Source organism: Actinomadura kijaniata NBRC 14229, assembly GCF_001552175.1.
In the GTDB taxonomy this organism is placed as follows: Bacteria; Actinomycetota; Actinomycetes; order Streptosporangiales; family Streptosporangiaceae; genus Spirillospora; species Spirillospora kijaniata.
In genome coordinates, this window is record NZ_BCQR01000032.1 from 1 (window position 1) to 83,165 (window position 83,165).

The 83,165-nt window shown below is 72.6% G+C and carries 67 protein-coding genes and 2 pseudogenes; 25 read left to right on the plus strand and 44 right to left on the minus strand.

Going from position 1 to position 83,165, the window contains the following annotated elements; genetic code table 11:
• Positions 1–314 precede the first annotated feature (314 nt).
• Together AKI01S_RS11650 and AKI01S_RS11655 are read right to left on the minus strand one after the other, a co-directional pair.
• Complete coding sequence (locus tag AKI01S_RS11650) at positions 315–623, minus strand: hypothetical protein (protein ID WP_067814947.1); 309 nt, start codon at positions 621–623, stop codon at positions 315–317.
• Between the two features lie 134 nt (positions 624–757).
• Entirely contained in the window at positions 758–1,297 is a 540-nt protein-coding gene (locus AKI01S_RS11655; protein WP_067814956.1) for a hypothetical protein, read from the minus strand.
• A 631-nt stretch (positions 1,298–1,928) separates the two neighbouring features.
• Between AKI01S_RS11655 and AKI01S_RS11660 the strand changes: the two genes are divergently transcribed.
• A complete protein-coding gene (locus tag AKI01S_RS11660) occupies positions 1,929–3,677 on the plus strand; it encodes a relaxase domain-containing protein (RefSeq protein ID WP_067814958.1) in 1,749 nt (582 codons plus the stop codon).
• Positions 3,678–3,873: 196 nt separating this feature from the next.
• Here the strand turns inward: AKI01S_RS11660 and AKI01S_RS11665 are convergent, their stop codons facing one another.
• The 3 genes from AKI01S_RS11665 to AKI01S_RS11670 form a co-directional block, all read right to left on the minus strand.
• Positions 3,874–4,587: a class I SAM-dependent methyltransferase gene (locus AKI01S_RS11665; protein WP_218009640.1), complete on the minus strand. Its 714-nt coding sequence runs from the start codon at positions 4,585–4,587 to the stop codon at positions 3,874–3,876.
• Positions 4,588–4,671: 84 nt separating this feature from the next.
• Positions 4,672–4,926: a hypothetical protein gene (locus AKI01S_RS50390; RefSeq protein WP_157419782.1), complete on the minus strand. Its 255-nt coding sequence runs from the start codon at positions 4,924–4,926 to the stop codon at positions 4,672–4,674.
• 228 nt (positions 4,927–5,154) lie between these two features.
• A complete protein-coding gene (locus tag AKI01S_RS11670; RefSeq protein ID WP_067814962.1) occupies positions 5,155–5,754 on the minus strand; it encodes a TetR/AcrR family transcriptional regulator in 600 nt (199 codons plus the stop codon).
• A 97-nt stretch (positions 5,755–5,851) separates the two neighbouring features.
• On the opposite strand from AKI01S_RS11670, the gene AKI01S_RS11675 reads away from it, so the two are divergent.
• The 4 genes and pseudogenes from AKI01S_RS11675 (at position 5,852) to AKI01S_RS52770 (ending at position 8,668) form a co-directional block, all read left to right on the plus strand.
• Positions 5,852–7,342, plus strand: coding sequence for a carboxylesterase/lipase family protein (locus AKI01S_RS11675; protein WP_067814965.1), 1,491 nt, complete (start codon positions 5,852–5,854; stop codon positions 7,340–7,342).
• A 297-nt stretch (positions 7,343–7,639) separates the two neighbouring features.
• On the plus strand, positions 7,640–7,942 hold the full coding sequence (locus tag AKI01S_RS11680; RefSeq protein WP_067814968.1) for a hypothetical protein: 303 nt from the start codon (positions 7,640–7,642) through the stop codon (positions 7,940–7,942).
• A 102-nt stretch (positions 7,943–8,044) separates the two neighbouring features.
• A pseudogene (locus AKI01S_RS53365) lies at positions 8,045–8,176 on the plus strand (IS5/IS1182 family transposase); the annotation flags it as partial.
• Positions 8,177–8,203: 27 nt separating this feature from the next.
• Positions 8,204–8,668, plus strand: a complete 465-nt coding sequence (locus tag AKI01S_RS52770; protein ID WP_369688715.1) for an alcohol dehydrogenase catalytic domain-containing protein — start codon at positions 8,204–8,206, stop codon at positions 8,666–8,668.
• Positions 8,669–8,702: 34 nt separating this feature from the next.
• Here AKI01S_RS52770 and AKI01S_RS11690 read toward each other — a convergent pair whose 3' ends face one another.
• From AKI01S_RS11690 to AKI01S_RS11705, 4 genes are all read right to left on the minus strand, one after another.
• Complete coding sequence (locus tag AKI01S_RS11690; protein ID WP_218009642.1) at positions 8,703–9,461, minus strand: sterol desaturase family protein; 759 nt, start codon at positions 9,459–9,461, stop codon at positions 8,703–8,705.
• A 63-nt stretch (positions 9,462–9,524) separates the two neighbouring features.
• Positions 9,525–10,757 (minus strand): acetyl-CoA hydrolase/transferase family protein, encoded by a 1,233-nt coding sequence (locus AKI01S_RS11695; RefSeq protein WP_067814975.1) that lies wholly within the window; start codon positions 10,755–10,757, stop codon positions 9,525–9,527.
• Between the two features lie 64 nt (positions 10,758–10,821).
• Positions 10,822–11,208: a pyridoxamine 5'-phosphate oxidase family protein gene (locus AKI01S_RS11700; RefSeq protein WP_169813947.1), complete on the minus strand. Its 387-nt coding sequence runs from the start codon at positions 11,206–11,208 to the stop codon at positions 10,822–10,824.
• A 344-nt stretch (positions 11,209–11,552) separates the two neighbouring features.
• Positions 11,553–12,206, minus strand: a complete 654-nt coding sequence (locus AKI01S_RS11705; protein WP_067814980.1) for a class I SAM-dependent methyltransferase — start codon at positions 12,204–12,206, stop codon at positions 11,553–11,555.
• 293 nt (positions 12,207–12,499) lie between these two features.
• Between AKI01S_RS11705 and AKI01S_RS50405 the strand changes: the two genes are divergently transcribed.
• On the plus strand, positions 12,500–12,664 hold the full coding sequence (locus tag AKI01S_RS50405) for a hypothetical protein (RefSeq protein WP_157419783.1): 165 nt from the start codon (positions 12,500–12,502) through the stop codon (positions 12,662–12,664).
• A 6-nt stretch (positions 12,665–12,670) separates the two neighbouring features.
• On the opposite strand, the gene AKI01S_RS11710 is transcribed toward AKI01S_RS50405, so the two are convergent.
• On the minus strand, positions 12,671–12,862 hold the full coding sequence (locus tag AKI01S_RS11710) for a hypothetical protein (RefSeq protein ID WP_067814981.1): 192 nt from the start codon (positions 12,860–12,862) through the stop codon (positions 12,671–12,673).
• 182 nt (positions 12,863–13,044) lie between these two features.
• Positions 13,045–14,196 carry an epoxide hydrolase family protein gene (locus AKI01S_RS11715; RefSeq protein ID WP_157419784.1) on the minus strand — a complete coding sequence of 384 codons (1,152 nt, stop codon included), beginning with the start codon at positions 14,194–14,196 and terminating at the stop codon, positions 13,045–13,047.
• 63 nt (positions 14,197–14,259) lie between these two features.
• Between AKI01S_RS11715 and AKI01S_RS11720 the strand changes: the two genes are divergently transcribed.
• The gene (locus AKI01S_RS11720; protein WP_067815123.1) at positions 14,260–15,237 is read left to right on the plus strand and encodes a helix-turn-helix transcriptional regulator; all 978 of its coding nucleotides are present in this window, start codon (positions 14,260–14,262) and stop codon (positions 15,235–15,237) included.
• Positions 15,238–16,129: 892 nt separating this feature from the next.
• On the opposite strand, the gene narI is transcribed toward AKI01S_RS11720, so the two are convergent.
• The 5 genes from narI to AKI01S_RS11745 all read right to left on the minus strand — a co-directional run bounded on the left by narI (position 16,130) and on the right by AKI01S_RS11745 (position 24,345).
• Positions 16,130–16,924, minus strand: a complete 795-nt coding sequence (gene narI / locus AKI01S_RS11725) for a respiratory nitrate reductase subunit gamma (RefSeq protein ID WP_083999389.1) — start codon at positions 16,922–16,924, stop codon at positions 16,130–16,132.
• A complete protein-coding gene (narJ, locus tag AKI01S_RS11730; protein ID WP_067814982.1) occupies positions 16,921–17,601 on the minus strand; it encodes a nitrate reductase molybdenum cofactor assembly chaperone in 681 nt (226 codons plus the stop codon). Before narJ ends, narI begins: the two co-directional genes overlap by 4 nt.
• Positions 17,598–19,316 carry a nitrate reductase subunit beta gene (gene narH / locus AKI01S_RS11735; protein ID WP_067814983.1) on the minus strand — a complete coding sequence of 573 codons (1,719 nt, stop codon included), beginning with the start codon at positions 19,314–19,316 and terminating at the stop codon, positions 17,598–17,600. Before narH ends, narJ begins: the two co-directional genes overlap by 4 nt.
• A complete protein-coding gene (locus AKI01S_RS11740) occupies positions 19,316–23,026 on the minus strand; it encodes a nitrate reductase subunit alpha (RefSeq protein WP_083999391.1) in 3,711 nt (1,236 codons plus the stop codon). Before AKI01S_RS11740 ends, narH begins: the two co-directional genes overlap by 1 nt.
• Before the next feature lie 65 nt (positions 23,027–23,091).
• Positions 23,092–24,345, minus strand: coding sequence for an MFS transporter (locus AKI01S_RS11745; protein WP_439951666.1), 1,254 nt, complete (start codon positions 24,343–24,345; stop codon positions 23,092–23,094).
• A 637-nt stretch (positions 24,346–24,982) separates the two neighbouring features.
• Here AKI01S_RS11745 and AKI01S_RS11750 point away from each other — a divergent pair.
• Positions 24,983–25,987, plus strand: coding sequence for a sigma-70 family RNA polymerase sigma factor (locus AKI01S_RS11750; protein WP_067814989.1), 1,005 nt, complete (start codon positions 24,983–24,985; stop codon positions 25,985–25,987).
• Between the two features lie 54 nt (positions 25,988–26,041).
• Positions 26,042–26,620, plus strand: a complete 579-nt coding sequence (locus AKI01S_RS11755; RefSeq protein WP_067814992.1) for a dihydrofolate reductase family protein — start codon at positions 26,042–26,044, stop codon at positions 26,618–26,620.
• Between the two features lie 466 nt (positions 26,621–27,086).
• On the opposite strand, the gene AKI01S_RS11760 is transcribed toward AKI01S_RS11755, so the two are convergent.
• Entirely contained in the window at positions 27,087–27,698 is a 612-nt protein-coding gene (locus AKI01S_RS11760; protein ID WP_067815132.1) for an ATP-dependent Clp protease proteolytic subunit, read from the minus strand.
• On the opposite strand from AKI01S_RS11760, the gene AKI01S_RS11765 reads away from it, so the two are divergent.
• On the plus strand, positions 27,697–28,719 hold the full coding sequence (locus tag AKI01S_RS11765; protein WP_245681580.1) for a LysR family transcriptional regulator: 1,023 nt from the start codon (positions 27,697–27,699) through the stop codon (positions 28,717–28,719). The genes AKI01S_RS11760 and AKI01S_RS11765 overlap by 2 nt on opposite strands.
• 76 nt (positions 28,720–28,795) lie before the next feature.
• Here the strand turns inward: AKI01S_RS11765 and AKI01S_RS53370 are convergent.
• The 5 genes and pseudogenes from AKI01S_RS53370 to AKI01S_RS11785 form a co-directional block, all read right to left on the minus strand.
• Positions 28,796–29,004, minus strand: a pseudogene (locus tag AKI01S_RS53370) (TetR-like C-terminal domain-containing protein); the annotation flags it as partial.
• Between the two features lie 6 nt (positions 29,005–29,010).
• Complete coding sequence (locus AKI01S_RS11770) at positions 29,011–29,964, minus strand: sigma-70 family RNA polymerase sigma factor (protein ID WP_174567371.1); 954 nt, start codon at positions 29,962–29,964, stop codon at positions 29,011–29,013.
• 18 nt (positions 29,965–29,982) lie between these two features.
• The gene (locus AKI01S_RS11775; protein ID WP_067814995.1) at positions 29,983–31,182 is read right to left on the minus strand and encodes an NAD(P)/FAD-dependent oxidoreductase; all 1,200 of its coding nucleotides are present in this window, start codon (positions 31,180–31,182) and stop codon (positions 29,983–29,985) included.
• Between the two features lie 210 nt (positions 31,183–31,392).
• Entirely contained in the window at positions 31,393–31,932 is a 540-nt protein-coding gene (locus AKI01S_RS11780) for a DUF1062 domain-containing protein (protein ID WP_245681581.1), read from the minus strand.
• 273 nt (positions 31,933–32,205) lie between these two features.
• Entirely contained in the window at positions 32,206–32,943 is a 738-nt protein-coding gene (locus AKI01S_RS11785) for a VOC family protein (RefSeq protein WP_067815000.1), read from the minus strand.
• A 143-nt stretch (positions 32,944–33,086) separates the two neighbouring features.
• On the opposite strand from AKI01S_RS11785, the gene AKI01S_RS11790 reads away from it, so the two are divergent.
• Positions 33,087–34,049, plus strand: a complete 963-nt coding sequence (locus AKI01S_RS11790; protein ID WP_218009643.1) for an SDR family NAD(P)-dependent oxidoreductase — start codon at positions 33,087–33,089, stop codon at positions 34,047–34,049.
• Positions 34,050–34,162: 113 nt separating this feature from the next.
• Here the strand turns inward: AKI01S_RS11790 and AKI01S_RS11795 are convergent, their stop codons facing one another.
• Complete coding sequence (locus tag AKI01S_RS11795; protein WP_067815010.1) at positions 34,163–35,308, minus strand: serine hydrolase domain-containing protein; 1,146 nt, start codon at positions 35,306–35,308, stop codon at positions 34,163–34,165.
• A gap of 123 nt (positions 35,309–35,431) precedes the next feature.
• Here AKI01S_RS11795 and AKI01S_RS11800 point away from each other — a divergent pair, with 123 nt between their 5' ends.
• Positions 35,432–38,578, plus strand: a complete 3,147-nt coding sequence (locus AKI01S_RS11800) for an AfsR/SARP family transcriptional regulator (protein WP_067815013.1) — start codon at positions 35,432–35,434, stop codon at positions 38,576–38,578.
• Between the two features lie 19 nt (positions 38,579–38,597).
• Entirely contained in the window at positions 38,598–39,428 is an 831-nt protein-coding gene (locus AKI01S_RS11805) for a helix-turn-helix transcriptional regulator (protein WP_067815016.1), read from the plus strand.
• 86 nt (positions 39,429–39,514) lie between these two features.
• Here the strand turns inward: AKI01S_RS11805 and AKI01S_RS11810 are convergent, their stop codons facing one another.
• On the minus strand, positions 39,515–39,850 hold the full coding sequence (locus tag AKI01S_RS11810; protein ID WP_067815019.1) for a cupin domain-containing protein: 336 nt from the start codon (positions 39,848–39,850) through the stop codon (positions 39,515–39,517).
• 71 nt (positions 39,851–39,921) lie between these two features.
• Between AKI01S_RS11810 and AKI01S_RS11815 the strand changes: the two genes are divergently transcribed.
• Positions 39,922–40,875, plus strand: a complete 954-nt coding sequence (locus tag AKI01S_RS11815) for a GlxA family transcriptional regulator (protein ID WP_067815022.1) — start codon at positions 39,922–39,924, stop codon at positions 40,873–40,875.
• A gap of 10 nt (positions 40,876–40,885) precedes the next feature.
• On the opposite strand, the gene AKI01S_RS11820 is transcribed toward AKI01S_RS11815, so the two are convergent.
• Positions 40,886–42,142 (minus strand): carotenoid oxygenase family protein, encoded by a 1,257-nt coding sequence (locus tag AKI01S_RS11820; protein WP_067815024.1) that lies wholly within the window; start codon positions 42,140–42,142, stop codon positions 40,886–40,888.
• A gap of 78 nt (positions 42,143–42,220) precedes the next feature.
• Here AKI01S_RS11820 and AKI01S_RS11825 point away from each other — a divergent pair, with 78 nt between their 5' ends.
• A complete protein-coding gene (locus tag AKI01S_RS11825; protein ID WP_067815027.1) occupies positions 42,221–42,919 on the plus strand; it encodes a TetR/AcrR family transcriptional regulator in 699 nt (232 codons plus the stop codon).
• Positions 42,920–42,927: 8 nt separating this feature from the next.
• On the opposite strand, the gene AKI01S_RS11830 is transcribed toward AKI01S_RS11825, so the two are convergent.
• A complete protein-coding gene (locus AKI01S_RS11830; protein WP_067815029.1) occupies positions 42,928–44,592 on the minus strand; it encodes an acyl-CoA carboxylase subunit beta in 1,665 nt (554 codons plus the stop codon).
• Positions 44,589–45,644, minus strand: a complete 1,056-nt coding sequence (locus AKI01S_RS11835; protein ID WP_067815032.1) for an NAD-dependent epimerase/dehydratase family protein — start codon at positions 45,642–45,644, stop codon at positions 44,589–44,591. Before AKI01S_RS11835 ends, AKI01S_RS11830 begins: the two co-directional genes overlap by 4 nt.
• A gap of 343 nt (positions 45,645–45,987) precedes the next feature.
• Here AKI01S_RS11835 and AKI01S_RS11840 point away from each other — a divergent pair, with 343 nt between their 5' ends.
• Positions 45,988–47,151, plus strand: coding sequence for an epoxide hydrolase family protein (locus tag AKI01S_RS11840; RefSeq protein ID WP_067815035.1), 1,164 nt, complete (start codon positions 45,988–45,990; stop codon positions 47,149–47,151).
• 65 nt (positions 47,152–47,216) lie between these two features.
• Here AKI01S_RS11840 and AKI01S_RS11845 read toward each other — a convergent pair whose 3' ends face one another.
• From AKI01S_RS11845 to AKI01S_RS11855, 3 genes are read right to left on the minus strand one after another with little or no spacing between them, the layout of a single operon-like run.
• Positions 47,217–48,452, minus strand: coding sequence for a cytochrome P450 (locus AKI01S_RS11845; RefSeq protein ID WP_067815051.1), 1,236 nt, complete (start codon positions 48,450–48,452; stop codon positions 47,217–47,219).
• A 16-nt stretch (positions 48,453–48,468) separates the two neighbouring features.
• Entirely contained in the window at positions 48,469–49,626 is a 1,158-nt protein-coding gene (locus AKI01S_RS11850; protein WP_067815054.1) for an MFS transporter, read from the minus strand.
• Positions 49,627–49,642: 16 nt separating this feature from the next.
• Positions 49,643–51,043, minus strand: a complete 1,401-nt coding sequence (locus tag AKI01S_RS11855; RefSeq protein ID WP_067815057.1) for an FAD-dependent oxidoreductase — start codon at positions 51,041–51,043, stop codon at positions 49,643–49,645.
• 280 nt (positions 51,044–51,323) lie between these two features.
• On the opposite strand from AKI01S_RS11855, the gene AKI01S_RS11860 reads away from it, so the two are divergent.
• Together AKI01S_RS11860 and AKI01S_RS11865 are read left to right on the plus strand one after the other, a co-directional pair.
• Positions 51,324–52,700 carry an aminotransferase family protein gene (locus AKI01S_RS11860; protein WP_067815059.1) on the plus strand — a complete coding sequence of 459 codons (1,377 nt, stop codon included), beginning with the start codon at positions 51,324–51,326 and terminating at the stop codon, positions 52,698–52,700.
• 41 nt (positions 52,701–52,741) lie between these two features.
• Entirely contained in the window at positions 52,742–54,289 is a 1,548-nt protein-coding gene (locus AKI01S_RS11865; protein ID WP_067815061.1) for a GMC family oxidoreductase, read from the plus strand.
• Positions 54,290–54,360: 71 nt separating this feature from the next.
• Here the strand turns inward: AKI01S_RS11865 and AKI01S_RS11870 are convergent, their stop codons facing one another.
• A complete protein-coding gene (locus AKI01S_RS11870; protein ID WP_083999396.1) occupies positions 54,361–54,909 on the minus strand; it encodes a dihydrofolate reductase family protein in 549 nt (182 codons plus the stop codon).
• Positions 54,910–55,182: 273 nt separating this feature from the next.
• On the opposite strand from AKI01S_RS11870, the gene AKI01S_RS11875 reads away from it, so the two are divergent.
• The gene (locus AKI01S_RS11875) at positions 55,183–56,163 is read left to right on the plus strand and encodes an ATP-binding cassette domain-containing protein (RefSeq protein ID WP_067815065.1); all 981 of its coding nucleotides are present in this window, start codon (positions 55,183–55,185) and stop codon (positions 56,161–56,163) included.
• A complete protein-coding gene (locus AKI01S_RS11880; RefSeq protein WP_067815068.1) occupies positions 56,160–56,981 on the plus strand; it encodes an ABC transporter permease in 822 nt (273 codons plus the stop codon). The genes AKI01S_RS11875 and AKI01S_RS11880 overlap by 4 nt, the downstream gene beginning before the upstream one ends.
• A 118-nt stretch (positions 56,982–57,099) precedes the next feature.
• On the opposite strand, the gene AKI01S_RS11885 is transcribed toward AKI01S_RS11880, so the two are convergent.
• Both AKI01S_RS11885 and AKI01S_RS11890 read right to left on the minus strand, forming a co-directional pair.
• Entirely contained in the window at positions 57,100–58,143 is a 1,044-nt protein-coding gene (locus tag AKI01S_RS11885) for a methyltransferase (RefSeq protein ID WP_218009645.1), read from the minus strand.
• 3 nt (positions 58,144–58,146) lie between these two features.
• The gene (locus tag AKI01S_RS11890; protein WP_067815071.1) at positions 58,147–59,373 is read right to left on the minus strand and encodes a cytochrome P450; all 1,227 of its coding nucleotides are present in this window, start codon (positions 59,371–59,373) and stop codon (positions 58,147–58,149) included.
• Positions 59,374–59,627: 254 nt separating this feature from the next.
• Between AKI01S_RS11890 and AKI01S_RS11895 the strand changes: the two genes are divergently transcribed.
• Together AKI01S_RS11895 and AKI01S_RS11900 are read left to right on the plus strand one after the other, a co-directional pair.
• Entirely contained in the window at positions 59,628–60,857 is a 1,230-nt protein-coding gene (locus AKI01S_RS11895; RefSeq protein ID WP_067815073.1) for a cytochrome P450 family protein, read from the plus strand.
• Positions 60,858–60,987: 130 nt separating this feature from the next.
• Positions 60,988–62,391, plus strand: coding sequence for an FAD-dependent oxidoreductase (locus AKI01S_RS11900; RefSeq protein ID WP_218009646.1), 1,404 nt, complete (start codon positions 60,988–60,990; stop codon positions 62,389–62,391).
• Between the two features lie 161 nt (positions 62,392–62,552).
• Here the strand turns inward: AKI01S_RS11900 and AKI01S_RS11905 are convergent, their stop codons facing one another.
• The 4 genes from AKI01S_RS11905 to AKI01S_RS11915 all read right to left on the minus strand — a co-directional run bounded on the left by AKI01S_RS11905 (position 62,553) and on the right by AKI01S_RS11915 (position 70,707).
• Positions 62,553–62,966: an enediyne antibiotic chromoprotein gene (locus AKI01S_RS11905; RefSeq protein WP_067815080.1), complete on the minus strand. Its 414-nt coding sequence runs from the start codon at positions 62,964–62,966 to the stop codon at positions 62,553–62,555.
• A 45-nt stretch (positions 62,967–63,011) separates the two neighbouring features.
• Positions 63,012–65,084, minus strand: a complete 2,073-nt coding sequence (locus tag AKI01S_RS11910; RefSeq protein WP_169813948.1) for an acyltransferase family protein — start codon at positions 65,082–65,084, stop codon at positions 63,012–63,014.
• A 76-nt stretch (positions 65,085–65,160) separates the two neighbouring features.
• Positions 65,161–65,340 carry a hypothetical protein gene (locus AKI01S_RS50410; protein ID WP_157419786.1) on the minus strand — a complete coding sequence of 60 codons (180 nt, stop codon included), beginning with the start codon at positions 65,338–65,340 and terminating at the stop codon, positions 65,161–65,163.
• A gap of 45 nt (positions 65,341–65,385) precedes the next feature.
• Positions 65,386–70,707 (minus strand): type I polyketide synthase, encoded by a 5,322-nt coding sequence (locus AKI01S_RS11915; protein WP_067815086.1) that lies wholly within the window; start codon positions 70,705–70,707, stop codon positions 65,386–65,388.
• Positions 70,708–71,048: 341 nt separating this feature from the next.
• Here AKI01S_RS11915 and AKI01S_RS11920 point away from each other — a divergent pair, with 341 nt between their 5' ends.
• Positions 71,049–72,719, plus strand: a complete 1,671-nt coding sequence (locus AKI01S_RS11920) for a (2,3-dihydroxybenzoyl)adenylate synthase (protein WP_245681583.1) — start codon at positions 71,049–71,051, stop codon at positions 72,717–72,719.
• A 216-nt stretch (positions 72,720–72,935) separates the two neighbouring features.
• The gene (locus tag AKI01S_RS11925; protein WP_218009647.1) at positions 72,936–74,405 is read left to right on the plus strand and encodes an FAD-binding oxidoreductase; all 1,470 of its coding nucleotides are present in this window, start codon (positions 72,936–72,938) and stop codon (positions 74,403–74,405) included.
• Positions 74,406–74,495: 90 nt separating this feature from the next.
• Here AKI01S_RS11925 and AKI01S_RS11930 read toward each other — a convergent pair whose 3' ends face one another.
• The 4 genes from AKI01S_RS11930 to AKI01S_RS11945 form a co-directional block, all read right to left on the minus strand.
• Positions 74,496–75,707: a cytochrome P450 family protein gene (locus tag AKI01S_RS11930; protein WP_067815095.1), complete on the minus strand. Its 1,212-nt coding sequence runs from the start codon at positions 75,705–75,707 to the stop codon at positions 74,496–74,498.
• Positions 75,708–75,826: 119 nt separating this feature from the next.
• Positions 75,827–76,288 carry an SgcJ/EcaC family oxidoreductase gene (locus tag AKI01S_RS11935; RefSeq protein WP_067815098.1) on the minus strand — a complete coding sequence of 154 codons (462 nt, stop codon included), beginning with the start codon at positions 76,286–76,288 and terminating at the stop codon, positions 75,827–75,829.
• Positions 76,289–76,325: 37 nt separating this feature from the next.
• On the minus strand, positions 76,326–77,507 hold the full coding sequence (locus tag AKI01S_RS11940) for an acyl-CoA dehydrogenase family protein (protein ID WP_067815143.1): 1,182 nt from the start codon (positions 77,505–77,507) through the stop codon (positions 76,326–76,328).
• A gap of 53 nt (positions 77,508–77,560) precedes the next feature.
• Positions 77,561–78,364 (minus strand): TIGR03084 family metal-binding protein, encoded by an 804-nt coding sequence (locus AKI01S_RS11945; protein ID WP_067815101.1) that lies wholly within the window; start codon positions 78,362–78,364, stop codon positions 77,561–77,563.
• A 442-nt stretch (positions 78,365–78,806) separates the two neighbouring features.
• On the opposite strand from AKI01S_RS11945, the gene AKI01S_RS11950 reads away from it, so the two are divergent.
• Complete coding sequence (locus AKI01S_RS11950) at positions 78,807–79,451, plus strand: ScbR family autoregulator-binding transcription factor (protein WP_067815104.1); 645 nt, start codon at positions 78,807–78,809, stop codon at positions 79,449–79,451.
• Between the two features lie 112 nt (positions 79,452–79,563).
• Here AKI01S_RS11950 and AKI01S_RS11955 read toward each other — a convergent pair whose 3' ends face one another.
• From AKI01S_RS11955 to AKI01S_RS11965, 3 genes are read right to left on the minus strand one after another with little or no spacing between them, the layout of a single operon-like run.
• Positions 79,564–80,625, minus strand: a complete 1,062-nt coding sequence (locus AKI01S_RS11955; protein ID WP_067815107.1) for a carboxymuconolactone decarboxylase family protein — start codon at positions 80,623–80,625, stop codon at positions 79,564–79,566.
• Positions 80,626–80,632: 7 nt separating this feature from the next.
• A complete protein-coding gene (locus AKI01S_RS11960) occupies positions 80,633–82,300 on the minus strand; it encodes an FAD-dependent oxidoreductase (protein ID WP_067815110.1) in 1,668 nt (555 codons plus the stop codon).
• On the minus strand, positions 82,297–82,827 hold the full coding sequence (locus AKI01S_RS11965; protein WP_245681585.1) for a DUF5987 family protein: 531 nt from the start codon (positions 82,825–82,827) through the stop codon (positions 82,297–82,299). The genes AKI01S_RS11960 and AKI01S_RS11965 overlap by 4 nt, the downstream gene beginning before the upstream one ends.
• Between the last annotated feature and the right edge of the window lie 338 nt (positions 82,828–83,165).

Here is an 83,165-nt window from a genome sequence, read left to right on the forward strand (position 1 = left end):
CCCCGGCCCGCCCCACAGGCCGACCGGACCACCGTCGGGAACAGACGGACGGCGCCTAGCCGCGACGCAGAGAGTGTTGGTGGGGATCAAGTCAGGAAGTCCGGGCGGGGCTCACGGGAGACAGAGCCGAGATTCTGTCGGGTGTGACCGTCCGGGCGGTCTTCGAGCCGCGCCGGGACCGGCGCGGTCGCCAGCGTCCCTCGGCCGGCGGTGGCCCGGCCGGGCATGCGGCGCGGGTGCCGGTCCTGCCGTGGCCCGTCCTGACCCCCCTTCGGGCAGGCCAGGACGGGCCGGTCCGCTAGGTCGGGTGGGGATCAGTCGACGACGTGGAAGGGGGGCGTCCATGGATCCGCCCGGGTGGTGTTGTCGGTGAAGACGCGGAAGGACCTGGCGGCGTCGCCGCAGCCCTGGTGGGTGCCGATGAAAATGGCGGTGTTCCAGGGGGCGCCTCCGCGTGGGGTGGCGACGGGAATGGTCTTGGCGGCGTTGATGTCGGGGTCCAGGTCGATGGAGCAGGTGCCGGTGCTGATCTTGCGGACGGCGGTGACGCCGGTCGAGCGCACCACGATGCCGTCGGCCTCGACGATCGCTGCGGCGCGCCGGGGGCGGGGCTTGAGGAACATCTCTGCGAGATCGTGCGTAAGCCCTGTCGGGCGTCAGGTCACCGGCGTAGGTGACCTCGCAGACGTGCTGGCCCTGCGCTTCCGGCGTGTCCCCAGCTGCCAGGTGGCTGGGGACACGGTCGGGAACGCAGGACCTAGACCATGGGACAGGTAGAGACGTCGCCCTTGCTGCGGATGCAGGCGTCCAGGGTGTGGGTGCCCATGACGGTGTCCAGCAAGCTTTCCGGGCCGGTCACTGGCCCCTGCAGCTGATCGTCGTCTTCCCTATCGACACGGCCAATGGCTGCCTTGACCTCGGCGCGTTTTTTGACGTCCCAGCGTGAATCGCCGAGCCGATTGGCGACACCCGTCACGGTGGTGGAGGTCTTGGGGCAGGAGATGTCGACGCTGCCGTAGGCGTAACTTTCGCCTTGTTTGACGGTGTAGGCCAGGCTGTTGGGTCTGCTGCTGGTGCAGCTGTAGGTCAGTTGCACGCGTGGGTTGCTCACGGGGGTGTCGTTGGGCACCCACACCTTGTCGATGGTGACGGTGGCCTTCGGGTCGGCGTGGGTGAGACCGGTGGGGCTGGCCGATGAGGTGTCCGCCAGCGGTGCCCAGACGACGGCGGCCAGCGCCGCCACCGCGGTGGCGCGAACAGCCGCGCGGACAGGAGTAGGGGCGGATGCGGTGCGCATGCAGATCCTCCTGATGCTCGACGAACCGACACCCCTTCTCTAACCATCTGCGACTGGTCGATGACGGTGAGTATGTAGATTGTCGGGAGATCACCGCAGGCGGCAAGTGCCGACCGGCGCCTGACGGCGGGCTCGCCGGGCCGAACACGGCGGTTGTCTACGTCTTCGTCTACGCCCCCGCACGCCTGCACGTGGGGCGGCGCGTAGACAAAGATGTAGACGTAGACGAACGCGCCATGGGGCCGCGACCGGCGCCTGTGGGCGGAACGCCGGGGCGCGGTGGCGGCCCCGCGTCGGCACGGGCCGATGATGACCCGCGCGGCCGGTCTCCCGGTGTCCCCCCGAGAGGCCGCGCGGGCCTGGTGGCGTCGTTGAGGAAACCCACCAGCCTCCAGGATCCCGGAGGTCACATCGGCCTCAGAACCGATTTCACATAGCGACAAAACACCCGATCACCAACACGACGAACGACATCAACAACGACAACCATCACCACAAATCACAAGATCAAAACTCACACGAGATCAACGCAGAGGACCTATGTATCACCCGATGGGTGATACGCCCCTGCGGGGCCTGGGGGTGGCGCTGAGCGCGCCGGAGAACGACGGCGGGAAGGGGGTGAGGCGGCATGGCGTGGCTGACGGTCATCGGTCCCGATCAAGGGCAGGTGGACTACCGGCTGGAGGCGTCAGCCGGATGCACCCACCCCGACCACCAACACGGTGCCGAGCACCAGGCCGCCGCGGCCGGTGCTGCGCGCGATGCCCGGGTGGACTACCGGATGGACCCCACCACCCGCCTGGAGTGGTTCGGCGGGGGCTTGGGCGAGGTCGACATCACCGCCGGGACCGCGCTGGCGACCGAGGCCGACAAGAACGCCGCCCACGCGCTGATGAACGGGTGCAGCCCCGACGGCCGGGAGCTGGTGGCGCCCAAGCGGGCCGCGCATCCCAAGAGCAAGCTGGCGGCCGCGCCGTTCCTGCACGCGTTGGACCGGGCCGCCGAGCGGCGCGGCGTTCCGGTGGAGCGGCTGGCGCGCACGCAGTGGACCCGCAAGCGGATCGCCCGTCTGGTGCGGATGGTGGCGCGCGAGGGCGAGGGGCACCGCGCGCCGGTCAAGGACCTGGAGCGGATCGCCGCCGAGACCGGCCTCGCCCTGGTCGACGTCTACGACCGGGCCGCGTTGAACGTGGCGCGGGCCCACCGCAACGCCACCGTGCGCGTCGGTGAGCGCGGGTTCGGCTTGACGTTGGACCTGCCCAAGTCGGCGAGCGTGTTGTGGGCGTTGGGCGAGCCGGAGATCTCCCGGCCGATCGAGACCGCGTTCCGTGAGTCGGTGCGTGAGACGCTGGCCGACCTGGAGCGCTGGACCTCCTACGGGATGCGCGGCCGCCACGGTGATGGCCAGACCGCCCGCCGCGTGGACACCTCGGGGTTCCTGGGGTGGATCATGTGGCACGACGTCGCCCGCCCGGTCGACGGGAACGCGTCCGATCCGCAGCTGCACGCGCACTGCGTGATCGCGCACTTGGCCCGCGAGGTCAGCGACGACCCCGCCCGCGACCTGGCCGACGGGTGGGGCACGATCGCGGGCGGCGGCCGGGACCTGCACCGGCACGTCCAGCTCGCCGGGGCGCTGACCCAGGCGAGGTTCCGCGCCAAGACCACCGAGCTGGGGTTCGTCTGGACGCAGGAGCCGGGCGGCACGTGGGAGGTGGCGGGCGTTCCGGCCGAGGTCCGCGGCCTGTGCTCCAAGCGCGCCGGGCAGACCAACGACAAGCTGCGCGAGGGGCATCGACCCGGCGACCGCGACCACCGCCGAGCGCAAGTGAGCCTCGGCTGCGTCGACAGAAGCCAAGCCGAACGCGCCCTCACCAGCGGCGACACCGACCGGACGCGAGGGCCAGGGCGACGAGGCCGACGGCGAGGCCGTGCCCGACGCAGGCCTCGCCCGACTGATCCGCTCCGGGCAGCGTGGGAGGACCAGGCCGAGGCCGCCGGGCTGGACATGGAGGCGATGCAGCGCGCCGCGCGGCCCGGTCCCGACCCCGGCGGCGCGGCGGCTGCCGGACCGGATGGTCCCGACGGTCCGACGCCTTCGTCGCCGACGCCCGCGCAGCTCGCCGCCGTCTTCGGCGAGGGAGGGCTGATGACGACGGCGGTCTTGCTGAATGTCCGACGCCGCCTCGCTACGCCGGCGGGTCAGCATCCGATGGTGGCCCCGGGTCCGGTCCGAGTCGTCCACTGCGGCGACGTCCTCGCCCAGCCCGAGATCTCGGTGGATACCGCGCCTTCGCCGACGCCGAACCGGACAACCACGGGTGACCGGCGGGAACGCCCGCCGTCAACGGCGTCCATGACGTCGGTCAATGCTTAACCACTGTTCCATTGCTCCCCGAGGCCGGGCGCGGCGTGGAGGGATGTCCAGGTCCTCGATGTCCGGGGACGGGATCTGGCTGGCGTGGGCGGCGGTGTCGCGCAGCGTCTGTCACAGCACGCGCTCGCGCAGGGGGTGGGAGCGGTCGGCCGGCGACGTGGTGGCCATGGGGCCTGGATCGTGCCGGTGGGTGTGTTCAGGGGGTGGCTGGTTTGCGGGCGGTGAGCAGGCGGGTCGGGACCCAGGGACTGCCCCACCAAACGCGCCAGCCGAGGCCGCGCACGTGGATGTCCTGGGCGTTCAGCCGGGCCAGCACCGCAGCGTACTCGCGGGGGGTCCGCGCCAGGTCGGCGATCAGCAGGCGGCCGCCCGGCCGCAGCACCCGGTAGGCCTCGGTGATCGCTTGGGCGCGGGCGTTCGCGCCGAAGATGGTGTGCACCGTCAGGCTGGACACCACCAGGTCGAAGCTTGCCTCCGCGTACGGGAGTCTGCGCAGGTCGCCCCCTTGCACGTGGACGCGGTCGGCGACGCCTTCGGCGCGGGCGTTGCGCAGGGTCGCCGCCGGGGTGTTGCCGGACTGGTCCCGTCCGCGCCACAGGTCCACGCCGACCGCTTGGCCCTGCGGGAGGTGCCGGGCGGCGGCCAACAGGACGGCGCCGCGTCCGCAGCCGAGGTCGAGCAGCCGTTCGTCGCCACGCAGGTCCAGCTCGTTGAGCACGTCCCGCCAGACCAGGAACTTGCCGCGCAGTGTGGCGTGCAGGCTCAGGGCCAGGCATCCCGCCAGCAGGGTGCCGGAGACCAGCGCGGGCAGCGCGGCGGCCAGATCGGCGGTGATCGCCATCACCAGCCCGGTCACCCAGAACCCCAGCACCACCAGGCCCATGAAGCCGAATCCGTAGGGTGCATCCATCCCGTACCGCGCGCCAGGCATCCCGCCACTCTGCCACGAATCGGCCGCTCGGGGCTGACTACGACACACTCATGCAGATTGAGTTCACCGTCGTGCCGGACTCCGCCTGCGCGGCACGCCTGGTTCGGGTACGGCGGCCAGGCGTGTGCCGAACCGCACCTCCGCCTCCTCTGGTTCACGCGGCTTCAGCCGCGCATCCACGCCTACCGCGCCGTCCACTTGCAATGCCGTGCTGAGCGCGTCGTCCGCGGTCGGCAGGCGCTCCCTCAGATGCCCGGCCGCCGCAGGACCGGCAGCCAGGGCACGCAGATCCGCGGCGACCGCCTGCGCGCTGCCCACGTTCCACCGATAGCCGTTCGCCTGGGGACGTACGACCTTTGAGGCACGTCGGTGCTCGTGTGCCAGGTGGTCGTGTCGATCGGCAGCCCCTTCCAGCCGAACTGTCACAGGCCCAGCACCTGGCCGATGCGACGGTGGAACAGCCTGCCGACGTAGGGGCGGACCAGGCCGGGGGCGGCCGGACTAGAGCTGAACTTGTCCCCGCCTGCCCTCGTGTCCGGGGGCAGGTCACGTACTCCTGAACAGCCGGTCCAGATGCACGTCGATCGCGGCGAGCGCGTCCCGGGGCTCGATCACGTCGAGTTCGATCAGGGGGGTGAAGCCGGTGAGGGCGAGGAGCAGGTTGGTCTCGGTCGCCGGGTCGCGGCCGGAGTCGATGTGCCCGTCGGCGATCGCCTGGCGGACCAGCTGCTCGACGAGGGCCCGCCCTTGGACGAGGCCGCGGCGCGCCTGCTCGTGCACGGTCTCGTCGTGCAGCGCCTCCAGGACGTAGGCGGCGCTCATCCGGCTGGTCGCGCGGGCGTCGGCATGCAGGGGGAGCATTTCCGCGAGCGTCAGTCGCAGCACGTCACGGGGGTGCGGACGGTCACCGAGCTTTTCGAGCCCCTGGTGTACGCGCACCGAGGTCTGCTCGGACGCGAAGTCCATGGCGAAGGAGAGCATGGCGGTCCGGGAGGCGAAGTAGTGCTGCAGCTGCCCGAGTGACATGCCCGCCTCCTGCGCCACCACGCGCATCGTCAGCTGTGTGACGCCGCGCTGCTCCACCACCCGCCACAGTGCGCGGGCGATCGCTTCGCGGCGTTCGCGGTGATCCACCTGTTTCGGCATCGCCGGCCCCTCCCTCGTACCCCGGGACTTTTCCAATACAGTTGACATAATACATCTGACCCATAATCCTGGGGTCCACTCGAGGGAGGGAATCGTCATGTCCCAACAGCCAAAGGTGCGGACCACGGAAGGCGTGGTGCAGGGGCGTCGGCGGCAGGGGCACGCGGTGTTCCGCGGCATCCCCTACGCCCAGCCCCCGGTCGGAGCGCTCCGCTTCGCCGCGCCCGCGCCGCCGCACCGCTGGGAGGGGACGAGGCAGGCGGTCGAGTTCGGCCCCGTGGTGCCGCTGTCCCTGCCGATCGACGTGCCCCCGCAGGGCACCGACTGGCTGACGCTCAACGTCGGTACTCCAGATCCCGGCGCGGCGGGACTGCCGGTGCTGGTGTGGATCCCCGTGGGCGGCTACCTCTCGGCGGCCTCGAGCGATCCGATGTTCGACCCGGCGGCGCTGGCCGAGGCGGGAGTCGTCGTGGTGACCATCAACTGCCGCGTGGGTGCGGAGGGATTCGCGTTCCTCGACGACGTGCCGCCCAACCGCGGGTTCCTCGACCAGATCGCGGCGCTGGAGTGGGTGCAGCGCAACATCGCCGCTTTTGGAGGCGACCCCGGCCGGGTCACCGTGGGCGGGGTGTCCGCCGGGGCGGGCTCGGTCGCCGCCCTGCTGACGATGAAGTCCGCGCGCGGCCTGTTCCGGCGGGCCATCGCCCATTCGGTGCCGGGGCTGCACAGCACCCCCGCGCTGGCGCGGCAGGTCACCGCCGCGTTCGCGGACCGGCTCGGCGCGGAGGCCCCCACCGCCGAGGCCCTGCGCGACATCGACCCATGGCACCTGGCCGCCGAGCTCACCTCCTTCAACGCCGGCCTCCACGCGCACCGGGAGAGCTGGGGACGCCTCACCGAGACCGGCACCGCGCTGTGCCCCGTCGTCGACGGCGAGGTCCTCCCGGAAACGCCCTGGCCCGCGCTGACCGGCGCGCGCGCGAGCGGGACCGAACTGCTCGTCGGCCACACCCGGGACGAGTTCCGGTACTTCAGCGTTGTGAGCGGACGGTACGGCACCTTCACCGAGGAGGACGCCCACGCAGCCCTGGAACTGCTCGCCCCGCAGCCGGACGGCGCGCGGGCCTACCGTGCCGCGTTCCCGCAGGCGGGCCCGGAGGAGCTGGTGGAGACGGTGTACTCCGACGCCCTCTTCCGCATGCCGTCACAGAAGCTGGCCGAGGCGAACGCCGCAGCCGGCGGCACCTCGTACCTGTTCGAACTGTGCTGGGCTGCCCCGGCCCTCGGCGGCATCCTGGGCGCCTGCCACAGCCTCGACGTGCCCCTGGCGTTCGGCACGCTGGACAGCCCCGTCGGCACCCAGCTCATCGGCGAGGAGCCCACTCCCGAGGCCGTCGCGCTCTCCCGCGAACTCCAGGAGGCATGGGTCCGCTTCGTCACCACCGGCGACGCGGGCTGGTCCGCCCACCGGCCCGGCGGGCACCTCACCCGCGTCCTGGACGCCGAGTCGAGGACTGTGCCCTACCCCGAACAGGCATCCCGCCAGATCTGGGAAGGCCACTCCCCCGCCCCCTTCGATCTCTCGTGATTGTCCGGGTCGGCTCCTAGCCGCCGCCGACGCTGAATCCCCGCATCAGATCAGGCCGGTCGTCCGGCAACGCCATGACCGGCCCAGATGACAAAGAGCGCCGATGACCAGGCGACATCAAGCTCTGGAAGCCACAGGCGGTCGACAACGCGGTCTTGTCGCTCGCGCACTCCTGCGGCTCGCGCTACCGTCGCTGTCGGTACCCATATGTCATGCGCGGAAGTCGGAGGTGATCACGGTGCACCCGGTCTTACGACAGCCCCAGCCCGGGGCGTCGCGGAGCCGAAAGGTGACCGTATGAGTAAGACCGACAAGACCCGGCCCTGGTGGGTGCGGATGGCCGACGCGCCGATGGTGACCTGCGTGCCCGTGCATGACCATCGGTTCGGACCGTGCACGCTGCCGGACGAGATCACCGCCGACAGCGCGTCCCTGAACCAGCGCACCAGCGGCTGTCACTGGCGCGCCACCGCCTACTACGTGTTCGACTGCGGTGGCGTCGGCGGGGGCAGGGAGGGATACCTCCTGCGACGCCAGGACCGCCGCCGCAGCCGCCACCAGGCGCGTCGCGAGCTGCGCGCCTGGCGCGGCGAAGACTGAGGGAAAGCGGAGGGCCCGCGTATGGGCGGGCCCTGTTCCCTCCTGTCCACCGACGGTCGCCGCTTCACCGAGGGGCCCCGGACCCGATCTGGGCCAAGCCGCTTGCTCGCCGAACGGGGTGGCCTTCCGGTCCCTGCCGGGACCTCGGCGGCCACCACCCGCGACAGTCGGGGCTTGGAGCCGCTGGTGCGCGGCATTCCGTCGATCCGTTCCCGGCGTGGACCGGATGCTCGCGGCGAGCTCGACCTGGCGGTCGAACCGATCGGTCCCGGTCAGGCCAGGATCCGGGTCACCAGTGCCTCGGTGAACCCGGTCGACGCGATGATCCGTGCCCGTCCGCGTCAGCATGAGGTGGCCGCGGTGCGGGTGCCGGGCGTGGAGGTCGTCGGCGTGATCACCGATGTGGGCCCCGCCGTCGACCGCCCGTTCACGATCGGGGACGCCGTCATGGCGATCATGGTGCCCTCTGGCGAGCACGGCGGCTGCCGGGCGCACCTGGTCGCGAAGATCCCGGCCGGGTTCTCGAACGTCCAGGCCGCGCCCCTTCCGATGAACGGGCTCACTGCCCGGCTCGTGCTCGCCAAGCAGGCCGGTCACGGCCCGCACCGCTACTTCGTCGTGGTGCACGCCCTCGACGTCGAGCACATCGGCGTCCCGGCCGACGCGCCACCCCGGCCTTCCTCGGCTTCACCATGGCCGGCCACATCCTCGGCCGCGCGGCCCTGACCGCTGTTCCCCGGGCGTTACGGCGGTGCCCCTTTCACGGCCGGGTCGTGAGCACCGCAGGGGTGGGGGCGCGGCGGGTCTCGTCGTAGGTGGGGTCGATGGTGCCGAACAGCCGGTCCCAGATGGTGGTGTAGAAGCCCAGGTTGACACGGCCGTCGGCGTGGTGACCGGCGTGGAAGGAAGGGGTGGCCACCCACCGGAACAGCCATCCGCGTCGCAACCGGGCGGGCAGTGGCTCCACGCCCAGGTGCCCCAGCGTCCCGAACGCCGCGTTCAGGACGACATAGCCAGCCAGTGCCCAGCCCGAGATCGTCCACAGCGACAGCACCGCCAGCCACATGCCGCCGAACCCCAGCACCTCAAGCGGGTGCAGCGCGAACAGCGTCAGCGGACGCGGATCGTCGAAACGGTGGTGCAACCGGTGGACCAGGGCGTAGACCGTCCGGTGGTGGGCCGCCGCGTGCCCGACGTACATCGCCGCGTCCATCACCAGGGTGAACCCCACCAGCTCGACCAGCACTCCAGGGCCGGTGAACCCCTCCAGCCGCAGGATCCCGTGCCGCCACAACCACCATCCCGCCACGGCCACCCCGGCGTTGAGCACGGTCGTCACCACCGCCAGCCCCACCTCGAACCGGGTGACCGGTGGGGAGACGGTGGGAACCGCTGACCGGCGTGCCAGCCACCCACCGGCCACCACACACGCCCCGGTCAACGCGAAGTTGAACGCCAGCGACAACGCCGTCACGGTGGCGAGGTCGAGTTCCCTCGCCCACTGGGACAGACCGCTCACGGCACCACCTCCCGCCGGGGAGGGTGAGTATCCCACGCAGTTCCGACACTCCGGCGGGACCGGTCAAAGGGACGGGAACCCCAGGGCGCGGCCGGCTTCGCGCAGGCCGTCGCGGGCGTCGGGGTGCGCGACGTGGTCGATCAGCTGCCGGGCCTGTTCGGCGGCGTCGCGGCCCCAGATCGTGGCGGTGCCCTGCTCGCTGACGACGAAGCTGTGCTGGAAGGAGGTCGCCGGGCCGGTCAGGCGCGGCACCACCGTCGACACGTCGGCCTTGGGATGCCAGGAGGGCAGCGCGATGATCGCCCGGCCACCGGGCGAGTGCAGCGCGCCGACCACGAAGTCGCTCTGGCCACCGAAGCCCGAGTAGATCGCCCCGTTCACGCGGCTGGCGTTGGCCTGGGCGAACAGGTCGACCTCCAGCGCGGAGTTCACCGACACCAGGCGCGGCTGCCGCGCGATCAGGCCCGGGTCGTTGGTCTTCTCGGTGCGCAGCATCCGCACCCGGTCGTTGCGGTCGACCCAGTCGTACAGCTCCTGGCCGCCGAAGGCGAACGAGGCGGTGATCGGCGCTTTGGTGTCCAGCGCGCCGGCCTTCTCCAGGGCGAGCACGCCGTCGCTGAACATCTCCGACCACACCGCCAGGCCGCGGCGGTCGCGCAGCGACTCCAGCACCGCGTCGGGGACCGCTCCGATCCCCAGTTGCAGCGTGGCGTTCTGCGGGACGAGGGCGGCGACCCGCTCGGCGATGGCGCGGGAGACCTCGCCGGGCGGCCTGGGGGTCGGCGACGGGAGCGGCTCGTCGACCTCGATCGCGTAGTCGACCTCCTGCTCGGCGAGGACGGCGTCCCCGTGGGTGTAGGGCATGCGGCGGTTGCACTGGGCGATGACCAGACCGCCGCGCGCCCGCACCGCCTCGATCGCCGCCGGCAGGATGTTGACCTCGATGCCCAGCGACACGGTGCCGCCGGCCGGTGGGGACGTCTGCACGATCACCACGTCCGGTGGCAGCTCCCCCTTCAGCAGGAGCGGAACCAGCGACAGGCGCGAGGGCAGGTACCGCAGCCCCCGGCGACCGCGCATGCCCGCGCCCACGAACGGGGTCTCCAGCACGACCCCGGCGCGGTCGGGCAGGTCCCCCTGGGCGTTCAGCATGAACAGCCGGTATTCGGCGACCGCCTCGTCCAGGATCTCCAGGGCCCGCCTGGGGGTGGCGAAGTTGCCGCCGGCCACCACCCGCGGGCTGCCGGGCAGCCGCGCCAGCACCGCGGCCAGTTGTGACTCGGAGATGATCCGCACCGGTCCCCCTTCGTCGGCGTCCTCGCCGTCGCTTCCATGATCGCACCCTGTCGATCAGGGGCGGTCACCCGGTGATCCGCGTGGGGACGATCCGCAGGAACGCCTCCTCCCCGCCGGGCCAGGGCCGCACGTCGGCCTTGGGCACCGCCGCGCGCTCGTCCTCGGGGTCCACGCGGTGCGCCGCCCCCTGGATCAGGACGCTCCAGCCCTCCCGCCGGGTCTTGACGAGACGGTCGATCTCGAAGCCCACCTTGAACCCGGCGTCGGCGATGCCCGTACGCAGGTCCTCTTCGGTCGCGCTGCCCTGACCGGTGCGGAACACGACGGCCCCCTCGCGCATCCGATAGTTGACCGGCAGCACCGTCACGCCGTAGCGGCCGGTGAAAGCGATGCGGCCGATGCCGCCCGGCTCGATCAGCCGCAGGCACTCGGCCTCGCCCAGCCGCTCCACCACCGGTTCCCGGCCGGTGGCCGAGGTGCCCTACGCCTCCTGGTCCGTCATCGATCGTTCCCTACCAGGGTCGTCGGGTTCTCAGATGCCCCGCACCCCCAAAGATCTCTCAGACGGCGGCGCACCGGGCGGGACCTTCGGCCCTGATCACAGGGCCGTTGGACACCGCGCACCACAAGGCACCCTGCGGCAATGCCGAAGGCGCGGTGCTCCAGCCGCAAACCGGCCGTCTGTCCCCTTCCTGCTTCGTTACGTGGCGGTGGGCGCGGGGTCGGCTGCGCCGATGCACGCCGTCACGTTCGTGGCAGCTCTCAGACAGCGGCCGGATGACGCGCTGACCGGGTCTACGGTTCGGTCGGCTTGCGGGCCAGGAGACGGCCGTGCTGGAACCTCTCGTTCTCGCCCGGCTCGCGGCGCGTCCGGCTGATCTCCGTGAGCCCGGCCTTGGACGCCAGGTCCGCGACGTGGTCGAGGGAGAGCCGGTAGGCGAGGGAGACCTTGTGGTCGAACGGCTCGGCCGACTGCGCCGAGTCGTCGTCGGTGGCGAAGAACCCGAGGAGCAGGTGGCCGCCCGGCGCCAGCACCCGGGCGAACTCATCGAAGACCACCGACAGGTCCTGCGGGGGCGTGTGGATGATGGAGTACCAGGCCAGAACGCCGCCCAGCGCGCCGTCAGCGATGTCCAGCGCGAGCATCGAACCCTCGTCGAACCGCAGGTCCGGGTACTGCCGACGGGCCAGCTCGATCATCGCTGGCGAGGCGTCGACGCCGAAGGCGGTCACGCCGAGGGAGGCCAGCCGCGCCGTGACGCCGCCGGGGCCGCATCCAAGGTCGGCCACCGGCCCGGCGTCTGCGTCCCGTACGTGTTCGGCGAACGCGGTGACCAGGGCGCGGTCCAGCGGATGCCCTTCGACCGAGTCGCGGAACAGCTCGGCGTAAAGGGTGGCGACGGCGTCGTAGGCCGCCCGGGTGGTGTCCAGGGAGGAGGATTCGATCATGGTTGACGACCCTAGCCCGCGCAGTGCGGCGTCCGTACGGCCGTGGCCGACCTCAATTGTGTGAGGGGGGTTGGTGGGTCGTCGGTCATCGGCTTCGTGGTCGGTGTCCGTCGGGAGGGGGCCGAGGTGATCGCCGTCGCGCCGCTGGGAGAACGTCAGCGGCTGCCGTGCGGAGGTGCTGGGCGGCCGAGGGGTCAGCCCAGTAGGTCTTCGGGTTCTGGTCTTCTGGTGAACGGCGCGGTGGCCGCGACTTTTGGCCCTGTCTTCGGACACGCCCCGCTCAGGAGACCGCCATGACAGCGCCGCTCGTCAGCAACCGGCCGTCCGCCGAAGCCGCCCTCCACCTGCCGCACGACGCCCGGCGCGTCCGGCCGTGGCTCGACTCCCCCAACGGTCCGGGCGCCCTGTCCGACCCGGCGATGGCGGCGCACCTGCCGCCCCCGGCGCGGCATGGCTGACCCACGTTATCCGGCCGGGCGCCCCGCCGCTGACCACGGCCCACCGGACAGGAGCGGCGCCAGTCCGGGATAGACCAGCACGCCGTCACCACGGCAGGCGCGCCACAACGCCTCACGATCCAGATCCACGACACCGGCGTCGAACAGGTCGGCCAGGTCGGCCGACCAGCGCAGCAGCACGCCGTTCCGGCGGTACACCAGCGCTCGACCGACCCCAAGGACTCTGCCGGTGCCGTCAGACTTCCCCGTGGTGGTGCCCTCGCGGCCGAGCTTCGGATTCTCCGACCGGACCCACCGCACCCTCGATCCTGGCCCAGCCGACAGGCCGACGGCTGCGCACCATCGGCCTGTCGGGGCCGTGCTCCGTCCGAGCTGGAGGGTTAGCCCAGACTCCGGAAGAACGCCCGAAGGTCGTTGACCATCAGGTCAGGGGTCTCCAGGGCCGCGAAGTGACCGCCCCGCTCGAACTCCGTCCAGCGCACCACGTTGTGCACCTGGTCGGCCAACGGGCGCACCGAGAAGTCGGTGGGGAACACCGCGACCGCGGTCGGCACCGTCCCGCGCTCCTTGGGCGCCCACATGGTGAAGTCGTTGAACCGCTCGTAGTAGGTGTGCGCCGCCGAGCCCGCGGTGCCGGTGAACCAGTAGATGCTCACGTTGGTGAGGATCCGGTCCCGGTCCACCGCGTCCTCGGGGAGCTTGGCGGCCGGGTCCGTCCATTCCTTGAACTTCTCCACGATCCAGGCGAGCTGACCGGCGGGAGAGTCGTGCAGCCCTGCCGCGACCGTCTGCGGACGCGTGCCCTGGACCTGCATGTAGGCGCCCAGGTTCTCCTGCCAGTCCTTCATCCCGTCCAGCCGCCCCCGCTCGACCTCGCTCAGCGAACCCATGATCGCCGGATCGCCGCTCGGGAACGTGAGCAGGCCGTTGACGTGCACACCGATGACGCTGCCCGGCGCGGCGCGTCCCACCAGCGGAGCGATGAACCCGCTGACGTCGCCACCCTGCACGCCGTACCGGTCGTAGCCGAGCCTGGACATCAGTTCCGCCAGCGCCGCGGCGGTGCGGCCGTCCGTCCAGCCGGTACCGGGCAACGGACCGGAGAAGCCGTACCCCGGCAGCGACGGGATCACCAGATGGAAGGCGTCGGCGGCCTCGCCACCGTGAGCCGCGGGGTCGGTGAGCGGGCCGATGAGGTCGAGGAACTCCACGACCGAACCGGGCCAACCGTGCAGCAGCAGGAGCGGAGTGGCGTCAGGCTCGGGGGAACGTACATGCAAAAAGTGCACCTGCGCGCCGTCCACGATGGTGGTGAACTGCGGGTATGCGTTGAGCGCCGCCTGCTGGGCGTGCCAGTCGAAGCCGTCGGCCCAGTAGGCGGCCAGCTCCCGCAGGTAGCCGGTCGGCACACCGCGCTCCCATCCGGCGCCGGGCAGCTCGGGGACCCAGCGGGTACGACGCAACCGCTCGTGCAGGTCGTCGAGGTCGGCCTGCGGGATCTGGACGCGGTAGGGCTGGATCTCGTTCGTCATGTCCATCACGGTATTAGCCATTGGTGACAGGTACAGGCACCGATCGCAGCGACAATGCTGCCCATGTTGGAAACATCCGCACGACTGCTGCGCCTGCTGTCACTCCTACAGGCGCGCACGGACTGGACCGGCGCCGAACTCGCCGACCGGCTACAGGTCGGCCTGCGCACCGTGCGACGCGACGTCGAACGACTGCGCGAACTGGGCTACCCGGTGAACGCCACGCCAGGTGTGGCCGGCGGGTACCGGCTCGGGGCGGGCGCCGCGCTGCCGCCGCTGTTGCTCGACGACGAGGAGGCCGTGGCGGTGGCGATCAGCCTGCGCACGGCCGCGACGGGCAGCGTCGCCGGCCTGGAGGAGGGCGCGGTACGGGCGCTGACCAAGCTCCAACAACTCCTGCCCTCCCGGCTGCGGCACCGGGTGGAGGCCTTCCGCACGGCGACCGTCGCACTGCCCGGGGCGGCCGATCCGCAGGTCAGCGCCGATCTACTGGCCGCGGTCGCCGCCGCGTGCCGCGACCGACGCCGGATGCGGCTGCGCTACCGAGGACGCGACGGCCTCACCACGCGCGAGATCGAACCACACCAGCTGGTGCACACCCCACGCCGGTGGTACCTGGTGGCATGGGACGTGACCAAGGCCGACTGGCGCACCTTCCGGGTCGACCGGATCGAGGAACCACTCGGACCACCGGGGGCACGCTTCACACCGCGCACACCCCCCGAGCAGGACACCGCCGCCTACGTCTCCCACGCCATCACCTCGGCTCCCTACACCTACCAGGCCCGCATCCTCTTCCACGCCCCGCTGGAGACGGTGGCGCCACACACCTCGCCCGGCGCCGGACGACTGGAAGCCGTGGACGCGAGCACCTGCCTGTTCACCGCAGGCTCGAACTCGCTGCGCGAACTGGCGGTGCACGTGGCGGTGAAGGGGTTCGACTTCGAGGTACTGGACCCGCCGGAGCTGATCCCGGTGCTGCGCGAGGTCCGCGACCGCCTCGACCGGGCCGCGACCCTGTCGCACCCGGAATTCAGCTAACACCCACGCGCACCCCAGGAAAGCCTGCCGCCCAGCTGGTCGCGCCGCCCCCCGGCCGTCCAGGGGCACACGGACAGACAACCCCAACGACATGCAGCGGGAAACCTCAACGGCAGCACACCCTGGCACCGAAGGCCGACGAGACCGAGGATGCCATTCGTACCGAAGAGCACCTCGACGTCCCAGTCCGAGGGTGTCACCGGCGGCGACCAGCGTCAGGCCCACCAGGACGGGCGCGTTAGACCAGGTGGTCGTCCATGAACGCGCGCCGATCCCCTGGCGGTCCTGACCGAGCAGGAACGCCAGTTCCTGGAGCTGATCGAAGAAGGCGGTCAAGAACTACGTGTCCAATCTGTTCGCCAAACTCAACATGAGTTGCCGCCCTCGGCGGCTGGCTGCTCTTGTCGCTCAGTTCAAGGCCGACCGTGCTAAGGATTGCACCGAGCCTGAAGTGCTGATTGGGGTCTGCGCTTCTTTCTGCTGTTGGTTTTTGTGTTTGGTCTTCTGTGTGTATTTTTACAACCCACATCCTTTACGTAGTAAGGTAGAGAAGTTCGGCAGCGTGCCCGCCCCCTTGGGTGGCGACTCTGTGTCTAGCCCCGGTCCCCGGCTGAGAGGCGCTCGGGAGCTCATGCGGCTCCACGAAGGTGTGGAGCCGCAGACGCGAATCCGCCCTGCCCTCCCCCACCATGAGACGGGCCCGCCCCTTCGCTTCTCTCGGCCGCCGGGCCGCTGTTGGAGGAGGTCTCTGAAAACATCCGGCGCTGACGCCGCAGGAGGTCTCCCCCACCGGCCAGGAGCCGACCGCCGCTCGCCGTTGGGTACGCCTTTGGCCGGGCACCGGCGACGGATGCGAAGCTGACGGGTCCGTCCCGCCGGTGAGGTCGCGTTCTCAGGAGGTACGTTCCCAGCCCCGGCGGGGGGCACGGGCGCCGAGTCTCGCGTCGCGGCTGCGGTAGACAATGTAGGGGCGGGTCAGGTAGCCGATGGGCGCGGTGAGCATGTGCACCAGGCGGGTGAACGGCCAAATGGCGAACAGCAGCAACGCGCTGAGGGCGTGCAGCTGGAACAGGATCGGCACGCCCACCATCAGGTGCGGGTCGGGTCGCAGGTAGAACACCGACCGGAACCAGGGGGAGACGGTCTCGCGGTAGTTGTAGCCGCCACCGGCGATGTTGGCCGCGACGGTGGCGGCCAGGCCCAGCACGATCACCAGGGTGAGCACCGCGTACATGAGTTTGTCGTTGCGGGTGGTGGCCGAGAAGACCGGACCGACGGTGCGGCGCCGGTAGATCAGGATCGCCAGGCCGGTGAGGGTGCAGATCCCTGCGACGGTGCCCAGGACCACGGCGACGAGGTGGTAGGCGTGCTCGCTGATCCCCGCCGCGGCCGTCCAGCGTTCGGGAATGACGAGCCCGCCGATGTGGCCGAGCAGCACGACCAGGATCCCGAAGTGGAAAAGGGGGCTGCCGACGCGCAGCAGGCGGTTCTCGTAGAGCTGGGAGGAGCGGGTGGTCCAGCCGAACTTGTCGTAGCGGTACCGCCAGTAGTGGCCGAGGACGAAGACCGCGATGGTGACGTACGGCAGCGCGCCCCACAGCAGCACCTCCCAGACGTCCGCCTGGCCGTTGTCGCGCGCGGGCTCGGCGGCCCGTCGGGCGGCGTGAACGACGACTGCGCTGATCATGAGCGGGCTCCCACGGAAGGGTCGGGCAGGAAGACCGGGCCGGTGGGGGCGGCGTCACCGAAGGGGGCGAGGCCCACCTCCTCCTCGGGCGGGCCCTCGGCGGCCAGCCGGGCGACGGCCTGGTGGGCTTCGCCGTCCAGCGGGGGCAGGGTGGCCGAGACGGCGTCCAGGACGGTCGCCCAGGGCGAGCCCGCCTCGGTGAGGGCCAGGCGTAGCAGTTCGAGTCCGGCGCGGTGTTCGAGCAGCAGCCGCCGTCCCTGGTGCAGGTCTCCTGTGGCGGCGAACTCCAGCACGACGGCCAGGTGGTCGGGCAGCTCGCCGTCGTCGAGGACGAGTCCGGCCGCGCGGTAGGCGTGCTTGAACCGGAGCAGCGCCATGCCGCGTTTGCGGGTGTCGCCGTAGGCGTAGTAGGTGAGGTAGAGGCAGCAGCGTTTGCGGTGGTCGAAGGTGGCGACGTAGTCGGCGGCCAGTTGCGGCGGCGGCGCGGCGTCGAGATGGTCGAGGAAGCGTTCCAGCGGCTCGCGCACGGTCGATGGCAGTCCGGTGACGGCCCGGCGGATCAGGGAGCGCCGGGCCAGCAGGTCGTCGTCGGGGTAGCCGAGAAGCAGCGAAGCCGCCTGCCACGCCGTGACCAGCTGCGCGTCGTCCAGCGCGCTCCTTCCGCTTCTGATTCTCATGGCTTGGGCTCCGTTTCCGCGGCGCCGGAGTCGGCGGGTGGGTTGGCGCCGCCGGGTCCGGCGCCGTCCGGGCGGGGCGGGAACAGGCCCTCGGGAGCGCCCTTGCCGTCCCAGTTGAGCAGGTTGACGCGGGTGCGCTTGTCGGACGGGCCGGACGGGCGGTCGGCGGTCTGGCGCTGCTGGAGCATGTGGAAGTTCTCCACCGCGACGGGCGCGGCACCGCCCGAGGACTCCCCGAACGGGCCCCAGCCGCCCATGCCGGGGCCGCCCTCGTAGTCCAGGCTGCATTCGGTGGCCAGCTCCTCCAGCTGGTGGGCCTGTTCGGCGTGGGCGGGCGGGATGACGTAGCGCTCGTCGTACTTGGCCAGCGCCAGCAGCCGGTACATGTCGTACATCTGCTCGCCGGTCATGCCGACCTTGTCCGGGATGCCCTCGTCGGGGTCGTGGCCGAGGTTGATGTCGCGCATGTAGGAGCGCATGGCGGCCAGGCGGCGCAGCACCGCGTCGACGGGTGCGGGGTCGCCGGCGGTGAACAGCCGGGCCAGGTAGTCGACGGGGATGCGCAGCGCGTCGATCGCGGCGAACAGGTTGCCGGGGTTCTCGGCGTCGTGACCGGTGTCGCGCACCACGTCCACCACGGGCGACAGCGGCGGGATGTACCAGACCATCGGCAAGGTGCGGTACTCCGGGTGCAGCGGCAGCGCCACCCGGTAGGTGTTGATCAGGGCGTGCACCGGGGAACGCCGGGCCGCCTCGATCCAGTCGCGCGGGATCCCGGCGCGTTCGGCCTCGGCGGCGACGCGTGGGTCGTGCGGGTCGAGGAACACCTCGCGCTGCGCCTCGTACAGGCCCGTGTCGTCGGGGGTGGTGGCCGCCTCCAGGACCCTGTCGGCGTCGTAGAGCATCAGGCCGATGTAGCGCAGCCGTCCCACGCAGGTCTCCGAGCAGACCGTGGGCAGCCCGACCTCGGTGCGCGGGAAGCAGAAGGTGCACTTCTCGGCCTTGCCGGTGCGGTGGTTGAAGTAGACCTTCTTGTAGGGGCAGCCGGTCACGCACATCCGCCATCCCCGGCAGCGGTCCTGGTCGACCAGCACGATGCCGTCCTCGGTGCGCTTGTAGATGGCGCCGGACGGGCAGGACGCGGCACACGAGGGGTTCAGGCAGTGCTCGCAGATGCGCGGCAGGTAGAACATGAAGGTCTGCTCGAACTCCAGCCTGACCTTCTCGGACACCTGGCCGAGCACCACGTCGCGGTCGGCCAGGCCCGGGGAGCCGCCCAGGTCGTCGTCCCAGTTCGCCGACCAGGAGATCTTCATGTCCCTGCCGGAGATCAGCGACCTGGGGCGGGCGACGGGCGTGTGCTCCTGGAGCGGGGCGTTGGTGAGGGTGTCGTAGTCGTAGGTCCAGGGCTCGTAGTAGTCGTCGATGGACGGCAGCCTGGGGTTGGCGAAGATGGTCAGCAGCTTGCGCCAGCGGCCGCCGCCCTTGAGGGTGAGGCGGCCGCGCCGGTTGAGGGTCCAGCCGCCGCGCCAGGTCTCCTGGTCCTCGTAGCGGCGGGGGTAGCCCTGGCCGGGACGGGTCTCGACGTTGTTGAACCAGACGTACTCGACGCCGCCGCGGTTGGTCCAGGCCTGCTTGCAGGTGACCGAGCAGGTGTGGCAGCCGATGCACTTGTCCAGGTTCATCACCATCGCCAGCTGGGCCATGACGCGCATCAGTACTCGACCTCCTGGGAGCGGCGGCGGATCACGGTGACCTCGTCGCGCTGGTTGCCGGTCGGGCCCAGGTAGTTGAACGCGAACGACAGCTGCGCGTACCCGCCGATCAGGTGGCTCGGTTTGATCAGCAGCCGGGTCAGCGAGTTGTGGATGCCGCCGCGCCGCCCGCCGGTCTCGGTGCGGGGCACGTCGATCAGCCGGTCCTGGGCGTGGTGCATGTACACGGTGCCCTCGGGCATCCGGTGCGAGACGATCGCGCGGGCGACGACGACGCCGTTGCGGTTGACCGCCTCGATCCAGTCGTTGTCGGCCACGCCGATCTTCGCGGCGTCGCGGTCGCTGATCCAGATGGTGGGGCCGCCGCGCGACAGCGACAGCATGAACAGGTTGTCCTGGTATTCGGAGTGGATGGACCACTTGTTGTGCGGGGTGAGGTAGCGGACGGCGATGCCGAGCTCTCCCCTGTCGCCGACGCGTGGCTCGTCGAACAGGGCGTGCATGTTCAGGGGAGGCCGGTAGACCGGCATCTGCTCGCCGAGTTCGGCCATCCAGTCGTGGTCGAGGTAGAAGTGCTGGCGGCCGGTGAGGGTGTGCCAGGGCTTGAGGCGCTCGACGTTGATGGTGAACGGCGAGTAGCGGCGCCCGCCCGACTCCGAGCCCGACCACTCCGGCGAGGTGATGACCGGGGTGGGGCGGGCCTGGGTGTCGGCGAAGGTGATCTGTTTGCCCTCGTGTTCGGCGGCCAGGTCGGCCAGCGGAGTGCCGGTGCGCCGCTCCAGGGTGCGGAAGCCCTGGGTGGCCAGGTGGCCGTTGGTGGTGCCGGACAGGGCGAGGATCGTCTCGCAGGCGTGCACGTCGCGGACCAGTGACGGGCGGCCGTCGGCCGGTCCGCCGCGGATCGCGCCGTTCTTGTGCCGCAGGTACTCCACCTCGCGGCGCAGGTCGAAGGTGACGCCCTTGACGGTCGCGCCGAGGGTGTCGGCCAGCGGGCCGAGCGCCCCCATCTTGGCCGCCAGCGCCGGGTAGTCGCGTTCCACCACGACGAGCTTGGGCATGGTGACGCCGGGGACCGGTTCGCACTCCCCGGCCTTCCAGTCGCGGACGCGGCCGTGCGGGGTGGCCAGTTCGTCGGGGGTGTCGTGCAGCAGCGGCACCGCGACGACGTCCTTGCGGACGCCCAGATGCTTTTCGGCCAGGCGGCTGAACGCGGCGGCGATGGCCTGGAAGGCGTCCCAGTCGGTGCGGGTCTGCCACGGCGGCGCGATCGCCGGGTTGAACGAGTGCACGAACGGATGCATGTCGGTGGTGTTCAGGTCGTGCTTCTCGTACCAGGTCGCCGCGGGCAGCACGATGTCGGAGTAGACGGTCGTGCTGGTCATCCGGAAGTCCAGCGACAGCAGCAGGTCGAGCTTGCCGACCGGGGCCTCCTCGCGCCACACCACGTCCTTGGGCCTGGCCTGCGGCGGCGCCTCGGTGGCGCGCAGTTGGGAGTCGGTGCCCAGCAGGTGCTTGAGGAAGTACTCGTTGCCCTTGGCCGACGAGCCCAGCAGGTTGGCCCGCCACACCGTCAGGACGCGGGGGAAGTTCTCCGGTGCGTCGGGGTCCTCGCAGGCGAACCGCAGCCGCCCCTGCTCGAGCTGCGACACCACGTGCTCCCCCACCTCCGTCCCGGCGGCCTCGGCCTCGTCGGCCAGGTCGAGCGGGTTGCGGTCGAAGGTCGGGTAGGACGGCATCCAGCCGAGCCGGGCCGCCTGGGCGATGACGTCGGCGGTCGTCTTTCCGTCCAGCCGCCCGCCCGCGGTCGCGGCGGCGAGGGTGTCGGCGCCGAAGCGGTCGTAGCGGAACTGGTCGGTGTGCAGGTACCAGTACGCGGTCTGGATCATCTGCCGGGGCGGCCGCGACCAGTCCAGCCCGAACGCCAGCTGCGCCCATCCGGTGAACGGGCGGCACTTCTCCTGCCCGACGTAGTGCGCCCAGCCGCCGCCGTTGACGCCCTGGCAGCCGGTCAGCGTGGTCAGCGCCAGGAACGCCCGGTAGATGGTGTCGGAGTGGAACCAGTGGTTGGTCCCCGCCCCCATGATGATCATCGAGCGGCCGCGGGTCTGTTCGGCGTTGGCGGCGAACTCCCGGCCGATCCGCGCCGCCGCCCGCGCCGGGACTCCGGTGATCGGCTCCTGCCAGGCGGGGGTGCACGGCTGGGACGCGTCGTCGTATCCGGTCGGCCAGTCACCCGGCAGCCCCTCGCGCCGCACCCCGTACTGGGCCAGCAGCAGGTCGAACACCGTGGTCACCAGATGACCACCGACGCGTCGCGCCGGAACGCCGCGACGCAGCGGCGCCCCCGCGCCGTCCGGGGCGTCGAAGCGGGTCAGCTCCACCGCGGCCGGTTCGCCGTCGCCGAGCAGGGTGAGCAGCGGGTCTGCGTCGCCGAGGTCCAGGTTCCACCGGCCCGCGCCCGCCTCGCCGTAGCGGAAGCCCAGCGAGCCGTTCGGCACCAGCGGACGCCCGGTCGCGGCGTCCAGCAGGACGGTCTTGAACGCGGCGTGCTCCGCCCCGGTCTCGGAACCGGGCAGGTCGGCGGCGGTCAGGAACTTGCCCGGCACGTACGAGCCGTCCGGGCCGGGCTCCAGCCGCACCAGGAACGGCAGGTCGGTGTAGCGCTTGACGTACTCGGTGAAGTACTCCCCCCGCCGGTCGACGAAGAACTCCTTGAGGATCACGTGGCCCATCGCCATCGCCAGCGCGCCGTCGGTGCCCGGCCGGGCGGCCAGCCACTCATCGGCGAACTTGACGTTGTCGGCGTAGTCGGGCGACACCGCCACGACCTTCTGGCCCCGGTAGCGGGCCTCGGCCATCCAGTGCGCGTCGGGGGTGCGGGTGACCGGCAGGTTCGACCCCCACATGATCAGGTACCCGGCGTCCCACCAGTCCCCGGACTCGGGCACGTCGGTCTGGTCGCCGAACACCTGCGGGGAGGCCACCGGCAGGTCGGCGTACCAGTCGTAGAACGACAGCATCGTCCCGCCCAGCAGGGACACGAACCGCGTGCCGGAGGCGTGCGACACCATCGACATCGCCGGGATCGGCGAGAACCCCGCCACCCGGTCGGGCCCGAACTCGGCGACGGTGTGGACATGCGCCGCCGCGATCATCTCGACCGCCTCGTCCCAGGACGCCCGCACCAGCCCGCCCCGGCCGCGCGCCGACTTGTACCGCCGGGCGCGCCCGGGGTCGGACACGATCTCCGCCCACGCCGCCACGGGGTCCCCCGTGCGGGCGCGCGCCTCCCGGTACATCTCCAGCAGCACCCCGCGCACGTACGGGTACCGGACGCGGGTGGGCGAGTAGGTGTACCAGGAGAACGCCGCGCCGCGCGGGCAGCCCCGGGGCTCGTACTCGGGCCGGTCCGGCCCGACCGACGGGTAGTCGGTCTGCTGGGCCTCCCAGGTGATGATGCCGTCCTTGACGTACACCTTCCACGAGCACGAGCCGGTGCAGTTCACGCCGTGCGTGGACCGCACCACCTTGTCGTGCGCCCAGCAGTCCCGGTAGAACGCGTCCGCCTGCCGACCGCCGACCTTGTACAGCGCCCGCCGGTCGGCGGAGACCTCCGCCCGGGTGAAGAAACGCCGCGTGCCCACCAGGGCCTGGGTCGCCGCGTCGTCGATCCCGGTCCGTCCCGCCCTTCGGCCCCTGCCCGAACTCACCCGTGGCCGTCCTTCCGTCTCGCGCCACTCGACCCGTGCACCGTCCCGCCCCTCCCCCGCGCCCGTCAGGCCTGCCGGACGACCTGTCGGCCGGCGGGCCGCCCTCCCCGCACGGCGCGCTGCACCACCACGACGGTGAACACCACGGACGCGGCCGCCACCACGGCGAGCAGGACCAGCCCGAGGGCGTAGGAGCCGTAGGCGCCGTAGATGGAGCCCATCACCAGCGGCGGGACGAAGCCGCCCAGCCCTCCCGCCGCGCCGACCACCCCGGTGACCGCGCCGACCTTGTTGGCCGGGGCCAGCTGCGCGACCAGCGCGAACGTCGCGCCGCTTCCCGCCCCCAGCGCCGCGGCCATCGACAGGAACGCCACCGTTCCCAGCGGCATCAGCGGCGGGGCGAACGCCTGCGCCAGCGCGCCCACCATCACGACCGCCAGCGTCACGGCCAGCACCCGGGCGGAACCGAACCTGTCCGACAGCCATCCCCCGAGCGGGCGCATCACCACCGCCAGGATCACGAAACCGGCCATCCGGTTGGCCGCGTCCGCCTGCGTCAGCCCGTACTGGCTCTTCAGGTAGGTGGGCAGATACACCGAGAACGCCACATAACCGCCGAACGCGACCGCGTACAGCGCGGACGCCTGCCAGGTGACCCCCAGCCGCAGCGTCGCCGCCAGCCGCCGGGCCAGGGGCTCCGACGGCGCCGTACGGCCGGGCGCCTCGCGCAGCACCAGCACGGCCACCACCGCGTAGACCGCCAGCACGACCGCCGTCACCACGAACGGAGTCGCCGTGCCGGACGCGTCGACCATCCTCACCGTCGTCAGCGCGCTGATCGCGGTGCCGCCCATCCCGGCGCCGAACACCCCGATCGCCAGCCCCCGGCGCTCGGGCGGGAACCAGGCGTTGACGAACGGCACCCCGACCGCGAACGCCGTCCCGCCGATCCCCAGGAAGAACCCGCCGACCAGCAGCGCCGTCAGCGACGAATGCCCGGCCAGTCCCAGATAGAGGACGGGGACGATGGTGGCGGCCGACACCAGGGGGAACATGATCCGCCCGCCGAACCGGTCGGTCAGCGCGCCCACCGGGATCCGGCCGACCGAGCCCACCACCACCGGCACGGCCACCAGCAGCGCCTGCTGGAACGCGCTCAGCCGCAGGTCGTCCTTGAACCGGGGGCCGAGCGGGCTGAGCAACGCCCACGCCCAGAAGTTCACCGTGAATCCCACGGTGGCCATCGCCAGCATGGCCATCGGCCGCCCCGTCCCGGCGGGCGCCGCCCGAGACGGCGTGGACTGTCGCTCTCCTGCCACCAGCTATCACTCCCCCAGCGCGGTTCACGGACCCGCGTCACCGTTCGGGATATCCCGGCCGCCTACTGCGCAACCGCCGGCCCGGCCCAATGCCGATCTCACCCTCGTCCCCTCCGTCAAGCCCGTCCCAGGGAGCCGGGTCCTCTCTACAAGGGACCTTCAGCCGACGGCCCGACGGGGCGAAAGCAGGTACATCACCAGGCAAAGCGAACAGCCCGTGGGTTGTTTTTCCTTGACCGGACCGACCCCGACCGGGTCCAGGCGTGTGCGGCGACCCGTCCGGGGTGTTCGCGGATGTCGGCGGCCGTGGGTGAGGGGTTCGGGTCGCGTAGGTGGATGTTCGGTGGCGATGCCCGCCGGAGCTCATCTCCAAGGGACGAACGGCCTCCGGCTCGGGACCAAGGTCCCTGGCGACGGCTGGTCACCGCCGCCGGTGCTCAACACCCAGCCGTGGCGTTTCGCGCTGCGCGATGACCGGGTCCTGGAACTGCGCCTCGATCCGTCGCGCCGGCTCGCGGCCACCGACCCGCGCGGCCGTGCGGCCGGTCCGGGAGAAGGTGGTCCCGGTGCGGCGGGACCACATGCGCGGGATCGGCCAGGCGTGGCCGCTCGCTGATCTACGCTCGGTGAGGTGGACATGCCGCACGAGCCGACCGCGCAGGCCGATGCCCTCCTGGCACGCGCCGGGCAGGGCGACGCCGCGGCCTTCGACGAGCTCGTCGCGGCGCATCGCAGGGAGCTGTTCGCGCACTGCTACCGCATGCTCGGATCGCTGGAGGACGCCGAGGACGCCCTGCAGGAGACACTCCTGAACGCCTGGAAGGGCCTGCGGGGCTTCGAAGGGCGCAGTTCGCTGCGCACCTGGCTCTACCGGATCAGCACCAACGTCTGCATCCGGTCGGCCTCCGGGCGCGGGCCGCGCATCCTGTCGACCGACCACGGGCCGCCGCTGACCGATCCGTCCGACCTCGGCGAGCCGGTCGCCGGGCCGATCTGGCTGGAGCCCTGGCCGGACCACGACCCGGCCGAACGCTACCTGCGGCGCGAAGGGGTCGAGCTCGCCTTCGTCGCCGCCCTCCAGCACCTTCCCGGAACGCAGCGCGCCGTGCTGATCCTGCGCGAGGTGCTCGGCTATTCGGCCGCGGAGACGGCGGGGATCCTCGACACCACGGCGGCGTCGGTGAACTCGGCGCTGCAACGGGCGCGGAAGGCCGTCGAGGAGCGGATGCCCGCGACCACCCAGCGGGCCGAGCTCGACGCCCTGGGCGAGGACGGCCGCCGCGCGTTGGTCGAGGCGTTCGTCTCCGCCTGGGAACGGGCCGACGTGGACGCCCTGGTGTCCCTGCTGGCCGACGACGCGCGGTTCACGATGCCGCCACTTCCCGCCTGGTTCGACGGCGTGGCGGCCGTGCGCCGCTTCTTCGCCGAGCGGGTCTTCGCCACCGCGTGGCGGCTGGTGCCGATCCAGGTCAACGGGCAGCTGGGATTCGCCTGCTACCAGGAGCGGGACGGCCGCCTCCGGCTCTCCGCGATCAACGCCCTGGGCGTCCGCGACGGGTCGATCAGCGAGATCAGCGGTTTCATCGACCCCGCCGTCCTCGCCCGCTCCGGTCTGCCGGAGGAGTTTCCGCCGGAGCGATGAATCCGGCGGGCGCGCTGTCTCTACCCGGGTGAAGGCTTCCGAAGGGAGACAAGGATGCGCAGGCTCATCGTCACCAACATCATCTCGCTGGACGGGTATCACTCGGGGCCCGGCGGCGACGTCATGGCCCTCCCGTTCCACCAGGGCTTCGACGAGTACAACGCCGAGCGGCTCCGCGCCGCCGACACCCTGCTGCTCGGCCGGACCTCGTTCGAGGGGTTCAAGGCCTACTGGCCGCCCGTCGCCGACACCCCTGGGGCACCGCCCGTCGAACGGGAGATCTCACGCCTCAACGACGCCATCGACAAGGTGGTCGTCTCCGACAGCCTCACCCCCGGCCAGACGGCGCCCTGGACCAACACCGAGATCGTCAAGCGGTCCGCGGCCCGTGACCGCGTCGCCGAGCTCAAGCGCGGGCCGGGCCGCGACATCCTGGTGTTCGGCAGCCGGACCCTGTGGAACGACCTGCTCCGCGCGGGCCTGGTCGACGAACTCCACCTGATGATCGGCCCCGCCCTGCTCGGCGATGGCGTTCGCGTCCTCGACGGCGGCCCCTCCGTCGCGCTCCACCTCCTGGAGACCCGCCCGCTGGGATCCGGCCAGCTCATCCTCGCCCGCTACGCCCCTCGGTAGGCCACGGCGCGGGCCCACCCGATGGTCCGGCTCGGACGCCTTGGGCTCCGGCCGTTCGCCGGGCGGGACGACTGACCGCATCGGTGATCCGCGTGTGGCCGCGACGCCCGAGGCCGTCGCGGCCACACGCGGGTCCTCATCCGCATCACCGGTGATCGCGCTCAACCGCGTGGTGGCCCACGGCCGCGCGAACGGACCGGCGGCCGGATCTGCCCTGCTGACCGAGACCCGGGTCTGCGGCGCGATCGACGGCCACCCCTTGGCCTCGCCGCTCTGGCGGACCTCGTCGCACGTCACGGTGACCATGGTCGCGCCGCCGCCCCGGTCCGTTCCGAACCCGAACGCGACGGCGGCCCCACCTCGGGAGAGAAGCCTGTGTTCCACGAGCCACTGGATGTGGCCTTGGCTGCGTGAGTCTGCGAACCGCGTCCGGATCCTGGAAAGGCCCGGTGCTCGCGGACGGCGGTCAGCGGGGCAGGATCTCTTCGGCCGAGCGCACCACGTGGTCGACGAATCCGTACTCGCGGGCCTCCTCGGCGGTGTAGTACCGGTCCCGGTCGGCGTCGGCCTCGATGCGCTCGACGGGCTGGCCGGTGTGGAAGGAGATCCGCTCGAACATCAGTCTCTTGGTGGAGCGCATGTGCTCGGCCTGGATGCGGATGTCGGAGGCGGTGCCGCCGATGCCACCGGACGGCTGGTGCATCAGGATGCTGGAGTGCGGCAGCGCGTACCGCTTGCCGGGCGTGCCCGCGCACAGGAGGAACTGACCCATCGAGGCGCTGAACCCCATCGACAGGGTGGCGATGTCGTTGGGCACGAACTGCATCACGTCGTAGATCGCCATGCCCGCCGTGACCGAGCCGCCCGGCGAGTTGATGTACAGGTGGATGTCGCGGTTCCGGTCCTCGGCCGACAGCAGCAGGATCTCGGCGCAGATCCGGTTGGCGATCTCGTCGTCGACCTGCTGGCCGAGAACGATGATCCGCTGGCGCAGCAGCCGCTGGAAGACCGGCTCGAACGGCGCGGGGACGGGGGCTTCGGCGACGCGGGCGTGCGAGGGGTGCGATGAGAACGTCATGACCACAGCAAACCCGCAGGTCACAGGGGTGTCCAACAACTTCCTCGGCCGCTTTGACAACCCCCGGTTGATAGTCGACCCTGTGCGCGTGGAACCGGACCTGTCAGGGATGCGCGCCTTCGTCGTGGCCGCCGAGGAGCTGCACTTCGGCCGGGCCGCCGCACGGCTGTTCCTGACGCAGCAGGCGTTCTCGAAACGGATCCGGCGGCTGGAGGACGCGCTGGGCGTCGCCCTGTTCGAGCGCACCACCCGCCGGGTCGAGCTGACCGACGCCGGGCACCGGTTCCTCGGTCCCGCCAAGGACGCGCTCGCCGCCTACGACACGGCGGTCGCCGCCGTCCGCGAGCCGCTCGGGCCGCTGCGCGTGGACGTCAACGCCGAACGCTTCTCGCCCCTGCGGATCCTGCGCGCGGCGGTGCGGGCCGAGCCCGGCCTGAGCGTCGAGCCGAGCATGCGGCAGGGCTTCCCGATGGCGCTGGCGAGCGTGGAGAGCCGGGAGCTGGACGCGGCGTTCGGGCGCGTCCACGACATCGGCCGCCGCTGGCCCGCCGAACTCGCGCACCGGCCGGTGCACGCCGAGGAACTGCACGCCTTCGTGCTGGGGGGCCACCGGTTCGCCGGACGCGACGCACTGCGCCTGGCCGACCTGCGCGACGGGGGCATCGCGATGCCCGACCCGGCCGGGGCGCACGAGTGGCGCGGGTACCTGACCCGCCTGTGCGCCGAGTTCGGCGTCCCGCTGCGCTGGACCGACCCGGCGATCGGCGTGCGCCACTACGAGGACCAGATGCGCGCCGAGACCCATGCCGTCGCGATCGGGGAGGCCGGAATGGATCTGCCGCACGACCTGCGGATCCGCCGGATCCCGCTGGTCGATCCCACGCCGCTGCTGCTGTGGTCGGTCGCCTGGCGACGCCATGACCGCGACCCGCGCCTGGCGCGGCTGTTGCGCGTGCTCCCGCATCCGGCCGTCCCGCCCGGCGGCTGGCTCCCCGACATCGACCGGGCACTGCTCGGCTGACGGCGGGCCGGGTACCCCGGTAGACCCGTTTGGTGGCCAGCGTGTCAATTTCGATGGTGGTGGCCCGGGTGCGGAAGACCAGCCGCACGCCGGACGGCTGCGCCTCGGCGGTGGCCTCCACGTCGGTGTGGCCGCACAGGATCGCCCGCGCCATCTGCGCGTGCCGGACGCCGTCTCGGGGGCGAGCCGGAGCCGGGTGGCGGCGTACCGGCCGGGGTGCTCCCGGGCGTAGTCGCGGTAGGCATCCGCGAACGCGGCCAGGGCGTCCCTGCCGGCGCGCTCGGCGCCGGGTCACCACTCGGGGAGGATCGGCGTGTCCGGTTCGTGCTGTCGCCAGGCTTCGGCGAGGCGGGCCAGGCGGGTGGGGGCGGCCATGCCGCGCACGGCCGCGACCCTGCCGTTGGTGATGTCGAACGCCACGGCGCCGACGACCCGGTCGCCGAGCACGACGAGGATGGCCGGGGCGCCGTTGACAAGCGCGTAGTGGATGGCGGGCGTGCCGCCGATGAGTCGCCGTTTCGCGGGCGTGGGTTTGAAACCGGCCCGCGCGACGGCGGCGATGCGCTGCGGGGTGTCGAACTGCAGCAGCCTCCCGGTCAGGCCGGCGCCGTCGGAGATCGCGATCGCGTCGTCGGTGAGCAGCGCCACCAGCCGTTCGGTGCGGCCCGAGGAGGCGGCGGCGAGGAACTCCTCGACGATCCTGCGGGCGGACGCGGGGTCGACCTCGCCGCCGCGGCGGCGCGCGGCGGTGATGCGGCGCCGGGCCCGGTGCAGGTGCTGCTGGCTCGCGGACTCGGTGATGTCGAGGATCTCGGCGATCTCGGTGTGGCTGTAGGAGAACGCCTCGCGCAGCACGTAGACGGCCCGTTCGAGGGACGACAGGCGTTCCATCAGCGTCAGGACGGCCAGGGAGACCGATTCGCGCTGCTCGAACGTGTCGGCCGGGCCGAGCATCGGGTCGCCGTCCAGGAGCGGTTCGGGCAGCCAGGCGCCGAAGGCGCGCTCGCGGCGGGCCTGTGCCGAGCGGAGCCGGTCGAGGCACAGGTTGGTGACGACCTTGGTCAGCCATGCCTCCGGCACCCTGATCCGCTGCCGGTCGGCGGCCTGCCAGTGCAGGAACGCCTCCTGCACGGCGTCCTCGGCGTCGGCGGCGGAGCCCAGCAGCCGGTACGCCAGCGAGGCCAGCCGGTTCCGGCTGGCCTCGAACCGACCGGTGTCGAAGCGATCGGTGGCGGTGCTGTCCACGCGGATCACCCTAGACGGCTACGCGAACGCCTTCTCGACGGACACATCCGGCACCGTGGCCAGGCGGTGCCTGCGCCTGGGGAGGCCGAAGGTCGGGTGCGAGGTGGCCCACAGCGAGCCCCAGAGGATGCCCGCCTTGACCCGCGCGGCCTTCCGGCCGACCACGTACCTCGGCTTCGCCTGCGCCTCACCGTCGACCAGCTGCAGGATCCCGTCCCGCCGCCCGAGGCTGATGTGGTTGCCCGGGTAGGACAGCTTGATCTTCGTGATCGTGCGGCCGGTCAGGTGCCCCACGATCGCGTTCGTGGCCTGCCGGCCGGTGTAGTCGGCCGAGGCGCAGGACATCGGCAGCGGCAGGCCGTTGTCACCGATGGCGTGGGCGCTGTCGCCGACGGCGTAGACGTCGGGGTGCGAGACCGACCGCATGGTGCGGTCGACGATGATCTGGCCGCTCCCGGTGACCTCCAGCCCGCCGGCGGCGGCGATGGGGCTCACCTCGAACCCGGCCGTCCACACGGTCGCGTCGGACGCCAGGACGGTGCCGTCGTCGCACAGCACCCGCGTCGCTTCGACGGCTTCGACGCGGGTGTGCTCCACGACGGTGATGCCCAGCCGGGCGCAGGCCTGACGCAGGTGGCTACGGGCTCCGGCGGAGAGCCGGGCGCCCAGCTCGCCGCGGGCGATGAGCGTCACCGAGAGGCCGGGCCGGGACTCGGCGAACTCGGTGGCGGTCTCGATGCCGGTCAGCCCGTCGCCGACGACCAGCACCCTCCCGCCCCCGCCTCGCTTCTCCAGGCCGTCCAGGTGCTCGCGCAGGCGCCGCGCCGAGACCCGGCCGGCGACGTTGAAGGCGTGCTCGGCCACGCCGGGGACGCCATGGTCGTCCGCGTGGCTGCCGAGCGCGTAGACGAGCGTGTCGTAGCCGAGCTCGCCGCCGCCGTCGGCGTCGGCCACGGCGACGGCCCGGCGTTCGGGGTCGACGGCGGTGACACGGGCCAGGCGCAGCCGTACCCCCGTGCCCGCGAAGACGTCGGCGAGCTTCGGGGTCTCGATCTCCTGGCCGGCCGCGAACTGGTGCAGCCGCAGCCGCTGGACGAAGTCCGGCTCGGCGTTGACCACGGTGATCTCGGTGTCCGCCGGGGACAACCGGCGGGCCAGGTTCCCGGCCGCGAAGGCCCCGGCGTAGCCGGCGCCGAGGACGAGGATGCGGTGCTTCATGGGGTGCTCCTGTCGGTTCGCTTGCTTCCGGTGAACTGAGCGGAGCAGCGCCCCGATTGCTGACAGGAACGGGATGTGGCGTGAGTCACAGCGGGCGGGACCATCGCGGCCCGCTTCGCACACCGTGGTTGCCCGGGGGCGGCTCCATGCCGCCGGAGCCGTCCCCGGACGAGGTGTGTTCCGCGCGGATGCCCGCGGGAACGCGCCCCGTTAGTCCTCGGGCATCACGACGAAGGTGAACCCGGCGCCCGTGGTACGGCGCAGCGGAACGTCGCACTTGATCCGGCGCCGCACCTCGTTCCTGCTGAGGCCGAGCCCCCGCGCGACGAGCCGTTCCGGACGCACCGGCACCGGATCCTCGAAGGTGACCTCCACCCGGACCGGCCACGCCTCGTCGAGCCGGGCCGCCGGGGTGTCCAGCAGCCAGGCCCCCGTCCAGTCCAGGGTGAAGCGGTTGCGCCGGGCGAGCAGCGGATCCAGCAGCCTGGACGCCACCAGTGCCGGATCGTTGGCGTGGTAGCCGTCGAGTTCGGCCGGATCCAGGGAACCGACCGGCGCTCGCTCGTGCACGGCGAGCTTGCTCGTCCGGTTGCAGGAGGTGCAGCGGACCAGCAGCCACACGTGCAGCAGCTTGCCGTTGGCGTTGACGCGGAACCTGCCCTCGCCGGTGGTGGCCGACCCCGACCCGCAGTCCGCGCACCGCAGCGACAGCAGGGGCAGCCTGGTCCGGCGGACGGTCCAGGGCAGCACGGTATGAGGTTGTGAAGACATGAGCTCTCTAGACCTGACACGAGGCCGATTGCGCGCGGCCTCAAACGCTGTATGACCGGGCGCGCGAGGGCAGCCCGGCGGAGCCGACGGGTGGGTCGGCTACAGGTGAGCGGAAGAAGGTGTCAGGTCTGGAGAGCAGGCGGGGTCACGCGGTTCTGTCCTCTGTCCTCACGGCGATGGGCCACAGGCAACCTACGAGGACGCGGAAGGAGTCCTCAACCGGTTTTCCGGCCGGAACGAAGCGCCCCTGTGTCAGCCCCGTCCGAGGACGCAGAACTCGTTGCCCTCGGGGTCGGCGAGGCACTTCCACGGGACGTCGCCCTGGCCGACGTCGGCGTCGGTGGCGCCGAGGGCGCGCAGCCGGGCCACCTCCGCCGCCTGGTCGTCACCGGGGTACGGCAGCACGTCGAGATGGACGCGGTGCCACACGGTGTTCTCGCCGGACGCGCGGCGGAACTCCAGGTACGGCCCGACGCCCTTGGCGGAGCGCAGCCGCGCGTGATCGTCGGTCACCTCGTGCACGGTCCAGTCGATCGCCTCGCCCCAGAACCGGACCATGGCCCGCGGGTCGGCGCAGTCGACCACCACCGCGGCGATCGGCCCGGTGTCCTGGTAGATCGGCCGGGGCTCCAGCACGCGGAACACGTTGCCCTCCGGGTCGACCAGAACCGTCCACGGAACGTCGCCCTGTCCCACGTCGACGGGCGTCGCACCGAGATCCTTCAGGCGCGCGACCAGCTCCGCCTGGTGGGCCTCCGAGGTGGTGGCGAGTTCGAGGTGCGTGCGGTACCTCACCGTTTCGGGGTCCGGGACGGTGACGACGTCCACGCAGACGGCGGTGGGGTCCGGCCAGTCGAAGCCCACGGGTTCGACGTTGGTCACACCGGGTCCCTCGCTGGAGACGCCCCAGCCGAGCGCGTCCGCCCAGAACCGGCCGAGGGCGACGTCATCCCGAGCCTTGAAGTTCACCTGAACGAGTTGCAACGCCATGCCGACCGATCGTAGGCCCAGGTGGACGGGTGCTGCGAACCGGCCAGTGGGCCATGTGCCGCTCCCCGCCCTTCCTCCTTGTGGCCGTGGGAGCGGCCGGAGGGAGGAAGATCACGTGTGCGTGCCGCCGCGACGCTGGCCGCATGGACATGCAGCAGGAGATCGATGACGCGGGCGGCGCTCCGCGACCGCCGAACCGGCGGGCGATGCTGGCGGCTTTCGGAGGAGCGGCCGCGGGGGCCGTGGGACTGGCCGGCACGGCACCGGCGTTCGCTGCCCCGGCGCCCCGGCCCGACCCGCCGGGGCGCCGCTTCCAGGGAAAGACCGTGCTGATCACGGGTGGCACCTCCGGCATCGGCGAGGCCACGGCCCGCGCGTTCGCCGCGGAGGGCGCGCGGGTGTTCTTCTGCGGGCGGCGCGCCGGGCTGGGGCAGGCGGTCCAGGAGCGGATCAGGAAGGAAGGCGGGCAGGCCACCTACATCCAGGCCGATGTCCGCGACCCCCGCCGGCTCCGGCGTTTCGTGGACGAGACCGCCCGCGCCGGAGGCGGCCGCATCGACATCGCCTTCAACAACGCCGGGATCGGCCTGCCCGCCCGGCCGATCCACGAACTGGACCATCGGGACTGGGAGAACGTCCACCTCACCAACGACCGCGGCGTCTACCTGTCGATCAAGTACGAGGTGCCGCACATGCTCAGGGCGGGGGGCGTCATCATCTGCACCGCGTCCTGGTCGACCCGGCCGGGCGGCGCCGCCTACACCGCCGGCAAACGGGCGATCATGGGGATCGTGGAGGTCGCCGCCCTCGACTACGGCGACCGGGGGATCCGGGTGAACGCGATCGTGCCCGGCACCACCGACACCCCGTTCGTCCGCCCCGGCGGCCTGTCCGACGCGATGTGGGAGGAGTTCAAGCGGGCCTGGGGCCCGCTCAACGTCAACGCGCTCAAACGCATGGCCGAGCCCTGGGAGATCGCCCGTGCCGTGCTCGCGCTGTCCACCGACGAGTTCGGCTACATGACCGGCTCGGCCGTGGAGGTCGCCGGCGGTCCGCCGCGCGGCGGACCGATGGTCATGCCGCCCGGCTTCCCGGGCCCCCGCTGAGAACCGCCTTCCGCATGGGGACGCCCGAGAGGCCCCGCTCCCCCGGGCGTCCCCGGCCTTCGACCCGCGGGGCGGCGGGTGGGCGTGGTGCCCTGCCGCCCCGGCCCCCGCGCCTACGCGTCGATCGTGATGCCGAACTCCAGCTCAACGATCTTGAAGAGGAGGTCCCAGCCCGTCGCCTCCTTGTTGGTGTGGAAGGCGACGGTGCGCTCGCCGTCGGGGGTGCCCAGCGCGCAGAACATGTGTCCCCAGTAGCTGCCGCCCACGCCGCGCACGATGCGCCCGCCCGTCACCGCCCTGTCGAGCTCGAACATGCCGAGGCCGTAGCGGGTGTGCGGCAGCCAGTTGGCGCCCTCGGTGGAGACCGTGGTCCACATCTTGCGGTGCTGCGCGGGTGGCAGCAGGCCGCCGCCGACCATGGCGTCGATGAACCGGATCATGTCGCCGGTGGTCGAGATGAGGTTGCCGGTCTCCCAGGAGGTGTTGAACTCGGTGACGTCGAGGGGTTCGAGTCCGGGTTCCTCCATCATCGACTCCCAGTTGTCCGAGGTGACGTCCGCCGGGTCGACGCTGTCCTTGTAGAACTGGGTCGAGTACGCGCGCGGGTGCGGACCGCGGTACCCCGTCTCCGTGTCGGGGCGCGCGTAGGTCGAGGTCAGGCCGAGCGGCCGGATGACGGCGCGTTCGACCTCGTCGGCGTAGCTGTTGCCGGTGACCTTCTCGATGATCGCGCGGGCGAAGTAGTAGCCGCCGTTGGCGTAGACGAAGCGCTCGCCGGGCTCGCCGACCGGCGGCTGGGACACCGCCAGCCTCAGCAGGTCATCGAGGGTCCAGACGTCGAAGCGGTGCTCGGCGAACCGGGACCGGCTGGCGTAGCCCGACACCAGCTCCGGCGCGAGGCCCGTGGCGAACAGGCCGCCGGTGTTGCCGAGCAGATGCCTGATGGTGATCTTGTCGCCGTCGTAGCCGTTGGTGGCCAGGGCACCGGGCAGCCACTTGTGCACCGGGTCCTCGATGTCCAGCCGGCCCTCGGCCTCCAGGGTGAGGATCGTGGCGGCGGTGAAGGCCTTGCCGCCGCTGCCGATGGGCAGGAGCTCCCCCGGCCCGCGCCGGGCCCCGGTCGCGAGGTCGGCCACCCCGGCGGTGCCGAACCAGGTGCCGTCCGCGTCCTTGACCTCGGCGACGACGCCGGGGATGTCGAACTCGGCCACCGCCCACTCCAGCGCCCGCTGCGTCTCCTCGTGTCCCTTGCCCGTCATGTCGTGCCTTTCGGTGAGCCGTCGTTGACGTTCTCGACGATGCCGACCGGCGATGACAGCGCTCTCACAGCGCTACGACAGGCCGCGCGGTCCCTGTGAGCGGGTCCTCCTAGCCTTGTGAGCATGCGGATTCAGGTGCTGGGGCCGGTCCGGGCCTACGGGGACGACGGAGCGCCGGTCGACGTCGGCGGGGCCAGGGTTCGTGCTCTGCTGGCCAGGCTGGCGCTGGCCGCCGGCGAGGTGGTGCCGGTCGAGTCGCTCGTCGACGGGCTGTGGGGCGATCACCCTCCGCGGGAGAGCGGCAGGGCGCTGCACGCGCTGGTGTACCGGCTGCGGCGGGCGCTGGGCGAGGTCGAGGCGGTCGAGCTGGCGTCCGGTGGATACCGTCTGCGCGTACGCGCCGAGGACGTCGACGCCCACCGCTTCGAGAAGCTGGCCGAGCGGGGCCGCGGCGAGCTGGCCGCCGATTCCGGGCCGCGGGCGGCGGCGCTGCTGGGTGACGCGCTGGCGCTGTGGCGGGGCGACGCGCTGGCCGACGTGCTCGACGTTCCGTTCGCCGGCGCGGTCGCCGCCCGGCTGGAGGAGCTGCGCGTCACGGCCACCGAGGACTGGTTCGAGGCGAAGCTGCTGCTGGGCGGCCATGGCGAGATCCTGGCGGATCTGCAGGCGGCGACCGCGGCGCATCCGCTGCGCGAACGGCTGGCCGTGCTGGGCATGCGGGCGCTGCACGCGTCCGGCCGCCAGTTCGAGGCGCTGGCCCTGTTCGAGAGGGTGCGCCGGACGCTCGCCGAGGAGCTGGGCGTCGACCCCTCCGAGGAGCTGAGGAAGGCGCACCTGGCGGTGGTGCGCGGTGAACCCGGGCTGTCGGAGCGGTCCCGGGCGGCACCGGGGCGGCTGCCGACCCCGCTGACCGGCTTCGTCGGTCGGCGGGAGGAGCTGAAACTGCTCGCCGGGCTGCTGGAGAGCTCGCGGCTGGTCACCGTCGTGGGTCCCGGAGGGGTGGGCAAGACCCGCCTGGCCGTGGAGGCGGTGAGCCGCCATCGGGCCCACCGGCGCGGCCGCGTCTGGCTCGTCCCCCTGGCCGGGGTGGACGCGCCGGACGGGTTGCCCGGCGCGGTGCTGGGCACGATCGCCGCGGCGGAGGCCCCGCCGCCGGGGGAGCCGCTCGACCGGTCGGTCGCGCTGCTCGCCGGTGACGAGGGCGTGCTCCTGCTGGACAACTGCGAACAGATCTCCGAAGCGGTGGCCGGGTTCGCCCGGCGGCTCCTCGAACGCCTGCCGAACCTGACCATCCTGGCCACCAGCAGGGAACCGCTGGAGGTCATGGGCGAAGCGCTGTGCCGGCTGGCCCCGCTCGCCCTGCCCCCGGCGCACGCGGACCCCGCCCGCGCCGCGGAGGCGACCGCGGTACGGCTGTTCCTCGATCGGGCGGCCGCCGTACGGCCCGGCTTCGCGCTGGACGAGTCGACGGTGGGCCCGGTGGTGGACGTCGTGCGCCGCCTGGACGGCCTGCCGCTCGCGCTGGAGCTGGCCGCGGCGCGGCTGCGCACGATGAACGCCGACGAGCTCTCCCGGCGGCTGGACGACCGCTTCCGGCTGCTCGGCACCGGCAACAGGACGGCCCGGCCGAGGCAGCGGACGCTGCGGGCGGTCATCGACTGGAGCTGGGACCTCCTCACCGACCAGGAACGGACGCTCGCCCGCCGGATGTCGGTGTTCCCGGCCAGGGCCGGTCTCGGCCCGATCGAGGCGGTGTGCTCGGACGACTCCGTGGGAGACGTCGCCTACCTGCTGGACTCGTTGGTCGACAAGTCCATCGTGGAGCGGTCCGGTGACGGCTACCGGATGCTGGAGACCATCCGGGCCTACGCGGCCGACGAACTCCGCTCCGCCGAGGAACGCGATGCCGTACGGCGAAGGCTCACGCGCCACTACGCCGACCTGGCCGAGCGGCACGAGCCGCTGCTGCGCTCGCACCGGCAGATGGAATCGCTGCGGCTGTTCGGGTTCGAGTACGACAACCTCGTGCACGCCCTCCAGGCCGCCATCGACGACGGTGACGCCGAGGCGGCGGCCCGCATCCTCGGCCCGCTGTACTGGTACTGGGACACGCTGCGTTATGACGGCCGGGCCGACGCCTACGTGACGAGGGTGCTGGAGTACGGCGACGCGCTGCCCCCGGCGGCCAGGGCCGCGTTCACCACGATCCACCTGCTGGCCGGTGGAGGAGACGCCGAACGGATGCGGGCGGCGGTCGAGGACTGCGCGCGGACGGGCGCGCTGCCGCGCTATCCGATGCTGCTGACCATGACGCTCACGGCGGCCTTCATGGCCGGGCTGGACGACCTGGTGGACCGGGAGATCGCCCGCGTTCGGGACGGCTCGGACGGGTGGGCCATCGCCCACACCCACCTGGTCGAGGCGCTGCGCAGCCGTGTCCGCGGGGACTGGGCGGACGGCGCGGCCGCGGCGGCGAGGGCGTTGCGGGCGTTCGAGGAGGCGGGCGACCGGTACTGGACCGCGATGGTGCTGAACGGCACGGCGCAGATCCACGCCGTCGAGGGGCGGCACGACGAGGCGGTCGCCGACTACGAGCGCAGCATCTCGATCAGCACCGGCCTCGCCTGGCAGGAGGAGATCTCCTCCCGGCTCGGGCTCGCCACGGAGCGCATGCGCGCCGGCGATCCGAAGGGAGCCTGGCGGGACCTCGAAACCGCGGAACGGGCGGCCTGGGACCGCGGCCAGCCCATGCTGGAGATCCAGGTCCACGCCTGCGCGGCGGAGCTGTACCGCCGCCGCGGCGAGATCGACCGGGCCGACCGGGAACTCGACCGGCTGGAGAGGGTCGCCCGCGTGCTGGAGCTGCCCGCCGAGACGAGCCGGAGCCTGCTGCTGCCCGCCAGGACCGCGAACCTCCTCACCGCCGGTGACGCCGCACGGGCGCGCCGGACGCTGCCCGGCGCCGTCCGGGCGGCACAGGCGAACATGGACCTCCCGCTGGCCGCCCAGCTCCTGGCCCGGCTGCGGTCGCTGGAGGGCGATCCGGAGGGCGCGGCCACCGCGCTCGGCATGAGCGAGGTCATCCGCGGCGCCTTCGACCACGGCGACCTGGAGTTGGGCGCGTTCGCGGCCACCCTCGCGGACCGGCTCGGGGGCACCGGCTATGCCAGGGCCTATCACCGGGGCGCCGACATGCCACGGCAGGAGGCGATCGACCACCTGCTCGGCCCCGCCATGGAGTCACCGGACCGCCGAGAACGCACCGGCTGAAGCCGGAAATAATGGGCACGTGACCTTCGATCGACGTGTCGAGCTGGGCGAGTTCCTCCGATCGCGCCGCGCGCGGCTCCGCCCCGAGGAGTTCGGCCTGCCCTTCCACGGGCGGCAGCGCCGGGTTCCCGGACTGCGTCGCGAGGAGCTGGCACAACTGGCCGGGATCAGCGTCGACCACTATGTACGGCTGGAGCAGGGACGCAGCCTGCGGTTCTCGGCGGAGGTCCTGGACGCGGTGGCCAGGGTGTTGCGCCTGGATCCGGCGGAACGGGAACACCTGCACCGGCTGGCCCGGCCCGCTCCGGCCATGGCCGAGGAACCGGTGGACAGCCCGCCGCTGCGCCGGGGCGTCCACAGCCTGCTCGCCGCGATCGACGGGGCCCCCGCCTACGTGGTCGACCGCACGACCGACGTGCGGGCGTGGAACCGGCTGGCCGCGGCGTTCATCGCCGATTTCGGCGAGCTTTCCGCCGCGGAGCGCAACATGGCCAGGCTGGTCTTCCTCGACCACGGCATGCGCGACCTGTACGTCGACTGGTGGGCGCGGGCCCGCGACGTGGTGGCCTTCCTCCGGCTGGACATGGCGCGCCCGCCTGCGCCCGCCGCCCGGTCCCTGATCGAGGAGCTGTCGGCCGCCAGTCCCGAGTTCCGCCAGATCTGGGCCGAGCACGACATCAAGGCCCCGGAGCACGGCAGCTACCGATACCGGCATCCGCTGGTCGGCGAGCTCGAATTGACCTACGAGACGCTCCGGCTGCCCGGTCACCCCGACCTCGCCCTGGTCGTGCACACCGCAGAGGAGGGCTCCCCCGCCGAGGAAGCGCTCCGCGTCCTGGCGCGGTCCTGACGCGGTGGTCCCCGTTCCGGCCCTCCTCGGGGACCGGGCCGACCGGGCGGGGCCGTCAGGCCGACGGGCCTGACGGCCCTGGACATCTAGCCTTCGGGGTAGAAGAGGAACAGCGTGCAGCCCGTCCTCGTCTGCGGGACATGCGAGGAACCCGCGGGGGCGTGGATGAACGAACCGGCCGGGTGGTCGCGGTCGCCGTCGTTGAAGACACCCGAGACCACGAAGACCTCCTCGGGGCCCGGTTCGTGGACGTCGACCCCCTCCCAGCACGTGTTCGCGTCCATCTCCAGCACGTAGGCCTTCGCGCCGCCGGCCCCGCTCCACAGCGGCCGCGCGCGGATGCCGGGGAACAGTTCCTGGACCGGGGCGTCCTCGACGGTGGACCACTCACAGGCAGGCGTGTTCTTCTGCTCTGTCGTCATGGGGCCAGCTTGGCGGCCGACCGCCGCCTCACCCGAGTGTCAGGAAAGTCAACATGCGGTACTTTTCTGCCATGCATCGGGTGATGGCGCTCATCCGCCCGCCCCAGTCGAGTTTCGAGCTCGCCTGCGCGGCCCAGGTGTTCGGGGTCGAGCGGCCGGGGCTCCCGACCCGGTACGCCTTCGGCGTGTGCGCCGAGCACCCCGGTCCGGTCGCGACGCTCGCCGGGTACGACATGCTCGTGACCGACGGGCTGGACGCGCTCGACGGGGCCGACACCGTGGTCATCCCGGGCTGGCTGCCCGTCGGGGAGCCGCCCTCGCCCGAGGTCGTCCGGGCGCTGCGCCGCGCGCACTCCCGGGGAACGCGGGTGGTCAGCATCTGCTCCGGTGCCTTCGCGGTGGCGCACGCCGGGCTGCTGGAGGGACGGCGGGCGACCACCCACTGGGCGCTGGTGGACGAGTTCGCCGAGCGCTTCCCGCGCGTCCAGGTCGACCCGAACGTGCTGTACGTCGACCACGGTGACGTGGCCACCAGCGCCGGCGCGGGAGCCGGTTTCGACCTGTGCATGCACCTGGTCCGCAGCGACCAGGGCGCCCGGTACGCCGCCCATGTCGCGCGGACCATGGTCATGCCGCCCCATCGCGAGGGCGGGCAGTTGCAGTACTCGGCGCCGCCGCATCCCGCGCGGATCGACGACGGCTCGCTCGCGCCGCTGCTGGAATGGGTCGCCGGGAGACTCGGCGAAGCGGTGACCGTCGAGAGCATGGCCGCGCACGCGGGCGTCTCAGCGCGCACCCTCGCCCGGCGGTTCGCCGACCAGCTCGGCACGAGCCCGGGGCAGTGGCTCCTCGCCCAGCGGATCGCCGCCGCCCAGGAGTTGCTGGAGTCCTCCGACCTTCCCCTGGAGGCCGTCGCCCACCGCGTCGGGCTCTCCTCGGCCACCAATCTCCGCAGGCGCTTCCGCAACGCCCTGGGCACCACGCCGGGCGCCTACCGCCGGGCCTTCCGGGCCAGGCCGCGCTGACGGCCCGCGTTCAGACGCGGCGCGACCACGTCTCGAAGTCGAAGGTCAGCTCGCCGCCTGGCTCCTCGCCGTGGTTTGGGGAGTCCGGGGCCGGTATCCAGGTCCGGGACAGGTCTGCGTCCAACGGGGCGGGCAGCCGCACCGCCGCCGGGCTCCGCGCGGGGTCGAGCGCGTCGAACACGCGCAGCTCCCACCGGGCCTGGCCGGGGTGCCGGGCGACGGCCACGATCCACCCGGCGCCCTCCATGTCGGGGCGGCGCGGGTCGGGGGCGAAGACGGGAGCGCCGACCCGCCAGCCCGGTCCCAGCGCGGCGACCCGTTCCCCGCCGCCGGCGAGGTCGTGGCAGCGGACGGTCGCGCCGCCCTCGTTCCGCGTGGCGAACAGGTGGCGGTGCCGGCGGCCGCTCACCCGTGGATCGACCGCCGCGGCCGTCGCGGCGCCGACCGCGCGCTCCCCCACCAGGAGGCCGTCCGCGGGGTCCAGCCGCCAGCGCGTCACGCGGGACGGCCCCCGCGTGACGACGTCCACGACGATGTGGCGGCCGTCGTCGTAGGCGTTGACGACCTCGACCACCGTGCGCCGGGGGACGTCGATCCACCGTGGCGCGTGGCGGCCCGCGTGGTCGTGCCGGAGGACGCCGAGCCGCGGCGCGCGGCCGGGGCGCGCCGTCTCCCCCGCCCGCGCGCCGATGAGCGCGGCGGCCGGGGAGTGCGCGGCGCCCGAGTCGAAGATGACCAGGTGGTCGCGGGTGGCCGCGACCATGCACACCAGCGGCGCCCCGTCGAGCGGGAACGGTTCGGCGCTCAGCACCGTGCCGTCCGGGCCGACGACCAGGTGCTCGGCGTGGTCGAGTCCGGGGCAGGTGGCGACGGTGTGCCAGGCCGGCGCGTCCGCCGCCCGCGCCGGGCGGGCGAAGGCGGCGGGGGCGGGCGCGTCGGGGTCGTCGTCCCGCGGGTGCCTCGGCCAGATCGCGGGGGCCAGAGCCGGGACCGGCGCCAGGGGACGGGAGCGCGTCACGGGGAACCGTCCCCTCAGCCACCGCGCCCCGCCGGCGGCGATCCGCACCCCGGCCAGCAGGGGCGGGCCCGCGAGCATGTCGCCGTGGGAGCCCGGGACGGTGGGATGGGACACCGCCTGCGCGTAGCAGCCGTTCAGCGCGTCGGGGAGTGCGCCGACGACGTCGAACGGGCCGTCCGCGGGCGACCGTCGCGGCGGGGCGGCGGCGAGCGACGTCCGTGGGCCGGAGTCCGGGACGGTGGAGGTCATCGGCACCTCCGCAAGCCGGGAGATCTTCAATAACAGTGTTTTGCCAAAAAAATATCGGCGTTATGCAACAATGTCAATGTGAGTCCGCGCAGCCTCGACCCCGATCTCCGCGACACGTTGGTGGACATCGCCGCCCGGCTGCTCGCGGCCGAGGGACCGCAGGCCCTGACCACGCGCCGGGTCGCCGCCGAGGCGGGCAGCTCGACGATGGTCCTCTACACCCATTTCGGATCGCTGGGCGACCTGGTCCGCGAGGTGGTCCGTGAGGGCTTCGCGCGCCTGCAGGACCACCTCACGCGCGTGCGGGCGACCGACGACCCGGTCGCGGACACCGCGCTGCTGGGGCGGGCCTACCGGCGCAACGCCCTGGCCAACCCGCATCTGTACTCGGTCATGTTCGGCAGCGCCACGCTCGGCGGGTTCTCGCTGTCGGAGGAGGACCGCCACCACGGCCGCTACACGCTGGCCAACGTCGTCGAGTCCGCGGCCCGCTGCGTCGCGTCCGGCCGGTTCCGCGCCGAGGACCCCGAACTGGTCGCCCACCGGCTGTGGAGCGCGATCCACGGCCTGATCACGCTGGAGCTGGGCGGCTACCTCGTCGCCCCCTACGACGCCCCCACCTGCTTCGAGTCGCAGCTCGTCGCGCTCATGGTCGGCTCCGGGGACGCGATGGAGGCCGCCACCGCGTCGGTGGCGGCCTCCGGGCTCCGGCTGGACGAGATCGCGGGCGCGGTCGGCTCGGCGGACGGACCGCCCGCGCGCCCCGGCCGCGCCTGACCCGGCCCCTACAGCGGCGTGTTGCCGTGCTTGCGCTGGGGCGGGCTCTTGCGCTTGTTCCGCAGCATCTCCAGCGCCCGCGCGACGGCGGCCCGGGTCCGCACCGGATCGATCACGTCGTCGACCAGGCCCCGCTCGGCGGCGTGGTAGGGGTGCATGAGCTGCTCGGAGTACTCGGCCACCAGCTCCGCGCGCAGCCCGTCCGGGTCGGCGGCGGACAGGAGCTGTTTGCGGAACAGCACGTTCACCGCCCCCTCGGCCCCCATGACGGCGATCTCGTTGGTCGGCCAGGCCAGCGACAGGTCGCACCCGATGGACCGGGAGTCCATGACGATGTACGCGCCGCCGTAGGCCTTGCGCAGGATGACCTGGACGCGCGGCACGGTCGCCTCGCAGTAGGCGTACAGCAGCTTCGCGCCGTGCCGGATGACCCCGGAGTGCTCCTGGTCGACGCCGGGCAGGAAGCCCGGGACGTCCACCAGCGTCACCAGCGGGATGCCGAACGCGTCGCAGAACCGCACGAACCGCGCCGCCTTCTGCGCCGCGTCGGCGTCCAGCACCCCGGCCAGCACCATCGGCTGGCTGGCCACCACCCCGACGGTCTCGCCGTCGATCCGGGCCAGCGCGCAGATCACGTTGCGCGCCCAGTGCTCGTGGACCTCCATGAACTCCGCGTCGTCCACCAGCTCGCCGATCACCGCCCGCATGTCGTAGGGGCGGTTGGGCTCGACCGGGACGATCTCGGCCAGCGCCGGCCGCTCGTCGCCGACCGCGCCGCACCGCCCGGCGGAGGGGGCGGGCTCCAGGTTGTTGCCCGGCAGCAGGGAGACCAGGTAGCGGACCTCCTCCAGGCAGGTCTCCTCGTCGTCGTGGACGAACGACGCCACGCCGGTGCGCTCGCCGTGGACGTCGGCGCCGCCCAGCTCGGCGTGGGTGACCCGGACCCCGCTCACCGCCTCGACGACCTCCGGCCCGGTCAGGTACATCTGCGCGGTGTCACGCACCATGAACGTGAAGTCGGTCAGCGCCGGGGAGTAGGCCGCTCCCCCCGCGCACGGCCCCAGGATGACGCTGATCTGCGGGATGACCCCGGACGCCCGGACGTTGCGGTGGAAGATGCCGCCGTAGCCGTTGAGCGCCATCACCCCTTCCTGGATGCGCGCGCCGCCGCTGTCGTTCAGCCCGATCAGCGGCGCCCCGTTGTCCAGCGCCAGGTCCATCACCTTGTGGATCTTGGCGGCGTGCGCCTCCCCCAGCGAGCCCCCGAAGACCGTGAAGTCCTGGGCGTAGACGAAGACCCGGCGGCCGTGGACGGTGCCCGAGCCCACCACGACGCCGTCGGTGTGCGGGCGCTTCCGCTCCATCCCCAGACCGTGCGCCTGGTGCCGCCGGAACGGTTCGAGCTCGACGAACGAGTCCTCGTCCAGGAGCAGTTCGAGCCGTTCCCGGGCTGTTCGCTTGCCCAGCCCGTGCTGCCGCTCGGTCGCCTCCGCCTGTCCGGCGACCACCCGCGCGCGCAGCTCGTCGTTCCGCGCGCGCAGCCCCCGCATCGACGGCGCCGGCTCGGCGGCCTGCCGTCCCCGGCCGTCCTGCGCCTGTTCCGGCCCGGCAGGCCGCCGGCCGTTCGGCCGCGGTACCGGGACCGGGACGAAATCGACCTCCGGCGCGCTCACCGCCTCACCTTCCCCTGTTCCCGTCGTTCCTGGAGAGCCCGCGAAGGAGGCTCGGCCGCCCGGCCCGCCTGCCGGGCCGACAGCAGCCCCGCCCGGTGCAACCAGCGCACCGTGTCCCCGAAGGTCTCGGTCACCGGGCGCGGCCCCGGTCCCACGTCGACGCGCAGGTCACGGCCGCTGACATGGACGGCGCCGTACTCGGCGGGAATGTGCCAGGGCCAGACGCGCTGCACGGCATCGGTGAGCAGCCCGACCGGGACCACCGCGCGGGCCGGGAGGAACACGGTCGGCAGGCGGCGTCCGGTGACCTGGCGCAGGGTGGCCACATACTCCCTCGTGGACATGTGCCGCCCCGGGACCAGGAGCCGTTCCGCTCCCCTCCCGGGGGCGTCGAACAGGTCCGCGTGGAACGCCGCCGCGTCCCGCACGTCCCCCACCGGGAATCCGCCGAGGGGCCAGATGGGCATCAGGCCGCGCAACGCGTTGCGCAGGCGAGCGGTCTGGTCGCCCAGCTTCGGGTCGTCCGGGCCGAGCAGGGCGGCCGGATAGGTGATCACCACCGGCGCGCCCCGCGACCGGTGGCGCCGCGCGATCCGCTCGGCCGCCGCCTTGGTCGACAGGTAGCACTCGCGGGGACGCCCGACCGGCGCGTCCGCGCGGACGCGCCGCCCGCCGTCCGGCTCCAGCACGCCGAACGTCGAGACGTGGACGACCGGATCGGCCCCCAGCCGCCGGGCCGCGCCGAGCACGACCTCGGTGCCCCGCTCGTTGGTCCGCCGCATGGAGGCGCGCCGCCTGCTGTCGAACGAGTAGACCGAGGCGGCGTGCAGCACGGCGTCGGCCCCGCGCACCAGGCGCCCGACGGCGGCCTCGTCCGTGACGTCGCCGACCACCACCTCGACGGCGGAGCGGTCCACTCCCAGCGGCCCCAGCGCGGGTTCGACCCGTCTCTCGTCCCGGGCCAGCAGCCGGACGCGGTGTCCCCGCCCCACCAGCGAGGACACCGTATGGGCCCCCAGGAACCCCGTCCCGCCGGTCACGCTCACCAACATCGAACCAACTCCATCCGGCTCGGCGCGTCACACGACCCGACCCCAGATCGCGGCGGTTTCGGTTACGAGCCTGCATCGCGGTCACGGCGATGTCTTCTTCGAACGGGCCGTCTTCCCCGTCCCGGGCCCGGCGGCCGTTCGGCGGGCCCCGCACCTGTCTCCCACATTGCTCGACATTTATCGAAAAATGCTTTTCTCGGAGAGTCGAATCCCTGGAAGCGCACTCGAAAAGATGCGCTTCCTCCGCCCCGGACGGACGATTCAGTAGTTGACATGCCCGGTGGCGAATCCTTTCGATCAACGGATTCCGCTCCGGTTCCCCGACCGCGCGAAGGAGGACGGAATGCGGCCGTTCCGCATCGAGATCCCATCGGGAGCCATTGACGATCTCAAGCAGCGACTCGCGCGGACCCGCTGGCCGGACGGGTACGCGGCGGGCTGGGAGCGCGGGGTCCCCGTCGGCTATCTCCGGGAACTCGTGCGCTATTGGCACGACGACTATGACTGGAGACGGGCGGAGGCGAAGCTGAACGACCTCCCGCAGTTCATCACGGAAATCGACGGGGCGCAGATCCATTTCGTGCACCGGCGCTCCCCGGAGCCGGACGCGATCCCGCTGCTGCTGACGCACGGCTGGCCCGGATCGTTCGTGGAATTCGCCGACGTCATCGGTCCGCTGACCGACCCGCGCGCGCACGGGCTGGACCCCGCGGTCGCGTTCCACGTGGTGGCCCCGTCCATCCCCGGGTTCGGGTTCTCCCAGCCGCTCCGCCCCGGATGGGAGGCCGTCCGGATCGCGCGGGCCTGGAGCGAGCTGATGGAGCGGCTCGGCTACCGGAGGTACCTCGCGCAGGGCGGGGACGCCGGCGCGGTGATCTCCCTGCAGCTCGGCAGGTCGGACCCCGAGCACGTGCTCGGCGTGCACGTCAACATGCTGCTCACCTACCCGCCGCAGGACCCCTCCGCGCTGGCGGAGCTCGATGACGGCGACCGCGCCCGCCTGGACCTGATGGCGAAGTTCAACGCGGAGCTGTCGGGTTACATGACCCTGCAGATGAACCGGCCGCAGACGCTGGCGTACGCGCTCACCGACTCCCCCGTGGGCCAGCTCGCCTGGATCGTCGAGCGGTTCAAGGACTGGACGGACTCCACGGACGCGCCCGAGGACGCCGTCGACCGCGACCAGATGCTGACCAACGTGACGCTCTACTGGCTCACCGCCTCCGGGGGCTCCTCGGCGCAGCTGTACTACGAGGGCGCCGAGGGGATGCGGATGGCCGCCTCGGGGATCGCCCCGCCGCCGGTCACGGTGCCGGTCGGGGTCGCGGTCTTCCCGCGCGACATCTACCTGCCGGTGCGCAGGCTCGCCGAGCGGGACATCAAGAAGATCGTGCACTGGACCGAGTTCGACCGCGGCGGCCACTTCGCCGCGATGGAACGGCCCGCGGACCTCGTCCAGGACGTGCGGAAGTTCGCCCGCACCGTGCGTGACGCGGACGGGCGCTGAGCCGCCGGCCGTCGTCCCCGGCCCGGTGCGGAGCCTTGCGGGCGCCCCGGGCCGGGGACGGCAGCTCACAGCACCGCGCCGTGGGCGGCGGGCGACCGCCGCCGGGAGACCGGCTCCGTCCTCACCGGCAGGGAGACCAGGCTCCTCCTGCTGGAGGAGACCCACCATCCCAGATCCGCCGAGGGCACCGCGAGGCGCAGGTGCGGGGTCCTTCGCACCAGCGCGCCGAGCGCCACGCGCAGCTCCACCCGCGCCAGATGGGCGCCGAGACAGAAGTGGGCCCCGTGCCCGAACGCCAGATGCCCGCCGGACGCGCGGTCGGTCCGGAACCGGTGCGGGTCGGCGAACACGGTCCCGTCGCGGTTGGCCATCGGCAGCGCGACGCTCACCTGGTCGCCCGCGCGGATGCGCACGCCGTCCACCTCGACGTCGCACGTGGCGGTCCGGGCCATGCTGAGGGTGACCGCGGGGCTGTGCCGCAGCGACTCCTCCACCACCCCGTCGAGCAGCCGGGGGTCCGCGCGGAGCCGTTCCGCCAGGGCGGGGCTGGACAGCAGGCGGTGGGCCGCGTTGGCGATCTGCGCCGCGGCCAGCGCGTGCCCGTCGAAGAACAGCGAGGCGGCCAGGCCGGTGAGGTCGTCCCAGCCGCCCAGCCCGCCCTCCCGGTGGGCGGCGACCAGCTCGCCCAGCAGGCCCGTCGGGGGCTCCTCGCGGTCGGCGAGCAGCTCCACGACCGCGGCGTGCAGCCGGAGCTCGCCGCGGTGGACCTCGGCCGGGGCGGCCTCCGGCGGGCCGAGCCGTTCGGTCGCGCACTGGAAGATCACCTCACGGCGCGCCGGGGGCACCCCGAGCAGCTCGCACTGCGCGCCGAAGGTCAGCGGGACGCAGAAGTCCCGCAGCAGGTCGCCGGTGGCGGGGGACGCGTGGAGCCGGTCGAGGAGCACCTCCGCCATCCGCTCGACGCGCGGCTGGAGCGCCGCCACCCGGCGGGCGGAGAACGCCCTGCCGACCAGGCGGCGGATCCGGGTGTGCTCGGGCGGGTCGAGGTCGGTGACCGACATCCTCGACGCGGGACCGCGCGGCCGGCGCAGCCCGGCCGACGGCCCCCGGGCGAACCGGGGGTCCCGCAGCACCGCGCGGCCCGCCTCGTACCCGGTCACCAGCCATTCCCCGACACCGCCGGCCTCCCGCAGGAGGGTCACGGTCCGTCCCTCGGCCACCGGGAACCGTCCGACCAGATGCCGGGGACACCGGCCCTCGACGAAGTCCGCGCCTCCCCGCCCTCTCGTGGCGTCGACCATGGTCCTGTCCTCCGCTTCATGCGTGTTCGGAACGGCTGGGAACGTTCAGGGCGAGCAGCGAGACGACGAACGCGACCAGGGCCAGCCCCGCGATGGCGGTGCGCAGGTCGAGCCACGCGGCGCACCAGCCCACCAGGGCGGGCCCGAGCAGGAGCCCGATGCTGGCCAGCGACGTGCTCGACCCCAGCACCGCGCCCCGGTCCTCCGGGGCGGCGCCGCGTCCGATCAGGCCGTAGGCGGTGGGCGGGGCCACCGAGATCGCGGCGCCGACCATGGCGGTCGCGGCCAGGGCGGACGCGGGGCCCCCGGCGGCCGCCAGCGCCAGGACCCCGAACGCCGACAGGCCGCCCGACGCCAGGAGCACGGTCCGGTCGGAGGCGCGGCCCGACAGCCAGTGCCCCCCGAACCGGCCGAGCGCCATCGCCGCGGCGAAGACGCCCGGCGCCGCCGCCGAGAGCCCGATCGGCGCGCGGACGACGTCCGTCAGGAACACCGCGCTCCACTGCTGCACCCCGCTCTCCACCACCAGGGCGAGCGCGGCGAGCACGCAGAACGGCAGGGCGGCGCGGCCGAGGCCGCGCCACCCGCCGCGCCGGTCGTCCCGGCTCCGCCCGGCCGGGGCGAACCTCGCCGGCAGGGCCGCCCTCCCCCACAGGAGCACGCTCGCCGCGACCGCGGAGTTGAAGCCCACCACGACGGCCTCGGCGGGGATCCCGGCGGTGCGGACGGCGCCGGTGAGCAGGCTGCACGTCAGCAGGCCGACCGGGAACAGTGCGTGCGCCCGGTTCATGATCGGTTTTCCCGAGCCGGCCTCCACGGCGGAGGCTAAGGCCACGGCGACCACGTTGCACGCCCCCGAGCCGCATCCGAACAACGTGACGGCGACGAACAGCTCGGGGACCGAGCCGGCGAACGGGGGCGCCGTCGCGAGCACCGCGAACCCGATCATGAAGATCGGCGCCGTGCGGCGTCCCCACCTGTCGACCAGCCGCCCCGCGACGACCATCGTGGGCAGGGTGGCCAGCGCTCCCACGAGCAGCGCGGCGCCGTACTGCGCCTCCCCCGCGCCCGTGGCGCGCCGCACCTCCGGCATGAGTGCGAGGTAGGGACCCCACAGGGCCCCGTAGGCGGCGAACACTCCGAAGACGACCGCAGAACCGTGGCGCGACCGCATCCCGAGGCGTCCCGGGTCAACGCGAGGGCTGGCGGACCGGGCCGCTCCGGCCGTCCGGCGACCGCGACCCGCCCGCAGGAGGACGGCGGACGGCGTGCCGCAGCACCCTCGCCACCATCGACGGGCGCATCAGCGCGGTGGGCGGGTCGATGAGGCCCGCGACGCGCATGAACCCGTCGGTGACCGCGGCGTCCTTCGTCGCGGCGTACTGCAGGCGGGCCATGTAGGCGTTGCCCATCCGCACCTTCACCGTGCGGGGCCCCTCCACGCCCGGGAAGTCCAGGTCGCCGCCGGCCGAGATCTCCCACGGCGCGTCGACGATGCGCGCGACCTGGGCGAGGAACGGCCGCGGGGACGGCCGGGGCTCCCGGCGCAACTGCTCGCGCAGCGCCATCGCCTCGATCGCCGCGACGCTCATCCCCTGGCCGTACACCGGGTTGAAGCTGCAGAACGCGTCGCCGAGCACCAGCAGCCCGTCGGGGAACCGGGTCAACCGCTCGTAGCGGCGCCGGACGCTCGCGGCGAACCGGAAACGCACCGGCTCGTCGAGCGGCTCGGCGTCGTGCACCGCCTCGTACACGTCCGGAACCGGCAGCGAGCGCACGTATTCGAGAAAACCCTCCGGATCGGTCGGAGGATGGTCACCGAGAATTCCCGTCAGCGACAGGATGCATTTGTCGGGGCCGACCTGACCGAAGAACGCGCCGCGGGGATGCGCCGGAGAAGCCACCGGGTTGATGGACTGAACGCCGTCGAACATCTCCGGCCGCATTCGGTAATGCCGGGTGGTGTAGGCGAGGTCGACCTTGACCCGTTCCTCGCCGGGCCGCTGGTAACCGAGTTCCTCCAGCCACGCGGGAACACGCGAGCCGCGGCCGCTGGCGTCGACCACCAGGTCGCCTTCGAGGACGTCCTCCCCGCCCTCCCCGTCCTCCCGGAGGCGCCGCTGCACCCGCACCCCGGTGATCCGCCCGCCGTCCGCCGTGGCCGTCAGGCCGAGGACGGAGTGCTCTTCGAGGAAGGTGACGTTGGGCAGCGCCGCCACCCGCCCGCGCACGTGATCCTCCAGCACGGGACGGGGGGCGGTGACCGACAGCAGCCCGGTGCGGGCGGGCCGCAGCTTCCTGGCGTTGAAGTACCAGCGCATCTCGCCGAGGTCGCCGGTCGGCACCCCGGCCTCGGTCAGCTCGGCGGTGAAGTTCGGGAACAGCTCCTCGAAGATCAGATGGCCGCGGGCGTGCAGGCCGTGCGCGTGCACCGTGTGCGGCGCCCCGCGCCGTGACTCGCGCACGCCGAGCAGCCGGTCGCGGTCGACGACCACCACCTCGGCGTAGGACTCGGCCAGTACCCGGGCGGCGAGGAGCCCGGCCATACTGCCGCCCAGCACCACCGCGCGGTTTCCCATCCGGCTGTTCATCGCTGCGCTCCTTCTAGCCGCTCCGTTCCGGGTTCATTTCAGTGCCCGCCCGCCGGGCCCGCATCTTCGTGATTGCGGTGACGGGTATGCGGCCCGTTCCCTCCCCTTCCGACCAGGCGAGACCGTCGGCCGCCCCGCGTTTTCGGGTCGACCCGGATATCGAGCAATTACCGAGAAGGCCCGCGGCGGCGACCGCAGTACCTTCAGAGCGGCGGAAATCCATTCGGTTGTGCTGATCATTCGATTCGGTCCCATGGCCGGAGACGAAAGGAACGGATTCGTGACGATCGCTTCCACGGCGCGGACGCAGTCGATGTCCGCGGCCGAACTCGAGGACCTGGACCGGCGGCACCTGATCCATCCGCACCAGCGGTCCGCCCAGAACGAACGGCACGTCATGGTCCGCGGCGAGGGGTGCCACGTCTGGGACGCCCACGGCACCCGGTACCTGGACATGACCGGGGCCGCCAACTGGCTGGCCCAGGTCGGCCACGGGCGTCCCGAACTGGCCGAGGCCGCCGCCCGGCAGACCTCGGAGCTGGAGTACTTCACCAGCTTCGACGTGTACTCCAACGACAAGTCGATCCTGCTGGCGGCGCGGATCGCGGACCTCGCCCCGGAGGGCCTGGACCGGGTGTTCTTCACCAACGGCGGCTCCGAGAGCGTCGACACCGCGATCAAGGCGGCCCGGCTGTTCCACAGCCGGCGCGGGGAGCCCGACCGGACGTGGATCATCTCCCGCCGCTTCGGCTACCACGGCGTCACCTACGGCGCCGGCAGCGCCAGCGGCTTCGACCACCTCCAGTTCGGCGCGGGGCCGTTCCTGCCGAACTTCGAGAAGGTGACGCCCCCGCTGCCCTACCACCGGGAGCTCTACGGCGGGGAGGACCCCACCGACTTCCTGCTGCGCGAGCTGGAGGAGACCCTCACGCGGATCGGCCCGGAGAGGGTCGCCGCGATGATCGGCGAGCCCGTGATGGGCGGCGCCGGGGTGGTCCCGCCGCCCGACGACTACTGGCCCCGGGTCCGCGACCTGCTGAGCCGGCACGGGATCCTGCTGATCGCCGACGAGGTGGTGACCGCCTTCGGCCGGACCGGCGCCTGGTTCGACTCCGCCCGGCGCGGCATGGCACCCGACATGATCGTCATGGCGAAGGGCCTCACCAGCGGGTACGCGCCCCTCGGCGCCGTGCTCATGCGCACCGACATCGGCGACGGCATCACCGAGGACCAGGGCTTCGCGCACGGCTTCACCTACTTCGGGCACGCCACGTCCTGCGCGATCGCGCTGGCCAACCTCGACCTGATCGAGAAGGAGGGCCTGGTGGACCGGGCCCGGCAGATCGGCGGGTGGCTGCGCGAGGGACTGGCGTCCGCGGCGGAACTGCCGCACGTCGGCGAGATCCGGGTGGCGGGCGCGATGGTCGGCATCGAGCTGGTCGTCAGCCGCGACACCCGCGAGCCGCTGTTCGCCGGCGCGGGCGCCGCGACGGCCGAGCTGCGCGACGTCCACCAGGTCATCACGCGCGACTACGGCAACACCATCGTCCTGGCCCCTCCCCTGGTGCTCGACCGGGACGACGCGGCGCGGGCGACACGGGCGATCACCGAGGTGCTCGCCCGGCTGGACGGTGACGGCGGCCTGCGGCCTCGATGACCCCGTCGACGAACCCTCCAACAGGTCGAAGAGGACAGCGAATGTACGACTACGTCATCGTCGGTGCCGGCTCCGCGGGGTGCGTCCTGGCGGCCCGGCTGAGCGAGGACCCCCACACGAAGGTCTGCCTGCTCGAGGCGGGCCCGGCCGACACCTCACCGAACATCCACCTCCCGTCCGCGTTCGGCCGGCTGTTCCGGACCCGCCTCGACTGGGACTACGACACCCTCGACGAGCCGTTCCTGGACGGCCGCCGCGTCTACCTTCCGCGCGGCCGGATGCTCGGCGGGTCCAGCTCCATGAACGCCATGGTCTACATCCGCGGCCACCGGGCCGACTACGACGGATGGGACACGCCCGGCTGGAGCTACCGGGAGATGCTGCCCTACTTCAGGCGCTCGGAGGACAACGAGCGCGGCGCCTCCGAATACCACGGCGCGGGCGGACCGCTCGGCGTCTCCGACGGACGCTCGCGCAACGAGATGACCGCGGCGTTCATCCAGGCCGGCGTCGAGGCGGGCTTCCCCGCCAACGACGACTTCAACGGGGCGGAGCAGGACGGCTTCGGCTTCTACCAGGTGACCCAGCGCGACGGGCGGCGTTGCAGCACCGCCGCGGGCTTCCTGCGTCCGGCGCTGGACCGCCCGAACCTCACCGTCAGGACCGGGTTCCAGGCGCACCGCGTCGTCTTCGACGGGGACCGCGCCGTGGGGGTCGCCGGCACCCACCGGGACGAGGAGGTCGAGATCCGCGCCGAGCGGGAGGTCATCCTCAGCGCCGGCGCCTACAACTCGCCGCAGCTGCTCATGCTGTCCGGGATCGGCCCCGGGCAGGCGCTGGCCCCGCTGGGCATCCCGGTCCGGATCGACCAGCCGCACGTCGGCCAGAACCTCCAGGACCACCCGCACACCCTGCTCATCTTCCCGCACGACCGCCCGGTCAGCCTGCTGATCGCCGGAGAGCCGCAGTACGCGCTGCAGTACGAGCGGGAGCGCAGCGGCCCGCTGTCGTCCAACATCGCCGAGGCGGGCGGGTTCGTCCGCGCCACGGACGGCGCGGAGGTCCCCGACGTCCAGTTCCTCGCCGGGCCGATCATGTTCGCCGAGGGCGGCCTGCGCGCGCCGACCGCCCACGCCCTGTCGGTGGGGGTGGGCGTGCTGAAGCCGCGGAGCCGGGGAAGCGTCACGATCGCCACGGAGGACCCGACGGCCAAGCCGGTCATCCAGCACAACTACTTCGCCGACCCCGCCGACATGGAGGTCGCGGTCGCGGGCATGCGCGTCGTGCTGGAGATCGCCAGGCAGAAGGCGCTCAAGCCGTTCACGCAGACGCTGATGGACGCCCCGGCCTCGGAGTCGGACGCGGACCTGCGGGCCTACGTGCGCCGCGCCACCCAGACGCTCTACCACCCGGCGGGCACCTGCGCGATGGGCACGGTGGTCGACGGGCACCTGCGCGTCCTGGGCGTCGACGGGCTCCGGGTCGTCGACGCCTCGGTGATGCCGGACCTGGTCCGGGGCAACACCAACGCTCCCACGATCGCGATCGCCGAGAGGGCGGCCGACCTGATCCGAGGCGTCGCCTCCTGACGGGAGCGGCCCCGGACCAGGTCCGGAAGGGGAGGGCCCGCGGCCGGCGGCCGGCGGGCGCGCGGTCCCTCCTACTTCCCGGCCGGCTCGTACCGCAGGCCCTGCACACCCGTGCTGTAGGTGGTGGCGTCGGCGAGCGTGAGCTCGAACGACCGGGTGACGTCGTCGAACAGGCGCGTGCCGCCGCCCACCACGACCGGGAAGATCATGAGCGCGAGTTCGTCGAGCACCCCCGCGACCAGCAGCGAGCGGACCAGCAGCGGGCTTCCGGGCACCTGGATGTTGCCCCCCTCCTGCTGCTTGAGCTCGCGCACCTTCGCCACGACGTCGCCCTTGACCAGCGTGGAGCCCTCCCATTCGAGGGTGTCGAGAGTGGACGACGCCACGTACTTGGGCGACCCGTTCAGGAAGGCGGCCATCGGATTGGAGTCGCCCTGTTCCGGCCACAACTTGGCGAACTCCAGGTAAGTGCGGCGTCCCAGCAGGACGGTGTCGGCGCTCTCCAGCGCCTCCGCCATCACCCCGGCCATTTCGGGCGCCCAATATTGCTCCGTCCATTGGTCCGGCGACTCCACCACGCCGTCCAGCGACATCATCAGACCGGCACAGAGTTTGCGCATGGTGCTCTCCTCATCAGCGGTTTTGCGGACGGATCGGCGACGTCCCGGGATAGATCGCCGACGGGGCACGGTTCCGACCCTGGACCAATACGCCACCGGTGGCAACCACCGTCGCGAAAGAGCCGGCCGACAGCGGAACCCTACCGGTGCGGATCCCTTCTGTCGGCCAGTCAGCAGATCGGTCAGAACCCGCGCGACAGGTCGCGATGAGTTTCGCGGAGTCGCCGGGTCGACACAGTGGCACGGCGACGTGCGACCAGAAGGGAGTCCTTGGTGGAACATGCGATTCACGTCGATGGGCTGGTGAAACGCTTCGGCGACAAGGCCGCGCTCGACGGCGTCGACCTGCAGGTCGGAAGCGGCATCCTGCTCGGGCTGCTCGGCCCCAACGGGGCGGGCAAGACGACGATGGTGCGGGTGCTGGCGACCCTGCTGAAACCGGACGGCGGCAAGGCGACCGTGTACGGGCACGACGTCGTCCGGGACGCGCACAAGGTGCGGCAACTCATCGGGGTGACCGGGCAGTACGCCTCGGTCGACGCGAACCTGACCGGGGTCGACAACCTGCTGCTGATCGGCCGGCTCCTCGGGCTGTCGGGGCGCGAGGCCAAGAGGCAGACCGACGAGCTGCTGACGAGGTTCGACCTGCACGACGCGGCGGGCCGGCAGGTCAAGACGTACTCCGGCGGCATGCGCCGGCGTCTGGACCTGGCGCTGAGCCTGGTCGGCAACCCCCGGCTGCTCTACCTGGACGAGCCCACCACGGGCCTGGACCTGCCCTCCCGGCTGAAGCTGTGGGAGATGGTCCGCGCCCTGGTCGCCGACGGCGTCACGGTCCTGCTGACCACGCAGTACCTGGAGGAGGCCGACGCGCTGGCCAACGAGATCGTCGTCATCGACCAGGGCAAGGTGATCGCCACCGGTTCCCCCGACGAGCTGAAGTCCCGGATCGGCGCGCAGCGGCTGGAGGTCAAGCCCGTCCGGCCGCTCGACGTCCCGCGGGTCGCCGAGGTGGTCGAGGCGATCGTGGGCCGGCGGCCCGACGTGCAGGGGCAGCTGGTCACCGCGCTGGCGGCCGACGCCCAGACCCTGCAGACCGCCGTCCAGCGCCTGCGCGAGGCGGACGTCGACATCGCCGAGCTGTCCCTGCGGGGTTCGAGCCTCGACGAGGTGTTCCTCGCGCTGACCGGCCACCGGGCCGAAGAGTCCACCGAGGCCGTCCAGGACGGCGCACCCCAGGAGGTGTCGGCATGACCGCCGCGATCGAGACCGCTCCGCGGCTGCCCGAGCTCGCGCCGCGCGTCGGCCCGCTCCAGGGGCTGCGGCAGACCCTGACGCTGGCCCGACGCGTGATCATCCAGGTCCGGCACAACCCCCAGGAGCTGGCCGACCAGAGCTTCCAGCCGATCATCTTCACGCTGCTGTTCACCTACGTCTTCGGCGCGTCGATCGCCTCCGACGGGGACCGGCAGACCTACCTGCAGTTCATGATCCCCGGCATGCTGGCCATGAACATGCTGTTCAACTCCCTCTACGTCGGCCAGGGGCTCAACACCGACCTGGCGATGGGCGTGTTCGACCGGATGCGGACACTGCCGATCGCGCGCTGGGCCCCGCTGGCCGGTCGCATCCTCGCCGACCAGCTCATGCAGCTGTGGGGCATCGTGCTCGTCTTCGCCGTCGGCCTGCTCCTCGGGTTCCGGCCGGGCAACGGGGTGCAGGGCATGCTCGCCGGCACGCTGCTGCTGCTGTTCTTCGCCCTCGCGTTCTCCTGGGTGGCGGTGCTGGTGGGCGTCGCCTCCAAGAACGCCCAGCAGGTGCAGGTCTTCGGCATGGCCGTGGTGCTGCCGATCAACTTCGTCAGCGGCACGTTCGCGCCGGTGGAGACGATGCCCACGGCGCTGCAGAAGTTCGCCGAGTACACCCCGGTCGGCAACCTGCTGGAGGCCAGCCGCGGGCTCATCAACGGCGGGCCGGTCGCCACGCCGCTGTGGTGGACGGTCGTGTGGGCGGTGGCGCTCGTGCTCATCTTCGCGCCGCTGTCCATCCGCGCCCTGAACCGCAAGACCTGACGGCGGCCGGTGCCGGGGGCGCCCCCGGCGGCACACGGCCGGACACGAAGCGGGCCGCCCGCGCACCGGCGCGGGCGGCCCGCCGAACATGACCCGTCTCCCGGGCCGGGCGCGGGGCTCAGGGCTTGCGGGCCAGCACGGCGCCGTTCGCCCCCGGGGCGCGGAACCGCACGGTCCGCACGTCGCCGAACCCGGCGGCCCGCAGCCAGTCGCCGTACTCCCCGGCCGTGTAGTTGCGGCCCCAGGTCCCGACCAGCATGTTCAGGCTCATCAGCGCCGCGTCCAGCGGGCCGGTCCGGTCGTCGTCGACGAGCAGTTCGCTGATCACCAGGAGGCCGCCGCGGGGCAGCGCCCGGAAGCACTTGCCCAGCAGTTCCCGGTTCCGCGCCTCGTCCCAGTCGTGCATGATCATGGAGAGCAGGATCGCGTCATGGCCGTCCGGCAGCTCCTCGTCCGCGAAGAAGTCGCCCGGGTGCGGGCTCACCCGCTCCGACAGCCCGGCGGCGCCGATCCGTTCCGCCGCGTGCTCGCACACGTGCGGCAGGTCGTAGACGGTGGCGCGCAGGCCGGGGTACCGGCGGCACAGCTCGATGTCGAAGGCCGCGCCGCCGCCGCCGACGTCGAGCAGCCTGGTGACGCCGCCGAAGTCGACGGCCTCGCCGAGCGCCCGCGCCGTGACTGCGGAGAGCGGGTACAGGCCGTCCCAGAACAGCTTGGCCCTGTTCTCGGACGTGAAGATGTCCTCGCGCTGCTCGGCGGTCCACCGGCTGGGGCGGTTGGTCCTGACGGCCTCGGTGACCCGCATCCAGCCGGTGAACGCGTGGTCCCGCAGCATCCGGATGTAGTCGCCGAAGCAGTAGGGCCGCCCGCGCACCAGGTAGTGGTCGGCGACCGGCGTGTTGCGGAAGCCCGCGCCGTCGCGCTCCACCAGGCCGAGCGCCGCGCAGGCGGTGAGCACGATCTCCGCCGGCCGCTCGTCGACGCCGACGCCGGCGGCCACCTCGGCCACGGTCGCCGTGCCCTTGGCGGACAGGAAGGTGAACAGGTCCAGGTCCTCCGCCGCGACGAGCGTCTGCGACACCAGCAGCCCCTGGGCCATCTGGGCCAGGACGTCGGCGGCGGGCGGCTCGGTCTCCGGCCCCGGAGGGGTGAGGTCGTCCATGGCTCAGCCCTCCTGCCCGTCCGGTCCGGTGCCCGGCGTCTCGAACCGGACGTGGATGCCGGAGAAGACGATGTGCCGCCCGTTCTCGAAGTGGCGGCGGGGCTCCTCGGTGAGGAAGTACGCCGGACGCCGGGCGAGCTCGTCCAGGGTGGCCCGGAGTTCCATCCGCGACAGCTGCGCGCCGATGCAGTGGTGGATACCGAACCCGAAGCTCAGGTGGTGGTGGGAGTTCCCGCGGCCGGGGTCGAACTCGTCCGGCGCGGGGAACTTCGCGGGGTCGCGGTTGGCGGCGTCGAACAGCAGCACGACCCTGGAGCCGCCGGGGATGGTCACCCCGTCGATCGTGACGTCCCGGGTGGTCACCCGGGTGAGCCGGTCGGCGGGGCACCACCGGCGCAGCGACTCCTCGACCACGGCGGTCCGGAGCTCCGGTTCGGTCCTGAGGCGCTCCTGCAGCTCCGGATGCCCGGCCAGGTACCACAGGAGGCGGCTGGCCGAGTTCATCGGGTTGTCGTGCCCGGCCACGCAGTACGACACGATGATGGAGTACAGCATGTCCTCGGAGATCGGCTCGCCGTCCACGCGCGCGTTGACCAGGTGCGACAGGTAGTAGTCGCCCGGCTCCTCGCGGGCCCGCCGGATCTCCTCCGACAGCAGGGAGCGGAAGGCGGGCCAGAAGCCCTCGGCGTCGCTGTCCCTGGACAGGCGCTTCCACATGCTGCGCGTCAGGTCGCGGATCCGGTGCTGGGCCGCGTCCGACAGCCCGATGGCCAGGCCCAGGACGCCGATCGAGAGCGGCTGGGCCAGCCGGGTGAACAGGTCCGCCTCGCCCTTCCGGACGAGGGGGTCCACCAGGTCGGCGACGAGCCGGGCGACGGCGGGCTCCAGGCGGCGCAGCGCCTCCCTCTCCATCGGCGGCGCCATGAGCTTGCGGATCACCCGGTGCTCGGGCGGGTCGTAGTCGATCGGCGAGAACTTCGGCATCCCCGCGGCGCGCGGAAAGTGCACGCCGAAACCCGAGCTGAAGGTCTCGTAGTCGCGCAGCGCCGCCTTGACGTGCTCGTAGCGCGACAGCACCCAGAAACCGCCGTGCGCCGGCGAATAGGTCACGGCCGCGCGCTCGCGGATCTCGCTGTTGACGATCTCCGCCACTTCCGGGGTGTATTCCGGGTCGTGGTAGTCGAATTCCCGGACGAGTCGAGCGACGACGTCCTCTTGGGTTGCCCTCATTTTTCCCTCACGGTCTTCCGTTTGGCCGAGGATCGGTTCTCGATCGCTCACCGGGTGATCCGGCGGGCGCCCGCGCGGGTCACTTCGATCCTCGGTGAGGGGCGTACGGAGGGCATCTCGCATATTGCCGATCCGCACGTCCCCACCGGTCCGCGACCGGCCCGGAAGGCAGCGGTTTCCCAGCGCCATTTCGAAGAAGCCAGGCGTTACCCGTCTGCCTACAGTGATAGGCCACCACGTTCGGAGGTTTCGTCGTGAAACGCACATGCCCTGTGACCCTCGACCGGACCGGAACGGATATCCACGCCGAGAACGCCCGGTTGCGTTCCCAGGGCCCGGTGGCCCGGGTGGAGCTTCCGGGCGGGGTCCCCGGATGGACGGTGATCGGCCACGACCTGGCCAGGAGGGTGCTGTCCGATCCGCGGTTCACCAAGGACCCGCGGAACTGGCCCGCCTACGTGAACGGCGAGATCCCGCCGGACTGGCCGATGATCACGTGGGTGGTGATGGACAACATGACCACCCATGACGGCCCCGACCACGCCCGGTTGCGCAGGCTGATCTCCCGGGCCTTCACCGCGCGGCGGGTCGCCGCCACCCGGCCGCTGATCGAGCGGATCACGACCGGTCTGCTGGACGACCTGGCGGCGGTCCCGCCCGGGGAGGTCGTCGACCTGAAGGCGCGCTTCGCCTACCCCCTGCCCGCGAGCGTGGTCTGCGACCTGTTCGGCGTGCCGCCCGAGTCCCGCGCCGAGGCGCTGCGCGGCGGCGAGGTGAACACCACCACCGCGATCACCCCGGAGGAGGCCGCGGCCAACGTCGAGCAGTGGCAACGGGCGCTCGGAGCGCTCGTCGAGGCCAAGCGCCGGGAGCCCGGCGACGACCTGACCAGCGTCCTGGTCGACGCGGCCGAGGACGGGACGCGGCTCACCGACGAGGAGCTGGTCGGCACCCTGTTCCTGATGCTCGGCGCCGGTTCCGAGACGGTGATGAACCTCCTGTGCCACGCGGTCGTCGACCTGCTGTCCCATCCCGACCAGCTCGACCTGGTGCTGACCGGGAAGGTCGACTGGGAGCAGGTCGTCGAGGAGTCCCTGCGGGGGCAGTCGCCCATCGCCCACCTGCCGTTCCGCTTCACGACCGAGGACGTCGAGGTCGGCGGGGTGACGATCCCCCGGGGGGACCCGGTGCTCATCGGCTTCGCCGGGATCGGCCGCGACCCGGCGCTGCACGGCGAGGAGGCGGCCCTGTTCGACATCACCCGGGCCGACAAGACGCACCTGTCGTTCGGCCACGGGGTCCACTTCTGCCTGGGCGCGCCGCTGGCCCGGCTGGAGGCGGCGATCGCGCTGCCCGCCCTGTTCGACCGGTTCCCCGGCATCAGGCTCGCGGCCGGACGGGACCGGCTGGCGCCCCAGCCGACCTTCATCATGAACGGGCCCGCCGCCGTGCCGGTGACGCTGGGCGGGCACGGCACCGCCTGACCGGCCCGCGGGCGGCGGGCGACCGCCGGCGTTCCCCTCGTTTTCCTCGCGCTGAACGCATTCCAAGAGATGCATCGCCTTTGCGCCGATCGCACTATTTGGGAGGCGGTCGACAATGGCTGGAGGAAACGTGGTCCAACAACTCGGAGAACACGCCGTCGTGCTCGGCGGAGGAATGGCCGGCCTGATGACATGCCGCGTCCTCGCGGACCGGTACCGCAGGGTGTCGGTGATCGACCGGGACACGCTGACCGGGGTGACCCGGGCCCGCGGCGGCGTGCCGCAGGCCCGCCACGCGCACGCGCTGCTGGCCCGGGGCCAGCAGACGATGGAGGAGCTGTTCCCCGGCCTCCAGGAGGAACTGGACGCGGCCGGGGTCCTCACCGGCGACGTCGCGGGGGATCTCCGCTGGTACCTCGACGGCCGGCCGCTGCGGCGGGCGCGCTCCGGCGCGCTGAGCGTCTCGGCGGCCCGGCCCGACCTGGAGGCCCACGTGCGGGCCAGGGTCGCCGCGCTGCCCAACGTGGAGTTCCGGGAGAACACCGTCATCCAGGGGCTCACGGCCTCCGCCGACCGCGGCCGCGTCACCGGCGTCCGGCTGGCGGGCGACGGCCCGGTCCCCGAGACGCTGGCGGCCGACCTGGTCGTCGACACGACCGGCCGGGGCAGCCGCACGCCGCTCTGGCTCCGGGAGATGGGCTACGAGCGTCCCCCCGAGGACAGGGTCAAGATCGACCTGGCCTACACCTCGCGGTTCTTCAGGCTGGACAGCGACCCCTTCGGGGACGCCCTCGCCATCAACCCGCTGTCCTCGCCGGCGAACCCGCGGGGGGCGTTCTTCGGGAAGTTCCCCGACGGGATCGCCCTGCTGTCGCTCACCGGGATGCTGGGCGACCATCCGCCGCGCGACCACGAGGGCTTCCTCCGGTTCGCCGCCACGCTCCAGCCGCCCGAGATCTACCAGGCGGTGCGGACCGCCGAGCCGCTGGGCGACATCGCCTCCTTCCGGGTCCCGGCCAGCGTGCGCCGCCGCTACGACCGGCTGCGGCGCTTCCCCGCCGGGCTGCTGGTGCTCGGCGACGCCCTGTGCGTCTTCAACCCGGTGTACGGCCAGGGGATGACGCTGGCCGCGATGGAGGCGCACGCGCTCGCCGCGCACCTGGCGGCGGGCGAGCCGCGGCCGCTGCGGTTCTTCCGCGAGGTCAAGCCGTTCATCGACGTGGCCTGGGAGACTTCGGCCAGCGCCGACCTGGCGTACCCCGGGGTCGAGGGGCCCCGCACGCTGAAGGTCAGGCTCGGCAACGCCTACATGGCGCGGTTCCTCGAGGCGGCCCAGAACGACGGCAGGTTCACCGCGACGTTCTTCCGGGTCGCGGGTCTCCTCGACCCGCCGCAGACGCTGATGCGCCCCGGCCTGGTGCGCGACGTGCTGCGCGCCTCCGGACGCGGGAGCAGGCGGTCGCTGGTCGGCCGCGGCCGGCCCGCCGGGCTGCTCGACGACTCCTCCCCCGCTCCCGGACACCGCGCCTCGTAGCGCGGCGGCTCGAAGCGACGTGCGTATGGCCGGGCCCCGGGGCCCGGCCATACGCATGTGACGGCGCCTGTCCCCGAACGTCGGAGCCGCCCGCGCCGGGCTGCGAGAGTCCGGCGCGGGCGGCCACTGGTGTTCGTGCGGCCGGAAAGCCGCGTCGTCGGTTACCGGAAGGAGATCGGCACGTCGGCCGCGTGGTTCAGGTCGAGGTCACCGATGCCGACCTCGCAGCTGTGAACCTTGCAGTCCACCGTGCCCCAGGCGGTCCCGTCGAACAGGACGCCCGGGTAGGTGGCGCGGACGGTCAGCGGTGTCGAGAAGTTCCCGCCGGCGTCGGCCTGGCCCTCGACGATGTCCGGGAAGCTGCACGCGAACTTCCCGGGCTCGACCTCCGCGCACTGCCCGAGGCGGTACGTGGTGCCGGGGTTCAGACCGCTGACGTCGGCCTGGACCACCTGGCCGTCGGTCAGGCCCGTCGAGGGGGTCACCGTCATCGACGCGTCGGCGGTGGCGGGGGACTGGAGCGTCGTCGCCAGCGCAAGGGCGAGCGCCGACGCTCCGATCAGTTTCCTGAGCATGACTTCCTTTCCGGGAGCTGTGCGCCCGCGGTCGCGGGCGCGTTCCTACCTGGTTCCGGCGGGCCGGGCCGCGTCACCGGGCCCGCCGTCGTGCCCGGCCGGGTGCCGGGCGCGTTCGTGGAGGGCCGCGATGGCCTCGGCGAGCCGATCCAGGTCGGCCGTGTCGGTCCGCTCCCCCTGCCACAGGGACAGCGGATCGGCGGTGAGGACGGTGCGGAGGCGGTCCAGTTCGGCGCGGGCGGCGGCGACCGCCTCCGACGGCGCCGTGCCGCCGTTGTCCGAATGGACCCGCACCCGTTCCAGGTCCGTGCGGAGGTCGTCCAGCCGTCCGGTCACCTCGTTCCAGACCGCCTCGACGTGGGTGACCAGTTCCGCCAGGCCGCCGAAGAGCTCGTTCATCCGCTCCACCGCCGCCGCGGGGGTGAGGCGCCGCTGCCCGTTGTCGGTGATGTGCCGCTCGGCGAGCGGGGGCGGTTCCTCGCTGACCAGGACCGTGGGGCCGTCGAACAGCTCGGCGATCCCGGCCGGGCCGCTCTCGGGCGGCCGGCCGGACGCGTCCAGGGTCCGCGCCGCCTGGTCCACCACCGCGGAGTACGCGTTGAAGATCTCCCACAGGGTCGCCAGGTCCCTGGTGGCCCCGTCCCAGGCCCGTCTGGTGCGGCCGGTCAGGTCCGCGCCGTCGAGCAGCTGCCGTCCCAGGCTGCGGTCCAGGTCGACGAGGTTCGACCGGATGGCGTCGCGGTCGGCGACCGCCGCCGCGACGCTCGCCGCGACCTCCTCGGGAGGCGCCGCCTTCGTCGTGCGGGCCGCGGCGGCGGCCGGCCGGGGGACGACGGAACCGGCGGGGCCGGGGAGCACGGCCCTGCGGTCGGGGTCGGCAAAGCGGCGGTCGGCCCATCTCATGATCGGGCGTTCCAGCAGGAAGTAGCTGAGCGAGGCCAGGATGACGGCGCCGGTGAGCGTGGCGGCCTCCAGGGCCCAGAAGCCGCTCTTGGCGTAGAGCTGGTCGAGCGTCCTGGCCTCGCCGCCGAACACGGTGCCGGGCTGGAGGTAGAAGTGCATCGCGGCCATGTGCCACAGGTAGACGCCGTACGAGATCTTCCCGAGGTAGGCCAGCACCCCGTTGCCCAGGACCCGTTCGGTCGACGTCCGCCGCGCCCCGCGCACGACCAGCGGCAGCGACGCGGTCAGCCCGAACAGCGAGACGATGACGTAGGCGATGAACAGGCCGGACACCGAGTAGTAGTCGTCCATCCCGATGACGCTGAACGGCCGGACGCAGTTGACCACGTACAGGCCGAGCGAGGCGAGCCAGAACAGCTGCGGACGCGCGGTCGCCAGCCGCACCAGCCGCGGCGTGTCCTTGGGCGACACCTCGGCCAGGGCCAGCTGGACGGCCATGAACACGCCCACCGCGATGGTCGGCGCGAACCCCAGCGGCCACCAGAAGATGATGCGGTGGTCCCAGCCCTGGCCGGTCACCACGAACAGCCAGGCGACGCCGATCCCCATCAGGACCGGCACCGGGAGCATCAGCCGCCGGGCGCGGGCCGCCGGGGTCGCGCCCCGCCGCGCGAAACCCTGCACGGCCCACGCGACCAGCGGCAGCGCCAGGTACCACTGGACCATGCTCGGCACGCTCCAGGTGACCTCCATGCCGTTCATCGGGTTGGCCTCGAAGGGCGTCGGCACGTAGATGTGGAGCAGCAGGGCGGGCCACAGGGCGGACCAGCCGTCGTCGAGGACGTCGCGGTTCAGCGTCAGCAGCATCACCGCGTACAGGACGTAGTAGGCGGGCAGCAACCGGAGCATCCGGCGCACGAAGCCGTTGCGCTGCGAGGGGGCCCGTTCGCCCCGGATGATCGCCCTGGCGACCGGCCGGAAGTAGAACATCGCCGGCAGGGCGAACAGCACGCCGATGAAGGCGGGCATGCCGCTCACGAAGAAGGCCCCGACGACGTTGCTCGGCGGCTGCGCGGGTTCGAACTCCCGCGTTCCCAGCAGCGCCGAGAACATCGCCACGTGCACGGTCAGCAGGCCGAGCGAGGCCACCGCCCGGAGCCCGAATATCGCCGACGAACGGGTCCGCCCGCCGCCCGAAGCTTCCACTACGCTCACCACTACGTCCTTTCGCGATCCGGCCGACCGGCCCGCTGCCGGTACGGTTGCTCAGGGCGGCGGGGCGCGCCCCGGTTCAGTCGACGACGGCCCTGATGAAGCTCAGGCTCTCCCTGAGCCACGGTCCCTCCAGGGTCTGCACGACCTTCTTGAGGTCGGGGACCTGTCCCTCGAGGAGCTCCTTCACGACCCGCAGCTCGCTGGAGTTCACGCTGAAGGTCTTGGTGCCGTCCTCGTTGTCGGTCACTTTCGGCATGCCGGTCTCCCTTCTGATCGGTTGGTCGTGGACGCGGGGAGGGCCCTACGCGCCGACCGGCTCCACCGCGGCGTCGTCGTCGTGGGTGTCGTGGGCGTCGTCGTGCGCGCCGTCGTCGGGGCGGAGCGCGTCGAGGAGGTGGCCGGCGAGCGCGGCGATGCTCGGCTTGCTCCACAGGATGTTGGGCGGCAGGTCGAGGCCGTAGCGGCGCTGCATCCGCACCCGGAGCGCGACGGTCATCACCGAGTCGACGCCGAGTTCGGCCAGCGGCCGCTTGAGCTCGATCTCCTCGGCGGCCAGGTTCAGCTCGGCGGCGACCTGCTCGCGGACGTCGGCGGTCATCAGGGCGAGCCGCTCGTCCTCCGCCGGTCCGGCCCAGTCGATGGTGAAGGCGTCGCCGGCGTCACCGGCGTCCTCGGCCACGGTCAGCTCGCGGAACATCGGCACCCGCGGCGTGCCCGGCGGCAGCGGCAGGACGCGCAGCACCGCCTTGTAGGGCGAGCGGAAGCGGTCGGCGAACGACCAGGACCGGAACGCCTCGGTGGCGGTGACCACCTCCAGCCCGCGGGAGTTGGCCTCCAGCATGGTGCCGTCGATGGCCTCCGACATGCCCATCCCGCGCCACGACGTCCAGCCGAGGCTGACCGTCTCGGTCCCGCCCGCGGCCTGGCGGTGCGCGGCGAGCGCGTCGAGGTAGGAGTTGGCCGACGCGTAGCCGGCCTGGCCGGTGAGCCGGGCGAACTGGCCGCAGGAGGAGAACAGGACCATGAAGTCCAGCGAGCCGGGCGGGAAGATCCGGTGCAGCACCATCGCGCCGACGGCCTTCGGCCCGAGCACGTCGTGCAGGCCGCTCCGGTCCACCTTGCCGACCATCGCGTCGCGGACCACGCCCGCGGCGTGGACGACGCCCCGGACGGGCGGCAGCCCGTGGGCGGACGGGTCCAGCGCCTCGGCGACCCGGTCGGCGTCGGTGATGTCGAGCGCCAGCACCTTGACGGTCGCGCCCAGGGCCTCCAGCGCCTGCACGCCCGCGATCTGGCGGCGGACCCGCGCGTCGCGCACGCGCGGCCACTGCGAGCGGGGCGGCAGGCCGTGCCGGCCCACCAGCAGGAACCGGCGCGCGCCGAGGTCCACGAGCCATTCGGCCACCGCCAGTCCCAGCGCGCCCAGCCCACCGGTGATCAGGTAGGTCCCGGACGGCTGGCAGCGCAGCGTCCCGCCCTCGGCCGGACGCGTGATCGGGACCAGCCGCGGTACCTCGGCCGCGTCCCCCGTCAGGGAGATGACGTCCTCCTCGCCCGCGGCGCGCTCCATGAGGGTCAGGAACCGCTGGCCGGTGTCGTCGTTCAGGTCGGTGACGTCGACGAGCCCGCCCCACAGCTCGGGGTGCTCCCCGGCGACGATGCGCGCGGCGCCCCACAGCGGCGCGTGGGCCAGCGACGTCTCCTCCCGCGCGGTGCGCACCCCCCGCGTCAGGCACCACAGCCGCGTGTCCCGGGCCGGGTCGCCGGAGCGCAGGCCCTCGGCCAGCCGCTGCGCCGTGCGCAGGAGCATCCAGGCGTTGTCCTCGGCGACCCGCTCGGGCGGTTCGCCGTTCGTCGCCGACGGCGCGACGACGACCGCGTCGGCCGCGGCGAGCGCGTCCCGGTCCAGTTCCTCCGCCGCGAAGGCGCGGGCGCAGTCGATCCCGGCCTCCTCCAGCTGCCCGGTGAGGCGGCCCGCCAGGGCGCCGTCGCCGACCAGCACGACCCGCCGCACCGGCCGGCGACCGGCGCGCTCGGCGCCGTCGAGGGCGAACGGGTGCCAGTCGATCTCGTGGACGAGGTCGCGGGGCGAGGCCACCGCGCCGGGCTCGTCCTTCAGCGCGGCGAACCGCAGCCCGGTGACCTCGCCGACGACCTGCCCGCTCTCGTCGGCGATCAGCACGTCGACGGTGTCCTCCGGGGAGGCCGGCGACCGGCGCGAGTGCACGACGATCCGGGCGGGCGGCTCCCCGCGGAACGCCACCGCGTCGATGTGGCAGGACATCCACAGCCTGCGGGCGTCCTCGGGCGTCACCACCACGGCGCTGATGGTCAGCGCGCCGTCGATGACGTGGGCCCAGCTGGCGGCGTGCTCGGCGGGCGACGGCTCGATCGTGATCAGGGCGAGCTGCTCGGCGTCGTTGCGGCGCAGCTCGGTGACCTCCCAGTCGAAGGCGTAGCCGCCGACGCCCATGGTCCGGAACATGTCGTCCACCGCCGACCAGGGCGTCCGCCGGTCGCACCGGGCGCGCACGGCCTCGACGTCCACCGTGCCCGCCGCCGGCTCCCGCCCCCGGTCGACGGTCGCGGTCACGTGGGTGAGCCACTCGTGCTCGGTGTCCCCGTCGGCGACCCGCGTCGCCAGCCGCAGCGCGTTCTCGGCCAGCACGACCTGGACCACGCGCGGCGGGGTGACCGCGACGGGGGTGCGGAGCACGATGTCGCTCAGGGCGGGCGGCCTGCCGTCGGGTCCGGTGGCCGCCGTCGCGAACGTGTCGATGATGACGGCGGCGGGCGTGATCTCGACGCCGACGACCTCGTGGCTCTGCGGGTACGGGCGGCAGGTCAGGTCGAGGTGGGTCTGCCACACCTGGCGGACCGGGCTGTCGCTGACCGTCATGCGGCCGCCGAGCAGGGTGTGGCGGTCCGGGTCGTGGCCCCCGCCGAACCCGGCCTCGTGGTCGGAGCCGGAGAACACCCAGTAGGGCCGGTGCTGCCACGCCACGGCGGGCATCTCGACCAGCGTCCCGCCGGGGTGCTCGCGCGACCAGTCCACGGCCGCGCCGTTGCAGTGGAGCGTGGCCAGGTTGCCGAGCAGGGTGCGCGCCTCGTCGGAGTCCCGGCGCAGGCTCGGCACGGCGGTGGCGTCCTCCACCCCCATGTGGTCGCAGGTCTCGGCGATCGAGTGCGTCACCACCGGGTGGGCCGACAGCTCCACGAACAGCCGGTGGCCGTCCTCCAGGGCCGCCTGGACCGCCTGCGTGAACCGGACCGGCTGCCGCAGGTTGGTGGTCCAGTACGCGTCGTCGCGCGCCTCGTCGGACCGGGGGTCGGCCAGCGCGGTGGTGTACAGCGGGATCCGTGCCGGACGGGGGTGCAGCTCCGCCGCGGCGGCCCGCACCTCGGCGGTCACCGCGTCGACGTGCGGGCTGTGGAACGCGATGTCCGTCGCGACCTGCCGGACGTCGATGTCCTCGGCCCTCAGCTCGTCGGCGAGGGCGGCGACGGCCTTGCGGTCGCCGGAGACGACCGTCGACCCGGGGCTGGCCGCGATGCCCACCCCGACGTCGGTGCGGTCGCCGAGCCGGCGCCGGCACTCCTCCCAGTCCAGCGCGACCAGGGCCATCGCGCCCGGCCCCTCCACCCGGCGCAGCGCCGTCGCCCGGCGGCAGGCGAACCGGGCGGCCTCCCGCACGTCGAGGCATCCGGCCACCACGGCGGCGGCGATCTCCCCCACCGAGTGGCCGATGACCGCGCCGGGGGCGAGGCCGTGCCGGCGCCACACCTCGGCGAGGCCGATCTGCATGGCGAAGGTGAGCGCCTGGACGTGCGAGGCGCTCCACGGGCCGCCCCTGGTCAGCGCCGCCCGCGGGGTCCAGCCGAGCTCCGCCTCGAACACCTCGGCCAGCGAGTCGATCGCGGCGGCGAACGCGGGCTCCTCCTCCAGCAGTTGGCGTCCCATGCCCGACCACTGGGCGCCGTGCCCGGAGAACACCCAGACCGGTCCCGTGGCCTGCCCGGCCGCCGTGCGCGCCGTGACCAGCCCCGGCGCCCGGCGCTCCTCGGCCAGGGCGTGCAGGGCCGCCGCCAGCTCGGCGGTGGAGCCGGCGACGACCGCCGCCCGCTGCGCCAGGTGCGACCGGCGCCGGGACAGCGTGTGCCCGACCGACTCCAGGTCGGCGTCGGGGTTGTCGGCCAGCCAGTCCGCGGTCTTCCCGGCGAGGGCGCGGAGCCCCGCCTCGGACATCGCCGACAGCGGGAAGACCGACGCCCGGCGGGCGTCGCGGCGCGGCCGCGCCGTCTCCGGGCGGGCCTGCCCGGACGGGGCCTCCTGCAGGACGAGGTGGGCGATCGTCCCGCCCACGCCGTAGCTCGACACGCCGGCCCGCCGCGGGGTCCCGTTCGCGGTCCAGGGGGTGCGCTCGCCGACCAGGCGCAGCCCGCAGGACTCCCAGTCCACGTCGGGGTGCGGCTCCGAGTGCAGGCTCGGCGGCAGTTCGCCGTGCCGCAGGGCGAGCACGGTCTTGATGACCCCGGCGATCCCCGATCCGCCCTCGATGTGGCCGATGTTCGGCTTCAGCGAGCCGACCAGGCAGGGGTCGTCCGCCCGGCGGCCCCGGCCGAACACCTCGGCCAGCGCCAGGGCCTCCTCGCGGTCCCCGACCGGGGTGCCGGTCCCGTGCGCCTCGACGTACCCGACCGTGTCCGGTGCGATGGCCGCGCGCCGGTAGACCTCGCGCAGCATGTGCTGCTGGGCCTGGCTGTTCGGCGCCATCATGCCGTCGGAGCGGCCGTCCTGGAACACGCCGCTGCCGAGCACCACGGCCAGCACCGGGTCCCCGTCGCGCCGGGCGTCGGCCAGCCGCTTCAGGACCACCACGCCCGCGCCCTCGCCGCGGCCGTAGCCGTCGGCGTCCCTGTCGAACGCCTTGCTGCGCCCGTCCGGTGAGGTCGCGCCGGCGGCGTCCAGGGCCACGAACAGGGCGGGCGTCGCCATGATGTTGACACCGCCGACGATGGCCAGCGGCGTCTCCCCCGACCGCAGGCTCTGGCACGCGTAGTGCAGCGCGGTCAGCGAGCCCGCGCACGCGGTGTCGAAGGCCACGCTCGGCCCGCGCAGGTCCAGGAAGTAGGAGGTCCGGTTGGCGATCCCGTAGTAGGTCGTCCCGTTGACGGCGTACGCGCCGGTGCGCGGGATGTCCTCCAGGAGGCGGCGGCCGTAGTCGTTGGAGTTCGCGGCGGTGAACACGCCCGCCTCCGAGCCGCGCAGCGACAGCGGGGGGATTCCGGCGTTCGCCAGCGCCTCCCACGCCAGTTCCAGAATGATGCGCTGTTGCGGGTCGAGGAAATCGGCCTCGCGCGGTGAGATGCCGAAGAAGTCGGCGTCGAATCCCTCGATGTCGTCGAGGAAGGAGCCGAGTCGCGTCGTCCGCCGCATGATCGCGGTCGCCTGCGGGCTGCTCGACGCGTACGGTTCCCATCGTTTGTCCGGCATCTGGCCCACCGAATGCCGGCCCTCGGCGAGGAAAGACCACAGCTCGTCCGGCGAGGACAGGTCGGGAGAGAACCTGCAGCTCATCCCCACGATCGCTATGGCTTCCGAGAGTTTCCCAGTCTCGCCCATATCGTGCTCCTCCAAGGAACCGGCATCCCGAGAATCGGAATACCGCACAAACCCCGTTCACCTCGAAAGGTCGATCTCTCCACCCTTTCCAGGTACGAACAAATGTTTGAACGATCCGATCTCCAGCTCGAACACTAAGCCCGCCCACAGGGCGAGGGAAGGTCGTTCCCGGTACCGAGCAATTACAAAGAAGGCAGTTCAGGAGAAGCGGCCGTCAACGGTCTCCGGTGATCCTTGTGCAGTTGACGAACCGATCATCCGTGTCGCGCCGAAAGGGCCGTGCGCCAGCGCGGTTCCCGTGGCGCGCGTCGTTCCGGAGGAGGCGCCAGGTGGCCGCGAGAGTGACGAGACCGAGCCGCGCGAGCATCGTTCCCTGGCCGGACGAGGTGGCCGCCGCCTACCGCGCCAAGGGGTACTGGGACGGCCGCCCGCTCGGCGCCCGCCTGTACGCCGCCGCGGACGCCGACCCGGACGCCGTCTGCCTGGTGGACGGCGAGCGGCGGCTGAGCTACCGCGAGCTGACGGCCCGCGCGGACGGCGCCGCGACGCGCCTGCGGGAGCTCGGGCTGCGCCCGGGCGACCGCGTGGTCGTGCAGTTGCCGAACTGCTGGGAGTTCGTCGTGCTGACGGTGGCGCTCCTGCGGCTGGGAGTCCTCCCGGTGATGGCGCTGACCGCGCACCGGCAGGGGGAGATCTCCTCGGTGGCCGCCGTCGCGCAGGCCAGGGCGCTGCTCGTGCCCGGCACCGTCAGGGACTTCGACCACCAGGCCATGGCCCTGGCGGTCGCCGCGCAGGTGCCCGAGGTGGAGCACGTCCTGGTGCTGGGCGACGGCGTCCGGGACGGCGGCGTCGACCTGCGGGCGCTGTGCGAGCCGGCCGACGACGCCGACGCCGCGCGCGGGACGCTCGACGCGATCGCCCCCGACGGGAGCGCGGTGGCGCTCTTCCTGCTGTCCGGCGGCACGACGGGCATGCCCAAGCTGATCGCCCGCACCCATGACGACTTCGGCTACATGATCCGGCGGGCCGTGGAGCTGTGCGGTTTCGGGCCCTCCACCGTCTACCTCGCGGTGCTCCCGCTCAGCCACGGGTTCCCGATGGCCGGTCCGGGCGTCCTCGGCACCCTGATGTCGGGCGGGCGGGTCGTGATCGCGCCCTCGCCCGCCCCGGAGCGGGCGTTCGCCGTGATCGAGCGGGAGGGGGTCACCGCCACCTCGCTGGTCCCGGCCGCCATCCAGCGCTGGGTGGAGCACCGCGAGACCGACCGTGGCCGGGACCTCGGCTCGCTGCGACTGCTTCAGTCGGGCGGCTCCCGGCTGGAGGAGCGGCTGGCGCGCCGGATCGCGCCGACGCTGGGGTGCACGCTCCAGCACGGGTACGGGATGTCGGAGGGGCTGCTGTGCTACACGCGCCTCGACGACCCCGAGGACGTCATCCTGGGCACGCAGGGACGGCCGGTGTCCCCGGACGACGAGCTCCTCGTCGTGGACGAGGACGGCCGGCCGGTGGCCCCGGGTGAGCCGGGGGAACTGCTCACCCGGGGCCCCTACACCGTCCGGGGCTACTACCGGGGCGGGGACCTGAACGCGCGCTCATTCACCGAGGACGGCTGGTACCGCACCGGCGACCTCGTGCGGCTGCGCCCGGACGGCAACCTGCTCGTCGACGGCCGCGTCAAGGACGTCATCAACCGGGGCGGAGAGAAGATCGCGGCCGAGGAGGTCGAGCACTTCGCCCGCCGGGTCGACGGCGTCCGGGCGGCCGCCGCGGTGGCCGTTCCCGATCCCGAGCTCGGGGAGCGGGTGTGCCTGTGCGTCACCGTCCATCCGGGACGGGCGGTGCGGCTGGCCGACGTGCACGCGGTGATGGAGCGGGCGGGCGTGGCCCGGTTCAAGTTCCCCGAACGGCTCGTCCTGGTCCCGGAGATGCCGCTCACCGCGATCGGCAAGGTCGACAAGAAGGCGCTGCGCGCCACCGTGGACGGCGCGTTCTCCCCGTCCCCCATGCCCTGATCCTGCCAAATGTCAGAAATCGGAGTCTCGGGCGTTCCGGTGTGATCAGCTCAAGCCCGTCGGTTCCCAACGACCAGCAGGGAGCAAGCGATGTCCTCAATCCCCCGGCGCAGAGTCCTGGCATCGACAGGGGCCCTGGCGGGTGCCGCCCTGATACCCACCGAGGCGTCGGCCGCCGCCGGCCCGACGCCGGCCGGCCGAGTCCTCCCCGAGGACGTGCGCTACCCCGACCTCGTCCGCGGGTTCAACCTCCGCTGGGCCGGAAGGCCCGACTACGTGCTCCTGCCGACGACGACCGAGCAGGTCGTCCGGGCCGTCTCCGACGCGGTCCGGTCCGGCCGCCGCGTCACGGTCCGCAGCGGGGGCCACTGCTTCGAGGACTTCACCACCACCCCGGACATCAAGGTGGTCATCGACCTGAGCCAGCTGGCCGCGATCTCCTACGACGCCGACCGGCGGGCGATCGAGGTCCAGGCGGGCGCCACCCTGGTCGAGGTCTACGACACGCTGTTCCGGCGCTGGGGGGTCACCGTGCCGGGCGGGCAGTGCCTGTCGGTCGGCGCGGGCGGCCACGTCCCCGGCGCCGGCTATGGGCCGATGTCCCGCATGTACGGCCTGATCAGCGACCACCTGTACGCGGTCGAGGTCGTCGTGGTGGACCGGGACGGCGGCGCCCGCGCCGTGGTCGCCCGCCGCGACGACCCCGACGCCCGGCTCCGCGACCTGTGGTGGGCCCACACCGGCGGCGGGGGCGGAAGCTTCGGCATCGTGACGCGCTTCTGGTTCCGGACGCCGGGCGCGACGGGGGACGACCCGTCCGGCCTGCTGCCGAAGCCGCCCTCCCACACCTGGCTGAGCTCGGTGATCTGGCCGTGGGAGGGGCTGACCGAGGCCGGGTTCACGCGGCTGGTGCGCAACTACGGAAGCTGGTACGAGCGCCACCGCGACGCCGGGACCCCCTTCGACGGGCTGTTCAGCCGCTTCAACCTGCTCCACAAAGCCGGCGGGGTCGTCCAGCTGGCCAGCACGCTGGCCTCCAACGGCGGCGACGCCGAGCAGCGGATGCGCGAGTTCGTGGCCGCGGTCGGCGAGGGCGTGGGCGTCTCCTCCATGGTCACCGAGCACCGGCGGGTGCCGTGGCTGCACTCGGTCTCCTGGGCCAACAACGCCGGCGCCGACCCGACCGGCCGGGCCGACTACAAGTCCGCCAACATGCGCCGGGGCTTCACCGCCGAGCAGCTCGCCGCCATGTACCGCCACCTCACCCGCACCGACTACCAGCACCAGACGGCCCTGGTCTCGATCGCCTCCCTGGGGGGGAGGATCGGTGCGGTGGCGCCCGGCCACACTGCCGTGGCGCAACGCGACTCGATCATGCGGGCGATGTTCTTCGCCACCTGGCACGACGCCGCTGAGGACGACCGGCACGTCGCCTGGGTGCGCGAGTTCTACAAGGGCGTCTTCGCCGCGACGGGCGGGGTCCCGGTCCCCAACGAGGTCACCGACGGCTGCTTCATCAACTACCCCGACGGCGACCTCAACGACCCGCGCTGGAACTCCTCGGGCGTGCCCTGGCACACGCTGTACTTCAAGGACAACTACGCCAGGCTGCAACGCACCAAAGCCCAGTGGGACCCCCGCGACGTCTTCCACCACTCCCAGTCGATCCGTCCGCCCGCGCGCTGAGGCGGGCGGCGGGCACCCGTTCCCCGACGGATCACAGGGGGCACCGGCGGCCGGCGCCGGTGCCCCCTCCGCGTCGCCCGTCCGCTCCGCTCAGCGCAGGAGCACGGGCAGTTCGGTCAGGCCGTGGTGGAACATGCTGGTGCGCCAGGTGAGCGTCTCGGCCGGCCGGGCCAGCCGCAGCCGCGGGAAACGGGCGACCAGCGAGCCGATCGCGACGACGCCCTCGAGCCTGGCCAGCGGCGCTCCCAGGCAGTGGTGGTAGCCGTGCCCGAAGGCCAGGTGGGCGTTGTCGCCCCGGTCCAGCAGCAGCCGGTCGGGAGCGTCGAACCGGCCGGGGTCCCGGTCGGCGGCCAGCAGCGACACCAGGACGGTCGCCCCTGCCGGGATGTCCACCCCGCCCAGGGTCAGCGGCTCGGTGCTGCGGCGGGCCGTGAGCTGGACGGGGCTCTCGTACCGCAGGACCTCCTCCACCGCCGCGGGCAGCAGGCCGGGGTCGGCGCGGAGCCGGTCCAGCTGGGCGGTGTCGCCCAGCAGGCTCAGCACGCCGTTGCCGATGAGGTTGACCGTGGTCTCGTGCCCCGCCACCAGGAAGAGGAAGAGCATCGAGGTCAGCTCGTCCTCGCTCAGCCTGTCGTCGCCGTCGCGCACGGCGGTCAGCGCGGACAGCAGGTCCTCCCCGGGCTCGCGCCGCTTGCGGTCGAGCAGGGAGCGCACGTAGTCGAGCATCTCGCCCGCCGTGGCGGTGAGCCGGTCGAGGGGGACCATGCTGGAGGTGAGGACGGTGGTCCACCCGTGGAAGGTGTCGCAGTCCTCCTCGGGGATGCCGAACAGCTCGGCGAGCACCTGCAGCGGCAGCGGCAGCGCCAGCCCGGCGATCAGATCGACCTCGTGCTCGCCGTCCAGCGCGTCGAGCAGCGCGTCGGTGCGCCGCTGGATCCACGGCCGCAGCCGCTCGGTGCGGCGCCGGGTGAACGCGGCCGACACCAGCCGCCGCAGCCGGGTGTGGTCGGGCGGGCTCATGCTGAGCATGTGGCTGTTCATCGCGCGCCGCAGGTGCTCGGGCATCCGGCGTCCGCCGCCGACGTCGCCGGTGCGGTTCTCCAGCCGCGGGTCGTTGAGGGCCGCGCGCGCCGCCTCGTACCCGGTGACCAGCCACGCGGTCCCTCCGGACCCCAGCGTGACCCGGTGCACCTCCCCCGCCTGGTGCAGGCCCGCGTTCCCGGCATGACGCTCGGCCGCATGCCCCAGCGTGATATCGGTGAGCTTCCGGTGGGGTGCCGTGTCACGGAGGCTCTCTGTCATACGTGGTCACATCCATCCTCTGACATGCGCTTCCAGCATCACCGCACGCCCCACGGCCTGAGCGGGCCACCCTGGGGGCGGCCCGCTCAGGCCGTGGGCCCTCTGCCGGACGGAGGGGTTCACGTGTGGGAGGACGCCCCCGGGGTGGGGAGGCTCTGGACGGCCGGGCTGTTCTGGTAGGCCGCCAGCCGCCATTCCCCGTCCCGCTTGACGCACAGCCAGGACGCCCGGATGGCCTGCTCGTCGGAGACCTCGGACTCACCGGCCGCCAGCACGCCGCCCTGCGTGAGCAGCAGCGCCACGTCCGGCGCGAGGAACCTCAGGTCCACCGGCCTGCCGGTCACCTGGGTGCCCTTGTAGGTGGTCTCGAACGCGTCCTTCATGTGGGCGCGGATCTCGTCGGGGCCCTTCTTGAACAGGCCGGGCAGGATCATGGTCCCGTCCTCGGTGAAGACCCCCGCGAAGCTGTCGGCGTCCTGGTAGGCCCAGGCCGCGACGACGCGCTGGGTGAGGGCCGCGACGGCGGCCTGGTCGGCGGCGGCCGGCCCGCCGGCCGGCGTCTTCGGGGTGGAGGTGCTCATCGTCTTCCTTTCCTCGACGGCCGATCGGGGCGGCGCGTCAGATGTAGGGCGTGTTGGGCTCCAGCCCGCTGAGGACCCGCCCGTAGAGCTCGGTGTTGGTGGCCGGGTTCATCAGGGCGTGCAGGTTGACCGCTTGGACGTCGCGCGCGATCCGCTGGATCGGCACGTCGGTGTAGATGGAGGACCCGCCGCTGGCGGAGGCGAGGATGTCCACGGCCCCCTTCGCCAGCCGGCTCACCGCGCCCAGGTCGGCGCGGGCGCGGGCGCGCTCCTCCAGCTTCCACGGGGTGCCCTCCTCGCCCTTGGCGTCGACCGACGCGGCGAGGCGCAGGGCGTGGAACTCCGCCTCGTCGATCTTCAGCGACGCCTCGCCGAGCTGCAGGTGGGTCACCGGCGCCTCGCGCTGGCTCTCGTAGGCCGTGTAGGTGATCTTCCGGTTGGGCAGGCGCTTGAGGAACGTCTCCCTCATCCCCCTGGCCAGGCCGAGCAGGGTCCCCACCGACGACGCGGCCGCGACCGGCAGCAGCGGGACCCGGTAGATCGGGCTGGCGGCGTTCTCGCTCGACGCGCCCTGCCCCTGGAGCACCGCGGGCAGCGGCAGGATCCGTTCCTGCGGCACGAACAGGTCCTTGGCGACCGTGCTGACGCTTCCGGTGCCCTGCAGGCCGGAGGTGTGCCAGTCGTCCACGATCAGCAGGTCCGACATCGGGACCAGGCCCATGACGGGATAGGGCTCCCCCTCGTCGGGCGTCAGGATCGCGATGATCTCCTGCCAGTGCGCGTGGTGGGCGCCGCTGATGAACCCCCACTTGCCGGTGACCACGACGCCGCCCTCGACCGGGCGGGCGATCGCGCCGGGGCTCAGCGTCCCGCACACGCGCACGTCCGGGGTGGAGAACACCTCGTCCTGCACGGCGTCGGGGAACAGGCAGGCCATCCAGCCCGGGATCCAGTACACCGACGCCACCCAGGAGGCCGAGCCGTCGCCCCGTCCCAGTTCCGCGGCGACCTCCACCAGCGTGCGGGTGTCGCACTCGTAGCCGCCGTAGCGGGCCGGCGCCCTCAGCCTGAAGACGCCGGCGTCCGCCAGCGCCTCGATCGTCTCGTCGTGCAGCCGCCGGTTCTTCTCCGACCATGCGGCGTGCGCCCGCAGCGTCGGCGCCACCCGGGCCGCCCGGCTGACCAGTTGCTCTCGCGTCGGAACCTGTGTGGTCGACACCATTTCCTCCGTAGCCGATGGGTGGGGGCCGCGCGCGGCCCGTTCCGGCGTGGTCAGCGCGGCAGGTCCGCGAACTGGCCGGGGGTCCGGCCCGGACCGGCCGGGCCGCGGTACGCCTGGGCGATGTCGAGCCAGCGGTCGGCCTCGGCGCCGGTCGCCACCAGGTCCAGGTCGGCGCGGTGCCGCCGCCGGGTCGCCAGCAGGCAGAGGTCCATGGCCGAACCGGTGATCCTCTGGTCGGAGTCGGCCGGGCCGTACTCCCAGGACTCCCCCGAGGGGGCGGTGATCTCGAAGCGGAACTCCTGCTCCGGCGGGGTCAGCCCGCGCGCCTGGTACCCGAAGTCCCTGACCAGCACGGTGAACAGGACCAGGTGCCGGAGCCGGTCGGTCGGCCGCCGGGGCACGCGCAGGGCGTCGGCGATGTCCTGCCCGTGCCCGAACAGCTCCATGATCCCCGCGCAGGCCAGGACCGCCGCCGGCAGCGGCCGGACGAGCCAGGGCACCGTCTGGTCGGCCGGGACGGCGGCGAGCGCCTTGACCGCCGCCGCGCGCTCGGCCCGCCAGCGGGCCAGCAGCTCCTGTGGCGAGTCGTCGCGGTAGTCGGCGAGCGCGGCGTTCACCGCGCCGTTGAAGTCGTCCTGGGCTCCGGCGACCAGGTGCTGGAAGCCCTCCGGGTCGGACGCCGCCGTTCCCGCCAGGCGGAAGATGAACGTCAGGTGGGCGATCTGATCGAAGATCGTCCAGCCCGGCGCGGGCGTGGGCGTCGACCACCGGGAGGGGGCGAGATCGGCCACCAACCGGTCCACGTCGTCGCCTTCGGCGGCCAGGTCGTCGAATACGTTCTGCGATTCTGTCATGCAGCCGTCTCCTATCTTGGGGACGAAAGTGGAGCGGTCGGCATTTCACGCTCCACCAAGACTGCAACAGGGAATACCGCGCGGTCATCTTCGGTCGTGCCATTGCTGTCGCGACTTCGCCGCCGGGGCGCCCGCCCGGGCGGCGGGACCATGAATCGCCTGACCTGCGCGCATGCGGCCACGGCCCACACGGTGACGTTTCCGGGGCCGGGCGCGGAGCGCGCACCGGAGGGCGCGGCGGCCTCCCGGAGCGCTCCCCCGGCGGGCGGCGGCGCGGTGCCGGCCTCGACGCACCCTTCCGCGCGCCGGACCTGCCATTAGTTCGTGAACGGCAATGAAATTGCATGGTCAGAGCGATGTCAACTCATCGGAGAGCAATTGTGGTAATCGCAGTCAAGGTCATGTTACAATCGCCCGACCCCCGCCTGAAAGGTGCTGAACATTGCAGGAGAGAGCGGCCCTGACCCGACGCATCATCCTGAATGCAGCCGCCGAGACTTTCGAGGAGCGCGGATACGAGGGAACGAGCATCCGCGACATAGCAGAGAGCCGCAACATGAGCAAGGGAGCGGTTTACTTCCATTTCTCCAGCAAGGAGGACCTCGCGCTGGCCGTCATCAACGAACAGCGCTTCCTGTGGCCGGACCTGGTCAACGAGCTGCGCGGCCTCCACCCCCGGGCGATGAGCCTGCTCCTGGCGCTGACCTCGCAGGTCGCCGACGTCTTCCTGGACAACGTCCTCGTCCGCGCGAGCCTGCGCCTGGCGTTCGAGACCTGCGACAAGATGAGCCCCTGGGTCCCGTCCCTGCTGGTCGACTGGGCCGACATCATCGACCGGCTGCTGTCGGAAGCCCAGGAGGCGGGAGACGTCCTGCCGGAGGTGGACACCAGGTACGCCGCCGAGTTCATCGTGGGCTCGTTCGCCGGATGCCAGCGGATCTCCGAGATCGAGACCGGCCGCGCGGACCTGCGCTGGCGCGTCACGATGATGTGGCACCACCTGCTGCCGACCCTGGTCACCGAGGAGTGCCTGGCCGACATGGAGCCGGTCCTCCGCAGCATGGGCCAGCGCGCGTACACGGCCTGAACGACACGAGGCCGCCGGCGGGCGGCGGGCCGCGTGCGGCCACGGCACGGCGCGACCGGCCGTGACCTGGCAGCCCGCGCTCTCCGCCCGCCGTCGCGACGGCCCATCCCCCTCACCCGGCCGCCAGGGCGCCCACCCGCCGGGACGCGGTGAAGGCCGCCCAGGAGACCAGCTCCACCAGCGGAGCGTCCCCGGGGCGGTCCTTCCTGCAGTCCTCGATGACCGAGCGGTCGACCTGGTAGGACGCCATGGCCGTCAGCAGGGCCAGGCGGCCGGCGGGCCGGTCGGAGGCGGGCAGGCCGGCGAGCGCGCTCTCGGTCCAGGAGCGGCTGAGACCGGGCGGCCGCCCGTTCCATCCGGCCAGTTCCGCGCGGACCATCTCCCGGACCGGGGCCGGGACCGAGCGTTCGGCCGCCGCGTCGATGGCCGCGGCGGCGCGCGCGAACGCGTCCGCGACGACCGGCGCCCCGTCCGCCCAGCCCATGTCGCCGGGCGGCGGCGCGGCGGGCAGCAGGTGCAGCGACCGTCCCGGCGCGCGGTGGCGCAGGGAGTTCGGCCGCAGGCAGCGGCCGACCAGCCGCATCATGCCGCCGCGCGCCCGCGCCGGCAGGCCGGGCGGGAAGGGGGACTCCTCCAGGAACACGTTGACCACGCGGTTGAGGTAGTGGAAGACCACCGCCACCCCGACGAGCTCGGACGCCTGGTCGGCCGGGAAGGGGGCCGGGCGCTCGCCGCCCGCCTCCCCCGTCCCCAGGTCCCGCGCCCAGGCGGCCACCGCACGGATGCGCGGGTCCGCGACCGATTCCAGCCGCCCTTCGGCGATGGCGGCGGCGTCGCGCCCGTGCACCAGCCCGTACAGCGTCATGCCGTGCACGTCCGCGCAGTACCGGCAGCTGTTGCCGAGCGACACCGCCGCAGCGACGGTCTCCTTCACCGCCCGGTCCGCCCGCCCGGAGGCGACCAGGGTCTCCCGCAGGGTCATCCAGGCCGCCGCGAGCACGTCCGGCGCGGGGGAATGCAGGGTGACCGGAGGGGCGAGGATCCCGAAGTCCCGCTCCACCTGGGCGTAGATCTCCGCGACCCGGCCCCGCGCGGCCTCGTGGCGCACCGCCGAGACGTGCCTGACCTGCCCCTGCGCCCCGCGCCGCGTGACCCGTGCGAAAGCTCCGGCCATGGCGGGCTCACCCGGCCCGACGGCCCTGCACGAGCCCGGCCACCAGCGGTGCCGTCTCGCGGCGGGCGCTGGTGGCGCCGTCGGGAGAGGGCGCTCCGTACTTGACCGGGACGCCGCGTTCCCGGGCCGCCCGCACGATGCCGGGCATCGCGCGCTCGGCGAGCGCGGCGATGGTCATCGCGGGGTTGACGGTGAGGGCGCCGGGCACGGCCGAGCCGTCGGTGACGAAGATGCCGGGATGGCCCCGCAGCTCGTGGCGGTCGTCGAGGGCGGAGGTGGCCGGGTCGTCGCCGATGCGGCAGGACGCCAGCGGATGCACCGTGTAGGCGCCCACCACGTCGTTCGTCCACGGCCGCACCCTGCCGATGCCGTCGCGCTCGATGATGTCGCGCACCAGGTCGTCGGCCTCGGTCCAACCGCGCAGGGTGTTGGCGGTCGGGTGGTAGCGGAGGTTCCCGCGTCCGAGCATCTGCTGCGAGATGCGCATGGCGTTCCCGGTCGCCGGGGGCGGGCCGAACACCCCCTCGTTGTCGTCCTCCGACATGATGAAGATGGTCAGCCACGACTGCCAGCGCTTGAGCATCTCCTTCTTCTCCGCGCCGAACCAGGTGGGCCCGGTCGCGTCGGGCGCCTGGGCCAGGATGGTGCCGAGGCCGGGCGGGAAGTACAGCTGTTCCAGCGAGAACCGGGAGTGCTCGGGCAGCGCCCCGTCCAGCCGGTCCCAGTTCGCCACCACCGGTCCGCGCCCGATCTGGTTGGCGGCGTAGGCCAGGCCGCCGTCCCGTTCCAGGCCCAGCACCTCGCGCACCCGGTCCTCGTCGATCACGGCAGTGTTGAGCCGTTCGCCGTTGCCCGAGAAGTAACGCCCCACGGCGTGCGGCATCCTGCCGAGGGAGGGCTCGGAACGCTGGAGGATGACCGGCGTGGCGCCGGCGCCCGCCGCCAGCACGATGATCTTGGCGTCGATCGTCCCGCCGCCGGTGTGGATGCGGTAGTCCTCGTCGTCGATGACGTTGTAGTGCACGCGGTAGCCGCCGTCGTCGGTGCGCGAGATGTGCTGCACCTCGTGCAGCGGCCGGATCTGCGCGCCGTGGGCGAGGGCCGCCGGCAGGTAGTTGGTCAGCAGGGACCGCTTGGCGTCGAAGCGGCATCCGGCCATCATCCAGTTGCAGTTGGTGCACTTGTCGTTGTCGACGGCGACCGGAACCGGGTTGGCCGTGTGGCCCGAGCGGGCGCACAGCGCCGCCCACAGCCCGCCGGCGTAGGTGACGTCGTCCCAGTCCTGCCTGGTGACCGGCATCGCCTCGGCCACCCGGTCGTACCACGGTTCGAGGGCGTCCCGCGACAGGGCCTTGGGCCACATGCGCCGCCCGACGCTGCCCGTGCGCTCGAAGACGAAACGCGGCGCCCGGGGCATCGCGGCGAAGTAGACGACGCTGCCGCCTCCGACGCAGTTGCCGCCGAGGACGCTCATGCCGTCCCCCACCACGAAGTCGAAGATCCGCGTGTAGGACGAGCCGAGCTTGAAGTCGTGGTCGAAGTCCTTGCTCTCCAGCCACGGGCCGCGTTCCAGCACCACGACGCGCGCGCCGCCCGCCGCGAGGTGGTAGGCCGCGATCGCGCCGCCGAACCCGCTGCCGATCACAAGGACGTCGGTGCTCTCGAAACTGGTCACGCGGGGCTCCCGGACGGTGTGGTGTGGGGGTGGAGTTCGGCCAGCGGCCGCCCGTAGCCGTACTGCGGGAAGCGCCACAGGCCGTCGGCGTCCGGCTTGGCCAGGCCCATCGCCTCGATGCCGGGATGTCCCTCGGCGATCGCGTCGAGCGTGTGCATGTGCGCGCCGGTGTCGAAGGCCATGTTGCTGAACAGCGCGATGCTGACCCAGACCTCCTTCTCCGGATGCCCCGGCGCGGTGAGCGCCCGCGTCAGCGCGGTCCGCTCGGAGAACGGCAGCGCGACGAACGGCGGGACGTCCGCGTCCAGGGTCAGTCCGCACCACTCCGCATGGGCCCGCGCGTGCTCGTTCAGCATGCGCGCCAGGGTGTCCAGGCTGTCGGACACCCCCGCCGCCGACCACTCCAGCAGTTCCAGGGCCCCCGCGGCGACGGCGCCGGGGCCGACCGCCGCGCCGGCCACCGACCGGTCTCCGGGCCAGCGTTTCTCGCCGGGCACGATCGTGTCGGCGAAGGCCTCGATCGTCACTTTCCGCGTTTCTTCTTCGGCTGCGGCGTCCACTGGCATCCGCGACACCTCCTGTTGTCGGCAGGGAAAACGGAATCGACCTACAGAAAGACCGATGGACGACCGGGCTCGGTGACGGCGGAGCGTCCAGGGACCGGAAGCCGCCGCGACCACTCCGCGGCGGTCGAGCGGACCGGAGGCGGAATCGCCTTGACGTCTTCCCGGAATTCATGATTGGCCCGCGCGCTGCACAAAGCATCTCTGAGCGTGCCGTGGCGAATCCGGCGGGCGGCCGCGGGAGGGGGCCGACGGCGTCGGGCGGGGGGCGGACGGCCCGGCGGCGGGCCCGCGAGCGCCCG

Coding starts and splice junctions, on each gene's coding strand:
- AKI01S_RS11650 (WP_067814947.1), bottom strand. CDS start 623: ATGTTCCTCAAGCCCCGCCCCCGGCGCGCCGCAGCGATCGTCGAGGCC.
- AKI01S_RS11655 (WP_067814956.1), bottom strand. CDS start 1,297: ATGCGCACCGCATCCGCCCCTACTCCTGTCCGCGCGGCTGTTCGCGCC.
- AKI01S_RS11660 (WP_067814958.1), top strand. CDS start 1,929: ATGGCGTGGCTGACGGTCATCGGTCCCGATCAAGGGCAGGTGGACTAC.
- AKI01S_RS11665 (WP_218009640.1), bottom strand. CDS start 4,587: ATGGATGCACCCTACGGATTCGGCTTCATGGGCCTGGTGGTGCTGGGG.
- AKI01S_RS11670 (WP_067814962.1), bottom strand. CDS start 5,754: ATGCCGAAACAGGTGGATCACCGCGAACGCCGCGAAGCGATCGCCCGC.
- AKI01S_RS11675 (WP_067814965.1), top strand. CDS start 5,852: ATGTCCCAACAGCCAAAGGTGCGGACCACGGAAGGCGTGGTGCAGGGG.
- AKI01S_RS11680 (WP_067814968.1), top strand. CDS start 7,640: ATGAGTAAGACCGACAAGACCCGGCCCTGGTGGGTGCGGATGGCCGAC.
- AKI01S_RS11705 (WP_067814980.1), bottom strand. CDS start 12,206: ATGATCGAATCCTCCTCCCTGGACACCACCCGGGCGGCCTACGACGCC.
- AKI01S_RS50405 (WP_157419783.1), top strand. CDS start 12,500: ATGACAGCGCCGCTCGTCAGCAACCGGCCGTCCGCCGAAGCCGCCCTC.
- AKI01S_RS11715 (WP_157419784.1), bottom strand. CDS start 14,196: ATGACGAACGAGATCCAGCCCTACCGCGTCCAGATCCCGCAGGCCGAC.
- AKI01S_RS11720 (WP_067815123.1), top strand. CDS start 14,260: ATGTTGGAAACATCCGCACGACTGCTGCGCCTGCTGTCACTCCTACAG.
- narI (WP_083999389.1), bottom strand. CDS start 16,924: ATGATCAGCGCAGTCGTCGTTCACGCCGCCCGACGGGCCGCCGAGCCC.
- narJ (WP_067814982.1), bottom strand. CDS start 17,601: ATGAGAATCAGAAGCGGAAGGAGCGCGCTGGACGACGCGCAGCTGGTC.
- narH (WP_067814983.1), bottom strand. CDS start 19,316: ATGCGCGTCATGGCCCAGCTGGCGATGGTGATGAACCTGGACAAGTGC.
- AKI01S_RS11750 (WP_067814989.1), top strand. CDS start 24,983: ATGCCGCACGAGCCGACCGCGCAGGCCGATGCCCTCCTGGCACGCGCC.
- AKI01S_RS11755 (WP_067814992.1), top strand. CDS start 26,042: ATGCGCAGGCTCATCGTCACCAACATCATCTCGCTGGACGGGTATCAC.
- AKI01S_RS11765 (WP_245681580.1), top strand. CDS start 27,697: ATGACCACAGCAAACCCGCAGGTCACAGGGGTGTCCAACAACTTCCTC.
- AKI01S_RS11760 (WP_067815132.1), bottom strand. CDS start 27,698: ATGACGTTCTCATCGCACCCCTCGCACGCCCGCGTCGCCGAAGCCCCC.
- AKI01S_RS11775 (WP_067814995.1), bottom strand. CDS start 31,182: ATGAAGCACCGCATCCTCGTCCTCGGCGCCGGCTACGCCGGGGCCTTC.
- AKI01S_RS11785 (WP_067815000.1), bottom strand. CDS start 32,943: ATGGCGTTGCAACTCGTTCAGGTGAACTTCAAGGCTCGGGATGACGTC.
- AKI01S_RS11790 (WP_218009643.1), top strand. CDS start 33,087: ATGGACATGCAGCAGGAGATCGATGACGCGGGCGGCGCTCCGCGACCG.
- AKI01S_RS11795 (WP_067815010.1), bottom strand. CDS start 35,308: ATGACGGGCAAGGGACACGAGGAGACGCAGCGGGCGCTGGAGTGGGCG.
- AKI01S_RS11800 (WP_067815013.1), top strand. CDS start 35,432: ATGCGGATTCAGGTGCTGGGGCCGGTCCGGGCCTACGGGGACGACGGA.
- AKI01S_RS11810 (WP_067815019.1), bottom strand. CDS start 39,850: ATGACGACAGAGCAGAAGAACACGCCTGCCTGTGAGTGGTCCACCGTC.
- AKI01S_RS11815 (WP_067815022.1), top strand. CDS start 39,922: ATGCATCGGGTGATGGCGCTCATCCGCCCGCCCCAGTCGAGTTTCGAG.
- AKI01S_RS11820 (WP_067815024.1), bottom strand. CDS start 42,142: ATGACCTCCACCGTCCCGGACTCCGGCCCACGGACGTCGCTCGCCGCC.
- AKI01S_RS11835 (WP_067815032.1), bottom strand. CDS start 45,644: ATGTTGGTGAGCGTGACCGGCGGGACGGGGTTCCTGGGGGCCCATACG.
- AKI01S_RS11840 (WP_067815035.1), top strand. CDS start 45,988: ATGCGGCCGTTCCGCATCGAGATCCCATCGGGAGCCATTGACGATCTC.
- AKI01S_RS11845 (WP_067815051.1), bottom strand. CDS start 48,452: ATGGTCGACGCCACGAGAGGGCGGGGAGGCGCGGACTTCGTCGAGGGC.
- AKI01S_RS11850 (WP_067815054.1), bottom strand. CDS start 49,626: ATGCGGTCGCGCCACGGTTCTGCGGTCGTCTTCGGAGTGTTCGCCGCC.
- AKI01S_RS11855 (WP_067815057.1), bottom strand. CDS start 51,043: ATGAACAGCCGGATGGGAAACCGCGCGGTGGTGCTGGGCGGCAGTATG.
- AKI01S_RS11865 (WP_067815061.1), top strand. CDS start 52,742: ATGTACGACTACGTCATCGTCGGTGCCGGCTCCGCGGGGTGCGTCCTG.
- AKI01S_RS11870 (WP_083999396.1), bottom strand. CDS start 54,909: ATGCGCAAACTCTGTGCCGGTCTGATGATGTCGCTGGACGGCGTGGTG.
- AKI01S_RS11880 (WP_067815068.1), top strand. CDS start 56,160: ATGACCGCCGCGATCGAGACCGCTCCGCGGCTGCCCGAGCTCGCGCCG.
- AKI01S_RS11885 (WP_218009645.1), bottom strand. CDS start 58,143: ATGGACGACCTCACCCCTCCGGGGCCGGAGACCGAGCCGCCCGCCGCC.
- AKI01S_RS11890 (WP_067815071.1), bottom strand. CDS start 59,373: ATGAGGGCAACCCAAGAGGACGTCGTCGCTCGACTCGTCCGGGAATTC.
- AKI01S_RS11905 (WP_067815080.1), bottom strand. CDS start 62,966: ATGCTCAGGAAACTGATCGGAGCGTCGGCGCTCGCCCTTGCGCTGGCG.
- AKI01S_RS50410 (WP_157419786.1), bottom strand. CDS start 65,340: ATGCCGAAAGTGACCGACAACGAGGACGGCACCAAGACCTTCAGCGTG.
- AKI01S_RS11915 (WP_067815086.1), bottom strand. CDS start 70,707: ATGGGCGAGACTGGGAAACTCTCGGAAGCCATAGCGATCGTGGGGATG.
- AKI01S_RS11930 (WP_067815095.1), bottom strand. CDS start 75,707: ATGACAGAGAGCCTCCGTGACACGGCACCCCACCGGAAGCTCACCGAT.
- AKI01S_RS11935 (WP_067815098.1), bottom strand. CDS start 76,288: ATGAGCACCTCCACCCCGAAGACGCCGGCCGGCGGGCCGGCCGCCGCC.
- AKI01S_RS11945 (WP_067815101.1), bottom strand. CDS start 78,364: ATGACAGAATCGCAGAACGTATTCGACGACCTGGCCGCCGAAGGCGAC.
- AKI01S_RS11955 (WP_067815107.1), bottom strand. CDS start 80,625: ATGGCCGGAGCTTTCGCACGGGTCACGCGGCGCGGGGCGCAGGGGCAG.